The following is a 114,888-nucleotide window of genomic DNA, read 5'->3' as shown; positions in this document are numbered from 1 at the left end:
GGTGGGCTCTGCACCGAGGAAGAAATTGCGCCCGACGCTCATCAGCGGAATGGTGCCAACGTCCTGGTGCACGGTGGCGATGCCGAGCTGGCGGGCGTGGCGAGGGCTTGCAAACTTCAGCGCACGGCCACCGAAGCGGATCTCGCCGGACGACGGTGCGTGGTAGCCGGACATCACCTTGATGAGGGTCGACTTGCCGGCCCCGTTGTCGCCGAGCAGGCAGTGGATCTTGCCCGGCTCCAGCGCGACGGACACGTCCGTCAGCGCGCGGGTGGCGCCGAAGTGCTTGGAGACATTCCGCAGCTCCAGAATGGGTTCGGCCATCTCAGCGCCCTCCCGACATTGCGAACTTGCGCACATAGCTGTTGGCGAGAACGGCCGCGCCCAGAAGCGCGCCGAGGAAAAGCTGGATCCAGTCCGTGCTCCACCCGGTGTAGAAGATGCCGGTGGAGATGACCCCGAACAGCGCGGTTGCCACCACGACACCGCCAACGGTCCCGTAGCCGCCGCCCAGAAGCACGCCGCCAATCACGACCACAATGGGGGCCTGAAACACGTAACCCATCCCGTAGGTGGCATTGCCGGAGTTCCACTGGATGCCCTGGATGATGCCGACCAGTGCCGCCGCAAATCCCGTCGCCATGAAGAGAAGGACCTTCACGCGCTCCACCGGCACACCCGCCCCGCGCGCGGCAGTGAGGTTGCCGCCGGTGGCGTAGATCCAGTTGCCGAACACCGTGCGGCCCAGCACCCATGTGCCGATCAGCGCCGCCGCCAGCCACCACACGATGGAGGCGTTGGCCTGCTCCCAGCGCCCCGCAAACACCGCCCGCGCCGAAGGGCTCGTCGCAATCGACATGGAGGTGACGTTGGTGAGAAGCCGCGCAACGCCCATGGTGCCACCGATGACGATGAAGTTGGTGGCCAGCGTCACGATGAAGGACGGCAGCCCGGTGCGGACCACAACAATACCGTTGACGAGCCCCACCACCACGCCCGCCGCCAGCGCCAGCGCAATCATCGGCCAGATGGGCGCGCCAAAATGGCTGGTTCCGATGGCAAGCACCATGGAGGCCATGCCCACCGTGGAGCCGATGGACAGGTCGAACTCGCCGGCAATCATCAGCAAGGCGACGGGGATGGCGACCAGCCCCAGCTCGGCGGCAAGGTTCATCCACCCCACGGTGCCGTTCCAGCTGACGAAACCGTTGGAATAGGTGAACACGGCGAAAAAGATGTAGGTCAGCAGGAAGGCGGCGACTGCGCCGGTTTCCGGCCGTCGGAAGAGTTTGGCGGTCATCGCGGGCTTTCGTTCTGCCGGTCAGTGAAAAGCCGGCGCGCGAGTTTGCACGCGCCGGAGGGTTTGTGTGGGGTTCGGTCAGGAGGCGCCGCGGATCCCCGGATGTTCCTTGTTCACCTCCAGCGTGCGGTCGACATTGGTGGCGTCGATCACCAGCGGACCGGTGGTCACGGCCCCGATGGGGTGCATGCCGTAATTCAGGTACTGGTTGGCGATCTGCATGGACATGAAGCCCTGCAGGTAGGGTTGCTGGTCCATCGCAAAGGCGATCTTGCCGTCCTTGATGGCCATCAGCACTTCGTTGGAAAGGTCCGCCGTGCCGATCATCACCTCGCCGGCGCGGCCATTGTCTTCCACCGCGCGCAACGCGCTCATGGCGGGCACTGCGTTCAGCGTATAGATGCCGTCGATCCCGGCGTTGGCGCGCAGCGTGCCGGAGATTGCCTGCGCCATGGCCTGCGGGTTGGTGGCGTCGCCGGTGCCGATGGTCTGGTAAATGGTTTCGGCGCCCGCCTTCTCCATCGCGTCGACATAGCCGGTGCAGCGTGCTTCCACGGTGGGATTGCCCGGCACCTGGTTGAAGCAGAGGCCTAGTTTCACGCCAGCTTCAGCCTGAATTTCGCCAGCCTTCCACCCCATCTGGTACGGGTCTTCTCCCACGAAACCCAGCGACCCGTTGCCCTGCCACAGGTTCTGGCCCGAATTGTGGGTCAGGACCGGAATGCCCTTTGCCGTGGCTTCCTTGATGAGCGGGTCCATCCCGTCGGGGAAGAAATTGCCGACCAGCAGCATCTTCGGGTTGCGGCTGATCGCCTGCTGCAGGAGGCGCGGATAGTCGCTCGTCATGTTGGCGGTTTCGGTGACGGCAACGTACTGGTAGTCGAGGCCGAAGGCTTCGGCGCCGTCATCGAAGCCCTGTTTCACCGCGGCGAAGAACGGCCACGACAAGGGGCCGCTGACCACGATGATGGGGCCATCCTGCGCGCGCGCTGCCTGCGGCAACGCAGCGGCCAGGGCCAGCGCGCCGATGGCGAGGCCCTTTTTCAAGCTCTTCCGATATCTGTCGATGGGTCGCATGGGGGTCTCCTCCATCATCCGCGTCGTTGCGCGGGAGCCGTCCCCTCTGGGCGGCGTATGGGCGCACAACCAACATGCGGCTTGGCGGGCTGTCAATAGTTATTCACGCAGAATGATTATTGTAAGTTCAGCGTAGCCTTGCTATTTCTCCCGACCCTTGAGCGTGCAGTGCTGGCGCGCGTCCAAAACGGTCCAACCCACGCGATGGAGATCCAGACGGTGCGATCAGTGCTCTGCTACGGCGATTCCAACACCTATGGGCAGACCTCTGCCGACCGTCCGGCCGAGCGTTTCGGGCCGACCGAACGCTGGCCCGGCATCATGCGCGGCCTCCTCGGGCCGGACTGGATGGTGATCGAAGAAGGCCTGTCCGGCCGCACGACCGTCAGCGACGACCCCATCGAGGGCGAGCTGCGCAATGGCCGGCGCTACCTGGCCCCCTGCCTCCTCAGCCACCGCCCCATCGACGCGCTGATCCTGATGCTCGGCACCAACGATTTGAAGATCCGCTTCAACAAGCCCGCCAGCGAGATTGCCATGGGCGTACGCGTGCTGATCGAGGATATTCGCGGGCTGGGCGTCAACCGGCTCGGCGTGATGCCCGAAGTCATCCTCGTTTCCCCGCCGCCGACCAAGGCCGAGCTGGGAGACTGGGAGCCGATGTTCCGCGGCGGACACGAAAAGTCGCTCCAGCTTGCCGCCGAGTTCGAGAAGGTCGCCGATGCGCTCGAGGTGCATTTCTTCGACGCCGGCAGCGCCGTCACCGGTTACGCCGAAGATGGCTTCCACCTCGACCTGAAAGGCCACCAGGAGCTTGGCGCGGCGATGGCGCGGCAGGTGGAGCTGATCGGCTGGGCGCCGCTTTCCGCCAACCGCACCGGCGGCTGACGCCTCATGCCCGATATGCGCTTCGCCCCTGCGCCGGTGCTACTGGCGCGCTCCAAGGCTGGCGGGCTGAACCAGATGAGCGTCCGCAGCCACAACGAGCGGCTCGTGCTCGACCTCCTGCGCCGCGAGAAGACGCTGTCCCGCTTCGAGATCGGACAGCGGACCGGGCTTTCGGCGCAGACCGTTTCGGTGCTGATCCGGGCGCTTCTGAAGGACGGTCTCGTCAGCGAGGAAGAATCGAGCCGCGGCCGGGTCGGTCCGCCCACCACGCCCTTTTCGCTCAACCCGGACGGGGCTTTTGCCCTTGGCGTTTATGTGGGCGTGAAGGTGATCGACGTTTGCGTGCTCGATTTTCGCGGAAACCTGCGCGGCACGCTGCGGCGGCCGATTGCGCGCGGCGACGGCCTCGGCACGCAGGTGATTGCGCTCGCAGCCGAGGTGCTGGCGGGCGCCGGCGATCTCGTGCGTTCGCGCTGCCTGGGGTTGGGGCTTGGCGTCAACAAGGCGCACTGGGGGCCGAAGCCTTCGGGGCCGGACGAGGGGTGGAGCCCGGAGGCGGGGCTCGGCGACATCGAGAACCGCCTCACCCGTGAAACCGGCCTCTCCTGCGTCATCGTCGATGATGCGACGAGCGCTGCCATCGGTCAGATCCTTTACGGCGCGGGTGACGACCGCTTCGTCTACTGCCACATCGGCGCCAACGCGCAGGCTCGCGTTGTGCTGAACGGACAGGCGCAGGTGGGGTTCGATGACACCCTCATCGCCCTTCCCGGCATGAGCGCGCTTGAGGCACAGCTGGACGCCGCCGGCATCCCGCTCGCCGGCTTCTGGATGGGCGAGACGCTGCCGGACACTGCCGCCCCGGCCTTGGCCGCATGGGGCGCGGACGTTTCCATCCGGATCACCAACGCCATTATCGGCCTCCTCGCCTTCCTCGATGTGCCGAAGACTGTGCTGGTCGCCCCTTTCGCCGCCCGGCATCTTGCGGCGCTGGCGGCAACGGTCGATGCCGCCTTCACGGACCGCGGCGTCGCCGTGCCCACCGAGATTGGCCACAACGCGCAGTGGGCGAAGGCATCCGGCGCGGCGGCGGCTGTGATGTCGTCCCGCTTTTCGCAGGACTGGCACGTGACCGCGGAATGATCCGCGGCTGAGGTGGCGAACGCGGCAGCGTGCATCGTGCGTCCCGGCCTCAGCCTGTGCGCGCCGGGCGTCCCGTAAGATTCCAGATCTTGAGGTAGCGGATCAATGGCCGCCCCAACCTCTTGACGATCTGGCTGTGCCCATATAGTTACCATGATAACGAAATGAAGATGGTGATCAGATGACAGAACCCCTTTTCCTGTTCGCTCAGATCCGGCCGAAGCCTGTGCACTTTGATGCCGCCAGGGAGGCCATTCGGCGGATCGTCCCGGAAACTGAAAACGAGCCGGGTTGTCAGGGCTTCGCCCTGCACGAAAACGCACAGGACGGCTGCCTCTATCTTTATGAGGAATGGCGCGATGAGGATGCGCTGAAGGCGCATTACGCGCAGCCCTACACCAAGGCCGTTTTCGCGAAATACGAGAACTGGCTCGCTGAGCCTGTGGTGATCACGAAGATGCGGAGGCTGGCATGACCCGCGCCCTCGCCGGTGTCGGCCTTCGCTGACATGTTCTTCCTCAAGGAGTTGCCGACGCGGGCGATGATGGAGCGTTACAGCGCGCGCTTTCCCGCCATGAACGTCGACGCGGTCGACGATGCGCTGACGATGATGCGGCGGGCGAGTCTTCTCGTCCGTCGCCTAGAGGCGTACTTCGCGCAGCACGGCCTCTCGCAGTTGCGCTTTCTCGTCCTCATCGTCGTCGACCGCGAGCCGGACCGGGACGACCTGACGATCGGCGAGGTCATCGACAGGCTCGATGTCGCCAAGCCCGTCATGAGCCGGACGCTCCAGGCGATGGCAGAGGCCGGTCTGATTACCGTCAATCCGCACGGCACGGACAAGCGCGCAAAGACGATCGCGCTCACGAACACCGGCAAACAGACGCTGGACCGGGTCCTGCCGGGTTACTTCCAGGAGATCGACCAATTCATGACAAATCAGGAACCGCCATGCTGACGCTTGCTCGCCTCATCCTCGTCTGGGCTTGCGTCTATCCGTTGGTGACATTTGCGCTTCTCGCCTTCGACTGGGCCGAGCTGCACATGTCGCTTCCGTTGAAGACGCTGCTCCTCACCGCTGCCCTCGTTCCGCTGAACGCACTTGCGATCGTGCCGCTCGTCAACACGGTTTGGCGCCGCTCCTTCCAAAACAGATAGCGGGCCGGAGACGTTCGCGACGGACCGGCATTTGACGGAGATGAGGCGGGCGGGACCCGCTGACGAGATCGCCTTGACGAATATGGTTCAATGTCTAACTATATAGTTCGATATTGAACCAGATGGTGGACCCCATGCCTCTTCATCGACGTCATGTCCTCAAGGTCATTGCCGGTGCTGCGATCATCGCGGCCAACCCGGTTCGCGCGCAGCAGAGCGCAAAGGCCCAGCGCCCTTGGCTCGCCGCCGGCTCCTTTGAGACGGAGCCCCGCCGGCTCGCACTCTCTTGGGCGGTGCTGGCGCCAAGCCCGCACAACCGCCAGCCGTGGCTGGTGAAGATGCAGGGAGACGACTCGCTGCTTCTCTTCTGTGACCTTGATCGGCGCTTGCCGGTCACCGATCCGTTCAACCGCCAGATCACCATCGGCCTTGGTTGCTTCACCGAACTTCTGGTCATGGCTGCGGCCCAGCAGGGCCTTGCGGCAAATGTCGTCCCGTTTCCGGAGGGCGAACCCCATCCGCAGCTTGACGGTCGCCCGGTCGCCCGCATTTCGCTCAGCGAAGGAGCGGCAGCCGATCCGCTCTTTTCCGCCGTGCTCGACCGGCGCTCCAACAAGGAGCCTTACGACATGACGCGCCGGGTGACGCAGGACAACCTCGCCACACTTGCCAGGTCCTGCGCCAACGGAACGTCGCTCGCCGGCACGGTCGATCAGGGCGAGGTCGAGGCGCTGCGGACCGAGACCATCGCCGCCATGGAAATCGAGATGGGAACGCGCGAAACCGCAATGGAGAGCGTCGATCTGCTCCGCATCGGCCGCGCCGAGGTGGATGCACGCCCCGATGGGGTGGATCTCACCGGCCCGCAGATCGAGGACCTTGCCGCCAGGGGAATTCTGACGCGCGACGCATTCCGGCAGGAGATCACGCAGGAAGGCTACGGGATAAAATCCTTGCGCGCGCCGGACGGAAACCCGCTCGTGAGCCAGATGGTCGACTACGCCATCCGGCCCATGCGCGCCACGCCCGCCTATATCTGGCAGGTCAGCAACGGCAACACGCGTGCCGATCAGCTCGCCGCCGGCCGGGACTGGCTGCGGATCAACCTTGCGGCAACAGCATCCGGCCTCGCGGTCCATCCGCAGAGCCAGATGCTGCAGGAGTTCGACGCCATGGCCCCACTTTTTCGGAAGGTGCGCACCATGACGGGGACGGAGGGGTCACAAACGCTTCAGATGCTTGCCCGGCTCGGCTATGGTCCTGCGGTGCCGCCCAGCCCGCGATGGCCGGCCGAAACGCGCATTGTGGACTAGGAGCCGCGCCCCATCGCCGACGACGCCAAAACGCAAGAGGGAAATGCGGTGGCCGATCCGCCGCATTTCCGGTTTCTCAACGAAGTCGGAATCATCGACCAGCTCGCGTCGCGCCTGTTCGAGCGCGTGATGCCGGACGATCTTACGCTGCCGCAGTTCATCGTCCTCAACCATTTCGTTCGCCTCGGCGGTGCGTGGAGCCCTGTGCGGCTTGCCAATGCCATGCAGGTGACGAAAGCCACGATGACCAACACGCTGCACCGCCTCGAAACGAAGGGCTACATCGAGGTCGCGCCCGACCTGAAAGATACCCGCGCCAAGATCGTCACGCTGACCGAAGGCGGGCGGGCCGCACGCGAGCGCGCGATTGCGGCACTCGCGCCAAGCCTGGAGCGGCTGGCGAGGGCCGTGCCGGCCAGTTCGATCGAAGCCGCTCTTCCGGCACTTGCCGCGGTGCGTGTCTGGCTCGATGCGGAGCGGGATGGACCATCCTGAACGCTGGCGGGCCGTGTGGCAGTTGCCGCACCGAGCCAGTACCAAAGCACGATCAATCCGCGATCGCACCACGAAAAAGCCCGCCCCTGAAACAGAGGCGGGCTTACTTCGACTGAAAAGATCTAGAATAAATCCATACTGACAAGCAGATTGAAAAGTCTTTTGCCGTAATTGGAGTGCGTGTCAGTTGCAGACGCGCTTGATGCGGATGACGTAGGCGCCGCGGCGGGGGCTCCAGCGCTCGGTGCGCACGTCGCGGCAGTAGACCCGCTGCGGGGCAGCGTTGGCGGCAAGGGCCGCGCCGAGGGCGAAGGCACCGAAGCCGATGGCAGCCGCTGCACCGTTGTTGAAGTGGCGACCCCGGTGGCCGCGGTGCGGGCGGCGATGGCGCCTGCTGCGGCTGCCCACGGTATCGACGGCGGTTGCGGCGGTTTCGATCTGGGCGCTCTTCAGCGCGGCGAAGGGGGTTGCAGAAGCGGCGGTGGGGGCTGCGACAGCCGCGGCAGACAGTGCGATTGCGGTGGAAGCAGCGACAATGGTTTTCTTGATATTCATGGTCGGAAATCTCCAGATGCTTGCAACGTTTGTTTCGGGTTCCGGCCCGTTGCCGATGCATTGAAGATGATGACGGCTTCGTCATCTTCACGTGACCGACATCACAACCCACGCATTTGAAGAATTTCGTCCAGATTGACCGCTTGCGCACCGGCGGCCGTTTCTGCGGCAACCGTCCGTCTCGGCCCCCTCAGCGGATCTGCCAGAGCGTGCCTTGAGAATGCCGCTTGCCGACGCGGTTCGCGTTCGTGCAACCAACCGTCAAGGCAGCGGCCTTAACAAAAGGTCTGCCCCCTCACCCGAACAACCGCGCCCGCTCCCGCGCAAACGTTGGCCGCCCGTCCTTGACCCCCAGCATCGGCACCGCCAGCTCCGCCACCGCCATTGCCGGGTCCGCCGCGTCCAAGAGCACCAGATCGGCAGCATTTCCTACGCCGATCCCGTATCCTTCGAGGTTCATCAGGCGCGCCGCATCGGTGGAAACCATGGCGAGGCACTCCGCCAGCGACGCGGGGCTGCCGAGCTGGGCGATGTTGGCGTAAAGGTTCGCCATGCGGATCAGCGAGCAGTCGCCGTAGGGCGTGAACGGGTTGAGGACATTGTTGGTGGAGAGCGAGCAGGTCACGCCCTCAGCCGCCATCAGGTGCAATGGCGTGACGCCGCGAGGCGGGTCCACCAGGTCGCTGCCGCGGTGCATCAGGAAAAGATCGGTGGACGGCACCACCGTTATCGCGACGCCGACGTCGGCAAGGCGGCGGGACAGGTCCGTCAGCGCCGAGGGTGACAGGGCGGTGAAGCGGGTGACGTGGCCCGCCGTCACGCGGCCGCCCCAGCCATATTCCTCGGTGCGGCGGGCAACGTGCTCCACGTCGAGGTTCTCGGGGTCGGTGCCGAAGTCGAGGTGCATGTCGATGTCGACATCGAAGCGGCGGGCAAGGTTGAAGACGCGGTCGATCTGGGCCTTGGGGTTGGTGTCGGTGTAGGGCGTGGCGCCGACCACCATGGCGCCGTCCTCCAGCACCTTGGCCATCAGCTCCTCGGTGCCGGGATTGTTGGTCATCCCGTCCTGCGGGAAGACGCAGATTTCCACGTCGATCGCCCACGCCCACCGGGCAATCGCCGCCTTGACGCCCTCGTAGCCGCGCAGGCCGATCACCGGGTCCACCTCCACATGGGTGCGCATCTTCTGGGTGCCCTGGAGAACGGCCTTTTCGAGCGTGCGGCTCGCCCGTTCGGCCACATCCTCCTCGGAAAAGGCAGCCTTGAGGCGGCCCACTTCGGCAATCGCGCCCTCGATGCCGCCGGTCATGGTGCAGCGGTCGAGGATGCAGGATTTGTCGAGGTGGATGTGGCTTTCGCAAAAGCCGGGAACGGCGAGGCGGCCCTCCCCGTCGATCAACTTGCCATCACGCGGCAGACCCTTTGCGACTGCAACAATCTTGCCGTCCGCGATGCCGATGTCGACCAGTTCGGCGGGGGCGCCGGCAAGGCGAACGTCGTGAAGCGTGAGGTCCATGGTGAGCGTCCCATTGCAGCACAGGGGTTTCCCCCATGCAAGACGCGCGCCTCGTCAGCCGGCGAACACGCCATTTTCCGCAACAATGCGGCCGCGCTTCATGACAAGGGGGCGGGCCGGATGATCGGCCACCGCGTCCTGAACCTCCGTGGTATCGATAACCACCAGATCGGCATCGGCGCCGTCGACAATGCCTCTGGCCTCAAACCCCAGCCTCTCCGGGGTGTGGCGGGTGATCGTCTCGAACAGAAGCGCCAGTTCGTCATCGGCGTTCATGCCCTGGCGATAGCCGATCACCATGGCCCGCTTCAGCATGTCGCCATTGCCGTAGGGGCTCCAGGCATCGCGAATATTGTCGGAGCCAGCGAGAACCGGCACGCCGGCCTCCCACAGCGCGCAGACCGGCGGCATCAGCGCCCGGCCCGGCCCGTTCGTGAGGATCGCGACGCCGCCTGCCGCCAGCGCGTCGACGGTGGGGCCAATCTCGTGCGCATCGCCCAGCGCAAAGGCGTGGCTCACCACCACCTGGCCGGATAGTCCGGCCTCCCGCGTGCGCCTGGCAATCTCGCGCAGCTGGGCAAGGCCGGCGCCGCCCCCGTCGTGGAGGTGAATGTCGATACCGGCGCCGTGGCGCTCGGCCAGCGCGAAGACCACATCGAGCGGGGCGTTCATGTCGCCATCGATGCCCACGGGGTCGAGCCCGCCCACATGGGTCGCGCCCTCCTCCAGCGCGGCGCTCAGGAGGTCGGCAACGCCGGGGTCGCGCAGGATGCCGCTTTGCGGGAACGCCACCACCTGCATGTCGACCATTTCGGCGAACGCCTCCTTCAGCGCCAGCACCTCATGGAGGTTCGCAAGGCCGATCTCGGTGTCGATGTCCACATGGGTGCGCAGCGTGCCGGTGCCCAAGCCGATTATCCTGCGCAGGAGATGGCTGCCCCGGTCGAACACAGGGACGGTCATTTCGCGCCGGATCTCTTTTTCCGCCTCGATCCGCGCCTCCACCGTGGTCCCCCGGCGGTGGGGGACGAACGGCATTCCCGCAAACGTCTTGTCGAGGTGGATGTGGCCGTCGCAGAAGCTTGGCGCGATGAGTCGTCCGCCGCATTCGATGTGCGTTTCATCGCCGGTGACCGGCGGTGTGGACGAGGCCTCGGTGATGGCAGCAATCCGGCCGCTCTCGATGCGGATATCGACGTTACGGCCATCGGCGAGAACAACGTCGGAAAGCAGGGTGGGACGCATCGCGGGATCCTCGGCAGAAAGGTTCGGCGGTGGCTGCCCGATCCGCCAGAGAAACTGAATTCCAGTGTAGGGCGCGTCAGACGTTGAGGAAGCGGTCCTTGATGTCGGGCGCTGCCCGCAGCTCATCCGATGTGCCGCGCCATACCACACGGCCCTTTTCCATCACCACGTGCCGGTCGGCAAAGCGCACCAGCGCATCGACATTCTTGTCGATGACGAGAATGGATTCGCCCTCCGCCTTCAGTCGCTGAAGGCAGGCCCAGATTTCCTCGCGGATCAGCGGGGCAAGGCCTTCGGTCGCCTCGTCCAGCACCATCAGGCGCGGGTTGGTCATCAGTGCCCGGCCGATGGCAAGCATCTGCTGCTCCCCGCCCGAAAGCTGGTTGCCTAGGTTGCGCCGCCGCTCCCTCAGCCGCGGAAACAGGCCGTAGACTGTGTCCAGCGTCCACCGGGCCGGATCGCCGCGGCGGGTCGCCAGAAGGTTTTCTTCCACCGACAGCGTGGGGAACACGCGCCGTCCCTCGGGAACCAGCCCGAGCCCCTTTTGCGCAATCACGTGAGACGGGCGCCCGGCAAGGTTTTCGCCGCCGACCACAACGCGCCCGCCGCGCGGCTTGATGAGGCCGAAGATGGCGTTGATCGTGGTGGTCTTGCCCATGCCGTTGCGGCCCAGCAGCGTCACCACTTCGCCGGGCGCAACCGAAAGATCGACACCGAACAGGATGCGCGAATCGCCGTAGGCGGCTTCAAGCCCTTCCACCTCAAGCATCAGACCGCCTCCTCGCCGAGATAGGCGCTGCGCACTTCGGGCATGGCCCGCACGGTTTCGGGGACGCCGCTGGCAATCACCCGGCCGTAGACAAGGACGCTGAGCGTGTCGGCCAGCGAGAACACCGCGCTCATGTCGTGCTCGATGAGGACCAGCGTGTGAGTCGCCTTGAGGGTGCGCATCAGGTCCACCAGCACTTCGCCCTCCTCGTGGCCGGTGCCGGCCAGCGGCTCGTCGAGCAGCAGCATCCTTGCGCCGGTGGCGTAGGCGATGGCGATTTCCAGCTGGCGCTTTTCGCCGTGCGAGAGAGAGCCTGCGATGCGGTCCGCCCGGTCGGCGATGTGGACCTTTTCCAGCGCTTCCATGGCCGCTTCGTTGAGGGCAGCTTCGCGCGCTGCCGGCCGGAAGAAGCGAAAGCTGGACCCTGCGCGCGCCTGCGCAGCCAGCGCCACGTTCTCCAGCACCGAAAAGCCGGCAAGAACGGACGTGATCTGGAACGAGCGCGCCAGCCCCCGATGCACGCGCTGGGGCATGGAAAGGTGGGTGATATCCTCGCCGCCGAAGAACACCTTGCCGCTGTCGGACTTCATGCCGCCGGAAAGCTGGTGGATCAGCGTCGTCTTGCCCGCGCCGTTGGGGCCGATGATGGCGTGGATCTCGCCCGGCGCCACCTCCAGCGACAGATCGTCGGTGACGGCAAGGGAGCCGAAGGACTTGCGCAGGTGCCGGACGGACAGGAGCGGCTCGCTCATGGTTTCGCGCCCCCGGTCAGCTTGCGGGCAAGGCCGGCGAGCCCGCCCCGGCCGAACAGGACGAACAGGATGAGGATGATGCCGAAGCCGAGCTTCCAGTGCTGGGAGAAGGCGGCCAGCCACTCCTCCAGGAGGATGAAGATGGTGGCACCGGCGACCGGCCCGATGAGGGTGCCCATCCCGCCCAGCACCACCATCACGATGAGTTCGCCCGACCTGTGCCACGTCATGAAGGCGGGCGCGACGAACTCGATCTGGTTGGCAAGTAGCACGCCGGCGACCGAGGTGAGCGCCCCGGAGATAACGTAGGCGGTCAGCCGGTAGGGATAGGTGGCAAAGCCGATGGCCCCCATCCGCACCGGATTTTCGCGCGTGCCCCGCAGGACCCGGCCAAAGCGCGAAGCCACGATGCGGCGCAAAAGCACGTAGGCGAGCACCAGCACCACCAGGACGAGATAGAAGAACGCAACGTCGTTGCTGGGCAGGTCCGTGCCGAAGAGGCTGGAGCGGCCGCCCAGCGAAAACCCGTCGTCGCCGCCATACGCCGACAGCGACACGGCGAAGAAGAACGCCATCTGCCCGAACGCCAGCGTGATCATGATGAAGTAGACGCCCCTGGTGCGCAGTGAGAGCGCGCCGGTGACAAGGGCGAACAACGCCGCCGCCACAGCGCCGGCCAGCGTCTGCAGCACAATGTCGGTGATGCCGTTCTTGGTCAGGATCGCCACCGCATAGGCGCCGATCCCGAAAAATGCCGCGTGGCCGAACGACACCATGGCGCCGTAGCCGAGGATGAGGTCGAGCGCGATGGCGGCCAGCGCAAAGATCATGATCCGGCTGGCGATGACCAGAAGGAACATGTCGTCTGTCAGCACCGCCACCAGCGGCAGGAGCGCAAAGGCCCCGAAGATGCCGAGCGCGGCAAGTCGGGATCCTGTGACGAGGCGCGGTGCGGCCCCGCTCACGAGCCGCTGCCCTTGGCACCGAACAGCCCGGCCGGACGGATCACCAGCACAAGCGCCATAAGGATGTAGATGAGCATCGGCGCCAGCACCCGGCCCGCCTGCCCGGCAGCGGCCGGGTCCATCACGGATTTCAGGATCATCGGCCCGAACATCCGGCCCAGCGTATCGACACAGCCGACGAGGATGGCCGCCACGAACGCGCCGCGCACCGAGCCGACGCCGCCGATGACGATGACCACGAATGTAAGGATGAGGATGGATTCCCCCATCCCCGGCCCGACCGAAAGGATGGGCGCGACCATGGCGCCGGCAAAGCCCGCCAGCATCGCCCCGATGCCGAACACCACCATGAAGATGCGGCGGATATTGACGCCAAGCGCCGACACCATCGCGCCATCGGTCGCCCCTGCGCGCAGCAGCATTCCGATGCGGGTGTGGTTGACGAGAATGTAGAGCCCCAGCGCCGTGAAAAGCCCCGCCGCAATGATCGCCAGCCGGTAGACGGGAAAGCGCATGTTGCCGATGAGCGGAATGGAGCCGGACAGGAGTTCGGGCACCGGCACGCTCAGCGGCGCTGCGCCCCAGATCATCTTGACCCCCTCGGTCAGCACCAGAATGAGGCCGAAGGTGGCGAGCACCTGATCGAGGTGACTTCGCGCATAAAGGAAGCGGAACAGCACCACCTCCAGGATGATGCCGATGGCAAACATCGCGGGGATCGTCAGCACGATGGCCAGCACCGGGCTGCCGGTGACGGCGGCAACCGTCGCGGTGACGTAGGCGCCGACCATGTACATGGCGCCGTGCGCCAGATTGATGAGGTCCATGGTGCCGAAGATCAGCGTGAGACCAGCGGCCACCAGAAAGAGCAGGATGCCGAACTGGATCCCGTTCAGCGTCTGCAGCAGGAAGAGGTTCATCATCGCGAAGCACCCACCCTAGCGGCCCCGCGCCATGCCGTGGCGCGCCGCGAGCCCCGCCACCGAAAAGCCTGCCTTGCCAGCGTAGGTGCCCACAATATCCTCTCGCTCAGCCCTGGTCATCACCTCGTCAATGGCGTCGAAACCCTTGGGGGAGCGCTTTTCGGCCTCGTCGATCACCCGCTCCGGGCCGCCCTTGCGGTTGAGGCGGACGATTTCGGCGGTCTTCGGCAACCGGTCCTTTTCGTAGACATAGAGCGCCTGACGGGGGTGCTCGGCAAAGGCCAGCGCATCGGCCAGCGCCCGTGCATCGAGGATTGCCTGGGACGCGCCGTTGGAGCCGACGGGATACATGGGGTGTGCCGCGTCGCCCAGAAGCGTGACACGGCCGAAGGTCCAGCGCGGCAGCGGATCGCGGTCGCACATGGGGTATTCGAAAATCTGCTCGGTGGCTTCCACCAGCGCGGCGATGTCGCAGCCCGGCACGTGGAAGCGGGTGGAATGGGGCAGAACGTCGGCGCGGTTGGCGGGTCGCGACCAACTCTCGCGGGTCGGCGGGCTTGAGCCGTCCGGCGCAACGCGGATGTTGACCACCCAGTTCATCAGCTGCCGGCCGCCGCTGGCCGGAGCGATGGGGTAGAGGACGAACTTGCCGCCCATGCCGCCGCCGATCGCCATGGACTGGCCGTCGCGCCATACGGGCCACTCGGTCGCGCCGCGCCACATGGCAACGCCGTTCCAGTGGGGTGCGCCCTCGTCCGGATAAAAGGCGCGGCGGCCGGCCGAATGGATGCCATCGGCGCAGATCAGCACATCGCCGCGCACGGTGCGGGCAGCGCCGCCCTTTGCACTGTCGGTGAAGTGCGCCGTCACGCCGCCTTCGTCCTGCATGAAGCCGGCAAGAGACGCGCCGGTGACAATGGCATCCGCCCCCAGCCGCTCGATCACCGCATCGTGGATCACCCGTTGCAGGCGGCCCCGATGTATGGAGAATTGCGGAACGGGGTGGCCGGCATCGATGCCGCGCAGCTCGCGCCAGACTTCCTGACCCTGCTTGTTGAGATAGAACAGTTCGCGCGTGCGCACGCCAACCGCATCGAGTGCCGGCAGCAGGCCGAGGTCGGCCAGCTCGCGGATGGCGTGGGGCAGCGTGTTGATGCCGACACCCACCTCGCGCACCCGTGTTGCGTGCTCGTAAAGGGTGACGCGAATGCCGCGCTGGTGCAGCATCAACGCGGTGGTGAGGCCGCCGATCCCGGCGCCTGCGATGATCACATGCATGGCGAAACCTCCCGGCCGGTCATTCCGCGTCCGGCGGCGGCAGGAAGTCCACCTCGTGCTTGGCGGACGTGGCGACCACCGCGGCCGGGTCCGCCTTGGGGCCGAGATTGTGCAAGGCCCAGAACAGGTCGAACAGCCGCCCGGTGGGCGCGACCCAGAACAGGCATTTGATGGTCTGATCGCCCTTGTTGAAGATGCCGTGCGGGATTCCCATCGGCAGGCGGACGAGATCGCCGGGCTCGGCAAAATCCTCGCGACCGTCGAGCACGAAGTCGAACCGGCCTTCGAGAATGTAGAGGAACTCGTCCTGCGTCGGGTGGATGTGGGGCGGCACGAAGGTGCCTTGCGGGAGCGTCGCGTGCCACGACATGGAGTCGCTGGAGACCTGTTTGGGGACGTAGGTCTGGCCCAGAATGTTCCAGCTGATGCTGTCCATTCCGTCGCCCGCGCGCGTGATACCCGGCAACATCTTCACGGGCTTTCCTCTTCTCGAATTCGGTGGCCGGACCCTTTGGCGGGTCCGGCCGTCGCTTGGGTCAGTGGTCGTGTACTGGCGCTACTGCATCTCGCACTGGTCGACGTAGTTGTCGGTGTAATCGTCGAAGATCTTCTCGACGATGGACGTCTGGTACTTGCCGTCGTCGCGCTTGATGGCCTTCACCAGGTAGAAGTCCTGCACCGGGTAGTGGTTGGCGCCGATCTTGAACTCGCCGCGAAGCGAATCGAAGTCGGCCGCTTTCAGCCCTTCGCGGATGCCGTCAGTATTATCAAGGTCGCCATCGACGGACGCGACGGCAGCGTTGATCATCTGCGCCGCATCATAGGCCTGCATGGCGTAGGTGCCGGGCACTGCGCCGTACTTTGCCTCGTATGCTGCGACGAACTCCTTGTTCTTCGGCACGTCGAGGTCGGGCGCCCAGTTGGCCCCGCCGAAGAGACCGAGCGCGGCGTCCTGTGTTGCCGGCAGCGTGCTTTCATCCACCGTGAAGGCGGACAGGAACGGGATGCCGTCCAGCCCCGCCTGGCGGTACTGCTTGACGAGGTTCACACCCATGCCGCCCGGCATGAAGGTGAACACCGCGTCCGGCTGGAAGGCTGCGATCTGCGCAAGTTCAGCCGAAAAATCCAGCTGGCCGAGGGTGGTGAAAACCTCGCCGGCCGTGCCGCCGGTGTAGGAATGCTTGAAGCCCGCCAGCGAATCCTTGCCGGCCTGATAGTTCGGCGCCATCAGGAAGACGTTGGTGTAGCCCTGATCCTGCGCGTACTTGCCCAGAACCTCGTGCACCTGGTCGTTCTGGTAGGATGTCACGAAAAAGTTGGGGTTGCATTCCGCGCCGGCAAAGTTGGACGTGCCGGCATTGGGGCTGATCAGGAACTTGCCGGCGGATGTCACCGGCGGCTGGATCGCCTGGAGGATGTTGGAGAAGATCGGACCGACCACGAAGTCCACATCGTCGCGTTCGATCAGCTCTTTCACCTTGTTGACGGCAACGTCCGGCTTCTGCTCGTCGTCGACCACGATCACTTCGGTGGCGACGCCGCCGAATTTCTCGCCCAGATCTTCCGCGGCAAGGAGAAAGCCGTTGCGCGCCTGCTCGCCGAGCACGGCGGCCGGGCCGCTGAGCGTGACGATGAAGCCGATCTTCAACGGATCCGCGTCCTGCGCGAAGGCGGGTGCCGAGAGCGCTGTCGCGGCCAGAAGCGCCAGCGCCTTGATTGAGGTTGTTCGCATTGTGAGGCCCTTCTCTACGGTCATCGGTGTGACTGCCCCGCACAAAGGACTGCGCAAGGTGTTTCGGCAGATAGTTTACACATAAAACATCTTCCATCAATACATCAGTGCACCGACAATGATCGTGCCGCTTGATTGTGCAATGCAGCAAAAATCGGGCTGCGGCGTGCTGCGTTGCCCACCGCGCGGAAGTCCTGCCGCCCGATTGCAGTTTCACGCATCCGGAGGCCGCAGTCTGCTTGCTTCGCAGGCTCCGGATTGGGCATATTCGGCAAGGCCACCACGCCGCAGAACGGCGGTGCACGCCCGGAGGGTTTGACAGCAACCATGACCGAACAACCAAGCCAGAGGGAGGCGCGGCCGCCACGCCGCCGCCTCGGCGAAACGGTGTTCGGCCACCTCCAGCGGGCCATCAAGTCCGGCGCCTACGACGCAGACGAGCGGTTGCCGCCCGAACATGCGCTTGCAGCCGAATTCGAGGTCTCGCGTCCGGTGATCCGCGATGCGCTGCGGCGCCTGCGCGAAAAGGGGCTGATCTATTCCCGGCAGGGGGCCGGCAGCTTCGTGCGCGCAACGGGCGTGCGCGAACCGCTCGGCTTCGGCGAGCTGGAAAACCTCGCCGACCTGTCGGACTGCTACGAGTTCCGCATCACGGTGGAGCCTGCGGCAGCGGCGCGGGCGGCCCTCTCCCACACCGAGGCGGCACTGGCCGACGTGGAGCGCGCGCTCAACCTGATGCGCGAGGCGACCCACACCAGCCGCCACCGCGAAGATGCGGATTTTTCCTTCCACCTTGCCATCGCAAGGGCATCCACCAACCCCTACTACGCCACAGCAATGGCCTCACTGGAAAGCCATATTGCGGTGGGCATGCAGCTTCATGGCCTGTCGCTGAAGGCGCGGGCCGACGGGCTCGGCCATGTGTTTGCCGAGCATCAGGCGATCTTCGAGGCGGTTGCGCGCGGGGACGCCGATCTGGCCGCCAAACTGATGCGCGGCCATCTTGAGCATTCGCGGGCACGGCTGTTCGAAAGCCAGCGCAATGGCGGTGCGCCCTGAGGCAGCGCCAGTGCGCGATCCCGTCGCCCGGTCAGCCGGCGGCGCGGTAGATGGCGAGAACGTCGTCGGCACTCATGTCGCGGGGGTTGTTGTCCATCAGGCGGCGGATGGCGTGGGCTTCCTCGGCCCATGCGGGCAGATCGCCGGCCTTTGCGCCATGGGCGGACATGCGCATCTCCACACCAAGGCTTTCGCACCATTCACGCGCGCCGGCCAGAACGTCGGTGCCGGCGGGAATGCCGAGCGCCGTTGCAATCTCGGCCGTCTTTTCCGGCACGGCCTGCTGGTTGAACGCCAGCACGTGCGGGAAGATGATTGCGTTGGCGAGCCCGTGCGCCATGCCAAGCCGGGTTCCGAGCGGATAGGCCAGCGCATGCCCCGCTGCGGTGTTGACCGGGCCAAGGCAGACCCCGCCATAAAAGCTTGCCAGCATCATGCCGGCGCGCGCTTCGGTGTCGCTGCCATCGGCCACGGCACGGGCGAGATAGCGGCCGACCAGCGCCATCCCGCGCCGGGCGAAATCGTCCACCAGATCGTGGGACTTGAGGCTGGTGAACGCCTCCACGCAGTGGGCCAGCGCATCGACGCCTGTGGCCGCCGTGATTGCCGGCGGCACCGAGTGGGTCAGCACCGGGTCCAGCACTGCGAGATCTGCAATCATGTGGGCGCTGCCGACGGCAATCTTGGCGTGGGTGTCCGGGTTGGTGACCAGCGCGCGAATGCCGGCCTCCGAGCCGGTTCCCGCCGTGGTCGGCACCTGCGCCAGCGCGGTGTTGCGACCCTTGACCTTGTCGTTGCCGGAAACGTCCTCGATGGTCTGCGTGCCGTCCCACATGGCGGCAACCAGCTTGGCAACGTCCATCGGCGAACCGCCGCCAAGCCCGACAATTGCGGCGGGCCTCACCTCGCGCGCCATTTCGAGCGCTGCATCCAGCACGCCGGTTTCGGGCTCCGGCAGAACGCCGTCGAAGATAGCGGCGCTGCCGAGGCCGAGTTCGCCCGCAAGGCGCGCGGTGCTCTTGCCGGAGATGACGAGCACCGGGCCGTCGAACGTAGCCGCCCACTCGCCGATCAGCCTGCCCTTGCCGGCTCCGATCTCGACGCGGCGCGGCTGGTGCAGGGTGATGGGTTGGCTCATGCTCATCGTGCTTGCTCCAGTGCAGCCATTTGCGTTTCCACGTCCGCGCGTTCGGCCTCGGTCAGCGGCAGCAGCGGGGCACGCACGTTGGTCCACTCCGGCGCACCGCGGCGGCGGGCGACCATCGCCTTCACCGTGGGGATCTGCACATAGGCGTTGGTGAGGGTGCGCATTGCCACAATGTGCGCCTGCGCAGCATCCACCGCGGCGGACGCGGCGGGGTCGGCGTGATTGTCGAAGACGGTGCGCAGCGCGGCGGCAACCAGATTGGAGGTGGCCGTGATGCAGCCCGCCCCGCCCGCCTGCAACACCGGAAGGAGCAACGGATCGGCTCCGGCAAAGAGCTGGAACCCCGGAAACGCAGCGATGATCTCGCGCATCCGGTCAATGTCGCCGGCTGAATCCTTGATGCCGACCACAGTGTCCGGATAGCGCTTCAGCAGCGCCTCGATGATGGCAGGGCTGATCGTCACGCCGGACATCTGGGGGATGTGGTAAAGCACCACCTTCAGCCGCGCATCGCCCACCGCCTCGATGGTTTCGCAGTAGGCGCGCAGCACGCCCTCGTCGCTCACGCCCTTGTAGTAAAATGGCGGCAGCATCACCACCGCCGCAACGCCCGCTGCCACCGCATGGCGGGTCAGCGCCACCGTGTCGGGAAGGTTTGCGGTGCCGGTGCCCGGCATCAGCCGTGCCGGATCGATCCCGGCCGCAACAACGCTGTCCAGAAGCTCCTGCCGCTCGTTGAGGCCGAACGAGTTTGCCTCGCCTGTGGTGCCCAGAAGCGCGATGCCGTGGCAGCCCTCGGCCAGCAGCGCCTTGCAATGCTCGGCAAAACGCCCGGTGTCGGGCGCGCCGCTGGCCGTTACCGGCGTTGTGGCGGCACTGTAGACCCCGGCGAGCGATGGGGTGGTCATGCTTTGGGGCCTTTCGCAAGACGGCGCGCATAGGCCAGCGCCGACATCATGTTGCCGTGGTTGGCCTTGCCGGTGCCGGCAATGTCAAACGCGGTGCCGTGGTCGACGGACGTGCGGTCGATGGGCAGCCCCACCGACACGTTGACCGCCGTGTCGAACGCGACGAGCTTGATGGGGATGTGCCCCTGGTCGTGATATTGCGCGACCACGAGATCGAACGCGCCCTGATAGGCGCGGTGAAACACGGTATCTGCCGAAATCGGGCCCTTGACGTCGATCCCCTCGCCGCGGGCGGTGGAGACGGCCGGGGCAATCTGGTCATCGTCCTCGCGGCCGAACAGGCCGTCTTCGCCGCAGTGGGGGTTGATGCCGGCGACAGCGATGCGCGGCGCTTCGATGCCGATCCGCTTGAGGTGCGCGTTGCCGGCGCGGATGGTGGACAGCACCCGCTCCGGTGTTGCACGGCCGATGGCATCACGCAGCGAAACGTGGGTGGAGACGTGGATCACCTTCAGCCGCTCGGACGCCAGCAGCATGTATGCCGCGTCCGCCCCGGTCAGCTCGCGCAGGAGCCCGGTGTGGCCGTCATAGTGGTGACCGGCCGCATTCAGCGCCCCCTTGTTGATGGGCGCCGTCACGATGCACGCGATATCGCCCCGCTCCGCCGCACGGATGGCCGCCTCGATGAAGCGGAACGCCGCATCGCCCGCCGCCGGGGAAATCTTGCCGAAGGGCAGCGGTCCGCCCTCGATTTCGATGTCGTGGACCATCCCGCCCAGATCGACCGCCGTGCCGGCCGCGTCCTGCGCAGCATCCAGCGTGGCGCGATTGCCGAACACGCGGGTGTTGGCGCGGTCCCCCGCCGACATCTCGGCCAGTGCCTTGACGGTGATCTCCGGGCCGACCCCCGCCGGGTCTCCCATGGTGATGCCCAGAATTTCAGTCATGCGTCGCTCTCCCCGCCGCGCGTTTCCCCGTCGATCCAGCCGGCGGGAAGGCGCGTGAATTTGATGGCCCTGCGGTGGAACGTGTAGGCGAGATCAAGCCCGCCGTCCGCCCGCTGCACCAAAGAGGGATAGGACAGTTCGTGGTTTTGCCCATCCAGCGAATTGTTGGTGAGGCAGGTGCCGGGGCCGTCTTCCACCACGCGCCGCAGGGGAAAGGTGCGCCCGCCGTCCGCCGAAACGCTGATCGACAGCGGCGCCCGCGGAATGCCCCAGACGGGCGTGCAGGCCTCGCGCGGACGCACCGCGGCCGGGGCTTCGTCTTCGCCTGCGGCCGCATCGTCGCCGTCCAGCTCGTCATAAAGCGAGGCGCGGCGGGCGGAGTGCTCGCTGGCGCTCGTCGGATTGGAGGCGATGGCGATCCGCCCGTCCGCCAACGCAATGGCCGACAGGGACGAATTGTTGTTCGGACAATCCGTCGAAGCGGGAACGGACCAGCTCGCCCCGCCGTCGACGCTTTCGCTGCGGTGGATCCAATCGGCTTGCCGGCGCCGGAAAAAGGCCGCCAGATGGTCGCCGTCTGCCACGATGGCCATGTGGACGCAGCCCACCGATCCCGGCACGTCCACAATCTCGATTGTCGCCCCCTCGTCGCGGCTGATGCCGACGGCGGCCGTGTCGTACCGGCCCGTCCACGCCTCGCCCGGCGCAGGGTTGCAGCGGAACAGGGGGATCAGCCAGCGGCCGTCCTCGCCCACATGGACCGGGCTGCGCACGAAGGTTCCGCGCGGCAGTGGCAGGTCGCGCGCCTCCGATGCAGTGATTGCCGTGCCGTCGACGGCGAGGCGGCGGTGGCGCAGGGCGCAGCGGTCCTGATGGCCGGAGGGTTGCGCGGTGTTGATGAGGTGGAGGCCGCCCGTCCGGCCGATCACCAGCAAGGGGTTCTGCTCGGAGCGGACCGGATCGTCGGTGATGGCGACAGTGGGGCCGAACCGGTCCGACCCGAGGGGCAGGATGGCGCCATGGATGGCAATGTCACGGGCGCCTTCCAGGCTGCCGGCAAACCACAGGCACAGGCAGTCCCCGCCGGGGAGTTCGGCCACAAACGGTGCGTGATTTTGCACCTGCGGCGAGGGCAGCAATGCCGAAAGCACCCCGCCGTCGCCCGGCGCCAGCCGGCACGACATGGCCGCCGCAATGGCCTGGGGTGACGGCGGCGCGTTTCCAGCCCAAAATCGTGTGTCGTCCGCCATCGTCGTGCTCTTCCACAAGGTCCTCAGCCTCCCGCCCCGTAGACAACTTGTCAAGTTGTATGAATTCAGAAAACAAACCGGCCACAGCCGATATTCTGAAATATCATCATAAAAAACAATGCACTAAAATGAATCCACGCCCTTCGAAAACACGCCTCAAGGTTATACGTTGACAAATTATCGACCCCATGAGCATCCTTCAAGCCATGTTTACACCCGCAACGGGGAGCCCCTGGCGTGATGGCATGGCGCGCGGGGCAGTCCACAGCCGGCCATGCTCACCTGATCGCTGCCGCGCTGATGACGCTGGCCGCAGCGTTCAACGCCGTGGACGCCGCGATCGTCCGCGTCGTCGCGGTCGAGGTGCATCCGTTTGCCATCGGCTTTTTCCGGGCGCTGTTCGGCCTCATTGTGGTGATGCCGTGGATCCTGGCGCGCAGGCACAACCTCACCACCACGCGCCTGCCGCTGCATGCGCTGCGGGCCGGGCTCAAGCTTCTCTCGCTGGTTGCGTTCTTTGCGGCGCTTGCGCACGCGCCGCTGGCGGAGGTGACGGCCATTGCGTTTGCGGTGCCGATCTTCGTCACGCTGGGCGCCTGGCTGATCCTCGGCGAAAAGGTGGGCCGGCTGCGGGCGCTGGCGCTGCCCATCGGCTTCATCGGGGTGATCATCATCCTCGACCCCGGCGCCCACGGCATTCCGCCGGCGATCTGGCTCGCGGTGATCGGCATGCTTTTGCAGGCCACCATCGTGGTGATCCTGAAGCGGATGTCGGCGGACGAGAGCGCATTCACGCTGGTGGCGTGGAACCTCATTCTCTCCGTCCCGCTGGCGATCATCCCTGCCCTGTTCGTGTGGACCACGCCGTCCTGGCCGATCCTGGGCCTCTTGATGATGCAGGGCGCATTCGGCGCCCTGAACATGACGCTGATCACGCTCGCCGTGTCGATGGCGCCCGCCAGCTTCGTCGCGCCTTTCGACTTCATGCGCCTGCCGTTCGTGGCCTTGCTGGCCTACGTCCTGTTCGGCGAGGACGTGCAGCTGACGACATGGATCGGCGCGGGCCTGATCCTTCTCACCACCGCGCTCGTTGCAAGAAGTTCGCGCAACCGCGGGGCGAATAACACTTGCACTCCGCCCGTCGGCACAGTTCGATTGGCGGATGTCGAATTGGCGGAGGTTCCGGACGGAACCACGCCGGACACAAGAAGCGGCACAAAAAACGCCGCCACGATCAACCGGGAGGAAACCGAGGAATGAGAAGTCTGACAATGACTGCGGTCGGCGCGGTGCTCGCGCTCACCGCGGGCACTGCCTACGCGCAGGACCGCAACGTCACCATCGTGCTGTCCGAAGAGCTTGAGCTGGTCGACCCCTGCATGGCGTCCCAGTCGAACATCGGCCGCGTGGTCCTGCAAAACATTGCCGAAACCGTCACCGAGCTGGTGCCCGGCGAAGGCCTTCAGCCCCGGCTTGCCACAAGCTGGGAAGACAGGGGCGACGGCACCTGGCGCTTCAACCTGCGCGAAGGCGTGAAATTTTCCGACGGCAGCGACTTCACCGCAGCGGACGTCGCCCACTCCATCGCCCGCACCATCAACAACGATGCGCTGGTGTGCGAGATCGGCGCAAAATATTTTGGCGGCATGGAGCTGACCACCAACGTCGTCGATGACACCACCCTCGACGTGACCGTCGACCCGCCGCAGCCGATCCTGCCGCTCCTGATGTCCACGCTGACCGTTGTGCCGGAAGACGCACCGATGGACAGCTACGTGACGACCCCGGTCGGCACCGGCCCCTACACGTTCGACGAGTATAATCGCGGGCAGAATATCAAGCTCTCCGCCAACAACGACTGGTGGGCGCAGTCGCCCGAAGTGACCGGCGCCACCTATGTGTTCCGCGCCGACAGCGCCGTGCGCGCAGCAATGGTGGAGACCGGCGAGGCGGAAATCGCGCCCAACATTTCGGTGCAGGACGCCACCAACCCGGACACGGACTTCTCCTACCCCAACTCGGAGACCGTCTATATCCGCATCGACGTCGGCAACCCGCCGCTGGACGACAAGCGCGTGCGTGAAGCGCTCAACCTTGCCATCGACCGCGAGGCCTTCCTCGGCACCATCATGCCCGACGGCACCGAGCTTGCCAGCGCCATCAACGTGCCGACCACGCTGGGTTCCAACCCGGACATCAAGCCCTACGCCTACGACCCCGACCGTGCCCGCACGCTGCTCGAAGAGGCCAAGGCCGATGGCGTCGACACCGGCGCTGAGATCGAACTGATCGGCCGGACCAACAATTTCGGCAACGTGCTGGAAACGCTGGAAGCCATCCAGTCCATGCTGCAGGACGTCGGCTTCAACATCGACCTGCAGATGTACGAAGTGGCCGAGTGGATCGACATCTACTCCAAGCCCTTCGCCGAAGACCGCAAGCCGCAGCTGTTCACCGCCATGCACGACAATGCCAACGGCGACCCGGTGTTCTCGATGTACTTCAAGTACCACTCGGACGGGCTCCAGTCCGCCATCGAGGACCCCAAGGTGGACGAGCTGATCACCAAGGCGACCGCTGCCACAGGTGACGAGCGCGCCGCCCTCTGGTCGGAGCTGTTCGCCTACCTGCAGGAAGACGTGATTTCCGACATCATGCTCTTCCACATGGTCGGCTTCAGCCGCGTCAGCGACACGATCGACTTCAAGCCCACCATCCGCACCAATTCCGAACTGCAGCTGTCTCAGATCAGCTTCAAGTAGGACTGACCCTCAGCCCGCGCCGGCATCCGGCGCGGGCTTCCCGTTTGCAAAGCCCGGCGCCATGCCGGTGGTCTGATCGAGGTGATTGATGGGCGCGTTTCTGGCCCGGCGCGTGTTCGCCAGCGCCATTTCTCTGGTCGGCCTGATCGTCCTGGTGTTCTTCCTGTCGCGGCTGACGGGTGACCCCACGGCGCTTTTCCTGCCGATCGACGCATCGCTGGAAAGCCGTGAGCGGTTTCGCGAACTGCACGGGTTCAACGATCCGCTTTACGTCCAGTTTCTGCACTATTTCGGCGACGTGATCCGGCTCGACTTCGGCGAGTCCATCCGCCGCGCCGAGCCTGCCCTCAACGTGGTGCTCGAAGCGTTCACGTGGACGCTCCAGCTCGCCGTCATCACCATGACGCTGGTCACCTTGTGCGCAATTCTCATCGGCTCGCTCGCCGCCTTCAATGTCGGCGGTGTGTTCGACCGGCTGGCGACCTTCTTCTCGCTCGTCGGCGCCAGCGCGCCGGACTTCTGGATCGCCATCGTCTCCATTGTGGTGTTCGCGGTGGTGCTCGGCTGGGTGCCCACCTCCGGCACCGGCTCACCGCTTCACTGGGTGCTGCCGGTGGGGGTGCTGTTCCTGCGCCCGTTCGGCCTCATCGTGCAGGTCGTCCGCGGTTCGATGATCACCGCCCTCAACGCCGCCTACGTCAAGACCGCGCGTGCCAAGGGCGTGAAGAACAAGTCCATCGTGTTCGTCCATGCGCTGCGCAACGCGATGCTGCCGGTCATCACCGTGATCGGCGATCAGGCAGCCTCGCTCCTCAACGGCGCTGTGGTGGTGGAAACCATTTTCGGCTTCCCTGGCGTCGGCAAGCTGATGATCGATTCCATCCTCCAGCGGGACTTCAACGTCATCCTTGCCGCCATCACCGTCACCGCCGTCGCGATCTTCGTGATGAATTTCCTGATCGACCTCGCCTACGCCGCGCTCGATCCACGCATCAGGACCTGACCCCATGGCCATCCTCGATGCCCAGACCCCCGTTATCGCGCCCCGCCGCAACCCGCTGGTGCGCACCATCTCCATGCTGTGGCGCGACAAGTTCGCCTTCTGCGCAGCCTCCTTCCTGCTGATCGTCGTCCTTTGCGCGCTTCTCGGCCCGCTGCTCCTCGGCGACGCGGCCTCGCAGCAGAATTTGCGCGCGCGCAATGCCGCACCGTTCGAGCTGGAGCGGGGGTGGCTGTTCATTCTCGGCGGCGACGCGCTCGGCCGGCCGCTTCTGGCGCGCATCATCGTCGCGGCACAGAACACGATGATGATTGCCGCCGGCGCCGTGGTCGCCGCCCTCATCATCGGCACGGGGCTTGGCCTTGTGGCAGGCTACGCCGGCAAGCGCACCGGCGCGGTCATCATGCGGCTCGCCGACGTCATCATGTCGTTTCCGTCGCTGCTTCTGGCCGTGGTCGTGCTTTATGCGCTGGCGCCTTCGGTGGCCAACCTCATCATCGTCCTCGCCATCACCCGCATTCCGATCTACCTGCGCACCACCCGCGCCGAAGTGCTGGAAATCAAGGAGCGGATGTTCGTGCAGGCGGCCAGGGTGATGGGCGCCTCCTCCGGGCGGATCATCCTGCGCCACCTCCTCCCCGTCACCGTGCCGACGCTGATGACCATCGCGACGCTGGATTTCGCGTTCGTGATGCTCGCCGAGTCCGCGCTTTCGTTTCTGGGCATCGGCATCCAGCCGCCGGAAATCACGTGGGGGCTGATGGTGAGCCAGGGCCGTGCCTATCTCACCAACGCGTGGTGGCTCGCCTTCTGGCCCGGCCTTGCGATCATCCTCACCACGCTGTCGCTCAACCTCGTCTCGAACTGGCTGCGCATTGCGCTTGATCCCACGCAGCGCTGGCGTCTGGAGGGTGGCCGCAATGCCTGAGCCCGACTCCCACCTTCTTGAGGTTCGCGACCTCTCCGTCCGCTTCCACGCCGCCGGGCAGACGGTGGATGCCGTCAAGGGCGTGAGCTGGCATCTGGACCGCGGCGAAACGCTGGCGATCCTGGGCGAAAGCGGTTCCGGCAAATCGGTCTCCGCCTCGGCGATCATGAACCTGATCGACTGTCCGCCGGCTGAAATCGTCAGCGGCGAGATCCTGTTCGACGGCAAGGACCTTCTGAAGATGGACGATGAGGCGCGCCGGGAAATCAACGGTCGCCGCATTGCCATGATCTTCCAGGACCCGTTCAGCCACCTCAACCCGGTCTACCCCATCGGCTGGCAGATTGTGGAAGCGATGACCGCCCACGACATGTCGCGCGCCGACGCAAAGGCCCGCGCCACGGAGCTCCTGCGCCGCGTCGGCATCACCGACAAGCGGGCGATGCGGAAATTTCCGCACCAGTTTTCGGGCGGGCAGCGCCAGCGGATCATGATTGCCATGGCGCTTGCGCTGAAGGCCGACATCCTGATTGCGGACGAGCCCACCACGGCGCTGGACGTGACCGTGCAGGCCGACGTTCTGGCGCTTCTGGAAGAGTTGCAGGCCGAAACCGGCATGGGCCTCCTCCTCATCACCCACGACCTTGGCGTGGTGGCGGAGGTCGCCGACCGCGTGGTGGTCATGTCCAAGGGCGAGGCGGTCGAGAAAGGCACGGCGCACCAGATCTACCATGCGCCAAAGCATCCCTACACAAGGGCGCTCGTGGGGGCCGTGCCGGGACAGGGCGCGCTGCACGAACCGCAGAGCGCCAATGCCCCCATCCTGGTGGTGGAGGACATGCGCAAATCCTATGGCGGCTTCGATGCGCTGAAGGGCGTCTCGTTCGAGATGATGGCAGGCGAAACGCTTGCCATCGTCGGCGAGAGCGGCTCGGGCAAGTCCACCCTTGCCCGCACGCTGCTGCAGCTGGAGGAGCCGACCGGCGGCCGTGCGCTGTGGCATGGCAGCAATCTGTTCGAAAAATCCGGAGGGGAGATGCAGAAGGTGCGCCGCGCCATGCAGATGGTGTTTCAGGACCCCACCCAGTCGCTCAATCCGCGGATGAGCGTGTTCCAGATCGTGTCGGAAGCCTTCGTCATCCACCGCGAGATCTTGCCGAAGGCGCGCTGGAAGGCACGGGTGGAGGAGCTTTTGGTGCAGGTGGGGCTCGGCCCGGAGCATATGGACCGCTACCCGCACCAGTTCTCCGGCGGCCAGCGCCAGCGCATCGCCATTGCCCGTGCGCTTGCGATGGAGCCCGAGCTTATCGTATGCGACGAGGCGGTTTCGTCGCTCGACGTGTCCATTCAGGCCCAGGTCATCAAACTGCTTGACCGGCTCCGGCGTGAATTGGGGATTGCTTTCATGTTCATCGCACACGATCTACCGGTGGTACGCGACTTCGCCGACCGGGTCATCGTGATGAAGGACGGCGAGATCGTGGAGACCGGCACCGTGCGGGAAATCTTCGAAAACCCGCAGGTGCCTTACACACAGGCCCTTCTTGCCGCCAGTCTCGACCCGGACCCCGATGTGCAGGCCACCCGCCGCGCCGATCGGGACGCCGGCCGGACGAATGCCGCGAGTGCCGCCTGATCTGCGCGTTGCAACACCTTCCCGCGGCAACGCGCGGATAGTACGGGAGTATCCAGATGACGCGGTCGATGCTTCGCGACCTCACCTTTCCGCTGTGCGTGACCGCGCTCGGCCTGATCCTGGCATTCTGGCTGGGCTACAACACCACCGGCAACCTCGGCGGTGCGGTATCGTTCCTGCTGGTGGGCAGCGTGCTGGCGGTGCTGGAGATCTCGCTGTCGTTCGACAATGCGATCGTGAACGCCAACAAGCTGAAGGAAATGAGCGAGGTCTGGCAGCGCCGCTTCCTCACCTGGGGCATCCTCATCGCCGTGTTCGGGATGCGCATCATCTTCCCGCTGGCGGTGGTTGCCATCGCAGCCAAGATCGGCCCCATCGAGGCCATCCGCCTCGCCGCCTACGAGCCGGCCCAGTACGCCGCCATCATCGCCGACGCACACGTGTCCATTGCAGCCTTCGGCGGCACGTTCCTGATGATGGTCGCGCTTTGCTATTTCATTGACGAAGAAAAAGAAATCGACTGGCTGAAGCGGGTGGAATCGCGCCTTCGCCGCTGCGCCTCCGTCCGCGGCATGGCCTATGGCGTGGTCCTTTGCGCCATGCTGGTGTTCACGCTGCTTCTGCCCGATTCCGATGCCTACGACTTCATGTTCGCCGCAGCCCTCGGCCTGGTGGTGTTCAACGCCGTCGACACGCTGGGCCATGTGCTGGACGCCAAGCAGGCGGCGCGCGACACCGCCCGCGTCGGCGGCCTGGGCGCCTTCCTCTACCTCGAAGTGCTGGACGCCTCGTTCAGCTTCGACGGTGTGATCGGGGCCTTTGCGCTGACGCAGAACCTCTTCCTCATCGCCATCGGCCTCGGGATCGGCGCGGTCTATGTCCGCTCCATGACCATCATGCTCGTCCAGCGGCAGACGTTGCGCCAGTTCCGCTACCTCGAGCACGGCGCGTTTTACTCGATCTTCGTCCTCTCGGTGATCATGTACCTCCAGAGCATCGTCCATGTGCCGGAGGTCATCACCGGGCTGATTGGCGCCGGAATGATCGGACTTTCGCTGGTCTCCTCCGTGCGGTTCAACCGCCGCTACGCCGCCGAATAGGTTGGGCCGTCCGCGCCTCCTCATCGTCGCGGACGATCTCACCGGCGCGCTGGACAGCGCAGCAGCCTTTGCAGCCCGCGGCCTGAAAACCGCCGTCGCCCGCCATCCGGGCGCCCTTTCCGCCTTGCCGGCGGACGCCCAGATCGTGGCGGTCAGCACCGCCTCGCGCGAAGGCACCGTGGCGGACGCCCGCCGCGCCATTGACGCTGTCGCCGCCGCCAGCCTTCACCCGCAGCGCGTCTTCAAGAAGGTGGATTCGCGCCTCAAGGGCCATGTGGCGGCCGAGACCGACGCGCTTGCGCGCGCGTTCGGCATGGACCGCGCGCTTGTCTGCCCCGCTGTGCCCCTTCTGGGCCGCACCGTTGAAAATGGCGCCGTCACCGGCGCCGGCGTCGACCGCCCCATCCGGGTCGCGCCCGCCTTCGCCGCCTGCAGCCAGACGGTCGAGGTGTGCGATGCCACCGTGCAGGCGGACCTCGACCAAGTTGTGGCACGGGCGGGCGATGCTCTGCTGGTGGGCGCGGCAGGCCTTTCGCTGGCGCTGGCCGAAGACATGGCCGCCACCCCGCCCGCCGCCCCGCCCTTTGGCGAGCCGATCCTGTTTGCCATCGGCTCGCGCGATCCGGTCACCATGGAGCAGATCGACAAGTTGCTGGGCACCGCCGGCGAACCGTGCGCGGGGGTCAGCCTGATGCGGCAGACGTCGGCCGTGGCGGAAGACGTGGCGGCGAGCGGCATGCGTTTCGCCGCAGATGTTGCTGCCGCCATCCGCGCGACCTGCCCTGCAACGGTTCTGGCCTGTGGCGGGGAGACCGCCAACGCCATCCTTGCGATCCTCGGGATCGACATTCTGGAACTTCATGGCGAGGCGCTGCCGGGCGTGCCGGTTTCGTCGGCCGGGCCGTTCACCCTTCTCACCAAGTCAGGCGGCTTTGGCGGACCATCGCTGCTTTCGGACATTGCCCGCAAGGCCGCCGCGCCATAGCGCACCCACGAGAAAAAGGGCGGCACCCGGAGGCACCGCCCTGATCAGACCCCTCCGGGCGCCTTCGCACTCAGGCGAAGATGAAGTCCGACGCATCGAGCGCGGCAAGGTCGGTGCCCAGCACGGTCAGCGTGTTGCTGCCCAGCGTGATCTCCACGTTGTCGCCCACATCGGCCATCACCGACTGCAGCGCCTCGAAGCTGTCGAAGCCGGAATTGTGCAGCGCGATGATGTCTTCGCCGTCAAAATTGCCGTTCACCTTGTCGTTGCCGGCATCGGCACCGTTGCGGAAGATGAAGATGTCGTCCCCGCCGTCGCCGATCAGGAGGTCGTTGCCGCCATCGCCGCTCAGCGTATCGTCGCCAGCGCCACCCCGCACGATGTCATCGCCTCCACCGCCTGAAAGATTGTCGTCACCATCGCGGCCGAGAACGAAGTCGTGGCCTGCGCCGCCGTTCACGACATCGTCGCCATTCTGGCCGTTCAGCGTGTCGTTGCCGGCACCGCCATTGAGCTTGTCGTTGCCGTCGCCGCCGTTGATCCGGTCGTCGCCGCCCACGCCGAAGATCAGGTCCTCGCCGGCCTGGCCTGCAACGCTGTCGTTGCCGGCGCCGCCATTGATATCGTCGTTCCCGGCACCGCCGCGGATGGTGTCATTGCCGCCGCCCCCGCGCAGATCGTCATTGCCGGCCTGGCCATAGATCGCGTCGTTGCCGCCCTTGCCGCCGATGAGGTCGTTGTTGTCACCGCCATAAAGGGAATCGGTGCCGCCGTAGCCGATGAGCATGTCCTCGCCCGCATCGCCGTGCATCATGTTGCCGGCGTCATCGCCATGCAGCGTGTCTTGCCCCGCGGTCCCGCGCAGCAGCGTATCACCGTCGGCATTCAGCTTCTGGCCATCGGCAATAGCCTCCTCGCCGATCGTGAAGCGGTAGGTGCTGAGATCGTCATTCGCGATCCCCGCGGCGGCCTGCCCGTCGGCATCCACAAAGGCGCCGTCGGTGATCTGCACGGCGTACGCGGTATCGAGCGCGAAGGTCACGCCGGGCTCGATGGTCACGGTATCGCCATCGATGGAGACGGCCTTGCGGTCGCTCACGTCGACGGTGATCACGTCGTCCGGGTCATTGCGGTTGACGATGCGGATCGTGCCTTCGGCGGCAAACACATCCTCGGTGTAGGTGAGGCTCACCGCTGTGTTGGCGGCAACGTCGCGCCCGTTGAGCGAAGGCGTCGCGGTCAACAGGACCGGCACGTCGTCCGCCGTGTTGAAGTCGACGATGACGGGATCGAACACGGTGGCCCCGCCGGTATCCACGCCGAGGCGCCCGTCACCGTTGAGGCCGAAGGCGTACACCGTCCCGTCTTCGCCAGTGGCAAGGATGCTGTTCGGGCCGTTTGCAATGGAGACGATGTTCACATCGTCCAGCGCCGCAATCTCCACCGGATAGAAGAAGGCATCCGAGGTGGCATCCGGGTCTCCGTCAAGGCCGCCGCTGGGCCCGTCATCGTTCCGCCCCCACATGAAGACGTCGCCGTCATCGGTCAGCGCCACGGCCCAGCGTCCACCCGCCTTCACGTCGATCACGTCATCGGGCAGCTCGGTCAGTTCGCGCGGCTCCAGAACCTTGTAATCGGTGCGGGTGAAGGTGCCATCGCCATTGTCGTCACCCACGAAGAGCTGGCCGAACTCATTCTCGCCCCAGCCGAACACCCGGCCGTCCGACGTGACGGCGAATGAGGTGGAGGTGTCTGCCGTGACCGAAACGATGTCGTCCGGCAATCCTTCGACCAGCTGCGGCGTCAGGATCTCGTTGACCGGATCGCCGGGGCCTTCCAGCGCGTCCGGATCGGCCTCGCCATCGCGGTTGCCGCCGAAGCCGTAGACCGCGCCGTCCGACGTCAGCACCAGCGTGTGCGAGGTGCCGGATGAGACGGACACCACCGTCTTGCCGTCAATATCGATCTTTGCCGGCTCGTAGCGGTTCACTTCATCGCCGAGGCCGAGCTGGCCGCTGGTGTTCTGGCCCCAGCCGTACAGATCGCCGGTGTCGGTGATGGCGAAGGATACGCCGTTGCCGTTTTCGACGATGACCACATTGGCGTCATCCAGCACGCCGGTGAGTTTGGTTGCGGCAAAGCGGTTTTCCTGGTCGCCCAGCCCGAGGCGCCCGGTGTTGCCGAAACCCCAGACATAGACGTCGCCGCTTTCGGTCAGTAGCGAGCCGTGCAGCATCCCGGCCGAGACCGACACGATGGTTTCGTTGAAACCGTCCGGCATTTCCAGCGGCACGGGGGTGTTCACATCAAAGCCGGGGCCGCCCTGGCCGAGCTGGCCGTACAGGTTTTCGCCGGCGCCATAGACGGTGTTGGTTTCGGTATCGAGGAAGATCGAGAAGTGGTTGCCGGCGCTGGCGGTGATGTTCGCCGGCTGCACCGCACCTTCGTAAAATTCCACCGAGCGCGGGCGGGCGAGCGTATCCTCGTCGAACGCGCGGGAGGCCAGGACGTTGGTCTCGCCGGTGTCGAAATAGTCGCCGTCGCCGTTGCGGTCGGTCAGGAGGTAGACGTTGTCGCCGGATGCGCCGGAATCGTTGGAGGTCAGCGCAATCTGCCCGTCACCGCTGGCGGCGATGGAGAAGCCCGCCAGCGTGTCGAAGATGCCCGGAAGCTGGTCGGTGTTCCAGATCTCGACCGTCTCGTCCGGCTGGTCGATGGCGCCCGACCCGTCGAGGTCTTCGAGGCGGACGACGCTGTTGACGCCCTCGTCACGGTCCAGCCACTCCCACACCACCATCGAATCGCCATCAGCCGCCGCGGTGAAGTCGATCGGCGCGCCGGTCTGGGTCTTGGTGGCAAAGACCGAGAATTCGTCGGCCTCGATGGCGCCGGAACCGTCTTCGTCGCGGAAGGTGTAGATGGCATCCTCCGCGCTGCCCGACGGGTCGATCAGATAGCCGCGGTCGCCGATGAAGGAGAGGTCGTAGGGCGAGGATGTCGGCACGAGTTCGGTGAGGTCGAGCCACAGGGTGGCTTCGCCGGCGTCATTGGCATCGCCGTCGCCGTTGAGGTCTTCGGTGCGGTAGATCCCGTCGGACGGGCGAGAGGAGACGCCCGCGTTGACGATATAGATTGCGCCGTCCGCGCCCTCTTCAATGCCGTTTGGAGTGGGCAGCGTGAAGCCTGCGGCATTGTTCGCCTCGGAGAACCACTCGGTCGACTCGCCGGCGTCGTTGGCGTCGCCATCGTTGTTGTTGTCGATCAGGCGGTAGACGGCATCGGTGTCGCCGTCGCCAAAGTAGACCGACAGGTCGGATGCCTGGGCGATGTTGAGGATGTTGCCGGTGGGATTGCCGTTCCCCAGCCCTTCGGCGTTCGACTGATCGTAGAAGACCACCCGTTCGCCATCGTCCGCCGCATCGCCGTCACCATTGTTGTCGACGAGAAGGTAGAGCTTGTCGCTCCCCGGCACGCTGGAGTCGCCCTGGTCGCCCAACAAGACGCCAGAAACGGGAAAATTGGTGGCTCCGGACATTGTAGACTCTCTTGCTCATATATTCCGATGCCGCTCCATCCAATGCCCCAGACAATAAAGCAAGTTGTTATTGGATTTTCATCAAATATTGGATATTTAAGTCTTCAATTCCAATAGAAATACTGAGTATTGAAGAATTATAGATCCAATCTACAAAGCATCTAATCTCATCCCAAAGCTGTTTCTTCGGCGCCTCTACAACCGGTCGCGAAACTGTTTTTCACGAAGTTGACCGGGGACTTCGGCGCGGTATGGTCCGCGTCATGGTCCGCATATTCGCACTCTGCCTCGCGGCGTTCGTCACCACCGCACAGGCGGATGAGGCTGCACCCGCGCCAGAACTGCCGCGCCCCTTGCGCGATGCGGATTTTCGCCCGGTGAATGAGACCGAAGCCGCGCTCGGACAGCTTCTGTTCTACGACAAGGTCATCTCCGGAAACCGCAACATTGCCTGCGCCAGTTGCCATCACCCGCGCTTCGGCACCGGCGACGGGCTCGCGCTGTCGCTGGGCGAAGGCGGGATCGGGCTCGGCCCGGACCGGGTGGCCGACCCAAACAACATGCCCGAGCAGCGCGTGCCGCGGAACGCGCAGCCGCTGTTCAACCTTGGCGCCCGCGAAATGGTGCACCTGTTCCACGACGGGCGGATCGAGGTGGACCCCGCGCGCCCCTCCGGCCTTCGCACGCCGCTGGAGAGCGAGATGCCTGCGGGCTTCGACACCATTCTGGCCGCGCAGACGATGTTCCCGGCCATTTCCCCCGACGAGATGGCCGGCCACTACGGCGAGAACGAGATATCCGTTGCCGTGCGCAAGGGCGACCTCACCGGCCCGGATGGTGCCTGGGCACTGATTGCGCGGCGCGTCTCGTCCATCCCCGCCTACCTCCAGATGTTTGCCGCCGCTGACCCGGAGATCGCCGCTGGACGTCCGATCAGCTTTGCCGACGTGTCCAACGCCATAGCGGCGTTCATGGAAGTTGAATGGCGGTCAGACGACAGCCCGTTCGACCGGCATCTCTCCGGCGAGACGCCCCTCTCCGGCGACGCTCTGGCCGGACTTTCCCTCTTCTATGGCAAGGCCGGGTGCAGCGAATGCCACAGCGGGCCGCTTCTGACCGACCATCAGTTCCACGCCGCCGGTGCACCGCAGCTCGGTCCCGGCAAGGGCGCGCGGTTCGAGCGGCATGCGCGCGACGAAGGGCGGATGGAGGTGACAGGCCGCGCCGCCGATGCCTACCGGTTCCGCACCCCGCCGCTGCGCAACGTGGCGATCACCGGCCCATGGGGCCACGCCGGCGCGCACGACGACCTCGCCGCCTTCATCGCCGACCACGCCGCCCCGCGCAACGCGCCATGGCCGCAGGATGCCGTCCTGCCGGCCCTGCCCGGCGCAGACGATTTTGCGGTGCGAGACGACGACGCCGAACGCGCCATGGTGCTGGGCTCCGTCGCGCGGCCTGACGTGACGCTGACCGCAGGGGACGTCGCCCTTCTGGTTGCCTTCCTCAACACGGCAACGGGGGACAGCGCAAAGGCCGGGCGCCTCGGCATCCCGCAAAGCGTCCCCAGCGGGCTGCCGGTGGACCGCTAGGTTGGAAGCTCGATCAGGCCGCTGATTGGAAGGGCGAACCGGCTGCCCGATCCTGCATCGGATCTACGGGAACAGGGCGCCTGCCGGAATGTCAGTTCGGCCGGACCGGGCCTGCGGCTGTCCGGATGATGGACCATTCTTCTTCGACCGATCCCGAATGGCGGGTCTTGCCCGCGCGCCGGTACCAGTAACCGGCATTGGCATCGTCGCCCTCAATCCGGTGCACCAATGCGTGGACCCAGTCGAACAGGGGCGAACCCTCGTGCGCCTGACAGATCTGGTGGGCCTTATCCATCTCGGGGCCCTGTTGCAGGTCCCCGGCCCGGAGCAGGGCGAGTGCATGGAGAAATTGGTCCTGGGGCATCGTTTTCACCTCTGGCAGAAAGGGTGTTGCACGCCGACACCCAAGCGGGGAATGCAAGACGATAGCAGCGATCGTGTCCTGCCTGAACGCCCCGTCTGCTCCAGCGCCTCTGGCGGGGTGCGATGGCGCAACGCAGCAATCGAACCGCACGGCACAAAGCGATTGACGCGATGGACCGGATCGAAAATCCTGCCGGTCAGCGACACACGAGAGAACCATCTGGCGTGAGCGAACCGGCGAAATCGCGGGACTGGGACAAGGCACCGATCGCGTCCGCGTCGCAGCCCATGCGCCTTGGTCTCGTCGGTCGCGGGATCACGCTGTCGCGCACGCCGCGCATGCACGAAGCAGAGGCGCGGGCACAGGGGCTTGCCTGCCACTACGCGCTGCTCGACACCGACAGAGGCGCCGCAGGCTCCCTCGCGGACGTGATCGACCGCGCGGAGCAAAGCGCCTTCGCCGGCCTCAATGTCACCTACCCCTACAAGCAGGACGTCGTTGCGCTGCTGGATACGCTGTCGGATGCGGCAGAGCGCGTCGGCGCGGTCAATACGGTCGTGTTCAAGGACGGCAGGCGGCATGGCGACAACACCGACCTGTGGGGCTTTGTCCAGAATATCCAAAATGGCCTTCCGGATGCTGCCATGGGGACTGTGCTTCTGATTGGCGCCGGCGGCGCGGGCAACGCGGTCGCCCATGCCCTTCGCGACCTTGGCGCCTTGAAAATTCTGGTGGCGGACGTGCGCGAAGGCGCTGCGCAAGCGCTCTGCAAAGCGGTGGGGCGAGAGAGCGAGGCGGTGCCGATGGAGAGGCTTGCCGGCGCCGCCGCCGCGGCAGACGGCATCGTGAACGCAACCCCCGTGGGCACAGCCGAGCTGCCTGGCACCCCGATGGATCCCGCGTTTCTTCAGCCGCGCCACTGGGTCTCCGACATTGTCTATTTCCCGCTCCAGACGGCGCTGCTCGCGGCCGCACGGGCTGCCGGCTGCGACACCCTTTCGGGCGAAGGCATGGCCGTGTTCCAGGCCGTGCGCGCATTCGAGCTGTTCACGGGCCGTCCGGCGGATGCCGGCCGGATGCGGGCGACGTTCCGTGCCGCCGGTCCGGCGTAAGGGCGGGCGCTGCCACGGTGCCCATTGCCGGCACCCTTCAGAAAAAATTCGACACGAATTCTGCCTTGGACGCTCGCGGCCAACTTCGGGGACATCGTCGCCGACATAGCCGCACAGCGGACGATCAGGAACAGCACCGGGCCAATCGAAGTCTCGCCCGGCGCGGTCGCCCGCGGCTTCCCCTATGCGCGCGATGCGCCGCGGGGTGCGGACGCAGGCCCTGCGGCATGGCCGAACTGGGCGACAAAGGCGCGGGCCGCTGGCGACAGCGAACGGCCCGAGCGGCGCACCAGGCCGATCCGCCGGGTGACGCCGAAGTCGCGGATCGGGCGGTGGACGAGGCGGTCGAACCGCAGCACCGGCAAGGTCAACGTCGGCAGTGCGGTGATCCCGAGCCCTTCCGCCACCAGCGCGCCGGCGGTCGCAAGATGCGCAACCTCGAAGCGCGGTTCGAGCGGCCGGCCAAAGCGCTGGCAGGCGCCGTCGATCAGTTCGCGAACACTCGTCCCCTTCGCCATTGCGATGAAGGGGAGCTGCGTCAACTCTTCCCACGCATAGGTGCGTTCTTCGCAGAGGGGGCCATCGGGGGTGCCGACGGCCACAAACGGGTCATCCATCAGCGGCTGGAACGCAAGCCGGCTCCGCGCCGTCACCGTGCCCGCGGTAAAACCCAGATCGGCGTTGCCCGTTTCCACCGCATCCAGCACCCCCTCCGACAGCGCGTCGATGATGACGAGGTCGATATCGGGATGAGCGTTGGCGAACGTGCGCACATGGGCCGGCAGCAGCCCGGCCGTCACCGAGGGAAGGCCGGCGATGGTGAGCCGGCCGCGACTTGCCGACAGGTGCGCGTCGAACTCGGCCATCACGTCGTCGGCCGTGTGGACGAGGCGCGCCGCGACGCGCAGGAATGCCTCGCCCGACGCGGTGGGATGGAGCTTGCGCGTGTCACGGTCGAACAGGCGGGTCCCGAGACGCGCCTCGAGTGCAGCAACCTGCCGCGACAGCCCCGAGGTCGACAGCCCCAGCCGCGACGAGGCGGCGCGGAACGAGCCGCACTCATGCAAGGCAAGAACGGCCTGGAAGTCGGCCAGCGGGGGAATGTTGCGTTTCACGCAACAACTATCCACCAGATTGCGCATTTCGCAATAACTCGGCATCGCGCAAGATCAGCCCAAAGATCCCGATAGACGGGACTGCATATGGGAGGAACGACATGCACCGAGTGCTAAAGTGCGCCCTGTTGAGCGCGACCCTCGCCGCCAGCCCGGCTGTGGCGCAGGACACCGACCTTCTGATCGGCTCGACCTCGGCGTCGTCGAGCCACTACGGCTACTTTGTCGCCGTCGGTCAGCTCATCAACGAAAATGCAGAGGGTGTTTCCGCGACGGTCGCCGAAAGCGGCGCCACGATGGACAACATCCGCCGCATGCAGCGCGGCCAGTTCGACCTCGGCCTCGTCACCACCAACACCGCCCAGCACGCCTACACCGGCTCCGGCGAATTTGAGGGCGACAGCCAGGATCTGCGCCTCCTGTGGGTCTACACCAACGCGCCGCAGAACGTTGTGGTGCGCGCAGACGCCGGCGTGACCAGCCTCGACGGGCTGGACGGCGTGCGCTTCAACCCCGGCATCAAGGGGTCTTCCACCGAAGCCACCACGGAGGCCGTGTTCAAGACGCTCGGCCTGAGCGCCGACTACGTGCGCGGCTCCACCACCGACATTGTCGACGCAATCAAGGACAACCGCGTCGCCGGCTACGCAAAATCGGGCTCGGGGATGAAGCTCGACGCCTCCACGATGGACGTCGCGACATCGACCGACATCGCGATCCTGGGCCTGACGCCCGAGCAGGCGGCAACGCTTGGCAAGGAGATGCCGGACATCTCCGTCGTCGACATTCCCGCAGGCGCTGCGGAGGGTGTTCCGGCCTACCAGACGTGGAGTTTCGGCGTCGGCGTCGCGGCACCGGCTTCGATGGATGAGGAGACGGCCTACAAGATCGTGAAGGCCATCATGGAGGATACGGGCGCGCAGGCGAACGCCATGGCGAACCTCAAGAACGAGAGCATCGCCGACCTGACGCTGTCGGCAGGCACGATCCCTCTCCACCCCGGCGCGGCACGCTGGTTCGAGGAGAACGGACACGACATTCCGGCGAAGCTGCAGCCCGCGAGCTGAGCCGGCCGCAATGACGATCGAGCGCATCCAGAAGGCTCTGGCGATCCTCGTCGGTGCCTTCGTCTTCTACACCGCCGCAACCGGCCCGTTTGAGGGGCTTATTCAGCGGGCGGTCTTCCTGGCGCTGGTGACGGCGCTCGGCTTCGCGCTCTACCCTCTCGGCGCCGGCAGACGCTGGCGCCCGCTGGGTGCCGCCGTCGACCTCGCGTTGACCGCCGTCACCATCGCGGCGTGCGCCTACGTGGTCGTGAACTACGACCGCATCATGACCGAGCTTCCATGGGCAACGTCGCTGGACAAGGCGTTGACCATCGGCCTCGTCGGGGCCGTTCTGGAGCTGGGACGGCGCACGGTGGGGCCGATCTTCCCGGCGCTCGTGCTCACCGGCCTCGCCTATGCCCTCTTCGGCGATCTCTTGCCGGGGGCGCTCCACCATCGCGGCTTCGACACGGCCTTCGTCACCGAAACCATCTTCCTTGGCGATCTTGGCATCTGGGGGATGCTGACGGGCGTCGCCGCCACCGTCATCGCCGCCTTCGTCCTGTTCGGCGCGCTGCTCCTCCATTCCGGCGGCGGCCAGGCATTCATGGACCTTTCCATGCGCCTCGGCGGGCGCCAGCCGGGGGGCGCTGCCAAGATCGGCACCATCGCATCCGGCCTCTTCGGCATGATTTCGGGCTCGGCCGTCGCCAACGTCGCGACCACGGGCAACTTCACGATCCCCATGATGATCCGCCTCGGCTACCCGCGCCCGCTCGCGGCGGCCGTGGAGGCGGTCGCCTCCACGGGTGGCCAGATTGCGCCGCCGATCATGGGTGCCGCCGCATTCGTCATGGCCGAAATTCTGGGCGTCAGCTATCTCACCATCATGCTGGCGGCGATCCTGCCGGCGCTCCTCTACTACCTCTCGGTGTTCACAACGGTGCATTTCGTGGCACTCAAGCGCGGCCTTGCCGTGGTGCCCGATGAGGAGCTGCCCGCCTGGGCCGCGATCCTTGCGCCGCGCAACGTGCTTCCGATCCTTGCCGCACTCGGCGGCCTCGGCGTTGGCATCTGGCTCGGCCGCTCCATCGCCACCTCCGCCTTCTACGGCATCACCGGGCTCTTGATTGCCTTCGTCGCCACGCAGGCCGGACGCCTGTCGCCCGGCGAAATGGCCCGCCGCGTGATTGCGGGCCTCGAAGACGCCGGCAAGGGGATGGTCATCATCGGCGTCCTGCTGGCAGGAGCGCAGGTGCTCGTTTCGATGATCAATCTCACGGGGATCGGCGTCACCCTGTCCTCGCTGATCGTGTCGCTGGCCGGCGATTCCACAACCCTCGTTGCAATTATCGTCGCCTTCATCTGCCTCGTCATGGGGATGGGGCTGCCGACCACGGCCGCCTATGTCCTCGTTGCCGCAGTGCTTGCGCCAGCGATGACGGCAGCCGGGGTCGAGCCGGTCCAGGCGCACCTCTTCGTGTTCTACTTCGCGACCATCTCCGTCATCACCCCACCCGTATGCGTCGCGGTCTTCGTCGCCGCGGGAATTGCGAACACCAACTGGTTGCCCGCCGCGATGGAAGCGGTGCGGCTCGGCGCGATCACCTACCTCGTGCCATTCCTCATCCTGCTTTATCCGGGGATGACGATGTCAGGCGGCCCGCTCGCGATTCTAGACGCGGTTGCAGCCGGGGTTGCGCTGGTGCTTGCCGTGCCGATGCTCCTTTCGGGCGCCCGCCTCACCGGCACCCGCACCGTGGACGTTGCAGTGCTCCTCACCGTGATCGTTCTGTCAGTCTGGCCGCATCCTCTGACGCCATTCGCAGCGTTCGCACTCTTCATCGCGGCGTTCGCGTTCGGACGCCGCCGCGGCGTGGCGCTCGCATGAGAAACGTGCGGATCGGCGCCGGCGCCGGCTTCTCGGGCGACCGGATCGAACCCGCGGTCGACCTTGCCGCGCGGGGTGATCTCGACTTTCTGGTGTTCGAGTGCCTCGCAGAGCGCACCATTGCGCTTGCTCAGCTTGCCCGCCTGTCAGACCCCGCGGCCGGCTACGACCCATTGCTGGAACGACGGATGCGCGCCGTCCTGCCGGTGACGGCGAAGACGGGCACGAAGATCCTCACCAACATGGGCGCTGCCAACCCCGTCGCCGCCGCACGGCGCACGGCCGACATCGCCGCGGGGCTCGGCCTCACCGGCCTCAAAATCGCCGCGGTCACCGGCGACGATGTGCTCTCCCATATCGACGATTGCGTGCTCGACGAGACTGGCGCGCCCGCCCACCGGCTTGGCGAGCGGCTCGTCTCGGCAAACGCCTATATCGGTGTCGCGGGCCTCGTCGAGGCACTGGCCCTTGGGGCGGACGTCGTGATCTGCGGCCGCGCCTCGGACCCCGCGCTGTTCCTCGCGCCGCTCGTCCACACCTTCGGCTGGGCGATGGACGACTTTGAGCGGCTTGGCCGCGGCACCCTCGTCGGCCATCTGCTGGAGTGCGGCGCGCAGGTCACCGGCGGATATTTCGCCGACCCCGGCATCAAGGACGTGCCGGACCTTGCCCATATCGGCTTCCCCCTCGCCGAGGTCGCCGAGACGGGCAACGCAACCATCACGAAACTTCCCGGCACCGGGGGCCTCGTCAGCCGCGCCACCGCAACCGAACAGCTCCTCTACGAGATCCACGATCCTGCCCGCTACCTTCAGCCGGACGTCGTCGCTGACTTCTCGGGCGTTCGCCTCGACGAGGTCGGCCCCGACAGGGTCGCGGTCAGCGGCGGGCAAGGCCACGCGCCGACCGGGGCCTTCAAGGTCTCCGTCGGCTACCGCGACGGGTGGCTCGGAGAGGGACAGATTTCGTATGCCGGGGCCAACGCGGTTGCCCGCGGACGCCTTGCCATAGACGTCGTCGCTGCCCGCCTGAAGGACCTCGCCGGTGAAATCACCGAAGAGCGCGGCGCGCTGATCGGCCTTGACTCGGTGCGGCCCACCTTCAGCCGCAACGCGCCGGGCGAGGTGCGGATGCGTTACGCCGCGCGTTGCGCCTCGCAGGACGCCGCAGCCCGCGTCGCCGAGGAGGTCGAGAGCCTTTATCTGTGCGGCCCGATGGGCGGGGGCGGCGTGTCGCGCACGGTGCGCGAGATCGTCGCCATCGCCTCTACGCTGATCTCGCGCGAGCACGTTCGCCCGGCGGTGCAACTTTTCGAGGTGGCCGATGCGCCTGCATGACATCGCCCACGGGCGTACCGGCGACAAGGGCGAGGTCTCCAACATCTCGGTCATCGCCTACCGGGCCGAGGACTGGCCGCTCATCGAGCGGGATGTCACGCCCGAGCGCGTCGCCCGCCAGCTCGCCCTCGGCGACAACGCCGACGTTTCCATCTACCGCCTCCCGCAGCTCGGCGCGCTCAACATCGTTCTGCGCGGCGCCCTGAAGGGGGGCGTCACCCGTTCGCTCGCCCTCGACCCGCACGGGAAGTGCCTCGCCGGCATCCTCCTCGAGATGGAACTGCCCCCGCACCGCTGACACCGCCCCGTGGCACGCCCTTGGTGCGGCCAAGGTCCGCAGCGCTCTCAGGGCCGCGGCAATCAGGCGTGCCGCATTCGAGCCGCTCGACGACAGCGCGACCCGGGACAGATGATGGACAATGGTGGTGTCGCACGTCAGATCACTCTAGATCGGGGTTTGATGAACGCACCTCACGGAGAGACGGACGTGTCGAAGCCGACGGTAACCGATATCGGCCGCGTCGCCGGCGTCAGCCTGGCGACGGTCGATCGTGTGCTGAACGGCCGGCCGGGCGTGCGGCAGATCACCATCGACAAGGTGAATGCCGCGATCGAGGAAATCGGCTATGTCCGCGACGTTGCGGCCGCCAATCTTGCCCGCAGCCGGCGCTATCGCTTCGCCTTCGTTCTGCCCATGAGCGCGAGCGCGTTCCTCGGGTCCGTCAGGGCATCGATCGCCGATACGAGGGGCACTTCGCTTGCCGACCGGACCGATTGCCAGATCATCGAGGTCGAGGCCGAGGATCCCCACGCGCTGGTGCGCACCCTGCGGCAGCTCGACGGGTCCGAGATCGACGGCGTCGCCATCCTCGCAAACGAGACGCCGCTCCTGCGTGACGAGATCACCGCACTGAAAGCGCGCGGCGTGCGGGTGGTTGCGATCATTTCGGACCTGCCGAGTGCGGGGCGGGACCATTTTGTCGGCATCGACAACATTGCCGCAGGCCGCACCGCGGGCGTCCTCATGGGCCGTTTCCTGACCGGGCGGCCGGGTGTCGTCATCACGCTCGCCAACACGATGCTGTCGCGCGAAGCAATCGAACGGCGCCGCGGTTTCGACGAGATCATCGTCGAGCGCTTTCCCTCCCTTTCGGTCGCGCCGACCATTGAAATCCACGACAATCCGGAGGCCGTGCGCGTGCTGCTGCCGCGCATCCTGGAGCGGCGGCGTGACATTGTCGGGCTCTATTCGCTCGGCACAGGGCATCGCGGCATGATCGACGTGCTGCGCCGCTTGAAGCCGGCGCCGCCCCCGGTCGCGATTGCGCACGATCTCACCAGCCACCTCGAAAGTGCGCTGCGCGATGGCATCATCGACGCGGTCATCTCCCAGAACGTCGACCACATCGTGCGCAGCGCGATCCGCGTGCTGCGGGCAAAGTGCGACGGGGTGCCGATCGTGGCATCGCAGGAGCGCATCCGCATCGAGGTAATTCTGGCGGAAAACCTGCCGGACTGAGGCGCATCGCGTCTTTCGCGGCACCCCCTCATTGACATGAGGTACGCACCTCAAATAGCGTCCCGACAACAGAACCGCGCTCAAGACGCGGTCAGCATGGGAGGAAGTATGAAGCGGCTTCTCACGACCACCGCCGTCGCGCTGGCGTTTTGCGCCGGTGCAGCCCAGTCCGCCAAGGCAGAGGATCTGACCCTCTGCTGGGCCTCCTGGGACCCCGCAAACGCCCTCGTCGAGCTTTCAAAGGGCTTCGAGGCGGAAAGCGGCCACACGATGAACTTCGAGTTCGTGCCCTGGCCGAACTTTGCCGACCGGATGCTCAACGAGCTGAACTCCGGCGGCCAGCTCTGCGATCTCATGATCGGCGACAGCCAGTGGATCGGCGGCGCCGCCGAGAACGGCCAGTACGTCAAGCTGAATGCGTTCTTCGAGGAGAACGGCATCAGCATGGACGATTTCATTCCCGCGACCGTCACCGGCTACGCCGAATGGCCGAAGGGCACCCCCAACTACTGGGCGCTTCCCGCATTCGGCGACGTCGTCGGCTGGACCTACCGCAAGGACTGGTTCGAGCGCCCCGAGCTTCAGGCCGAGTTTCAGGAAAAATACGGCCGCGAACTTGCCCCCCCTGACACGCTGGCCGAGCTGAAGGACATTGCCGAATTCTTCCAGGGCCGCGAGATCGACGGAAAGACCGTCTACGGCGCCGCGATCTACACCGAGCGCGGCTCGGAAGGCGTCACGATGGGCGTGACCAACGCCCTCTACAACTACGGCTTCCAGTACGCCGATCCGGACAATCCCTACCAGATGGACGGGTTCGTCAACTCCGAAGGCGCCATCGAAGGGCTCGAATTCTACAAAGAGCTTTACGACTGCTGCACGCCGCCGGGCTCGTCCGACTGGTACATGTCGCAGAACATCGATGCGTACAAATCGGGCCAGGTCGCAATGCAGATGAACTTCGCGTTCATCTGGCCGGGTGTCGAAGCCGACCCCAACGTCGGCGGTGGCAAGTCGGGTTATTTCGTGAACCCGGAAGGGCCCGGCGGGCATTTCGCCCAGCTCGGCGGACAGGGCATCTCTGTTGTCGCCTTCTCCGACAAGCAGGACGCTGCGCTTGAATACATCAAGTGGTTCGCACAGCCCGAAGTGCAGCAGAAATGGTGGGAGGCCGGCGGCTACTCTGCGCTCAAGGCAGTGGTCGAAGACCCCGGCTTCGCGGAAAGCCAGCCCTACGCACAGACCTTCCTCGACTCGATGGCGATCGTGAAGGATTTCTGGGCCGAACCGGCCTACGCCGACCTGCTGCTCGCAATGCAGGACCGCGTCCACGACTACGTCATTGCCGGCAACGGCACGGCGAAGGAAGCACTCGACGCGCTTGTCGAGGACTGGACGGAAACCTTCGAGGATGAGGGCAAGCTCTAGCCGTCCGGCTAGAGCGAATTGGCCCAGTCGGCACTGTCGCGAGCGGAGCAGAGATGACCGATAAAGCTTCGGTGCCAGAGCGCATGGTGCGAGCAACACCTCCGGGTGTTGCTCGCACGGTACGGGGATTGTCGGACCGGGCACTCGCATGGGTGTTCATCGGGCCGACCATTCTCCTGCTGCTCGCGATCAACATTTTTCCGTTGCTGTGGACGATCTACCTCAGCTTCACCAACTACCGCGCCAACCGCTTCAACCGCGATGTGGAGTGGGTCGGACTGCGCAACTACGAGCGCGTCCTGACGGATGACGACATCTGGCAGGCCATGCAGGCGACCGCGCACTTCGTGGTGTGGACCATCGTCCTGCAGGTGCTGATCGGGTTCACCCTGGCGTGGCTGATCAACGCCAAATTCCGCGGCTCCAACTTCTGGACCACCATCATCGTCCTGCCGATGATGCTGTCCCCGGCCGTCGTCGGCAATTTCTGGACGTTCCTGTACCAGCCGCAGATCGGCCTCTTCAACGCCGTCGTCGGCTTCCTCACCGGCACGGACCCGGCAAGCTTCGAGATGATCGGAGACGTCGATCTGGCGCCGTGGGCAATCGTTATCGTCGACACCTGGATGTGGACGCCCTTCGTGATGCTGATCTGCCTTGCCGGCCTCAGATCCATTCCTGCCTACGTCTATGAGGCGGCTGAGATCGACCGCGCGTCCGCTTGGCGCCAGTTCTGGACGATCACGGTGCCGATGGTGCTGCCGTTCTTGATGCTGGCCGTGCTCTTCCGCGGCATCGAGAATTTCAAGATGTTCGACCTGGTGGTCCAGCTCACCGGCGGCGGGCCGGGCTCGGTCACCGAGCTGGCGTCGATCAACCTCAAGCGCGAGGCGTTCGAGAAGTGGCGGACCGGCTATTCATCCGCATTCGCGATCGTCCTTTTCGTCACCGTCTTCGGTCTCGCCTCAATTTACGTGAAGGCGCTCAACAAGGTGAAAGAGCGATGAGCGCAAATTCCGTCACCGAGCCCACCGGCCGCGTCAAATGGATCGCGGGGATCGTCGTCGTCGGCTACGCGCTCGTCACGTTGGTGCCGATGGTGTGGATCATGCTGACCGGCTTCAAGACGCCGTCCGACGCGATCTCCTATCCGCCCAAGCTCGTCTTCCAGCCGACGGTGGAGGGCTACGTCAACCTCTTCACGACCCGCACCCGCGCAACGCCTGAGCAGCTCGAGGAACTCGGCCCGGCCGAGAACTTCGCGCAGGAGATCGTGCGCGAGCGCGGCATGGTCATCGTCGGCGCCTCGCGCTTCGGCGAGCGGTTCCTCAACTCCATCATCATCGGCTTCGGGTCGACGTTCCTGTCCATCGTCCTCGGCACGCTGGCGGCCTACGGCTTCTCGCGCTTCAAGGTGCCGCTGACGGACGACCTCATGTTCTTCATCCTGTCGACACGGATGATGCCGCCGATTGCCGTCGCGATCCCCATCTTCCTGATGTACCGCACGCTTGGCCTCTCCGACACGCACCTCGGCATGATCCTCCTTTATACGGCGGTGAACATCTCGCTCGCGGTCTGGCTCCTGAAGGGGTTCATCGACGAGATCCCGCGCGAATACGAAGAAGCCGCGCTGATCGACGGCTACACCCGCTTCCAGGCATTCTGGAAGGTGGTGCTGCCGCAGGCCGCCACCGGCATCGCCTCCACCGCAATCTTCTGCCTGATTTTTGCGTGGAACGAGTATGCGTTCGCCGTGCTTCTCACCTCCGGCAATGCGCAGACCGCGCCGCCCTTCATCCCGACCATCATCGGCGTCGGCGGGCTCGACTGGCCGGCGGTTGCCGCAGGCGCCACGATCTTCCTGCTCCCGGTGCTCATCTTCACCGTCGTCCTGCGCAAGCATCTGTTGCGCGGCATCACCTTCGGCGCGGTGCGCAAATGACCCGCCCCCCGCACACCCCGCCACCGCAGGATGAGCCGGCCCCCGGTCATGCACCGCTGACCGACCGCCACCGCTCGGCAACCAGCTTCGACCCGGATGCCAGCCTCACAAACGCCGAGGCCCGCGCGGAAGCCGGCCTGCCGCGCCCCTGGGTGGAGGACACCACCGGCACCCCCGTCGCCGGCGAGGCGATCCACCCCGCCGCCCGCATCTTCGTGCGCGGGCCGTGGGAGATGGTCGCGACCGGCGTCATCACGCTCGGCGTTTTCATGCTGATGCAGCCATTCAGCATCGCGCTCTACTCATGGTCGTTCCTGACGACCCTCGTCGGGACCGGCATGTTCATTGTCGTCAGCCATTTTCCGGAGCGCCGCAACGATGGCTGACATTGTCGTGAAAAACCTCTCCAAGAAATTCGGCACCTTCACCGCCGTTCACGCCTCGTCGTTCACCGTGCACGACGGGGAGTTCTTCATGCTTCTCGGCCCGTCCGGCTGCGGCAAGACCACCTCGCTCAGAATGATCGCGGGGCTGGAGCTGCCGACCGAGGGCGAAATCTGGCTGGACGGCGAAGAGGTGAGCGGCCGCCCGGCACGCGAACGCGACATCGCGTTCGTCTTCCAGATGTTCGCGCTCTACCCGCACATGAACGTGCGCCGGAACCTCTCCTACTCCCTCGTCAGCCAGGGCTGGCGTCGCTCGCGCGTGAAGGAGCGCGTCGGCGAAGTCGCGCGCATTCTCAAGATCGAGGGGATCCTCGACCGTCCCGTCGGCGGCCTTTCCGCCGGCGACCGGCAGCGGGTCGCGCTCGGCCGCGCCATCGTGCGCGAACCGAAGGCGTTCATGATGGACGAGCCGCTCGGCGCCCTCGACACCGAGTTCCGCGAGCACATGGCCGAAGAGCTGCGCGCCCTCCACGACCGCATAGGCGCAACCACGGTCTACGTCACCCACGACCAGCTCGAGGCGATGCAGATGGGCGACCGGATCGCGGTGATGAACCAGGGCGTGGTCGAGCAGATCGGCAAGCCGCAGGAGGTCTACGACCACCCGGCCACCATGTTCGTTGCCAGCTTCCTGGGCTCCCCCGCGATGGCGTTCCTGCCATTCGAAGGCACCGTTGCACCCGGCGCCGCCACGGTGCGGGTGGCGGGCGCGGACATTGCACTGCCTGCCCTGCGCGAAGGGGCGAGCGGGCGCATCGTTCTGGGCGTCCGGCCCGAACACGTTACGCTGGCGAACGAAGGCGCGATCCGCGGCGAGGTGCTCGCCAGCGAATATCTCGGCATGGAAGAGGTCGTCACCGTGCGCACGGCGTATGGCGACATCAGGGCACGAACCGCGCCGGACCGGTTCGCCCGTGTCGGTGAGCCGGTTGGCCTGTCGTTCGACGCGGCAGCGCTGTCGCTGTTCGACGAAGCGAGCGGCCGCGCGTTCCTGACCGAGGCCAACGAAGCGGTCCTGACGGGAGGCGCCCATGGCTGAGGTCGAACTCTCCGGCGTCACCAAGCGCTTTGGGTCGACCGTCGCGGTCGACGACGTTTCGCTCACCGTGCCAGACGGCGGCTTCGTCGTCCTTCTCGGCCCGACAGGTGCCGGCAAGACGACGGCGCTGCGGCTGATTGCGGGCCTCGAGCGGCCGGACGCCGGCACCGTGCGCATTGCGGGCGCTGACGTGACCCGCGAAAGCCCGGCCGGCCGCAACGTCGCGATGGTCTTCCAGCAATACTCGCTCTATCCGCACCTCTCGGTGCGCGAAAACCTCGCCTTTCCGCTGAAATCGCCAATGCTGAAGACGCCGGCAGACGAGATCCAGCGCCGCGTCGCCTCCGTCGCCGAAACGCTTCAGATCACCGCCAAGCTCGACAACAAGGCGACGGCGCTGTCGGGCGGCGAGATGCAGCGCGTTTCGATCGGCCGCGCGCTGGTGCGCAACCCCGCAATCTTCCTGATGGATGAGCCGCTCTCCTCGCTCGATGCCAAACTGCGCTCTGGCCTGCGCGTGGAGCTCAACCGCATCCACGACGAGATCGGCGCCACCTTCCTCTACGTCACGCACGATCAGGTCGAGGCGCTGACGATGGCAAGCGAGATCGGCGTTCTCGACAACGGACGCATCGTCCAGTTCGGCACCCCGCGCGAGGTGTACGAGAACCCCGTCAGCCTCACGGTCGCGGCGCGTCTCGGCCAGCCGCGGATCAATGTTCTTCCCGCCGGACTTCTGGGCGATGCGCCCGCCGGTACCCGCACCAGCGCCTGCCGACCCGAACACCTGCGCGTGGTCGATAGCGGCGAGACCGGCGGCGCCAGCGTTGCGCGGGTCGAACACCTTGGCGACCAGACTCGGGTCCATCTCGTCATCGACGGGCACCCGGTCATCGCGCTGGCCGATGCGCACGCCGGTCTCGCCGCTGGCCAGCGCATCACGGCAACGGCCGAGCGGCTTCTCCATTTCGACGCCGCCGGCAATCGCATTCACGAATAGAGAGCGCCCCCATGGATCAGTTCATCAACCGCCGCGAAGCCGTCGTCACCGAGGCGATCGACGGCATGCTGCAGCTGTCGGGTGGCAAGCTCAAGCGCCTCGACGGCTACCCGCACATCCGCGTCGTGGTGCGCGCAGACTGGGACCGCTCCAGGGTCGCGCTCGTGTCGGGCGGCGGCTCGGGGCATGAGCCTGCACACGCCGGCTTCGTCGGCCCCGGCATGCTGACGGCCGCCGTTTGCGGCGATGTCTTCGCATCGCCTTCGGTCGACGCGGTGCTGGCCGCAATCCTCTCCGTCACCGGCTCGGCCGGCTGCCTGCTGATCGTCAAGAATTACACCGGCGACCGCCTCAACTTCGGCCTTGCGGCAGAGCGGGCCCGTGCGTTCGGCCACAAGGTCGCGATGGTCATCGTCGACGATGACATCTCGCTGCCCGACATTGCACAGGCCCGCGGTGTCGCCGGCACGCTGTTCGTTCACAAGATCGCCGGTGCGATGGCCGAAGAGGGTGCCGCGCTGGACGAGATTGCAGATGCCGCGACGCGCGTGATCGACCGCGTTGCCTCCATCGGCATGTCACTCGACACCTGCGCCGTGCCCGGAAGCCCGAAGGACGCCCGCATTCCGGAGGGCAAGGCGGAGCTTGGCCTTGGCATCCACGGTGAGGCGGGGATCGAGCAGGTCGCGTTTTCGGGTGCCGAGCCTGCCGTTGCCATGATGGTCGAGCGGCTGGAGCCGCACCTTGGCGACGGCGCGCACGTGGCGCTCCTCAACAATCTCGGCGGCGCCACGCCGCTTGAAATGTCGGTGCTCGCCCACGAGCTCACCCGCTCCGCAATCGGGACGCGTCTCAGCGCAATCATCGGTCCGGCACCGATAATGACCTCGCTCGACATGCGCGGCTTCTCGATCTCCGTGTTCCCCGCAACGGAGGCCGAACTGGCGCTCCTTGTCGCGCCGACGCCGCTCGTCGCCTGGCCGGGCGTCAGCCCGGTGGGTGCGATCGAGACGCTGCCGCTGCCGGGCGGGCTGACCCCGATCCGGCCGGGTGCCTCGGCCCATCCCGGCCACCGCGCGCTCATCGAGCAAAGCTGCGCCCTTTTCATCGCCGCCGAGCGCGACCTCAACGCCCTCGACGCGCACACGGGCGACGGCGACACCGGGTCGACGCTCGCCACCGCCGCCCATGCGTTGGAGGACGCGCTCGACAACATGCCGCTGGCCGACCTCACCCAGCTCTTCCGCGCCATCGGCATGGAACTCAGCCAGGCGATGGGCGGCTCCTCGGGCGTTCTCCTGGCGATCTTCTTCACCGCGACCGGCGACGCCTGCGCCAAGGGCGAAGATCCCATCGATGCCCTCCAGGCCGGGCTCCGGCGCGTGCAGGAAGTCGGCGGGGCGAACCCTGGCGACCGCACCATGATCGACGCTCTTGCCCCGGCGCTGGATGCGCTGCCGCAAGGCGTCGACGCGGCGGCCCGTGCCGCCCGTGAAGGTGCGGACGCCACGGGCTCCATCACCCGCGCGCGCGCCGGCCGGGCAAGCTATCTCGCCGCCGACAAGCTCTCCGGCCATAACGACCCGGGCGCCGAGGCGGTGGCTCGCCTGTTCGAAGGCCTCGCCTGACCGTCGCACCTGCCGGCGACGCAACATCGCAGGCAGGATGTGCCGCAAGCTCGGGAACCGGCGACACATCGCAACCCGCCGGCAGCGCCAAGCCGCGGGCGACCTCGCAATCATCGTGATCGCGTTTACGAAGGCGTCCTTGATCTAGTCTCTGCGGCTGACCGCAATGCCGTCGCCGTCGCGCATCAGCACCACATCAGCGCCGGCCTGAAGGGTCGTTTCCGGCGAAACGCTGCCGTCCGGCCATGTGATCCGGACCGTCACGCCGGGCGCATCGCCAAGGCCCACATACACCGGGCCGGCAATGCCGCCGCCATGGCCGCCGCCCACGGTCAGCTCGCGGCTCATGGCGGTTCCGTCGCGGATCACGTCCACGAAGGCGCCGATCGCGAACGGGTTGGCCCCGCTCTGGCGCGGCGTGATGGCGACGGAGCGCCCGCCCGGCCCGGCGCTGCGATAAAGCTCCAGCGGCGCACGGCGGTTGACCACAACCAGATCCAGCGCACCGTCCCGGTCGAAATCGGCGAGCGCGGCGCCGCGGGCGCGGGCCGTGGTGGCAATGCCGGCACGGTCCGCCGCTTCCTCGAAGCGGCCGTCCTCGCGCTGCAGCAGGAGGTTGTTGGGGTCGGCGATGGCGTTGGTGGGCATCTGATCGACATTGCCCTTGGCGATAAACAGATCGGAGAGGCCATCATTGTTCACGTCGGCGAACTGGGCGTGCCACCCGGTTGAGGGCCGGCCGTCGTCTCCGAAAAACGGGCGTTGGGCGAAGGTGCCGATCTCGAAAGGCGCCATCTCGTAGCCGTCCGGCCCGGCAATCATCATCAGCTGGTCGCCCATGGAGGTGAGGACCACTTCGGGGAGGCCATCGCCGGTGAAATCCTCGCTGGCAATGCCCATGCCCCAGATGGAGAGCCTGTCCCACCCGTCCGCCGCCGTCAGGAAACGCGCGCCCGGCATTTCCAGCATCTGCTCGCTCCCGCCGCGCACATAATAATGGCGGTCGTTGGACAGGCGCAGGTCCGCCCGGCCGCGGCGGCGATAGTCCGAAAACAGGATGGAGAGCGCGCAGTAGCCGGGCGTGAGGATTTGCGGCGGGCCGTAACCCTCGCCCGACGGCCGGAACAGCACATTGTCGTCGCACGCCTCGAAGGGGCCGGCAGGGTCGTCCCGGTCCACATAGTTGCCGATGGCGAGGGTGGGCCATCTGGCGTCGGGCTCGAAGGTGGCGGAAAACGCCGTGCTCCAGGCGTTGCCGCGCGCAAACGACCACGCGTCCGACGCATCGCTGAATGTGCAGTCACCGGCGCCGCGCAGAAGCGCGTTCGGGCCGACGCGGGTGAGTGCGAGGTCCAGCACGCCGTCGCTGTCGATGTCGACGGGCCAGAGGCCGGTGACGCGAAGGTCTGCCGGCAGCGGGGCGCCGGCGCCGAACACAAGACGGCCCGGCTCCGAACGGTTGATGAAGAGCCGCGCGGGGTTGGTGCCACCGGCGGCCACAAGGTCGAGCCGGTTGTCCCCGTTGCAGTCCAGAACCGCAACGCCGCCGCCCACATAATGCTCCCAGTCCCCATCGTAGACATGGGGCGGACCGGGGAGTGCGGCGCTGGCGTCCACAAAATCCGGCACGGCAGGGCCGGCGAGCGCAGGCGTTGCGGCAAGGATGAGCAGCAGGGCCGCCCCCCTCACGCCGCGCGTGCCTCGCCCACAAGCTGCGCGGTGAGAACGGACAGCGCCATGGCCCCTGCCCCGCGCGCCCACACCATGTCGCCCCACGCATTCACCTCCACGCGCGGCGTGCGGCCGGTGTCGAGGGTCAGGGCGCGCATCTCGGCGATCACGTCGTTGGCGTACAGCGTTTCGAAACGGACCTGCCCGCCGGCCAGGATGATCAGCGACGGGTCGAACAGCTGCACGATGTTCGAAAGCCCCATGGCGAGATGCCGCCCCGCACGCGAGAAGATCGACCGCGCCGCCGCGTTGCCGCTCTCCGCCTCCTGAAACAGGTGGCTGAGCAGCGCGCGGGGGCTGATTGCGGTGTCCCGGTCGCCGTGGAGCGCGGTGCGCGCCTCCCGCACGAGGGCATAGTCCGCCACATAGGCTTCGAGGCAGCCCCGCTGGCCGCAACGGCAAAGCGCCCCGTCCAGCGACACCTTGGTGTGGCCAAGTTCCAGCCCGAAACCGGAGGCACCGCGGAACAGCCGGTTGCCGATGACGAGCCCCATCCCAAGCCCGTGCTCGATGGTGACGAGCACGAAATCGCCCATCCGCCGGCCCGCACCGAACCAGAGTTCGGCAAGGGTGAGAACGTTGGCGTCGTTGTCGAGCACCACCTGCATGCCAAGGCGCTCGGCCAGCATCGCGCCCAGCGGAAGGTCGCGCTCGGTCAGAAGCGGCGACCACATGACATGTCCGTTTTCGTACGCCACGGTGCCCGGCAGGCCGAGCCCAAGCCCGTGCAGCGCGGCGCGCGGCAGGCCCGCTGCGGCCAGCGCCTCGTCCAGCAGCGCCTCCACTTCGCACATCACCTCTGCGCCACTCTTGCGATGGACCGAGACCGGAAGCGTGCTCTCACCCAGGACGTTGCCCGCAAAGTCGAGGATGACGGCCGTGTGGAGATCGTCGGAAAGCTTCATCCCGGCAACCGCGTGGGCGCCGGGCGCCACCGCCAGCGACACCGGAGGGCGGCCGCGGATGGTCTCGTCGCGCGCCGTCTCAACCTCCGCAATCAGCCCCTGCGCAATGAGGTCGCCCGCCACCGCCGTGACGGATGCCGGCGAGATGCAAAGCTCGCGCGACAGGTCGACGCGACTTGCCCGCCCCGCGGCACGAAGATGCTCCAGGAGGCGGTGCCGGAGCGGCCGCGTTTCCGATGGCGACGGCAGCAGCGGCCCGCAACCAGGCGCGTCCGCACCGCCCGGCCCCGCGCCACCTGCCGCGTCTCGTTGCATTGTCTCGCTCACATTCCGCCCTGTCCCGGCCTCTGGCGACCGTATTTTTGGCAACGTTAGGGGGCGGGACGCAGCCATGCAATTTTATTTTGACAGATGAAATAAATGGCGCCAGTGTCACCGCAACGTCAATAAACGAGCAACGCCCCAGCATTGGGGCGATGGGAGGACCTTTATGCTGAAGACCGTTTTGGCCGCCGCAATGGTGGCCAGCTTCTCCACGGCTGCGTTCGCGCAGACCGTTGGTGTTTCCTGGTCCAATTTTCAGGAAGAACGCTGGAAGACCGATGAAGCCGCAATCAAGAGCGCGCTCGAAGCCGCAGGCGCCGAGTATATTTCGTCGGACGCACAGTCTTCCTCGTCCAAGCAGCTGTCCGATATCGAGTCGCTGATCGCACAGGGTGCGAACGCGCTGATCATTCTGGCGCAGGATTCGCAGGCGATCGGCCCCGCCGTTCAGGCCGCAGCCGACGAAGGCATTCCCGTGGTCGGCTATGACCGGCTGATCGAGGACCCCCGCGCCTTCTACCTCACCTTCGACAACGTCGAAGTCGGCCGGATGCAGGCCCGCGAAGTGCTGAAGAATGCCCCCACGGGCAACTACGTGATGATTAAGGGCTCCCCCACGGACCCGAACGCAGACTTCCTGCGCGGCGGTCAGCAGGAAGTCCTGCAAAGCGCCATCGACGCCGGTGACATCACCATTGTCGACGAGGCCTATACGGACGGCTGGCTCCCCGCCAACGCCCAGCGCAACATGGAACAGATCCTCACCGCGCAGGACAACAAGGTCGACGCCGTTGTCGCATCCAACGACGGCACCGCCGGCGGCGCTGTCGCCGCGCTGACCGCACAGGGCCTCGACGGCATCCCCGTCTCCGGTCAGGACGGCGACCATGCCGCCCTCAACCGCGTGGCCAAGGGCACGCAGACCGTGTCGGTCTGGAAGGACGCACGCGAATTGGGCAAGGCTGCCGCCGAAGCCGCCGTCGCGATGGCAAACGGCACCGCGCTTGCGGAAGTTGAAGGCGCCGAGCAGTGGACTTCGCCGGCCGGCACCGAGCTGTCCGCCCGCTTCCTCGTCCCCGTCCCGGTGACGGCCGACAACCTCGACGATGTTGTCGACGCCGGCTGGATCGACAAGGAAACGCTGTGCCAGGGCGTCGAGAACGGCCCCTCGCCCTGCAACTGAGCCGCTGACTGACGATACGACCCGAGGGCGGCGCGACGAGATCGCGCCGCCCTTTCCCCCACCAGCCTGACCGGGACGCCCCATGACCGACACCGCCCAGCAGGCGACCGCGCCGCAGCGGACCTCGCTTCTCAAGCAGCTTCAGATCGACACCCGCCTCCTCGGCATGATTGGCGCCTTCGTGGTCCTCTGCCTGGTGTTCGACTTCATCACCGACGGGCGGTTCCTCACCCCCCGCAACATCTTCAACCTCACGATCCAGACCGTGTCCGTCGCCATCATGGCGACCGGAATGGTGTTCGTGATCGTGACGCGCCACATCGACCTTTCGGTCGGCTCGCTGCTGGCCACCTGCTCTGCCGTCATGGCCATGATGCAGACGGCGATCCTGCCCGAATGGCTCGGCCTCGGCATCGGTCATCCCGCCGTGTGGATCATCGCGATCCTGGCCGGCCTCCTCGTCGGGACCGCCATCGGCGCCTTCCAGGGCACGCTTGTGGGCTATCTCGGCATCCCGGCATTCATTGTCACGCTGGGCGGGCTTCTCGTCTGGCGCAACGTTGCCTGGTATCTGACGGACGGGCAGACCATCGGCCCGCTGGACGAAACCTTCCTCAAGTTCGGCGGCATCAACGGCACGCTGGGGCCGGATCTGTCGTGGATCTTCGCGGCCGTCGCTTCCATCGCTGCGATCCTGCTTCTTCTCCAGTCCCGCCGCGCGCGGACCAAGCATGACTTCCCCGTCAAACCGCTGTGGGCCGAAGCCGTGATGTGCGTGATCGCCGCCGGTGCCATCGTCGGCTTCATCGCGATCCTCAACGCCTACCAAATCCCCGTCGGCCGGGTCCGCCGGATGTTCGAGGACGGGCAGATCCCCGAAGGCTTTGCACCCGGCTACGGGCTTCCCATCTCGGTTCTGGTCCTCATCGGCGTTGCCGTGATCATGACCATCCTCGCCCGCCGCACCCGCTTCGGCCGCTATATTTTTGCAACTGGCGGAAATCCCGACGCGGCCGAGCTGTCCGGCATCAACACCCGCCTTCTGACGGTAAAAGTGTTCGCGCTGATGGGGGCGCTGTGCGCGCTGTCGGCGGTGATTGCATCGGCCCGCCTCGGCTACCACACCAACGACATCGGCACGCTCGACGAGCTGCGCGTGATTGCCGCCGCCGTCATCGGCGGGACCGCCCTGTCGGGCGGCATCGGCACAATCTACGGCGCCATTCTCGGTGCACTCATCATGCAGTCGCTCCAGTCGGGCATGGCGATGGTGGGCGTTGATGCGCCGTTCCAGAATATCGTCGTCGGCAGCGTCCTCGTTCTCGCGGTGCTGATCGACATAATCTACCGCCGCCGCTCGGGGGTCAGCTGATGACTGCGACCACAACCGCCACTCGCCCCGCCCCCGCCCGCAAGGGAGAGACGCCGCTGGTCGAGATGAAGAACATCCGCCTTGCCTTCGGCGGCGTGAATGCCGTCGACGGCGTTTCGGTCGACCTTTATCCCGGCGAAGTGGTCGGCCTCCTCGGCCACAACGGCGCTGGCAAGTCGACGCTGATCAAGATCCTGTCCGGCGCCTACAATGCGGATGCGGGCGAGATCTTCGTCGAGGGCAAGAAGGTCAGCATCGAAAGCCCGCGCGATGCCCGCCGGCACAACATCGAGACCATCTACCAGACACTCGCGCTCGCCGATAACCTCGACGCCGCATCCAACCTCTTCCTCGGCCGCGAGCTGACGACGAAGCTCGGCTTCGTCGACGACGCGCGAATGGAGGCGGAGACCGCCAGGATCATGGCGCGCCTCAACCCCAACTTCAAACGCCTGTCGGAGCCGGTGAAGGCGCTGTCGGGCGGGCAGCGGCAGTCCGTCGCCATCGCCCGCGCGGTCTACTTCAACGCCAAAATCCTGATCATGGACGAGCCGACGGCAGCGCTCGGCGTTCACGAGACGCAGATGGTCGCCGAACTGGTGGACGAGCTGAAGAAGCAGGGCCTCGGCATCTTCCTCATCAGCCACGACACCCGCGAAATGATGGCGCTTTGCGACCGCGTCGCTGTTATGAAGAACGGCAGGCTCGTCGGTATGGAGCGGGTCGAGGACGTGACGGAGGACGACATTCTTTCAATGATCATCATGGGCAAGAACCCCCTGAGGGACCGCTAGCGTGTTCCTCGGGATCGACCTTGGCACCTCCAGCGTCAAGGCACTTCTGATCGACGAAGCGCAGGCGATCGTCGCCGAGGCGACCGCTCCGCTCACCGTCTCCCGGCCCCATCCGGGCTGGTCCGAACAGGCCCCGGCCGACTGGATCGAGGCGACCAGGGCCGCGCTCACCGCCCTTGGCGCCAAGACCCCGCTGGACGGCGTCAAGGGCATCGGCCTTTCCGGCCAGATGCATGGCGCGACGCTGCTGGACAAGGCACACGACGTCCTGCGCCCCTCGATCCTGTGGAACGACACGCGCGCCGGCGCCGAAGCTGCCGACCTGTCGTCCATCCCGGGTTACGCGCAAAAGGCGGGCAGCCTGATCTTCGCCGGTTTCACCGCGCCGAAGCTGGTGTGGGTCGCCCGCAACGAGCCGGACCTCTTCAAGCAGACCGCACTCGTCCTGTTGCCGAAGGACTATCTCCGCCTCTGGCTGACCGGCGAGGCCGTCTCCGAAATGTCGGACGCCTCGGGCACGGCGTGGCTCGACGTTGGCGCCCGAAACTGGTCGCCGGAGCTTCTGTCCGAATCCGAGCTGTCCACCGACAACATGCCCCGCCTTGTGGAAGGCAGCGCAACCTCCGGCACGCTGCGCGCCGAAGTCGCCAGCGAATTCGGCCTGCCGGCGGGCATTCCCATCGCGGGCGGCGGCGGTGACAATGCCGCAGCCGCCATCGGCATGGGCGTGACCCAGCCGTCCACCGCCTTCGTGTCACTGGGCACGTCCGGCGTGGTGTTTGCGCCAGCCGCCAATTTCAGCCCCATGCCGTCCAGCGCAACGCACACCTTCTGCCACGCGCTGCCGGACCTGTGGCACCACATGGGCGTCATCCTTGCCGCCACCGATGCGCTCAACTGGTACGCCAGCCTGACCGGCGCCGACCCTGCAACGCTGACCGAAGGCCTCGGCCCGCTCCAGCCACCCGGCCGCGCAATGTTCCTCCCCTACCTTGGCGGCGAGCGCACCCCCCACAATGCGCCCGACGCGCGCGCGTCCTTCATCGGCCTTGGCCACGAAGTGGACCGCGCCGCCGGTGCCAGAGCCGTCATGGAAGGCGTCGCCTTCGCGCTGCGCGATTGCGCGGAAGCGCTGTCCGCCTGCGGCACGCACCTCGACGAAGTCATTGCCGTCGGCGGCGGCTCCCGTTCCCGCTACTGGCTGGAGCTGATCGCCACCGTCCTCGGTGTGCCCGTCAACGTTCCTGCGGACGGTGATTTTGGTGCAGCGTTCGGCGCGGCCCGTCTCGGCGCGCTGGCCGCCGGCGCAGACGTGAGCATCGTCACCCCACCGGCGATCCAGGAAACCATCGCCCCGTCCAACGCCCTCTCCGGCGCCTTCGCGGATGCCCACCACCGCTACAAGGCGACGTACAACGCACTGGAAGACCTGTCATGAGCCGCTTCTTCGAAGGCATCGAGCCGCTTTCCTTCAAGCCGGATGCCGGCGACGAACTGGCCTTCCGCCACTACGATGCCGACGAGACCGTCGGCGGCAAGCGGATGGAAGACCAGCTGCGCTTTGCGGTCGCCTACTGGCACTCCTTCGCATGGCCCGGCACCGACCCGTTTGGCGGGCAGACCTTCGAGCGCCCCTGGTTCAACGACACGATGGAAGGCGCCAGGGCCAAGGCCGACGCCGCGTTCGACATGTTCGAGATCCTCGGCGTCCCCTATTTCTGCTTCCACGACGCCGACGCCCGGCCCGAAGGCGCCAACTTTGCCGAGACCACGCGCAATCTCGAAGAGATCGTCGACGTGTTCGCGGCCAAGATGGAGAGCGCCAAGGTGCGCCTCCTTTGGGGGACGGCCAACCTCTTCTCGCACCGGCGCTACATGTCGGGCGCGGCCACCAACCCGGACCCGGCCGTCTTCGCCTACGCCGCCGCAACGGTGAAGAACTGCATGGACGCCACCCACAAGCTCGGCGGCGAGAACTACGTCCTGTGGGGCGGCCGCGAGGGCTACGAGACCCTCCTCAACACCGACATGGGGCGCGAGCTCGACAATCTCGGCCGCTTCCTCTCCATGGTGGTCGACTACAAGCACAAGATCGGCTTCAAGGGCACGATCCTGATCGAGCCGAAGCCGCAGGAACCCACCAAGCATCAATACGACTACGATGTCGCGACGGTGTACGGCTTCCTCCAGCGCCACGGCCTTGAGAACGAGGTGAAGCTCAACATCGAGCAGGGCCACGCGATCCTCGCCGGTCACTCGTTCGAGCACGAGCTGGCGCTCGCCAACGCGCTCGGCATCTTCGGCTCCATCGACATGAACCGCAACGACTACCAGTCCGGCTGGGACACCGATCAGTTCCCCAACAACGTGCCCGAGGTCGCGCTCGCCTACTACGAGGTGTTGAAGGGCGGCGGCTTCAAGACCGGCGGCACCAACTTCGACGCCAAGCTGCGCCGCCAGTCGCTGGACCCGGTGGACCTCATCGCAGGCCACGCCGGTGCCATGGATGTCTGCGCCCGCGGCCTGAAGGCAGCCTCGAAGATGCTGGCCGACGGCGCCCTGGAAGACGCCCGCGCAAAACGCTACGCCGGCTGGACCGAGGGCTGGGCCAAGGCGATGGCCGACAGCGATCTTGAGAGCATCGAAGCAATGGTGCTGGAGCAGGAAATGGAGCCGCAACCCCTGTCTGGCCGGCAGGAGATCCTGGAAAACATCGTCAACCGCTACGTCTGATCCCGTCTGACCTGCTGCAGTTCCGAGGACCGTGGCGGCGTCAAGCGCCCACCCGGAGCCACGCACAGCCCTGAAGGGGCGAGCATGGCGAGGACGGGTGCTTGATGCCGTCAGGGTCCGACCCAGCCTGCCGATGGTTTGCAAGGTTCTTCACCTTGCAAACCTGCCTGCCGGCGAGGTGGAGAGGAGCGCGAGGAGGGGAACCCCTCCTCGCTGCAGCCGTCCCACGGTCATCCGTGCCAGAGCGAGCCCCGCAACCCGGCCCCGCCCCTCAGGTGCGCCAGGCAAGGAGCCTGCGCTCTGCCCGGCCGATCAGCCAGCTCACGCAAAGGCCGATCACCGAGAGCATCGCAACGCCCGCGATCAGCTGATCGAGCGCAAACAGCGACCCCGCCATCAGAATGTACGCGCCAATGCCGTATTCGGCGCCGATCATCTCGGCCGCCACAAGCAGGATGATGGCAATGGACGCGGATATGCGCGCCCCCGAGAGGATCGCCGGCAACGCGCCCGGCAGGATGATCTTGCGCACGATCGACACCCACGACAGCCCGAACGACTGGCCCATGCGGATCAAGGTGCGGTCCACCCCGTCGACGCCGCTATAGGTGGCGATGACGGTGGGAAAGAACGTCCCGAACATGATGGTCGCGACCTTCGAGCCCTCGCCGATCCCGAACCAGATGATGAAGAGCGGCAGGAGCGCGATCTTGGGGATCGGAAACAGCGCCGAGACCAGCGGCGCCACCCCGGCGCGGACAACCGAGAACAGCCCGATCAAAAGCCCCAGCGTAACGCCGGCAAAGGTGCCGACGGTCCACCCGATGGCAAGGCGCGAGAGGCTCGCCTCGAGGTGCCGCCACAACATGCCGGTCTCGATGAGGTCGCCCAGCGCCTTCAGCGCCTCGGACGGCGCGGGCAGCGCAATGTTGCTGATGACGCCCGTGCGCGAGCCGAGCTCCCACACCGCCAGCAGCACCAGAAACACCAGAGGCCCGGCAAGCAGCATCGGGCGGGCGCGAAAACCGCCACCGCGAAACGGGACTTCGCGGCGCGTCGCAGCCGCCTCGGGGGTGCGCTCAAGCATCCAGCAACTCCCGGTCCGCGGCACGGGCCTCTTCGCGCATGAGGTTCCACAGGCGGCGTTCGATGGGGGCAAGTTCGGCGATCCGCTCGGCGCGCTCGGCAAGCGGCATGTCGATCTCGACAATGTCGCGGATGGTGCCGGGGCGGCGGGAGAGCACGATGATCCGGTGGCCAAGCCTCACGGCTTCGGCAAGGTTGTGCGTGACGTAGCAGGCGGAAAACCGCTCGCGGGACCAGAGGTCGACGAGATCGTCGATCAGGAGTTCGCGGGTCTGGCTGTCGAGCGCGGACAAGGGCTCGTCCATCAGCATCACGGCGGGGCGGACGGAGAGCGCGCGCGCAATGGCGACACGCTGCTTCATGCCGCCTGAAAGCTGGCGCGGCCAGGCGCCGGCAAAATCGGTGAGCTTGGTGCGGGCGAGAACGTCGGCAACAATCTCGCGGCGCTCGGCGGCGGACAGCTTGCGGTCCTCCAGCACCAGCGAGACGTTGCCTTCGGCCGTCCGCCACGGCAGCAGCGCAAAATCCTGAAAGACGTAGGTGACCGGGTTGAGCGAATTGGCGGGCGCGTCGCCTTCGGCCAGAACGCGCCCCTCGGAAGCGCGCTCCAGCCCGCCAAGGAACCGGAGCAGCGTGGACTTGCCGCACCCGGAGGGGCCGACAACAGCCACGATCTCCCCCGCGTCGATGGCAAACGAGATACCCGAGAGCACCGCCGTGTCGCCATAGCGGTGCGTGATGTTGTCGGCGATCAGCTTCATCAGTTGGTGGTCACGAACTGCGTGTCGACGAGATCGTCCATGGTGACGCCCTCCGGAACCAGCTTCTCCGCCTTGAACCATTCAAGCTGGTCCTCGACGCTCTCGACGTTGAGCGCAGCGCCTTCGTTGATGCGCATGGCACCGGCGCGGATCCGCTTGTCGGCCTTGTCGAGCGGCATGTCGGCATAGACGTATTCGTGGACGATCTTCACGATTTCCGCGCTGTCCGCATCGCTCATGGTCTTGTCGACAAAGGCGGCGTTGTAGTCGGCAATGCCCTTGGAGAGGCCGGCGAGGAAGCGCTTCACCAGATCCGGGCGGTCTTCCACGTTGGCGGTGGAGGTGAACACCGTCGTCACCTGATAGCCCGGAATATAGTCGGAGATCTTGCCGATCTCGACCACGTCGCCACCCGCCGAAATGGCGCTCGCAATGTTGGGGACAATGGACCAGGAATCGATCTGGCCGGACTTCAGCGACGCGATCACCGCCGGCACCTTCTGGAGCGGAACGATGCGGAAATCGCCGGTCTTCAGCCCCTCGGCCTCGCCGACCTTGCTGGCCATGTAGTGGAAGGAGGAGCCCGCCGTCGTCACGCCGAAGCGCTTGCCCTTGAGGCCGGACGGATCGGTAAAGCCGGCATCATAGGCGGCCTTGGAGGCGAGAATCTTCTGCCCCTCCACGTCGTCCGTCTCCATCAGCGCGCCGCCGATGACCTTCACCGCGCCCTTGTCGGCAAGGCTGACGAGGCCGCCGGAAATGGCGGTCATGCCGAAGTCGATGTCGCGGGAAGCAATCGCCACCGCCATCGGCTGGGCGGCCTGGAACGGCACGAAGGTGACGTCGAGATCCTCGTCCGCGAAATAGCCCTTTGCCTTGGCAATCATGGAGGGCGAGTGCGAGGCGAAGCGCAGGATGCCCACCTTGATCTCGTCCGCCGCCGATGCCGCGCTTGCGCCCAGCGCCACCATTGAAGCGACCGTTGCCGCCGCGAGTAGCCTCTTTGCGAGTGCCATTGTCGTTCCTCCCTCTTCGATTCGTAAGGCGTGATAGTCAGGCGGCCTTCATAGCCGTCCTGCACGCGGCAGGCGAGCCGCTTTGCAAAAAGCTGGAACGCGGCGCCGGGCCTAGCCCGTGGCGCCCGGCCAGGTGTCGCTGACCCTGTAGCCGCCGGGCCACGGGTCATCGGGGTCCAGCATCAACTGGTGGGTTCCGGTGACGAAACCGCGCCCTGTTACAGTCGGCACGATGGCAGGCAGGGCGCCAACGGTCGCGCGCGACTCGATCCGCCCGTAGAAGCGCGATCCGATGAGCGAGACGGTGGTCAGCCGGTCGCCGACGTCCATCATCCCGCGGGCGGCAAAGCGGGCCATGTGGGCCGAAAGAGCCGTGCCGGTGGGCGAGCGGTCGATCTTGCCGGGACGGATGGCGCAGGCGTTGACCATCTCCGGCCCTTGCGCAGTCTCGGTCAGCGGGCCGCAGAAGACTGTGAACGAGATGTGCCGCCAGTCCGGCTGCTCGGGGTGGTGGAACCCCAGCGCCTCGGTGGCGGAGGCGGTGATCTTCGGCCCCAGCGCGGCCAGATCGCGCGCCTCGTCCGCCGTCAGCGCGAAACCCAGAGCAGCAGCATCGACCATCACAAAACTGTCGCCGCCATAGGCGGTATCGACGGAGAGTGTGCCAAGGCCCGCCACCTCCAGCGGGGCATCGAGCCGGGTGGCAAACGATGGCACGTTCTCCACCGTGATGGCCTCGGCCTTGCCGCCCCGGCAGCGCGCGCGCACTGCCACAAGCCCGCCCGGCGCCTCCAGCACGAAGCGCGTTTCGGGCTCCGTCATGGGGACAATTCCGGTGTCGAGCAGCACCGTCGCGACGCAGATGGAGTTGGACCCCGACATTGGCGGCGTGTCCGCCGGCTCCATGATGATGAATCCCATGGCCGCGCGCGGGTCCTTCGGCGGCACCAGAAGGTTGACGTGGCGGAAGACCCCGCCCCGCGGTTCGTTCAGCACAAAATTGCGCAAGGTCTCATCGGCCGCGATGAAGCTGCGCTGGTCCCACAGCGTGTCGCCCGGCGGCGGGGCGACGCCGCCGACAATCACGTCGCCCACCTCCCCCTCGGCGTGGCAGGAGACGACGTGGATGGTCTTTGTGGTACGCACCTAAAGGATCTTTTCCAGGAACTCGCGGGTTTCCGGCTCGCGGGGGTTGGCGAAGAATGCGTCCGGCGGCGCGGTCTCGATGATCCGGCCGCCTGCCATGAACACCACGCGGTCGGCCACCTGCCGGGCAAAGCCCATCTCGTGGGTGACGCAGATCATCGTCATGCCCTCGGCGGCCAGCGTGCGCATGGCGTCGAGCACCTCGCCGATCATTTCGGGGTCCAGTGCGGAGGTCGGCTCATCGAACAACATGATGCGGGGCGCCATGGTCAGCGCGCGGGCAATGGCGACGCGCTGGCGCTGGCCGCCGGACAGCTCGTCGGGAAATTTTTGGGCCTGATCTTCGATGCGCATGCGCTTGAGCTGCGTGAGGGCGGCAGCCTCCGCGTCGGCCCAGCTCTTGCCGCGCACGCGGACCGGGGCCAGCGCGCAATTCTTCAGCACCGAGAGGTGGGGGAAGAGATTGAACGACTGAAACACCATTCCGACCTCGGCGCGGATCGCCTGGATCGCGTCGACATCGTCGGAGAGGGTGACGCCCTCCACATTGATGCGGCCCTTGTCGTGGGTTTCCAGCGCGTTGATGCAGCGGATCAGCGTGGACTTGCCGGAGCCCGATGGTCCGCACACCACCAGCACCTCGCCCTCGGCCACCTCGAGCGAAACGTCCGATAGCGCGTTGAAGTCTCCGAACCGCTTGGAGACGGCATGGAGCGCGATTGCCGGCCTATCCACGAGCGGTCAACCGCGCACGGCGCTCCAGATAGGCGCCGTAGCGCGACAGGCCGAACACGAACACGAAGTAGACCAGCGCCACAAACACATAGACCTCGACATAGTAGGCCCCCCATTCGCCCCGCCCGACGGCAGCGGAGGCGGACGCCGTCACCTCGAAGAAGCCGATGATGGTGACGATGGAGGTTTCCTTGAAGGTGATGACCACCTGATTGATGGTCGCCGGCAGCGAGGCGCGGAAGGCCTGCGGCAGCAGAATGTCGAACACGCGGGCCGAGTAGGACATGCCGAGTGCGGCCGCCGCCTCCTCCTGCCCGCCGGGGATCGACTGGAGCCCCGAGCGCAGGATTTCGGCCTCGTAGCAGGCGAAGAACAGCGCGAACGCCACCACCACGCGGCCGAGCTTGTCGCCCTGGGCCCAGTCCGGCACCACAAACGGCACCACCACCGCAGCGGCAAACAGGATGGTGAGGAGCGGCAGCGAGCGCACGGTGTCGATCAGGAACGCCGCGACGGCGCGGATCACCGGAAGGTTGGAGCGGCGGGCCAGCGCCAGCGCCACGGCAAGCGGCATCCCGATCACGAACACCGCGGCGAAGATGAACACGGTGAGCGCCAGCCCGCCCCATTGCTCGGTCGTGACCAGAGGCAAGCCGAGAAAGCCGCCGTACATCAGCGCCACGAAGATGCCGAACCCGGTCAGCCAGATGGTCGGCAGTGCGCGAAGGCCCCAGAAATGCGGGACGCATGACAGGATCATGGTGACGATGATGACGAGGCAGGCAAGCGCGGAACGCCACTGCTCCTCGTAGGGGTAGAGGCCGAAGAGGATGAGGCGGCCCCGCGCATCGATCACCGCCCAGCAGGCGCCATTGGCACTGCGGCAGAGCTCGGCGTCGGCGGCATTCCAGATGGCGCCGATGAAGGCCCAGTCGACCAGCACCACCGCCAGCCAGACGACGAGCGCGCCGAACACCAGCGTGATCACCGTGTCGAACGCGTTGGAGAACAGGCGCCGCCGCGCCCATGCGACCGCCCCGTCTTCGGGCGGCGGCGGTGCGGCTGCGATGGTCTCGGTAGAGAGCGTTGCCCCGCTCATGCGCTGAGATCCTTGATCATCGGCTGGCCCCAATTGCCCGGTCCGCCATCCGGCGGGCCATCCGCGATGTAGCCGCACGCCTCATAGAAGCCGAGCGCGGTGCGCGTGGCCGTGACGTGGGCATTCTGCACGCCGGCAAAGCCGAGGCAGGCTTCCATCACCGCCAGCAGTGCAGAGCCGTGGCCTCGCCGCACATGCGCCGGTGCCACGTAAGTCAGCATGATCCCCTCGACCCGGAAGGCGCCGACGGAGACAATTTCGCCATTCTCCCAGCCAGCGAGCACGCCCAGTTCAGGGTCTTCGATCCACTTCAAGACGGTTTGCGGCGTCTTGTTGGCGGTCCAGCTTGCGACCACGGCCGGGTCGTGCCCGTGGTCGGCTTCGCAAAGGTCGGTGATCGACGCCGTCAGAAGGGCTGCAATGGCCACGGCGTCCGCCCGCTCGGCATCGACCACCCTGGCGGGTGCTCCGTCTTCAGCGGCGGCCATCAGTTGCGGCCCTTCAACGTGAGGCGACCGTTGAGAATGTTGAGGCCCGCCCCCATCGCGTAGTTGATGACGAGAAAGCCGCCCATCAGGAGCGCAAGGAGTTCCATGGTCTGGCCGGACTGGTTGATCGACGTGGAGACGACCATGAAGTAGTCCGGGAAGCCGATCGCGATGCCCAGCGTCGTCGCCTTCATCAGCCAGATATACTGGTTGGAAAGCGCCGGCAGGATCGCGCGGACAGCAAGCGGGATCCGCACGAAGCGGTTGACCTGCCAGCCGGAAAGCCCGAGCGCCCGTGCCGCCTCGACCCGGCCCTGATCGACCGAGAGGAAGCCGGCGCGGACGATCTCGCCCACATAGGCGCCGCCGAAGATGGCGATGGAGACCAGTAGCGCGAAGAATTCAGGCTTGATGTCGAACCCGCCGGCAAAGCGCAGGCCCTTCATGGCGGGCAGGGTGAAGACCGGGGCGTCCGGCGTCCGCCCGGTATAAAGGAGCGTCAGGAACAGGACGGTTGATGCGGCAATGACCAGCGCGGTCGCAGCGAGCCCGCCGATCCGGCGGGCCAAGACGACGCCCGCCACCACCAGCGCAACGAAGCCTGCGCAAAACAGCGCGATGTCGGCGCTCGACATGTCGAATGCGGGGACGATGAGGCCGCGGTTGGTGAGGAAGATGGCGCCGCCAATGTCGTAGGCTTCGCGCGGACGCGGCAGGTGCGTCAGAAGCGCGTACCAGAAAATCACCTGCAGGATCAGCGGGACGTTGCGAAATATCTCCACGAAGACCGTGCCGATGAAGTTCAGCATGAAGTTGGTGGAGACGCGCGCAAGGCCGACGGTGACGCCGATGACGGTGGCAAGCGTGATACCGAGAATGCCGACCAGAAGCGTGTTGAGGAAGCCGGCGAGCAGCATCTCCCAGTAGGGCGAGCGGTCGGAAATATCGATCAGCGAGAAGTTGATGGGCCAGCCGGTGGACCGTTCAAGGAAGCCGAAGCCGGTGGCGATCCCCTGGCTCAGAAGGTTGTGGCGTGCGGTGAGGACGAACGTCGCCACCAGCAAGATGGCGATGGCGAGGGTGGCCCCCTGAAGGAGCCACCCCCGCGCCTTGCGGTTTTTCAGCGCGCGAAGCACGTGGTCAGTCGAGCACGAGGGTGTAGAGAAGGCCGCCGTCGCTCCACAGCTTGTTCTTGCCGCGCGGCAGCTTGTAGACGGAGCCCTCGCCCACGGTGCCGTCGTAGATTTCGGCGTAGTTGCCGACGGCCTTGATCACGTTGTAGGCCCAGTCGTCGGACAGGCCGAGCCGCTCGCCGTAGCCCGGCGAAACGCCAAGGAAACGCTCCACGGATGCCGACGGCGGGTTGGCGCGGACTTCGTCGACGTTGGCCTGCGTGATGCCGTTCTCCTCGGCGAAGAGGAGCGAGTTGGTCAGCCAGTTGAGAACGTCGATGAAATTGTCGTCGCCCTGGCGTGCGGCAAGGCTCTCAGGTTCCAGCGCCAGCGTCTCGTCCATGATCTCGAAGGCATCGGGATCGGGTGCGTTGAAGCGGGTCGCGGCGAGGAACGGGCCAAAGCCGGCCAGCGCGTCGCAGCGGCCGTTGTAGAGTGCAGCGCGCAGCTCTTCGGGCTTCTCGAAGGTGAGGCTTTCGTAGCTGATGCCGCGGGCACCCATGTAGTCGGCCACAATCCGCTCGATGGACGTGCCGGCGTTGATGCAGAACACGCCGCCCTCAAGATCCGCCGTGGAGGTGGCGCCGATGTCAGAGCGGACGAGGACGTTGGTCGGCCCGATGAAGTAGGGGCGCGAGAACTGGAGGCCAAGCTCGGTGTCGCGGCTCATGGTCCAGCCGGTGACCTTGATGATCACGTCGATGTCGCCGGACTGCACCGCCGGAAAACGCTGCGCGAACGAGACCGGAATGATCTGCACCGCATCGGGCGAGCCGAGGATTGCCGTGGCGAGCGCCTTGCAGAACTCGATATCGAAGCCCGACCAGGCGCCCTTGTCGTCCACTTCGGCAAAACCGAGGTAGGAGCCGTTGTGGCCGGGGCACAGAAGGGTGCCGCGATCCATGATCTTCTGGACCGTGGGGCCCGGATCGGCCGCAAGCGCCGGCGCGGCCGACAGGCCGAGTGCCAGCGCAGCGGCGATGGTGTGTTTCAGCATGTGTGCTCCTCGTGAGAGTTTCTCGTTCTGAAAGCGCATTTATGCAGCCTCCACGCCAGAACAGTGCCGTTTGATCAATTCGCGGTAAAGCGCGCTGATTTTATCGGTCATCGGGCCGGGACCGGCGGGCATCGGCCTGTGATCGATCGAGCCCACGGGGGTCAGCCCACCGAACGAACCTGTCATGAAGGCTTCGTCGGCGCCGTAGGTGTCGACCAGCGAGTAGTTGCGCTCGAAGATCGGGATGCCGTTTTCGCGGCACAGCGAGACGACGTGGCCGCGGGTGATGCCGTTCATGCAGTAGTCGCCCGTGGAGGTCCAGACCTCGCCCTTGCGCACGATGAAGAAGTTGCACGAATTGGTTGTGTTGACGAAGCCGAACGGGTCGAACATCAGCGCCTCATCGCCGCCCGCCTTTTCGGCGGCAATACAGGCAAGGATGCAATTGAGCTTGGAGTGCGAGTTAAGCTTGGCATCCTGGGTCAACGGCAGGCCGCGGTGATGCGCAACACTCGCCAGCCGGATCGGCCGCGGGATGGACGGCTTCGAGTGCTCCACGATGATCGCGACCGTCGGCCCCTGCCGTGAGAAGCTCGGATGCTGAAAGGGCGCGGACTTTATGCCGCGCGTGACCATCAGCCGGGCATGGGCATCGGTGGTCATGCTGTTGGCAGCCGCCGTCTCGTCCAACGCGCTCTTCAGCCCGTCGCGGGTCATCCCGATGTCGAGGTCCAGCGCGAGCGAGGCTTCGAACAGGCGGTCGAGGTGCTGATCCAGAAACGCCCAGACACCATTGTGCAGGCGAATGCCCTCCCAAAGCCCGTCCCCCAGCATGAAGCCGGAGTCGTAGATCGACACGGTGGCCTCCGCCTTGGGCACGATCCGGCCGTTGAGGTAGAGCTTCAGCGTGTCGTTGCGCGGGTCTGCGGCGGCCTGGTGGGCGTTGACGGCGTTTTCCGGGCTTTCGGTCAAAACGGGGCCTTTCAGTAATATTGAGGCAATGGTGCCCATCATCTGGATACCGTTGGCACACTACCGCGACAACCGGGTGCCGGCTAACCCCAGGCGTTCGCGGCGCAGGACCGGACCCGCTGGCACGCGGTTCGCATCCTCGGGCTTCTTTTCAGGGTCAGGAGCAGGCTATTGGCAAACCATCCGCAAGTGTATGTGAACGCACGGGATCCGCAGTGCCAGACCTGAGCCGCACGCTGTGACGCAATCCGACGTGATGGTGCTGGGCGCCGGGATGGTTGGGATTTCCACAGCACTGGCGCTGCAGGCGCGCGGCCGCTCCGTGGTGCTGGTCGACCGGCGGGGGGCGGCGGAGGAAACGTCCTTCGGCAACGCCGGACTGATCCAGAGCGAAGCGGTGATGCCTTACGCATTCCCCCACGATCTGCGCGTGATCCTCGGCGTTCTGGCCGGGCGACGGACGGATGCCCGGATCGCCTGGGGCGCCCTTGGCAAGACGCTGCCCTTCCTGTTGCGCTATGCCGCCAGCAGCAGCTCCGCACGCGTGATGCGAACCGCGCGTGCCAACGTGCCGCTGGTGGGCGGCGCCATCGCGGCTCACCGCGCCCTCAGCGAGCGGGCCGGTCCCGCCGCCACCGACCTTTGGCGGGACGGTGGCTACCTCCGCCTTTACCGCAGCGAAAAGGTGATGGCGGCAGCGGTTGCGGCAGACGAGGCGGTGGAGGCGCAGTTCGGCATCCCGTTTCGTGTGCTGGATGCGCCAGCGCTCGCCCGCGCCGAGCCGCACCTTGCCCCGGTGTTCGCGGGCGCGGTGCACATGACCGGCCCCAAGCGCATCAACGACCCCGGCGCCCTTGGCAAAGCCTACGCGGCACTCTTCGAGGCCGAAGGCGGCACCATTGCCGCGGGCGACGCCACCACCCTCACCCGCAAGGACGGCCTCTACCGGGTCGCCTCGGACGACGGCGCCGTTACAGCGCGCGAGGCGGTGGTGTGCCTCGGTCCATGGTCGGACGCGGTGCTGTCGCGGTTCGGCATTTCGCTGCCGCTCGGCGTCAAGCGCGGCTACCACCGCCACTATGCCCCGAGGGGAAATGCCGTGCTCAACCATCTGGTTGCCGACGAGGCGGGCGGCTACGTGCTTACGCCCAACGCGCGGGGCTTGCGGATCACCAGCGGCGCGGAGTTTGCGCGGCGGGACGATCCGCCAACGCCGGTGCAACTGATGCGCGCCGAAGCCGATGCGCGCACGATCTTCCCCATCGGCGATGCGCTCGACGAGACCCCATGGCTTGGCGCCCGCCCCTGCCTGCCGGACCTTTTGCCCGTGATCGGCAGACTTGGGCCGGACGGGCTGTGGGGCAATTTCGGCCACCACCATCTGGGCTTCACCCTCGGCCCGGTCACCGGCGAACTTCTGGCGCAGATGCTGACGGGAGAACAGCCGCTTGCCGACCCTATGCCCTATCGCGCCGGCCGGTTCGGGCGGAGCGCCTGAGTGTCAGGCGGTGCGCCGCATTGCCGCCCGTTCGGCATCCGCGCGCTGGCGCAGATGGAGCCGGACCGCAGCCGGGCGGACCGGCAGACTGTTCGCAAAGCCGGAGACACCAAGTGCCTGATCGATGCCCGCGGCAATGGCAGCGCCGATCCCGACAATGCCGGCCGCACCAACGCCCTTGATGCCGAGCGGGTTTTGCAGCGTCGGCGCCTCTTCCGACAGGAGCACCTCCACAACGGGCCGCTCTGCCGCGGTGGGCATCCCATAGTCCGCCAGCGTCTGCGCCAGCGGATCACCTGACGGGCCCACCGGCAGCGCCGCCGAAAGCGCCCCCGCCGTGCCCTGCAACACCGCGCCCTCGATCTGCGCGGTGATGAGGTCCGGGTTGATGGCGTTGCCCACGTCGCAGGCGATGAACACCCGCGGCACCTTGATGAAGCCGGTCGCCTCGTCGATCTCCACCGCCGCAATGGCGAGACCGTGGGACGTGGTCATCCCGTCCGACAGGCACCAGCCCTCGGCCTGAAGGCCCGTGCCGTCCGGACCGGCAAACACCGTGCCGGGCGCGCAGGCCCGAACAAGCGCACCAAGTTCAAGCGCGGTGCCGAAATGCCGGTCCGCCTCGCGAATGCGGCCGGAGCGAACGGACAGCCGGTCGGCCGGCACCGCCATCATCCGCGCAGCGGCATGGACGATCTTGTCGCGCAGTGACTCCGCGGCGTACTGCGCCGCCGTTCCGGCAAGCGCCAGGCCGGAGGACAGGATGCGTGCGCCGCCCTGTCCCAGCCTGTCCGTTCGCCCGGTGGTCACGCGGATCCGGTCGAGATCGACGCCCACAATGTCGGCGACAATCTGTGCAATGGCGGTGGTGGTGCCCTGACCGAATTCGGCGGCGGCCGTCACCACTTCAAGGTTGCCGCGGGTATCGGCGGCAATGCGCACATGGTCGAACGGACCGAGATCCGACGGCTCGGTGAAAAAGGCCGTGCCGATCCCCGCAAGTTCGCCCTGACCGCGGCGGTCCTGCGCACGCCTGCGCACGATATCGAGGGAAAAGCGCTTGGTCATCTGCGCCAGAAGATCGTCATGCGCCACGCCTTCGGGGGCCACGGCGCTCTTCAGTGTCTCAACACTGCGCGCCTCGCTCTGCTGCGCGGGTGCAAGGTTGGCGCAGCGCAAAGCACACCCATCGCGGCCGATGGCGTCGGCAACGCCGTCGATCAGCCGCTCGCGGATGAAGGTTGCCTCCACGCGGCCTGCACCGCGGAAGCTACCCGCCGGCGGCTTGTTGGTCATCCGCACATGGCCCACGGCACGGTAGGCGTCCAGCGCATAGGGGCCGGGCAACATGGCGGCCACAAGGTCGGCGACCATGGTGCCTTCGGCGCGCAGATAAGCTCCCTGGTCGATCCAGAATTCCACGTCCAGCGCCAGGAAACGGCCCTTGTCGTCCAGCGCGACACGGGCGAGCGCCTCCATGCCGCGCGCCTGCGCGGCGGCGGTCAGCTGCTCGCGGCGATCCTCGATCCACCGCACGGGCCGGCCAAGGCTGCGGGCGGCATGGCTGGCCAGCATGTCTTCGGCGCAAAGCTCGCCGCGGCTGCCGAAGCTGCCGCCGGAGCGCGCGCTTTCCACTTCCACCTGCTCATCGGCAAGGCCCATCATGGTCGCAATGGCTTCACGGGTCTGGTGAATGGCGCGGCCGCCGCCCCACAGGCGCAACACCTCCCGGTCGGCATCCCATGCCGCAAGCGCCACGCGCGGCTCCAGCGCCATGGCGCCATCGCGCGCAAGGCTCACCCGCCGCTCCACCACCCGGTCCGCATTGTGAAAGACGCGGGTCACATCGCCGAACCCCTTGCGCACGGTGGCGCATTCGGTGGCCCGCAGATCGCCGGACAGGAGGGTGGCATCGGCGGTGGCGTCCAGCAGCGGCTCGTAGGGATCAATGTCGGCAATCACCAGCTCGGCCGCGTCGTCGGCAGCGCCCGCGCTCTCGGCGAACACGGCAGCAAACGGCTCGCCCACATAGCGCACGGTTCCGGCCGCCAGCACCGGCTGGCAATAGGCCTCGAACGCCTCGCTCGGCATCACCCGCACGGGGACCGGCGGCAGGACCGCATCGTCCGCCGTCCAGATGGCCACCACGCCGGGCACGCCGCGGGCAGCGTCCGCGTCGATCCGCACGATCCGGCCGAACGCCACCGGCGCACGCACAAGCCGCATGTGCAGCATGCGCGGCAGGTCGATGTCTCCGGCGTAGCGCGCGCGTCCGCTGACCGGACCACGGGCGCCTGCCGGCTGGAAGGACCGGCCAACGTGCTTCATAGAGCGTGGACCTTGAGCGCGTTGCGGGCGGTCCTGATCGCAGTTTCAATCCGGTCGTAGGCGCCGCAGCGGCACATGTTTTCCGCCACCAGTGCGGCAATGGCCGCGTCGTCCATGTCCGGTGTGCGGGCGAGCGCACCGGAGGCCAGCATCAGAAAGCCTGGCGTGCAGTAGCCGCACTGAACGGCCCCGGCCTCCACAAACGCTTCCTGCAAGGCGTTGAGCGTCACCCCGTCCGACAACCCCTCAACGGTCGCGACGGACGTGCCGTGGGCCTGCACCGCAAACATCAGGCAACCGCGGATCGGCTCGTTGTCCACCAGCACCGTGCAGGCGCCGGTGCAGTCGCCTTCGCAGCCGGCGGGCGTGCCCTTGAGGCCGAGATTGTCGCGCAGCGCATCCACCAGCGCCGTGCGCGGCTCCACCACAATCGTGTGCTCGGCGCCGTTCACGTCCAGTGTCATCTGGATGTTTCTCATGGGAGCGATGCCTCCAGGGCACGGCGGACCGTCGTCCGCGTGAGATCGCGCTTGTGGCTGATATCGTCCGGCGCGCTGTCGATCGGTGAAACCGTGTCGGCCGCAGCGTCCGCCGCCTGGCGGAACAGCCGCAGGCTCGGCTCCTGCCGCTCCAGCAGCGCCTCCACAACGGAGAGGCGGCGCGGCACCGCCTCCACCGCACCGACGCCGATCCGCACATCGCGCATGCGCGTCTCGTCCCGGTCGTAGATGCAAAGGCCGAGGGCGGCGCCATAGTGGCCGTGCCGCCGGGCAATCTTGGAGAAGCCGAAGCGCGTGGTGTCGGCCAGAAGCGGCAGTTGCACCTCCACCACCAGCTCGTCGTCGGCCATCACGGTGGTGAGGATCGTCTCGAAGAAGGCGCTTGCGGCAATGGTGCGCACACCGCGCGCCTTGGAGCGGACGATCACGTCGGCATTCAGAACCACGGCGGCAAGGCACCACTCCGATGCCGGATCGCCATTGGCGATCGCCCCGCAGAAGGTCCCGCGCATGCGCACCGCCAGCTGGCCGATGGCGGCCGACAGCTCTGCAAGAACAGCGCCCAGCGGGCTGTCCGCCACCGGCACCTCGAAGTCGACGTGTCGCATCAGCGGCGGGATGCGCAGTCGACCGCCGGCGATGGCGGGACGTTCGGCGCGGGGCAGGCGGTTGATGTCGATGAGGTGGGTCGGCCGTGCAAGCCGTGCCGTCATGGCAGGCACAAGGCTTTGACCACCGGCGATCACGCGCGCATTCGCACCATGCACGCCAAGAAGTGCGACCGCCTCGTCGATCGTCGCCGGCGCATGATAATCGAAGGCTGCGGGCCGCACGTCACACCTCCCAGGGCACTTTGAACGTCACAGACATTGAGGCGGGAGGGGCAGGCGAGGCAAGGATCAGCCCTCCGGCCCCGGCGCGAAACCAGAGGTTATCCAGCCTTTTTTAACTCTTTGGTGACGAATGCGGCACCGCGCGCAGGTGCGCCCGGCGCAAAGCACCGGATGTCCCGTCCCTGCCGATCACGATTCTGCGCGTCCGTCCGTTTGCCGGCCGTGCGGGTTGACTCGGACCGCGCACGGGCGGCGTATGTGCGCCGCAACGCCCCGGGAGCATCGACTTGGCTGACCGTTCCGACCCCGCCGCTGCGCCTACCGGGCCGCTGAGCGGAATTCTCGTCCTCGACCTTTCGCGCATCCTTGCCGGACCGACCGCAACACAGCTTCTGGGCGATCTCGGTGCCGACATCATCAAGATCGAGCGCTTCGGTGTCGGCGACGACACGCGCCGCTGGGGCCCCCCGTTTCTCACCGACGAGAATGGCCGGGAAACCGCCGAAAGCGCCTACTACCTCGCGGCAAACCGCAACAAGCGGTCGCTGGCGCTGGACCTGTCGAAACCCGAGGGGCAGGACATCGTCCGTGCGATCGCGGCAAAGGCGGACATGGCCATCGAGAATTTCAAGGTCGGTGGCGCGGCGCGCATGGGGCTGGACTATGCCGCGCTGTCGACGATCAACCCGAAGTTGATCTATGCCTCGGTGACCGGGTACGGGCAGACCGGGCCGCTCGCCAGCCACGCCGGCTACGACTTCATGGCGCAGGGCCGCGGCGGGATCATGAGCGTCACCGGCGAGGCCGACGACAAGGGCGGCACACCGCAGAAGGTGGGCGTCGGCATCGCCGACGTGATGACGGGAATGTACGCCGCGGTTGCCATGCTGGCCGCGCTCCAGGGCCGCAGCGTCAGCGGCCGGGGTCAGTACATCGACCTGTCGCTGTTCGACACGCAGCTCGCCTGGCTGATCAACCAGGGCGCCTCGTTCCTGATGAGCGGCGACACGCCGATCCGCCGCGGCAACGGGCATCCCACCATCGTGCCCTACAACGCCTTTCCGGCGTCCGACGGGATGTTCATTCTGGCCATCGGCAATGACGGTCAGTTCGCCAAATTCTGCGCCGCAGCCGGCGAGCCTGGCATTGCGACCGACCCCCGTTTTGCCACCAACGCCGCACGGGTGCGCAACCGGGATGCGGTGGAGGCGAACGTCGCCCGGCTCACCGCGCAGCGCACACGGGCCGAGTGGATGGCGGTGCTGGCGCCGCTGGGCGTGCCCATCGGCCCCATCAACACCATTCCGGAAGCCTTTGCCGAGCCGCAGGCCGCGGCCCGCGGCGCCGTGGTCACCCACGATCATCCGGCGGCCGCCGACGGCATTGCCCGCACCATCGGCAACCCCATCAAGATGTCGGACACGCCGGTGGACTATCGGCGCCGGCCGCCGATGCGCGGCGAGCACAGCCGCGAAGTGCTCACCGAACTTCTGGGCATGGACGACGATGCAATCGACGCTCTGGCAAAGGCGGGGGTGGTCGACCTCGGCGATCTCGCCGCGAAAGGCTGACCCGTGACCCTGCGCAACGCCGACATCATCGCCCGCAAGCTCGCCGCCAGCGGGTGCAGCCACGCCTACGGCATTCCGGGCGGCGAGGTCCTCACCATCATCGACGCGCTGACCGCAGCCGGCATTGCGTTCCACCTCACCAAGCACGAGAATTTTGCCGGGTTCATGGCCGAGGGCACATGGCACGCCACCGGCGCCCCGGCGATCCTTGTCGCCACCATCGGGCCGGGCCTTGCCAACGCCGTCAACGTCATTGCCAACGCCCATCAGGACCGGGTGCCGCTGATCGTGCTCACCGGCTGCCTCGATGCCGGCGACGCCGACACCTACACCCATCAGGTGTTCGACCATCAGGCGCTTCTTGCGGGCATTGTGAAAGCCACCTTCCGCGCCGCCACCTCAAGCCTCAACCAGGTGATGGACAAGGCGCTGGTGCTGGCTGCCACCGGCCAGCCCGGCCCCGTCCACATCGACGTGCCGATCCGTGTTGCCGAAGAGGCCGCCAGGGGTTCCGCATCCGCGCCTGCCGGGGTTGGCGCCAGCTTCATCCCCGCCGATGGACCGGAGCTGCAGCGTGCCCGCAAGTGGCTCGGGGAAGCCGAGCGCCCGCTGGTGATTGCCGGGCTCGACGCGGTGAACGACGGCGCCAGCGATGCGCTCGTGCGCTTTGCGCGCTCGGTGGGCGCGCCGGTCATCACCACTTACAAGGGCAAGGGCCTCATTGCGGAAACCGACGCGCTTGCCATCGGCGGCGCCGGCCTCTCCCCCCTTGCCGACAAGCACCTGATGCCGCTGATTGCAAAGGCCGACTGCATCGTCCTTGCCGGTTACGACCCGATCGAGATGCGCGCCGGATGGCGCGACCCGTGGCCCGACGATGCGCGCGTGATCGACGTGACGCCGGTGGTCCGCACCCACGGCATGCATTCGGTGCAGGTGACACTGTACGGTTCGGTCTCCGCAGTTCTCGACACGCTCACCAATGGCAGCGCCCACCACCCCACTTGGCCGGACGCCACGCCCCGCAAGGTGCGCAATGCGCTGCGTGAAACCTTTGCGGCCGAGACCGGCGGCTGGGGCCCCGCCGCAGCGTTCCACGCCCTGCGCAAGGTCCTGCCGGCGGAGACGGTCATCACCGCCGATTCCGGGGCACACCGCATCCTTCTCAGCCAGATCTGGGACTGCCCGGCGCCGCGCACGATGCTCCAGTCCTCCGCCCTTTGCACCATGGGCTGCGCGGTGGCGCTGGCGGCCGGCCACAAGCAGGCCGCCCCCGAGACACCCGTGACCGCGTTTGTCGGTGATGCCGGCCTTGAAATGGTCCTCGGCGACCTTGCCACCGTGCGCGACCTCGGCCTTGCCGTGCCCGTTGTGGTCCTGATCGACGACAGCCTGTCGCTGATTGAAATGAAGCAGCGCGGCCAGCAGCTCGGCAACACGGGCGTCGATTTCTCCGCCACGGACCTTGTTGCCGTGGCGGGCGCAATGGGCGGCCACGGCGTGTGGATCGACGACACCGAGACCCTCGCCAGCGAGGCCGCCGCTGCCCTCTCGCGGCCCACATTCACGTTGCTGTGTGTGCGAATCGGCCGCCGCGCCTATGACGGCAAGTTCTAGGGCAATTGCCCGGGGAGACTGACTTGAGCACGCTTCGGCTGATCCTGTTCGATTGTGACGGCACGCTGGTGGACAGCGGCACGCACATCGTGAGCACCATGCAGGCCGCCTTCACGCACCACGGCCTGACCCCGCCGGATGACGAGGCGGTGCGCGCTATCATCGGCCTCTCCCTCCCCTTCGCCATCGAAGCGCTGCACGCCGAAAATCCGGCCGTCCACGACGAGCTGGTCACCGCCTACAAGAACATCTACCGCGAGGCCGCGACGCGCGAGGCGGCGATGGAACCGCTTTATCCGGGCGTGATGCGGATGCTGGACAGCGTGTCCGGCGAGGCGACGCTGCTTGGCGTTGCCACCGGCAAATCGCGCAACGGGCTCAACCGGATCATCCGCCAGCACGGGCTGGAAGGCCGCTTCGTCACCACCAAGACCGCCGACGATGCCGCGTCCAAACCGTCGCCGGACATGGTGTTGCAGGCGCTGTCGGAGAGCGGCTGCGACGCGGCGCGCACCGTGGTTGTGGGCGACAGTGCGTTCGACATGCAGATGGCGCGCGCAGCCGGTGCATTTGCGGTTGGCGTGTCGTGGGGCTATCAGCCGCCGGAACGGCTGGAGGCCGCCGGTGCGCACACCATTGCCGGCACCATGGCGGACCTGCCAGCCGCAATTGCAGGACTGGTGGCACCATGAGCGACGAACCGAAGAATGGCGCGGGCCGCAAGGGTCCGGACGTCCCCGAACCGCTGAAGCGCTTCTACACGGACGTCAGCCTGCGCGAGGAGGACGACGGCCACGCGCTGATCCTGCTCGACGGACGGACACTGCGCACGCCCGCCCGCGCGCAGCTGAAGATGCGCACCCCCATCGCCAGCGCAATGGCCGCCGAATGGGACGCGCAGCAAACACACATCCTGCCTTTGACCATGCCGGTGACGCGTCTCGTCAACACCGCCATAGACGGTGTTGCCGCGGCAGTCGCCAGCGTCCAGGACGATCTCGTCGCCATCGCCGGCAACGACCTCATCGTCTACCGCGCGGACCGGCCGGACGGTCTGGTCGCCCGCCAGAATGCGGCATGGGACCCCGTGGTGCGCCACACCGAAGCGCGGTTCGGCACGACGCTGCGCCTCACGGCGGGCGTCATGCCGATCAACCAGGACGAGGGTCTGGCCAGGGCGGTAAAGGCGTCCCTGCCGGACGATCCGTTGCGGCTGGCCGCCCTCCACCAGCTTTCCACCCTGACCGGAAGCGCGCTGATTGCCCTGGCCGTTGCCGCAGAAGCGCTTGACCTCGAGGCGGCATGGGAGGCTGCCCATGTGGACGAGGACTGGAACATCGACCAGTGGGGCGCCGACGCACAGGCCGCCGCCCGCCGCAACGACCGCAAAAAGGACGCCGACGCCGCCGCCTTCATCCTGCGCGAGGCCTGAGCCTTCGGCGCATCGCCCGCCGCGGCAAAGATTGTCATGGTCCTTGTGAAAAGCAGTGCCGAGCCGGTAGCGTTCAGCTTCGGCGCGGGGGATAATTTCCCGGCGCCGTTAAAACGGGCGGTGCGACCGTCATTGCGGTCGACGGATAAAGGGCTTTGCAGGGCCGGGCGCGATTTTGGCAGGAGCTTCAGGCGATGGTTTGCGGACACAATCCGCCGGCGCCCGCTTCTGAAAAACCGCGCGACAGCAGCAAGACCCGGCAATGGGCGAACATGACAAACGGGGCCACGACGTGAAGGACGTTCTCATCGAACTTGAGCGGCGGCGCGAGGAAGCGCGGGCCGGCGGCGGCGCGCGGCGGGTCGATGCCCAGCACGAGCGCGGCAAGCTCACCGCCCGCGAACGTCTGGAGGTGTTGCTCGACGAGAACTCGTTCGAAGAGTTCGACATGTTCGTTGAGCATAATTGCACCGATTTCGGCATGGAGAACAACAAGTTCCCCGGCGACGGCGTGGTGACGGGCTGGGGCACCATCAACGGCCGCACCGTCTTCGTCTTCGCCAAGGACTTCACTGTCTTCGGCGGCTCGCTTTCGTGGACTCATGCCCAGAAGATCATGAAGGTCCAGGACATGGCGCTGCGCAACCGTGCACCCATCATCGGCCTGTTCGATGCCGGTGGCGCGCGCATCCAGGAAGGCGTTGCCGCGCTTGGCGGTTATGGCGAGGTGTTCCAGCGCAACGTGCTCGCCTCCGGCGTCATTCCGCAGATCTCGGTCATCATGGGCCCCTGCGCGGGCGGCGACGTCTACTCCCCGGCAATGACGGACTTCATCTTCATGGTGAAGGGGTCGAGCTACATGTTCGTCACCGGCCCGGAGGTGGTGAAGACCGTCACCAACGAGACCGTGACCGCGGAGGAACTGGGCGGGGCCGACGTTCACACCGCACGCTCGTCTGTCGCCGACAACGCCTATGACGACGACATTGCCGCCCTTACCGACGTGCGCCGGCTGATCGACCTGCTTCCCGCCTCCAACGTCGTCGAGCCGCCGGAGCTTGAGACCGAAGATCCCGCAAACCGTGTCGAACCCTCGCTCGACACGCTGATCCCCGACCTTGCGACCGCGCCCTACGACATGATGGAGCTTCTGGAGAAAACCGCCGACGAAGGCGAGCTGTTCGAGATCCAGCCGGCCTTTGCCAAGAACATCATCACCGCATTTGGCCGGATCGAGGGGCGGACGGTAGGATTCGTCGCCAACCAGCCGCTAACGCTTGCCGGCGTTCTCGACTCGGATGCCTCGCGCAAGGCGGCCCGCTTCGTGCGCTTTTGCGATGCGTTCTCCATCCCGCTGGTGACGTTCGTGGATGTGCCGGGCTTCCTGCCCGGAACGGCGCAGGAATATGGCGGCCTCATCAAGCACGGCGCCAAGCTGCTGTTTGCCTACGCCGAGGCCACCGTGCCGAAGATCACCGTCATCACCCGCAAGGCCTATGGCGGCGCCTATGACGTGATGGCGTCCAAGCACCTGCGCGGCGACATCAACTATGCCTGGCCCACCGCCGAGATTGCGGTGATGGGGCCGAAAGGTGCTGCAGAAATCCTGTACCGGGCAGACAGGAATGACCCGGAGCGGCTTGCGGCCCGTATCTCGGAATATGAAACACGCTTTGCCAACCCGTTTGTCGCCGCCGAACGAGGCTTCATCGATGAAGTCATCCTGCCGCACTCGACCCGGCGCCGTGTTGCAAGGGCGCTGCGGCTTCTGCGCGAGAAGACGCTGGAGAACCCCTGGCGCAAGCATGACAATATTCCGCTATGACCAATAACCCCGCTTTCTCTGCCGAAGGAGGCCCACCGCTGCCTTGATGCCGAAGCGCGCCGCACTGCGACACCGGTCGCAACACCGGGTCATCGAGTGGCAACGCAGGACGCACTGAACAAGTTGGCTGAGGCCACGCCGCTCGTGGCGGACTTCCTGAAGAATATCCCGCTCTCGCGAACGTGGGTCGCAGCGAAACGCATCTGCGCCTGCCAATGCCTGCCTAAACCGACACGAGGCTGATCGACCGGCTTGGCGGAAAGGAAACCGGTGTCGGGCTCATTTTCGGCGACTGGGATTTCAGCTTTGCCGACATGGAGCGGATGCGCAGCGGCCCCTTCAGGATTGCCAAACTCTCGAACCAGACGGCGCGCGCGATGGCGCAGGACATGGCGGCCGGCGCATTTGCACAGGCCACCATGGCGCTGATTGCCCGGCACGGCATCACCGCCTGTGCCCGGGGCGTGCGTAATCTCGCCATGTCGGAAGCCCTTTTTGCGCTGGGCGTGGGCGCCGCTCTACCGGCCACACCGCCGGTCAGAACAACGACAGGAACAATGGCACAATGAGCGCAGTCACCGCGCCGTTCAGCGCCATTCCGATCCCCGCGAAGGCCCCCGCCAGCGGGTCGACCTGAAACGCCCGCGCCGTGCCGATGCCATGGGCGGTGATGCCCGCCGCAAACCCGCGGGCGCGCATGTCCTTGATCCGCAGCGCGTTCATGAGCGGCGTGACGACCACCGCGCCGATGATGCCTGTGAGGATGACCAGCACCGCCGTCAGCGGCGGGATGCCGCCCAGCGTGCTGGCAATGCCCATCGCGATGGGTGTGGTGACGGATTTTGGCGCCAGGCTGACGAGCACGTCCCGCGGCAAGCCGAACGCATAGCCGATCCCCACCGCCACGGTGACCGCTGTGATCGACCCTGCCGCCAGCGCCGCCGCAATGGGCCGTGCCGCCCGGCGGACCGTTGCCCAGTTTTCCACCAGCGGGATGGCCAGCGCCACCGTTGCCGGGCCGAGCAGGAAGTGAACGAACTGCGCCCCCTCGAAATAGGTGTCGAAGTCGGTGCCGGTGATCGCGAGCAGTGCGATGATGATGAGCGCAGCGATCACCACAGGGTTCAGCGCCGGGTGCCGGTTGGCTCGCCGCGCGAGCGCATCGGCCAGCGCGTAGGCGCTGACCGTGAGCGTCAGCCAGGTGAGCGGCCGCTCGGCGAGATAGACCCAAAGGTCGTTGACGTTTTCCGGGATCATCGGCTGCCCGCCACCCAGCGGAACACCAGCGCCGATACCGCCAGCGCCGTGATCGACGAGATCACCAGCGCCGACACCAGCGGCAGACCGTACTGGGTGAAGATGTCCCGGTACTCGATCACCCCGACCGCAGCAGGCACGAACAAGAGAGAGAGGTTGCGCAGGATGGTGTGCGAGACCGCCGCCACCTCGGTGCCGATCCGGCCGCGGATGAGCAGCGCCGCAGCCAGCGCCCCGCCCCCCAGAACCGGACCGGGGATCGGCAGGTCGAGCAAGCGGACCAGCACCTCCCCGCCAAGTTGAAAGCCAAGGAGGACAACGAGCGCGTTGATCATGTGGCTGTGCCTTTCGGTTGGACTTGCCATGAGCCACTCCCCTACAACGGGACGGGAGACGTGGCGAAGGGCTGACGATGTTTGCAAAGATCTTGGTGGCTAATCGCGGCGAGATCGCTTGCCGCATCATGAAGACGGCGCAGCGGATGGGGATTGCCACGGTCGCCGTCTATTCCGACGCCGACCGTCACGCACCCCACGTGGAGATGGCGGACGAAGCGGTCCACATTGGCCCGTCGCCCGCCGCGGACTCCTACCTCAAGATTGATGCCATTCTGGACGCCTGCGCCCGGACCGGCGCAGAAGCCGTCCACCCCGGCTATGGTTTCTTGTCCGAGCGCGCGTCTTTCGCCAAGGCGCTGGCGGACGCCGGCATTGTCTTCATCGGCCCCAACGCCGACGCCATCGACGCCATGGGCGACAAGATCGAATCCAAGCTGCGCGCCGAGGCCGCGGGCGTCTCCACCGTCCCCGGCGGCAAGGGAGCCCTCACCAGCGCCGAGGATGCGCTCGAGGTGGCCGAGACAATCGGCTATCCGGTGATGATCAAGGCGTCCGCCGGCGGCGGTGGCAAGGGGATGCGCATTGCCCACAGCGCATCCGAGGTGAAGGAAGGCTTCGACCGCGCCCGTTCCGAAGCGGCCGCCTCCTTCGGCGATAACCGCGTCTTCGTGGAAAAGTTCATCGTCGACCCGCGCCACATCGAAATTCAGGTGCTGGGCGACAAGCACGGCAACGTGATCCACCTTCTGGAGCGCGAATGTTCCATTCAGCGCCGGAACCAGAAGGTGCTGGAGGAGGCCCCCTCCCCGCTGCTGGACGACGAGACCCGCGCCGCCATGGGCGCGCAGGCCGTCGCGCTGGCGAAAGCGGTCAATTACGATTCGGCAGGCACGGTGGAATTCGTCGCAAGCCAGGACGCCGAGTTTTATTTTCTGGAGATGAACACCCGCCTTCAGGTGGAACACCCGGTGACCGAGCTCATCACCGGCGTGGACCTTGTGGAGCAGATGATCCGCGTTGCCTACGGCGAGCGTCTTTCGCTTGAGCAGGACGACATAAGCGCCAGCGGCTGGGCGGTGGAAAGCCGCCTCTACGCCGAGGACCCCGACCGCAATTTCATGCCCTCCATCGGACGCCTGCGCCGTCTCGCCTTCCCGGCCGAACGCGCCGGCGAGACCACCGTGCGCATCGACACAGGCGTGGTCGAAGGCTCCGAAATTTCCCGCTTCTACGACCCGATGATCGCCAAGGTCATCACCCACGGGCCGACGCGCGACCTGGCGGTGGAGGCCATGTCCGAGGCGCTCGACGAGGTTGCCATCGAAGGCATCCGCCACAATGGCACGTTCCTGTCGGCGCTGATGGCGCATCCGCGCTGGCGCGAGGGCGCGCTGTCGACCGCATTCATCGCGCAGGAGTTCGACGGGACCGGCACCGCGGCGCTGGGCGACGACGACCGGCGCACCATGGCCGCCGTCGCCTTCGCGGCCCATGCGCGCGAAAGCCAGCGCCGCTCGGGCTTCGGCCCGCACCCCTCGCCCGCCCCCGCTGAATTGTCGGCCGTCTTTGCCGACGATGTGCGGATCGACGCTGGCCTCGCCGGCAGCTGGGACACCTGGCGCATCATGATCGACGGCATGGCGCTGGACGTGGTGATCGAGAGCATCGAGCACGCTGTCTGGCGCGGCGCGGTCGGCGGGCGGCGCATCATTATGGGCCTCGACAGGCGCCGCGGCCGCAGCGCGATGACGTGGCGCGGCATGCGCGCGACCGCGCGGATCGCCAGCCCCCGCGTGGCCGACCTGATGCGCCATCTGCCGGAGGAAAGCACCGCCGGCAGCGGCAAGACGGTCCTCTGCCCCATGCCCGGCCTGGTGGTATCCATCGACGTTGCAGCGGGCGACAATGTGGAGGACGGGCAGCAGCTTGCCGTGATCGAGGCGATGAAGATGGAAAACGTCCTGCGCGCCGAACGATCCGGCAAGATCAAGACCGTTCACGTTGCACCGGGCGCCAGCCTTGCGGTAGACGCGCCGATCCTGGAGTTCGAATGATGGCGACGCGCTTTCTGATTTCAGGCCATGTGCAGGGCGTCGGCTACCGCGACTGGTGCCGGCGCGAAGCCGAAGACCGCGGTCTTGCCGGCTATGTCCGCAACCTTGCGGATGGGCGGGTGGAAGCCTTGTTCTATGGCCGCAACGAGGTTGTGGACGAGATGCTGGTGGCCTGCCGCAAGGGACCACCCGGCGCGGCCGTGACCTCGGTCGGGCTGGATGCCGTCGACCTTCCGCCCGTTGAAGGCTTTACGATATTGAGAGACGCATGATGACAAATGTTGCGCGCACTGGAGGACACCAATGGAACTGACTGGCGAACACCGCATCCCGGCGCCGCGTGAAACCGTGTGGAAGGCCCTGCACGACCCCGAAATCCTGCAGGCTTGCGTGAAAGGCTGCAAGGAGCTGACCAAGATCAGCGACGACGAGCTTGCCGGCAAGGTGGAAGCCAAGGTTGGCCCGGTAAAGGCGACATTTGACGCCGTGGTGAAGATCACCGACCCCGTGGCACCCGAGCGCTACACGCTGGTGGGCGAAGGCAAGGGCGGCGTGGCGGGCTTTGCCAAGGGTTCGGCCGAAGTCGTGCTGGCCGAAGATGGCGACGACACCATCCTGACCTACAACGCCAAGGCCAATATCGGCGGCAAGCTGGCGCAGCTCGGTTCGCGCCTGGTGGATTCCACCGCGAGAAAATATGCGGCCGACTTTTTCCAGAACCTGTCGGAAATCCTGAGCAAGGGCGCCGAGCCGGAGCCTGCCGTTGGCGACCCCGTGCCGGAAGATCCGGTGGCTGCCGCAGCGGCAGCGCCGGCAGCATCCGCCCCGCCGCCTGCAGCGCCCGCCCCCACCGCAGCGGACGCGGGCAGCGCGGAGAAATCGTCTACACGAATTCCGCCGCTGGTCTGGCTCGGCGTTCTGGTGGCGCTCGGCGTCGTCTTGGCCATCGCCGTCGTCTGACGTCGGCGTCCGGGGCGGCTCGCGCCCCGCTCTCAAAAATTACGGCAATAGAGCGTAGCAGCGGGTGGCCTTGGTGCCGCCCGTTTGCATTTGGCTTCGTCCCGGTGCGGGGCAAGCCGTGAGTTTAATGAAGGACGCAGGCGACGAAACCATGGCCGGGCAGCTGCGGCGGTGCCGTGTTGTGCGACCTTTCGGCCTCCGCAGGGTACGGCGCAACGCCAGTCCTTCGCGCAGCGCGGCATCCGGTGCAGCGCTGCGCGAAAGATCTGGCCGGCGGAACTGCCGAATTCAGGCGTCGTCGCGGGAGACGAACTTGTTGAACCGGCTCACCTTGCCGGTCGCGGTCTTTTCCTTGAACAGGAAGGCGAGCTTGTTGTCGTCAAACGCCTTCAGGAATTTGGGCCAGGGCACTGCGGCAAGGCCCTCGTCGGGTTTGCCGAAGTCGATCCGCAGGATGCCGAGCTTGCCTTTCTTGGTGCCGGTTTCGGCCACGTGAGTCGGCCGGCCGCCACGCGATTCCACCCATTCGCGAATGCGGGTGTGATCGACAGTGGTCTGCGCATCGTCGTCGGCGCTGGCCTTTTTCAGCCGTGCTTCACCGGCCGCAGCATCAGCCTTTGCCTTTTTGGCCGGCGCTTTCGTGGATTTTGCCGCGGGCGAGGCCTTTGCGGATGAAGCGGACTTTGCCGACGGTGCGGCCTTGCTCTTGCTTGCCGTCGCGGCCTTGCCGGACGCGGCGGCCTTTTTCGGGGTGGCGGCCTTGGCGGACGACGCCGACTTTGCGGCAGGCTTGGCGTTTGCGGTGGATTTCGACGATGCGCTCGCGGAAGACGATGCCTTCGTCGTTGTTTTCTTGGATGCAGCGGTCCCGGCGGAGGATTTGGATGCGGTCTTGGCCGGTGATTTGGCGGATGCCGATGTGCTGCTCGCCGCCTTGCTGGCGCTTGTTTTCTTGGCGGGGGCCGATGGCTTTGCCGCCGACTTCGAAGTCGACTTGGAGCCCGATGCCGGTGCCTTGGCGCCGTTCATCTTGGACCCGGCCGATGCGCTCGTTTTGGACGCCGCCGCCTTGGTGGCCTTCGGTTTCGCCGCGGAGGATTTCGAGGCTGGCGCCGCCTTGCTGCTGGCCGACGTTTTCGCAGCCGGCTTTGCGGCGCTGGCGCTTTTGGCCGACGCGCGCTTCTTCGCCGGGGCCTTCTCAAGCCCGTGATCGGCCGCGTCGACGAATTTGCAGAAGCGGCTCTTGTTGCCGGACTTGGTGGTCTCCTGCAGGAGAAGCGCCAGACCGTACTTGTCCATCATGTCGAAAAATTTCGGCCAGTCGATCTCGTCCAGCGAGTCGTCCTTCTTGCCGAAGTCGAACCGGAGCAAGGCGCCAGGTTTGCCGTTGTTGGCAGTGTCCTTGACGATCGACGGTCGCCCGCCGCGCGCTTCGGCCCATTCCTTGATGCGTCCCTGGTCTCGGGTGACGTCTGCTTCGCTCATATCCGCTAATCCCCTGTTAGCGGCGCAACTATGGCGCACTCTCGCCGCGTCAAAGGTTATAATTGCTGATTCTGCAGATGAAAGCCAGTCAACCCCCAAATGTGAGGACTAAATCCACAAGCCCAGCGCAAGCTTCTTTGCAACGAGGTTACTTCGCAAGGGAGCTAAGTTTGCGGGACCGCGCCGCCTGCCGGATCTTCAGGCCGAAATGGGCTGAAGAATCCGTGTTCGGCCAGCGCCGCCCGTCATCCAGCAGGAACGAGATCAGCCGCTCACGATCCTGGGTCCAGGCACGGTGCCCGAACTCGACGCGGGACCACGCGGCAGCGCTGATGTCCTCCGCCTCGCCCTGCGACAGCTCCGGCAATGCCAGCGGCCGCTCCGGATCGTAAAGAATCCCGCTGGACCTGTGGCCGATATATTCGTTGGCGGTCGGCCTGTCGGGCGCCACCACAATCTGCCCGCGCGCCATCGCCTCCAGCGTCATCATGCCGATCCCTTCGCGCAGGCGCGGCGCAAAGTGGAACAGCGGCGCCCCGCTCACCGCCGCAAACTCGGCCTTGTCGTCGAACCAGTCCGACGTGGTGAGGGCAACGCCCTCCAAGGTGTCCCGGCGGCGATAGCTGTGGGCGCTTGCCGCTTCGTGCGGAAAATCGGGCACGGCGTGGACGTGGAGGCTGCCGATCTTCAACGTCCGGCATTGCTTGGCCACGGTCCGCGCGCTCGGCACGTCCTGCGGCTTGCGCTCCCAGAAAAACGCCGACCACGTTTCGGGCGCCGTGTTCCGCGCCACCGGGGCCGCGGGCTCCGGCCAGTATTCGAACGAGGCGCTGCGCTGGTCCAGCCGCTGCAGGTGGCTGTGGAGCGTGCGCGAGAAGGTGGCAAAGCGGCAGTTGATGAACTGGCGCCAGTAGTCGTCCGAATGGCTCCACGCCCCGTCATACATGGGGATGATGACCGCGTTGCGCAGCCCGAGCGGCAGAAGCCGCGCTGCCACATATTCGGTCTGCAGGAAGACCCAGAGGTCGAAATCTTCCTTGAGGTATGTCTCCACAGCCGTGTCGTCCGACAGGCGCGGATCGTCGGGCGAGGAGTGAAGCACGGTGACCGTGCCCAATTCGGCCAGAAGGCTCTGGATGAACCGGGTGGACCCGGTGCGCTCGTGGAACGTGTGGCCGACGAAACAGATCTTCATGCCCATCCCCTTAGCGCAGCTGGATGCTGACGAGAGCGACGCCGAGGTCGCGCGGATCGCCGCCGACGCTGGCCGAAGCCGAAGGCTGGATATGGACCATGTTGTCCTGTCCGCCCTTGCGCCAGAGGTGCCCCACATCCGCGCTGATCGCACCGCCGCTCAGCGGGCCTTCCGCAACGACCATGCCGTTGACGCTGATGGTGCAGCTCTGGTTCTTCACCACGGGGTTGGGCCGCATGTCGACAACGAGAGCCGAGATGGAATCCATCGACGAAAGCCGCACCTCGCTCTTCACCCCGCGCGACCAGATGAAGGTCGGCTCGAACTGGTACCAGCCTGCGCCCAGAAGCTCGGCGTTTTCGGCCGATGTGGTGCGGTTGAAGGCGACCTTGGCGCCGGCCGGCCGCGGCGATGTGGTCGCGTCGCCGCTGAACTCGAACTCGCGCACGGCCAGCGAAACCAGCCCCGACCCTGCATCGAACGGCTCGGCGTGGTCGGACATGACCTCCACGACAGTGCCGCCGGGAAGCGGCATCTCGAACACCAGATCGACGGCAAAGCTCCCCTTGGGTACCGCCACCTGCGCAATGGACTGCCCGTCCACGAAGGCGTTCAGGATCTGGTTCGTGAACGGATTGGTGCCGCGCAGCTGAAGGCCGGTGGCGTTGGTGCCGGTGGGGGTAAGGAAGCGCGCCCCGTCGCCCGACAAAAAGCGGTAAGGGTGGTTGATTGCACGGGCAAGGTCCGCCTTCCGTTCGACCGAAAGGCCGACAATCGCCTCGCCTGCCGCCAGCGAACGCGTGCCGCGGAACGGGGAGGCCCCGCCATAATAGTAGGCGTCGACGCCGGCAGGATCGGCCGAAAAGCGCCGGTGCAGCGCGTTCCACTCCAACTTGAGCAGGTCGTGCCGCTGGTCCGAAAAGCCGCCGCCTGCGTAGATCGCCACGATCTCGTCCACAAATTGCGGCGTGGCGCCAGCCTCCACCGCGCGCAGGAAGAAGTCGTGGTCGGCGCAGACGCGAAAGGCTGTGTCGTAGCGCTTTTCCCGCAGGAGGGTGGTGCGTGTCATGGTGGCCTGGTGCGCCGGAAAGCGGGCGATCCACTCCGGCGTGATCCGCCCGCTGCGCAAGCCCGCCATTGCCGCGCGGAAATCCCAGGATTGCTGGAACATCTCGCGGCCATTCTTGCGATAGATGTGGTTGCCGTAGACGATGTCGGCATCGGTGTGCCGCCGCGCCATCAGCCGGGTCACGGTGTCCGCGCTGTGGAAGAGATCGCCCGCGTTGAGAAACAGGACCATCTCGCCGCCGGCCATGGCAGCGGCCCGGTTCATGGCATCGAAGATCCCGGCGTCCTCGATGATTTCCAGCCGGTCGATGTCGTCCCGGTAGCGGGAAAGGACCTCTGGCGTATCGTCCCAGCTCGACCCGTCGACCACCAGAAGCTCGATGTCAGGATAGTCCTGACCGAGAATGCTTTCGAGGGTCAGGGGGAGTTCTTCGGCCGCGTTCAGGGCGACGGTTGCAACGGTAAGACTCAACGGGAAACCTGCTCGGTCGGTGCGCTCTTCATGCGGTGGCTGCGTGGTGCTCGACAAACCAGTCATATGTGGATGCGAGCCCCTCGCGAAGGGAGATTTGATGCTGCCACCCCAGCGCCTTGAGGCGGGCGCCGTCCATCAGCTTGCGCGGGGTACCGTCCGGCTTGGTGGGATCGGTGACCAGTGCGCCGGTGTAGCCCACCACGTCCATCACCAGTTCGGCAAGTTCGCGGATGGTCACGTCGGTGCCGAGGCCGATGTTGATGTGCTCGTAGCCATCGTAAAAACGCGCCGCGTGGAGGATGCCGGACGCGCAATCGTCCACATGCATGAACTCGCGGCGAGGCTGGCCCGATCCCCAGATCACCATCTGCGGCGCGCCCGCCACCTTCGCGTCGTGCGCCTTGCGCATCAGCGCCGGGATGACATGGCTGGATGCCAGATCGAAATTGTCGCCCGGCCCGTAAAGGTTGGTGGGCATCACCGATATGTAGTGCGCGCCGTACTGCCGCTTCAGCGCCTGGCACATCTTGATGCCGGCAATCTTGGCAATGGCGTACCACTCGTTGGTGGGCTCCAGCGGACCGGTGAGGAGCGCATCCTCCGCCATGGGCTGCGGCGCCATCTTCGGATAGATGCACGACGAGCCGAGGAACACGAGCCGCTCCACATCCGCCTCGAACGCGCCGCGAATGACGGCAGTCTCCAGCTCCAGATTGTCGAACAGGAATTCTGACGGATAGGTGTCGTTCGCCAGAATGCCGCCAACCCGTGCTGCTGCCAGAAAGACGACGTCTGGCTTGTGGGCGGCAAGCCAGGTTTTCACGGCCGCACGATCCCTGAGGTCAAGCTCGTTGCGTGTGGCGGTCAGAACTTCGGCGGGGTTTTCGGCGCCGAGCGCGCGGACGATCGCCTGCCCGACCATGCCGCGATGGCCCGCCACAAAGACGCGTTTGCCGGCCAGGGTATGGAGTTGTTGCAAGGGCCAACCTTTGTGATTGGAGCACGCGAATTATCAGGACCGGGAACGCTGTTGGCGTGGTGGAGCCGAGGGGATTCGAACCCCTGACCTCTGCAGTGCGATTGCAGCGCTCTCCCAACTGAGCTACGGCCCCGACGATGGCGGTATGTTATCGCCTGCAGGCAAAGTCAATATTGGCGGACGTCCACGCGGATGGGTGGCCCGAAAATGTGCCTGTGCCAGCAACATGCGCCCCGGCCGGGCATGACAGGGGTGCCGAAGCGCGCCATCTTGGCGTAAGCCGCAGGAGCCGGATAGCCGTGATGCGGCAAGCCTCAGAAAGATGGAGAAGTCCCGTTGATCGTGTTTCAGACTATGTTCGGGTCCGTGGACAACCCATACGAAGCCTTCAAGCGGGCGCTGGGAGCGGACGCGGTGGGCTGGCTCGATCGCAATCTCACTGTCGACGACCTCAAGCCCGGCATCGCGAAACGCTTCAAGGTCATCGGCGGACCTTTGCCGTTCGACAAGGTCTATGCGCTGCGCGGCGTCCGCTTCTTTGCCATGGTGCTGGACGATCCGGGCACGCGGTCCATGCGCCAGTGGTCAACTGCGGTGAACAACGAGGCGCACCCGCACCATGCCCTCACGCATGCATTCATGCCGCGCGAGGTGCTTGAAGAAGACCTGCCGTTCGCAAAGACCATCCGCGATGCGACCACCCGTGTCTTGTCCCCCGATGGCGAGGAGCCGAGTGTGGAGGCCGCTGTTGCACGCATCAAGGCAGGCCCGTTCCTGATCGGCGATCCGGAGAACCTCCGCCCCTTCGTCGAGGTGCTTGCGCGAGTTCTGGAGGTGAAGCCGACAGATTTCGGCCCCCACCCGTTCAAGGCGCGGGGGATGCCTTTTCCGCGCAAGACCGGGGTGCCGCGGATTCAAGCCGCCAATCCGATGGACAACGCCCTTCTCGCAGCGCTGGAGGGCTTGCGGACCGACGGGCGGGATCTTGTCATCACCCGGCGCGCTAGGCCCGCTGATGAGGCAACCGGCAGCGCCGGCGGCTGACGAGGCGCCACGGCAGCCCGGCGTTCAGCTCTCCTCTTGCGCCACCGCCAGCCAGGCGTCTTCGTCCCAGACCGTGAGGCCCAATGCTTCGGCCTTTGCGAGTTTCGAACCTGCGCCGGGGCCGGCGACCACAATGTCAGTCTTCTTGGAGATGGTGCCGACCACGCGGGCGCCGAGCGCTTCGGCCCGCGCCTTGGCCTCGTCGCGCGTCATCCGCTCCAGCGAGCCGGTGAACACCACCGCCTTGCCGGCAATGGCCGAATCCACCGTGCGCGCCACCTCCGGCTCGATGGTGAGTTCGCCCGCCAGCGCGTCCAGCGCGTCCACGTTGTGGCTTTCGCTGAAGAAATTCTCAAGCGCATCGGCAACCACGGCGCCGAGCCCGTCGATGGCAACAAGGTCGGTGCGCACGGCCTCCCCTTCCGCATCCGGCTCCGTCTGCGCGGCCCGGTCCGCCGCAGCCTTCGCCAGCGCGCCCATGCCTTTCCGGAAGGCATCGTAGGTCCCGAAATGGAGGGCCAGCACGCGCGACGAGATCTCGCCCACCCGGCGGATGCCAAGCGCATAGATCAGCCGGCGCAGCGCAATGGTCCGCCGGCTCTCGATGGCGTCGAACAGGTTCCGGACGCTGGTCTCGCCATAGCCTTCGCGCGCGACAATCCGCTCGTCTTCGGGCTTTGCAGCATCGCGCTTGGCCAGGGTGAAAATATCCGCCGGGGTGCGGATCAGGCCATCGGCGTGGAAGGCGGCAATCTGCTTGGCCCCCAGCCCCTCGATGTCGAACGCCGCGCGGGAGACGAAGTGCTTCAGCCGCGCCAGCACCTGCGCGTCGCAAACGAGGCCGCCCGTGCAGCGGCGCACCACATCGGGCTTGCCGGTTCGCGGATTGAGTTCCGCCGCGACCTTGCTGCCGCACACCGGACATTTTTCGGGAAACACGTAAGGCGCCGAACCCGCCGGCCGCTTGTCGGTGAGGACGCGCACCACCTGCGGGATCACGTCGCCCGCTCGCTGGATCTCCACCGTGTCGCCAATGCGCACGTCCAGCCGGGCAATCTCGTCAGCATTATGGAGCGTGGCGTTCTTCACGACCACGCCGCCCACCGTGATGGGCGCCAGCCGCGCGACCGGCGTCAGCGAGCCGGTGCGCCCCACCTGGATCTCGATGCCTTCCAGCACCGTGATGGCGCGCTCTGCGGCAAATTTGTGCGCCACCGCCCAGCGGGGCCGCCGCTCCCGCTCGCCAAGGCGGCGCTGCAGGTCCAGGCGGTCGATCTTGTAGACCATCCCGTCGATGTCATAGGGGAGCGCAGCGCGCTTTTCCTCAATCTCGCTGTAGGCGGCCAGAAGCGCCTCTATGGTTTCGCAGCGGTGCATCAGATCATTGACGGGCAGGCCGTAGGCTTTCAGCGCCTCCATCATGCCGCTCTGGGTCTCGGCGGGAAGTTCGCTCGCCTCCCCCCAACCGTAGGCAAAGAACTGGAGCGGCCGATCGGCGGTCTTCTGCGGCTCCACCTGCCGCAGCGATCCGGCGGCCGCATTGCGCGGGTTGGCGACGGGCCGCTTGCCCTCCTCCACCAGCCGCGCGTTGAGGGCGGCAAAGTCGGCGTGGGTCATGTAGACCTCACCGCGCACTTCGAACACCGCGGGCGGCTTGCCCTTCAGCTTCTGCGGGATCGCCTCCACAAAGGCGACATTCTTCGTCACGTTTTCACCGGCGCGGCCATCGCCGCGGGTGGCGGCCACGGCAAGCGCGCCATTCTCGTAGCGGAGCGACAGCGACAGGCCGTCGATCTTCGGCTCAGCGGTAAAGGTGAGACCGGCATCCTCGGGCAGCTTGAGGAAGCGGCGAACGCGGGTCAGAAATTCGGCAACCTCATCAGCCGTCAGCGCCTTGTTGAGCGACAGCATCGGGAGCGGATGCTCGACCTCGGCGAACGCGCCGGACGGCGCCGCGCCGATGCCGCTGGTGGTGCCGTCGGCAAGCTCGGGGTGTTCGGCTTCCAGCGCGTCCAGCTCCTGCTGCAACGCGTCGAACTCGGCATCGGAAATGATCGGATCGTCGTCGCCATGATAACGCTGGTTATGCTCGGCGATCTCGGCGGCGAGCGCCTTGTGGCGCGCAGCAGGTTCTTCTGGCAGCTCAGGCAAACAATGGTCCTCCCCGGCGCATAGATAACGCGCCGGCGCATGAGGTACAGCTCAGGCTTCGATCAGGCGCACGGCAGCGGCGCGCGCCTCGTCGGTGATGACGGCGCCGGCCAGCATGCGCGCAATCTCTTCCTTGCGCGCTTCGCCCTCGATCTGCTCCACCGCCGTCTGCGTTGTGGCAGACCCTGTGTGGCTCTTGGCAATCAGAAGGTGATTGTCGGCCCTTGCCGCCACCTGCGGCGCGTGGGTGACGGCAATCACCTGCACCGCCTCCGACAGGCGGGCCATCCGCGCGCCGATCGCGTCCGACACCGCGCCGCCCACGCCGGTGTCGATCTCGTCGAAGATCATGGTGGAGGCGGAGCCGCGGTCGGCGAGCGAGACCTTGAGCGCCAGCAGAAAGCGCGAGAATTCGCCGCCGGATGCCACCTTCAGGATGGGGCCCGGCGGCGAGCCGGGGTTGGTCTGAACGTAGAACTCCATGCGGTCGATGCCCTCGGCGGCGGGCTCCGCCTCGCTGTGACGCACGGTGAAGCGCGCCTTGTCCAGCTTCAGCGGCGCCAGCTCACGCGCAATGTCCGCCTCCAGTGCGCTGGCGGCGGCAAGGCGCCTGTCGGACAAGGTGGCGGCTGCATCGCGGTACGCCTGCTCCGCAGCAGTGACCGCGGAGGCAAGCCCGGCAAGGCGCTCCTCGCCGGCGTCGATATCGCCAAGGTCGTCCGCCATTTTTGCGGCAAGCGCTGCAAGGTCGTCCACCGGCACCTTGAACTTGCGGGCCGCCGCACGCAGCGCGAACAATCGCTCTTCCAGCCCCTCCATTGCGCCGGGGTTGTAGTCGAGGCTGCGCTGGGCATCCGCGATGGTGGTGCGCGCCTCCTCCAGCACATCGAGCGCTGCGGCGAGCGCGTCCATCACGGGGGTGAGCTTATCTTCGGCGCCGCTCATCTTGCGCTCCAGCTTGCGCAGGACGCCCGCCAGCGACGGGATGGGCGACTTCGGCCCCTCAAGGCTCGATGCGGCCTCGGCCAGATCGCCCGCCACCTTTTCGGCCGCCGCCATGGCACTGCGGTCCACCGAGAGGCGCTCTTCCTCGCCGGGTTCGGGGTCGAGCCTGGTCAATTCGTCAACCGAGGCGCGGAGATAATCCACCTCGTCGCGGGCAGCCGCCAGCTTCGCCTCGTGGGCGGCGAGCGCTTCCTCGGCATCCTTCAGGCCGCGCCACAAAGTGCCCAGATGCTCGCATTCGGCGCCAAGCGTGCCGTAGGCATCCACCAGCCGTCGGTGCGCGGCAGGCTGGATCAGACCCCGGTCGGCGTGCTGGCCGTGCACTTCCACCAGCATCGTGCCCAGTGATTTCATCAGCGTCGCGCTGGCCGGCTGGTCGTTGACGAAGCCGCGCGCCTTGCCATCCGCCGTCAGGGTGCGGCGCAGGATGATTGCGTCATCCTCCACTTCGATGTCCATCTCGGCAAGAAGCGCGACGGCGGGATGCAGCGGTGTGACGAGAAAGGTTGCAGACACCGCGCCCTTGTCTTCGCCGCGTCGCACCAGCCCGCCTTCTGCCTTTGCGCCCAGCGCAAGCGACAGCGCATCGAGCAGGATGGACTTGCCAGCACCGGTCTCCCCCGTGAGCACGGTGAAGCCCGGCGCGAAGGACAGGTCCAGCGCCTCGATCAGGACGATGTTACGGATGGATAACCGTGACAGCACGCCTCGAACGCCCTCGTTTGGCGTACTCGCCTTGCCTCGCCTGGGGTCTGGTCAGAGCACGTTGATGCTTGAGAACGCCCGGCTGATCCAGCTTGCCTTGGCTTCGCTCGGCGAGTAACCGCCTTTTTCCAGGAGCGCGTAGGAATCGCGGTACCACTTGCTGTCCGGGAAATTGTGCCCGAGCACGGCGGCCGCAGTCTGCGCCTCCTGCGTCAGCCCCAACGCATAGTAGGATTCGGTCAGGCGGAATAGCGCTTCTTCCACGTGCCGCGTCTGCTGGTAGTTCTCCACCACATTGCGGAAGCGGTTGATGGCGGCAAGGTTGTCGTTCCGCTCCAGATAGTAGCGGCCCACTTCCATCTGCTTGCCGGCCAGCTGGTCTTCTGCCGCCAGCACCTTGTTGCGCGCATCGGGCGTATATTCGCTGTCCGGGTATTTCTCGATCAGGATGCGGAACGCAGCGAGCGCCTGCTCGGTCTCGCGCTGGTCGCGCGTCACGTCCGGGATCTGCTTGTAGTAGGAATTGCCGATGATGTACTGCGCGTACGCGGCATCCTCGTGGTTGGGGTGCAGCGCCAGAAACCGCTTGGCGGCGTTGATCGCCTCGGGATATTTCCCGCGCGAATAGCTGGTGAAGGCCAGCATCATCTGGCTCTTGCGGCCAAATTCGGTGTGGGGGTGGAGCCGGTCCACCTCCTCGAACTTGATCTGGGCGGTGCGCACATCGCCCTCGTTCATCAGCACCAGCGCCTCGTTGTAGAGCTGGTCTGGCGGCGTGTCGTTGAAGGCAAGTTCTTCCACCCGTCCGCCGCCGCAGGCCGCAACGCTGAGGCCGAGCGCAAGAACGGCTGCCATCCTGATGCCAAGGCTCATCGCAAACACTCCAACAAAACGCAGGGACACCGTGTAGCAGCGCTGGCAACGCATTCCAACGCCCGCCGCGCACCCCTTACTAGCGCAACTGATAATAGCTGCAATTAACGATCAATTGTGAAGTTTTCGTTCGACCCGAAAAGCGCCGCCAGAAGCCTGTAGTTGAGACGGTGCCCCGCCTTGTGGCTGCGGTAGACGCCAAGGATCGGCGCGCCCGCCAGCGCCAGGTCGCCAATGGCATCCAGCAGCTTGTGGCGGGCAAACTCGTCGGAGAAGCGCAGGCCCTCGGGGTTGGCGACCCGGTCGCCGTCCACAGCCACCGCATTGTCCAGCGAAGCGCCCCTGGCGTAGCCCTTGCGGCGCATCCGCTCCACGTCCTTCAGCGGACCGAAGGTGCGGGCGGGCGCAATGTCGCGGGCATAATCGTCGCGCCCCAGCTCGAAGGTCACACGGCTGAGGCCGATCACCGGCGCTGCAAAGTCGATCCCCACATCAAAACGCTGCGTGTTCGACGGCAGGAGCGCCGCAAAGGCATCTCCGTCACTCACCGAGACCGGGCGGAGAACGCGAAAGGGCGCCACCCTGCCCGCATCCGCGACCAACGGGGCCAACGCATCCAGAAACGGACGGGCGCTGCCATCCATGATGGGAAGCTCGGGGCCCTCAAGGGTCACATCGGCGTTCCAGACGCCGAGCGCGGACAGGGCCGACATCAGGTGCTCCACCGTCATGACCCGCGTTCCGCCGGCCTCGATCACTGTGGCAAGGCGCGTGGCACTGACATTGCGCCAGGACGCGGCAACGCTGCCGCCGTCCCGGTGAAAGCGCACGCCCTGTGTGCCGGGGGCCACAGAAACAGAAACATCGGCGCCCGAATGGACGCCGATGCCTTTGAGCGAGACAGGCTCGCGCAGTGTGCGTTGGAGGATCAGTTGGCCTGCCGGCGCAGGAACGCCGGAATTTCAAGCTGATCGTCGTCCATCGGGCGCTGGGCCTGCCGCGTGCGGGACACAGGCTCAGCCTCCGTCCGGGCGCGGCGCTGCGGCGCTTCTGCCTTGGGGCGGGCGCGGCGCGGTGCGGGTGCGCCGTCGGCTGCCTCATCCATGTAGGCCTGGTCCAGCTGTGGCGCGGCGGGGCGCTGCTCCGGTGCCGGCAGCGCAGCCTGGGCGCGGCGGCGCTCGGGGCGGGTCTGCGGCGCGGGGGCAAAATCGTCCGCGTCTTCCTCTTCGCGGCGCGACAGGCCGCTGGCGATCCGGCGCAGCAGACCCATCGGGCGGCGTTCGTCCGCGGCGGGGTAGTCGCCATAGTCCGGGGCGCGGGTACGGTTGGCGCGCAGGTCCGGAACCGCGACCGGCTCGTCGAACTCGTCGTCGAACTCAGCCTGCGCAGCGGCTTCGTCGAAGATTTCGGCTTCCTCGATGGGCTCCAGCGCATGCGGATCCAGGTCGAAGTCTTCAAGGCCCGCTGCGACGGCGGCCAAGGCAGCTTCACCCGGATCGGCGATGGCAACCGCCGCACCTGAATCAGGGGTCTGCTTCTTGGCGGCCCGGTCCGCGAAGGAGACGACGCGCGTGTCTTTCGGCGGCTCGATGACGTTGGCCGGATCCTGGTCGATGCCCGTTGCCACCACGGAGACGCGGATGACGCCTTCGAGGCTGTCGTCGAACGTCGCGCCGAAGATGATGTTGGCGTCGTCGTCAACCTCTTCGCGGATGCGCGTGGTGGCTTCGTCCACCTCGAACAGCGTCAGGTCGTTGCCGCCGACGACGGAGACCAGAAGGCCGCGGGCGCCCTTCATGGAGGTTTCGTCAAGCAGCGGGTTGGAGATGGCGGCCTCGGCGGCCTGGAGCGCGCGGCCCTCGCCGGAGGCCTCGCCGGTGCCCATCATCGCCTTGCCCATGTTGCGCATGACGGAGCGCACGTCGGCAAAGTCGAGGTTGATGAGGCCTTCCTTGACCATCAGATCGGTGATGCAGGCAACGCCGGAGTAGAGCACCTGGTCGGCCATCGCGAAGGCGTCGGCAAAGGTGGTCTGCGCATTGGCGATGCGGAAGAGGTTCTGGTTCGGGATCACGATCAGCGTGTCGACGTGCTGGGCGAGTTCCTCGATGCCGGCGTCTGCCAGCTTGGCGCGGCGTGCGCCCTCGAACTGGAACGGGCGGGTCACGACGCCAACGGTGAGGATGCCCTGGTCACGCGCAACGCGGGCGACCACCGGGGCCGAACCCGTGCCGGTGCCGCCGCCCATGCCCGCGGTGATGAACACCATGTGCGAGCCGGACAGATGGTCGGCGATCTCGTCGATCACTTCCTCGGCGGCGGCGCGGCCGACGTCAGGCTGGGAACCGGCACCGAGGCCCTCGGTCACCGCGATGCCCATCTGAACCACCCGCTCCGCCTTCGAGAGGTTGAGCGACTGTGCATCGGTGTTGGCGACAACAAAGTCGCAACCGGCAAGGCCGGCCTCGATCATGTTGTTCACCGCGTTGCAGCCTGCACCGCCGACGCCGAACACCATGATGCGCGGCTTGAGCTCTGTGAGGTCGGGCGTCTTCAGATGGTTGGACGACATGATTGCCCCCTGTTCTCGTCACTTTGCCCGAACCGGGCGCCAAGATTACGGCCTGAGCCGCGTTGTTTTCGTTTGAGCGCGAACGCTCAGGTTAGAAGCTTTCCTTCAGCCAGCGGCCCATGCGGGCGATGTAGCCCGTGGACTGGGTGCCGGCTGAGAACAGGCTCGCCGGAGCGAGCTGCGGATAGATGAGAAGCCCGACCACGGCGCTGAACGCCGCGCCGCGGGCCGCAATCGGCAATCCCTTGACGCCGAGCGGGCGCCCGAGACGGACCGGGCGGCCGAAGACGTGGCGCGCCACGTCCGGCAGTCCGGTGAGTTGACTTCCGCCGCCGGTAAGGACCACGCGGCGGCCGATCCGCCCCGAAAATCCCGACTCGACGAGGCGGTCGCGAATGAGTTCGACAATCTCGTCCACGCGTGGCCGGATGATCTGGTTCAGCGTCAGCCGCGGGATGACCTGCGGCGCGGCGCCATAGTCCTCGCCCACCGGATGGATGGTGAGGGTGTCGCGCTCGTCGGCAGAGGCGGCAATCGCCGAGCCTTCGAGTGTCTTCAGCCGTTCCGCCTCGTCGAGGCGGATCGACAGGCAGTGGGCAATGTCCATGGTCACGTGATGGCCGCCGATGGCGACGGCATCCACATGCACGAGGTTCCCCTCCGAGAAGATCGCGATGGACGAGGTGCCACCGCCGATGTCCACGCACACGGCGCCGAGTTCGCCCTCGTCATCCACCAGCGAGGCGAGGCCCGAGGCGTACGGCGTCGCGACGATGCCCTCCACGTCGAGATGGCAGCGGTTGATCGCCAGAACGAGGTTGTCCTGCGCGGCGCTGTCTGCCGTGACGAGGTTGATGTCGACACCGAGATTGTCGCCGATCATACCGCGCGGATCGCGAATGCCGCCCTGACCGTCCAGCGTATAGCCGATGGGCAGTGCATGCAGCGCCGAACGGCCCTGCCGGATCTGGTGCCGGCCCGACGCGGCGAGCACCTTGCGAATGTCATTGTCGCGCACGGCGCCGGTGTCGAGGTCGACCTTGGCGCCGAATGCCTCGGACGAAAGCCGGCCCGATGTCTGGGTCACGATCAGCGATTCGACCGTCACGCCCGCCATCTGCTCGGCAGCATCCACCGCGCGCCGGATGGCGTGCTCGGCCTTGTCGAGATCGACGATCATGCCGCCCTTCACGCCGCGCGATTGCTGGTAGCCGTAGCCGATCACCTCGATGGCGTGGGTCCGGCCGGCCAGCAGCGTTTCTTCCGAAGCCGGCTTCAGCCGGGCAATCAGGCAGGCGATCTTGTTGGTGCCGACGTCGAGGACGCAAGCGATGGAGGAGCGACCAGGCTTCACATGGCAGCGCGCACCGTCTCCACGACCGGGGAAATCCATCACGTTCATTGGTTCATGGCCTCCGCGATGGCCCTCGCGAGGGGGTCGTCATAGCTCACCGTCGCGTTGGCAATGGCCGCGGCCAGCGCATCCTGCGCCACAGGCTCCGCCTGCAACGCGGGCCGTTCGCCCTCGTCCTCTGTCGCGCTGGCAGCCTGAAGCTGCACCGAGGTGCGGTCGGCCAGGCGCATGTCGACCACAACCTCGCCAACGCCCAGAAGCGGCTGGCGCTCCTCGATGCTGGCGAGACGGGCGAGCGCCGCCTCGGGCTGATCGGCCGGCAGACGGACCGTTGCGCCATTCTTCAACCGCAAATCCCAGCGCCTTTCGTTGACGAGGATTGCCGCAGCCACCCGCTCGTCCAGCGCAGGGTCGGCGGACAGAACCTCGCGAATCGATTCGACCACATCGTTGGCCCCCGCACCGGCAACCAGCGGAAGGCTCCGGTAACGGGACGGCACGTCGTCAGCGAGGACGTTGCCGTGCCGGTCGATCACCACCTCGTGGCCGCTCCAGCGCCACCGCGCGAACGGCTCCCGCTCTTCGATCTCCACCAGAAGCCGGTCGGGCAGCGACTTGCGCACAGCGGCCGTCTTCACCCAGGGCAAACCCTCCAGACGGGCACGTGCGGCCTCCACGTCGAGGCCCAGCAGGGTCACGCCAGGGCCGAGCCCGACGGCGGCGATGATCGCGCTGTCGGACGTATGCTCCTGCCCCTTGAGCTTGATTTCGCGCAGGTTGAAGCCCGCGCGGCCGACGGCGTCCCACATCCGCGCGGGGTCCTCGGAATAGGCGAGCCCGGCACCGCAGCTGCCCACGAGCACCGCCACCGCCAGAAGGCGGCCGGGTGCAGCGCTTGCAAGCCTGCCGGCACGGGACCTCAACGCCGGCAACTTGCGTCCTCCACCAGCGCTGCGACGAGCGCGGAAAAGCTGACGCCCGCGTACGCTGCCATTTCTGGCACCAGCGAGGTTTCCGTCATTCCGGGTTGCGTGTTCACTTCCAGACAAACGAGTTCGTCTTTCTCGGGGTCATAGCGAAAGTCGGCTCGTGAGACACCGCGACACCCCAGGGCACGATGAGCCAGTAGGGTGTACTTTTGTATATCCTGGTAAATATTTGGTTTAATTCGCGCCGGGAGCGTGTGGTTGGAGCCCCCCGGCGCATACTTCGCCTCGAAGCCGTAGAAGGCGCCCGACACCGGTTCGATCTCGATGATGTCGTAGACCGTGTCGCCGAAAGCGCCGCAGGTCAGCTCCAGCCCGTCGACGAATTTCTCGGCCATCATCGCATCGCCGTAGGGCCATTCATCGCCCGACAATTCGTCCGGCGGCCGGTTGGCCCCCTCGCGCACGATGAGAACGCCGAACGACGATCCCTCCGCCACAGGCTTCAAAACGTAGGGTGGCGGCAGCATATGCCGTTGCGCCGCCTCGAAGCGCGTGCACGTCACATGCTCGGCCACCGGAATTCCGGCAGCGGCCAGAACCGCCTTGGCGCGCCCCTTGTCCATCGCCAGCGCCGAGGCCATCACCCCGGAATGGGTGTAGGGAATGCCGAGAAATTCGAGGAGGCCCTGGATGGAGCCGTCTTCGCCCATCGGGCCGTGCAATGCATTGAACGCCACTTCGGGTCTGACGGACTTCAGCTTATCCACAAGATCTTCTGCAACGTCGATCCGGGTGACGCGGTAGCCCGCCTCCTCAAGCCCGTCTGCGCAGGCCTTTCCGGACGCAAGGCTCACCGGGCGTTCGGCGCTTTGCCCGCCCATCAGCACGGCAACGTGTTTCATGGCGCGATGAACTCCGGCACCGGCGCGCCCACAAAACGGCCGACGCGCTTGATTTCCCATTCCAGGTCGACGCCGGAATTGGCGCGCACCCGGCCGCGAACCGTCTCGCCGAGACGTTCCAGATCCTCGGCGGTGGCATCGCCGAGGTTGAGCATGAAATTGCAGTGGAGCTCGGACATCTGCGCCCCGCCCACGGTGAGGCCGCGCCCGCCCGCAGCGTCGATCAGCTGCCAGGATTTCTCGCCCGGCGGGTTCTTGAAGGTGGAGCCGCCGGTGCGTGATTTGACTGGCTGGGTCGCCTCCCGCTTCTCGGTGATCTCGTCCATGGCGGCCAGGATCACGTCGCGGTCGCCGGGGACGGCCTCAAAGGTCGCCTCGGTGAAGATGAAATCCGCCGGAACGCTGGAATGGCGGTAGGAAAAGCCGAAATCCGCATTGGAAAGCTGGTGGATTTCGCCGTGGCGGTCGACCGCGCGGGCCGACACAAGCCGGTCGCGCGTCTCGCCGCCATAGGCCCCGGCATTCATGCGCAGCGCACCGCCGATGCAGCCTGGAATCCCGCGGAAGAATTCAAGCCCCGTCAGCGATTCGTCGGCGGCAGCGCGGGCGGCCTTCACGTCCGGCAGGGCAGCCCCCACCCTCATGCGGTTTCCCTCCGCTCGGGCAAAGCCGAACCCTTTTGGCGAGAGGCGGATGACGACGCCTTCGACGCCGCCGTCCCGCACCAGGGTGTTGGACGCAAGTCCGAGCACCGTGACCGGCACGCCCGCGGGCAACGCCTTCATGAACGCGGCAAGATCAGCCTCGTCGGCCGGCGAAAACAGGATCTCGGCCGGTCCGCCGACGCGGAACCAGGTGAAGGCTGCCAGCGGCTCATTTTCGCTCAAACGGCCGCGGGCAACGCCCTTGAGAGTCTCGAAAAGGCTCATTGCGCCAGCTCCCTGGGGAGCGTTTCGGCCCAGCGGGTGATTGACCCGGCGCCGAGGCAGACCACCATGTCGCCGGGTTCGGCATGTTCGCGGACGACGGCGGCCAGGTCGTCCCGGCCGGCCAGTGCGACGGTGTTGCGGTGGCCGCGGGCGGCAAGTCCCGCCACCAGATCGTCCCGCTCGGCACCCGCAATCGGCTCTTCGCCGGCCGGGTAAACGTCGGTGACAATCACGGTGTCCGCATCGTTGAAGCAGGCGCAGAAATCGTCGAACAGCGCCTGAAGGCGGCTGTAGCGGTGTGGCTGGACCACGGCGATGACCTTGCCCGCAGCCGCTTCCCGCGCGGCACCCAGAACGGCACGGATTTCCACCGGGTGATGGGCATAGTCGTCAAAGATCGCAACGCCGTTCCAGTCACCCACATGGGTGAACCGGCGCTTGACGCCACGGAACGCGTCGAGGCCTTTCACGATGGCGGCAGTGTCGATGCCAAGCCGGTCCGCCACGGCCACCGCGGCGGTGGCGTTGGAGACATTGTGAATGCCCGGCATCGGCAGCGTGAGGCCTTCGAGGATCCGCACTTCGCCGGTCACACGGTCGGTGATGCGCACATCGAACACGGTTCGGGTGCCGGGGCGCACGTTCATGAAACGCACGTCGGCCTGCGGGTTGGCGCCGTAGGTGATGATCCGCCGATCCTCGATCCGGCCGACCATGGCCTGCACTTCCGGATGGTCGAGGCACATCACGGCAAAGCCGTAGAACGGCACGTTCTCGACGAACTGCTTGAACGCGTCGCGCGCCCTGTCGAACGTGCCGTAATGGTCGAGGTGCTCGGGGTCGATGTTGGTGACGATGGCGATGTCGGCCGGCAGCTTGACGAAGGTGCCGTCGCTCTCGTCGGCCTCTGCCACAAGCCAGTCGCCCGCACCAAGGCGCGCGTTGGTGCCGTAGGCGTTGATGATGCCGCCATTGATGACAGTCGGGTCGAGCCCGCCGGCTTCCAGCAAGGTCGCCACCAGGGACGTCGTGGTGGTCTTGCCGTGGGTGCCGCCCACCGCAATGGCCTGCTTGAGCCGCATCAGTTCGCCCAGCATCTCCGCGCGGCGGACGATGGGGAGGAGCCGGGCGCGCGCTGCCATCAGCTCCGGGTTGTCCTTCTTCACCGCGGACGAGACGACCAGCACCGTGGCGCCGGCAATGTTTTCCGCCGCATGGCCGATGGCAACGTCGATCCCCTTGTCGCGCAGGCGGAGAACGTTGGGGCTCTCGGCAATGTCGGAGCCCTGCACGGTGTAGCCGAGATTGTGGAGCACCTCGGCTATGCCGGACATGCCGATCCCGCCGATGCCGACGAAATGGACCGGGCCGATGGCGGAGGTCATCTTCATGGTGGGGGTCATGGCTTGGCCTTTGCGACGTTTTCGGCCGCATCGGCGAAGCGCTCCGCAGCGTCGGGCCGGCCGAAGCCGCGTGCCGCGTCCGCTGCCTGCGCCAACCATGCCGGGGCGGTCAGGAGCTTGCCGATTTCGGCGGTGAGCCGCTCTGCGGTGAATTCGGGTTGGAGGACGGCGATGGCCCCGCCGGCAGCGGCAAGCGCCTCGGCATTGTGGGCCTGGTCCTGATCGAGCGCGCCCGGCAGCGGCACCAGAAGCGAGGGCCGGCCGATCACCGCAAGCTCGGCGACGGTGGATGCGCCGGAGCGGCACACCACAAGATGCGCGTCCGCCATCCGCTGCGGCAGATCGGTGAAGAAGGGCGCAAGATCGGCCGCAATGCCCGCCGCATCGTAGGCTGCGCGGGTGCGTTCAAGGTCTTCCGGACGGCACTGCTGGGTGATCCTCAGCATCGCCCGGTGCTCGGGCGAGAGCGCGGAGAGTGCCGGGGGTACGATGTCGGCGAAGATCCGGGCGCCCTGGCTGCCGCCGAACACGAGGAGACGCAGCGTGTCGCCGGGTGCCTCAAACGGCCGGGCGGCGGCTTTCACCGCCTGGCGAACCGGCATTCCCACAAAGGTCGTCGGCTTGCCGAAACCGGGCGTTTCGGGAAAGGCCGTGAAGATGGTCGCGCTGTTTGCGAGAAAGCGGTTGGCCTTGCCCGGGACGGCATTTGCCTCGTGCACCACGGTGGCAAGGCCCAGCGTCTGCGCGGCCTTGAGCGGCGGAATTGTCGGGTAGCCGCCAAAGCCGATCACCACATCCGGCCCGAATGCCTTGATGAGCTTGCGCGCCTTCAGGACCGCACCGCCGAGCACCAGAAGCGCCTTGGCCGACGCAACGGGGTTTTTCACCCGCGGCGTGGCAGCGGGCAGAAAGTCCACGCGTTCGGCCGGAAACTGGGCAACCAGCGTCTTTGCGCGCACGTCCGTCATCAACGCGACCTGATGGCCCCGCGCGCCGAGAACCGCGGCAATGGCCTCCGCTGGAAACAGATGCCCGCCGGTGCCGCCTGCTGCCAGAAGCGCCCTCACGCAAACGCCTCGCGGGTGGACCGCGCTGCGGTAAAGCGCACCCGGCCAGGGCGGCGCCGTGCCAGAGCCAGAGCAAAGCCCATGGTCAGCGCAACCGCCAGAAGTGACGAGCCGCCATAGGACAGGAACGGCAGCGTCATGCCCTTGGCCGGCATCAGCTGAAGGTTGACCGCCATGTTGATGAACGCCTGCCCGCCGAACAGAAGCATGAGGCCGGACAGCGCGAGGCGGACGAACTCGTCGGTTTCCTTGAATGCGTGAGACAGGCCGCGCAGGACGATCACCGTGAACAGCGCCAGAATGAGGCCGCAGGCGATGATGCCGAACTCCTCGGCGGTCACGGCGAACACGAAGTCGGTGTGGCTGTCCGGCAGGCGGCGCTTGACGATGCCTTCGCCCGCGCCTTCGCCGAACCAGCCGCCGCGCATGAACGATTCGATGGAGCGGTTGACCTGATAGTTGGCATCCGCCGACGGGTCGAAGAACGCGTTCACCCGCTGGGTGACGTGCGGCAGGTAGAGATAGGCCGACACGATGCCGCCAAAGCCGATACCGCCCAGCGCGAACACCCAGCGCCATTGCAGCCCGGCCAGAAAGATCATCGCGCTCCAGGTGATGGCGATGAGCATCGCCTGGCCGAAGTCGGGCTGTGCCACCAGCGGCGCGATGACGATGGCAAGCAGGAACAGCGCCAGAAGCCGGCCCGGCAGGTCCGGCCGGCGCGAGCCTTCGGCGAAGAGGAACGCCGTCAGCACCACGAAGGCCGGCTTGATGAACTCGGCGGGCTGCAACGAAAAGCCGGCGAGCGAAATCCAGCGCCGCGACCCCTTCACCTCGACGCCGGCAAACAGCGTGAGGATGATGCCGCCAAGCGCGGCAATGAACACCACCAGCGCCACCCGGCGGACCTGCCGCGGCGTCAGGAACGACAGCGAGACGAGCAGGATCACCGCCGGAATGGCGAACAGGACGTGGCGCTGCACGAAGTGGTAGCTGCCAAGGCCCAGCTTTTCGGCAACCGGCGGCGAGGCTGCGAACGACAGCATCAGCCCGATGCCCATCAGCGCCAGAAGGGTGATGAGCAGAACCCGGTCCACGGTCCACCACCAGCGGGCAAACTCGGTGTTTTCAGCGCGACTAACCATGGTTCGCTCCCTCGATGGACCGCAGCCGAACGAGGCGGCGCCCAGTCGGTCTCATTGTGCAGGATGGCCCGTGGCACCGGCTGATCGCCGAACGGATGGGACAGGCCTTACGCATCCGTTGCCTCGATCCGCGCCTTGACGAGCGCGCGGAATGCATCGCCGCGCGCTTCGAACGAGCGGAACTGGTCAAAGCTGGCGCAGGCGGGCGACAGAAGAACGACGTCGCCGGGCCGGGCCGCGGCGATGGCGGCATCCAGCGCCTGCTCGAGGCCCGCATACCGCGCTGCGTTCACCTTGCCTTCAAGGGTTGCGGCAAAATCGTCGGCCGCTTGACCGATGAGATAGGCGGCGTTCACCCGGCCGAACAAATCCGCCAGCTCGGCAATGCCGCCGGTCTTGGGCACGCCGCCGGCAATCCAGTGCACATTGGTAAAGCTTGCCAGCGCCTGCCGCGCCGACTGCGCGTTGGTTGCCTTGGAATCGTTGACGAAGATGACACCGTTCCGGGTGCCGACCTCCTCCATCCGGTGCTGGAGGCCGGGGAAGCTGGCAAGCTGGTCAGCCGCTGCCTTGGGGTCAGCGCCCATCGCCATGGCGATCGCAATTGAAGCGGCGGCATTCTGCCCGTTGTGGTCACCGCGCAGGGAGCCGATGCCGGCGCGGCTGCCAACCGGGTCTGCCGTTCCCCCGGTGAGCACAAAGAGCGCGTCGCCGACCGACGCAACGCCGGACCGGCCGAGCGCACCGGCAGCCTCGTCGACGCTGGCGAAAACGCCAATCCGGTGGACCGGCTTGCCGGCTTCCTCCAGCGCATGGGCGATGGCGGCGCAGTGGGGATCGTCAACGCCGATCACGGCCTGCCGGCTGCCCTCGACCAGCCGCGTCTTCACCGCAGCGTAGTTCTCGAAGGTGCCGTGACGGTCGATATGGTCGGGCGAGAGGTTGAGGAGCGCGCCAACGTCGGGCGTGAGGCCGGGCGCCAGGTCGATCTGGTAGCTGGAGCATTCCACGACGGCGATGCCGGGCACCGGGTCGAGATCCAGCACCGGGCGGCCGATGTTGCCGCCCACCTGCGCGCCGAGCCCCAACGCCCCGAGGATGTGCCCCAGAAGTGCCGTGGTGGTGGACTTGCCGTTGGTGCCGGTGATGGCCGCCAGCGCCAGTTCGGGGAACCGCGCCCGCCGTTCCCCGTCGAACAGGGCGACATCGCCCACCACGGGCACGCCCGCGGCGGCCGCACGCTCCACCGTCCAGTGCGGTGCGGGGTGGGTCAGCGGCACGCCCGGCGACAGGACCAGCGCGTCGAACGCGGCAAAATCGGCAACGCGGAGGTCGCCCGTCGGCAGGCCGGCGTCATTCGCCGCGTCCACGCGCTCGCGCTTGTCGTCGTAGCACAGGATCTCCGCGCCGCCCGCCGCAAGGGCATGGGCGGTGACGAGACCGGAGCCCGCGAGGCCGAACACGGCGACGCGCTTGCCCTCGAAGGTTTCGACGGCAATCACCGGAGTTTCAACGTGGACAAGCCGATCAGCGCCAGCACGAAGGCGATGATCCAGAAGCGGATCACCACCTGCGGCTCGGTCCAGCCCAGCTGCTCGAAGTGGTGGTGGATCGGCGCCATGCGGAACACGCGCTTGCCGAAGAGCTTGTACGAGCAGACCTGGATGATGACCGACACCGCCTCCACCACAAAGAGGCCCCCGATGATGGCGAGCACCATCTCGTGCTTGGTCGCAACCGCAATGGCGCCGATCATCCCGCCCAGCGCGAGCGAGCCGGTATCGCCCATGAAGATTGCGGCAGGCGGCGCGTTGAACCACAGGAAGCCGAGGCCGGCACCGATCACCGCGCCGCAGATCACGGCAATCTCGCCGGTGCCCGCCACATTCTGGATCTGCAGGTAGTCGGCGAACACCGCGTTGCCGGAAAGGTAGGCGATGAAGCCGAAGGAGCCGGCCGCAATCATCACCGGGACGATGGCGAGGCCGTCGAGACCGTCGGTCAGGTTCACCGAATTGCCTGCGCCGACAATCACGATCATCGCGAACACGGGGAAGAAGTAGCCAAGGTTGATCAGGATGTCCTTGAAGAAGGGCACCGCCAGCCGCGACGACAGACCCGCCGACTCCAGCTGCATGAACCCGATGGTGGCGCTGACCGCAATCACCGCCTCCAGCAGGAGCCGCATCCGCCCGGAGAACCCGCCATGGGTCGCACGGCGGACCTTGAGGTAATCGTCGTAGAAGCCGATCGCCCCGAAGCCGAGCGTAACGTAGAGGATGAGCCAGACGTACAGGTTGGTGAGGTCGGCCCACAGGAGCGTCGACACCAGCATTCCGAACAGGATCATCAGGCCGCCCATGGTGGGCGTCCCGCGCTTGGTGAGAAGGTGGCTTGCCGGCCCGTCCTCACGGATCGGCTGGCCCTTGCCCTGCCGCACGCGCAGCATGCGGATGATCCACGGACCCAACATGAAGGTGACGAAGAGGCTCGTCATCAGCGCTGCGCCGGTGCGGAACGTGATGTAGCGGAAGACGTTGAGCGGGGCGAATTCGCCCGCAAGCCGCGACAGAAGCTCAAACATTCAGCGCTCCTGTCCGGTGCGGGTTTCGACCGCCTCGACCACACGGCCAAGACCGACCGCGTTGGACCCTTTGACGAGCAACGCATCGCCCGGTTCGAGAGGTGGCAGGGCTTCGGCCATGGCAGCGGCATCCTCGCAATGGAGGCCACGCATCTCGAACGGCAGACTGTCGGTCAGGTGGCTCGTCATCGTCCCTACGGTATGGACGATTCGGACCCCCGCATCGACGAGCAGAGGCACCAGTCCACGGTGAAGATCGGGTGCGGTGGCGCCAAGCTCGAGCATGTCGCCCAGAACGGCGATCCGCCTTGTCGCGGGTGTTGCACCCAGCGATACGATGGCGGCGCCCATGGATGCCGGATTGGCGTTGTAGGCTTCGTCCAGGAGGGTGGCTTGCCCGCCGGCCACATCAAGCATCACGCGGCGCCCTCGGCCTTTCTGCGCCGACCAGCCGGACAGTGCGTCGATGGCATCAAACGGGCGGCCTGCGGCGTGAAGTGCTGCCAGCACGGCAAGGCTGTTGCGCGCAATGTGGGCGCCGCCGCGGATGGTGTAGCGCACCCGCGTTCCGAACGCTTGCGCATCGGCAGCGCCGGACTGCGGATCGTAGGCGACAAGCGCAACGTCAGCATCCGGCGCGCCAAACGTGACCACGCGCGCGGCCTTTTCGCGGGCAGCGGCAACGAGGCGCCCGGTCTGCGCAATGTCGGCCGGGACGATGGCCGTTCCGCCTTCATCCAGCCCCTCGAAGATCTCGGCCTTGGCGTCGGCAATGCCGTCGACACTGTCGAAGAATTCCAGATGCACCGGCTGCACGGTGGTGATGATTGCAATGTGGGGGCGCACCATCCGCGTCAGCGGCGTGATTTCGCCAGCATGGTTCATGCCGATCTCGAAGATGCCGGCCGATGCGTCTGCGGGCATGCGCGACAGGGTGAGCGGCACGCCCCAGTGGTTGTTGTAGGAGGCCGCAGCGGCGTGGGTGCCGGGGCCGAACGCCAGCCGCAGCATTTCCTTGGTGCCGGTCTTGCCGACGGAGCCGGTCACGGCAACCACGGGGGTCTCCGCGCCAAGCCGCCCCCGCGCGGCAATCCCGACGCGCTCCAGCGCAGCCAGCACATCGTCAACGTGGATGGCACGGTCGGCCTCCCCGTGCGAGACGACGGCGGCGGATGCACCGGCCGCCAGAGCCGCCGGCACGAATTGATGGCCATCCATCCGCACGCCCTTTATCGCGAAATACGCATCGCCGGGGCCAAGGGTACGGGTGTCGATGGAGATGCCGGACACGGGGGTGTCTTCCGGCGCGCCTTCGAGGCGGCCGCCGGCGGCATGGCTGAGTGTTTTGAGAGTCCAGATCTTGTTCATAGGGCTGCGAGTGCGGCGAGCACGGCTGAACGGTCGCTGAAGGGCTGGACCACGCCGGCCACCGTCTGGCCCTCTTCGTGCCCTTTTCCGGCAACGACCAGCGCATCGCCGTCGCGCAGCATCGCCACGGCGGTGGAGATGGCTTCGCCGCGGTCGCCGATTTCGGTGGCGCCGGGTGCAGCGGCCAGAATGGCGGCACGGATTGTGGCAGGATCTTCGGAGCGGGGGTTGTCGTCGGTGACGATCACCACGTCGGCGCTTCTGGTGGCAGCTTCCCCCATCAGCGGGCGCTTGCCATGGTCACGGTCGCCGCCTGCGCCGATCACCACAATCAGCCGGCCCTTCACGCTCGGGCGTACTGCCGCCAGCGCCGCGGTAATTGCCTCAGGCTTGTGGGCGTAATCCACAAACACCGGGGCACCGCTCGCACGGCCGATCAGCTCAAGCCGCCCCGGCGCGCCCGCAAGCGCGGAAATTGCGCCGAGTGCCGCCTCTTCGCCCATGCCGGACACGATGGCGAGCCCCGCCGCAACCAGTGCGTTTTCCACCTGAAAGCCGCCGATCAGAGGCAGCGTCACCTCAAACCTGCCGGCCGAACACTCAAGGTCCAGCACCGACCCGCCGGGAACGGCACGGGCCCGGTGGAGGCGGATGAGGTCGCCATCGCGGCCCACGGTCTGCGGCTTCTTGGCAACCGCCAGCACCCGGTCGCCACCCGGCGTGTCGGGATCCACCACGGTGGGTGCACCATCGGGCAAAAGCTCGGAGAAGAGACGCAGCTTGGCAGCAAGATAGGCTTCGAGGTCGGCGTGATAATCGAGATGGTCGCGGCCGATGTTGGTGAAGCCGGCGGCGGCCAGAACCACGCCATCGAGGCGGCGCTGGTCGATGCCGTGGCTGGACGCTTCCATGGCGACGCGCTCCACCCCGGCCGCGGCGATTTCGGCAAGCCGCGTGTGCAGCGCCACCGGATCCGGCGTGGTGAGCCCGCCCGGCACGTCGACGGAACCGCGCACGCCGAGCGTGCCGATGCTGACGGCCTTGTAGCCGGATGCCGCAAAGATCTGGCGCGTGAACTCGGCGACCGACGTCTTGCCTGCCGTGCCGGTGACGGCGACGATCGTGCGCGGCTGACGGCCGGCAAGGGCCGCCGCAATCAGCGCCAGGCGGCGGCGGGGGTCGCCATCGCGCAGGACAACCGGCGCGCTGACGCTGGCATCGTCTGCGCACAGCACGGCACTCGCCCCTTGCGCAAGCGCGTCTGCCACAAACGCGGTGCCGTCCACGCGCGCGCCCTTCAGCGCCGCAAAGATCATCCCCGGCAGGACCGCCCGACTGTCGGCGGTGATGCCGGTGATTTCAGTCGTCGCGCTCGGATGTTGATCCGGTGCGAGGTCGCCGAGGCGCATCGGACTACTCCTGGTAAGCCACTTCGATGGCGCGCGCGACGGCGTCATCATCCTGAAAAAGGGGCTCGACGGACAGCATCGGGCCGATCCGGCTGACGATGTTCGCGACGGTGGGCGCAGCGTTCATGCCGGCGGTGGCTGTGGTCTTGCCCTTCTCCGGCTTCGGCTCGTCCAGCGTCACGAGGACGATGTACTGCGGATCGTCGATCGGGAACGCGGCGAGGAAGGAGTTGACCTTCTTGTTGTCGGAGTACCCGCCGTTCACCACCTTTTCGGCCGTGCCCGTCTTGCCGCCGACATTGTAGCCCGGAACCCGCGCCTGACGGCCGGAGCCTTCCTGTGCGTTGAGGTAGAAGAGGCCGCGCATCTTGCGCGAGGTGTCTTCGGAGATCACCCGGTGGCCGACCTTCAACATCTCCGCCTCGGAGCGGGGGTAGAAGGTGGGGTTGGCGTAGATGCCGCCATTGAGGATCGCGGCGGCAGCGGCGGCCGCGTGCATCGGCGTGACCGAAAGACCGTGGCCGTAGGAGACGGTTGCGGCGGTGATGTCGGCCCAGCGGCGCGGCACCAGCGGCTTCGCAGCCTCCGGCAGCTCGGTGCGCACACGGTCGAACATGCCGAGCGTGCGCAGGTAGGCCTGCTGCTTTTCCTTGCCCAGCGCCTTGGCAATCTTCGCCGTGCCGATATTGGACGAGTATTTGAACACCTCGCCCACATCGAGCCAGCGGCGCTTGGCGTGGAAGTCCTTGATGGTGAAGCGGCCGATTGTGAGCGGGTAACGGGCATCCACCTTGGTGTCGAGCGCCACTGTGCCCGCGTCGAGGGCGCTCGCCATGGTGAACGACTTGAAGATGGAGCCCAGCTCGAACACGCCGGTCAGCGCGCGGTTCATCCGTTTATCGTCCAGCGCCTGCTCGGGCCGGTTGGGGTCATAATCCGGCAGGGAGGACATCGCGACCACTTCGAGGGTGCGCGCGTCGAGGACGATGCCTACAGCGGCAATCGCCCGGTAGCGCTCCATGGCGCGGGAGAGTTCATCGCGCACGGCGTGCTGGACGCGCAGGTCCAGCGACAGCCGGACCGGCGCCATCGCCTGCCCCTTGCGTGCCAGTCCTGCGGCCTGGAGCGCGCGCAGCCCGCTGCCGTCGATGGATTTTTCCAGGCCAGCAATGCCCGCATTGTCGATATTGACGTGGCCGACGATGTGGCCGACCGCCGGACCGCCCGGATAAAAGCGGCGCGTTTCGGTGAGAAAACCGACACCCGGCAGGCCGAGATTGTGGATCTTCTCGCGCAGCCGCCCGCTCACTTCGCGCTTCAGCCACTCAAAGCCGCGGTCGGTGCCGAGCAGCGTGCGCAGATTGCCCGGATCAAGCTCCGGCAGCAGCGCGGTCAGCTGCTCCACCGCCTCATCCACGTCGGAGATGTTACGCGGCTCGGCATACAGCGATGCGGTGGCAAGATCGGTGGCCAGCACCTCGCCATTGCGGTCGACAATGTCGGGCCGGGACGCCTGAACTTCGTCCTGCGGGTTGATGGGCAACCCCTGCGCAGCTTCCGCCGGCGCCATGCCAAGCGTCACCAGGCGCGCACCGATGGCACCGTAGATGCCGATGCAGGCGATAATGGCGAGGGCGATGCGACCGCGGGCGCCGTTGTCGTGGCGTTTGGATCTCATTGGCTGCCCTCCC

Annotated in this window: 104 protein-coding genes and 1 tRNA gene (2 of these 105 only partly in view); 45 read left to right on the top strand and 60 right to left on the bottom strand. The window is 66.5% G+C overall.

Features of this window, described 5'->3' with window-relative positions:
- The 3 genes from RDV64_RS12650 to RDV64_RS12640 all read right to left on the bottom strand — a co-directional run.
- On the bottom strand, nt 1–324 hold the start of the coding sequence (locus tag RDV64_RS12650) for an ATP-binding cassette domain-containing protein (RefSeq protein ID WP_309195284.1). It extends 459 nt beyond the left edge of the window; 324 of the gene's 783 nt are visible here — the first part of the coding sequence; the start codon lies at nt 322–324; its stop codon lies beyond the left edge, outside the window.
- 1 nt (nt 325) lies between these two features.
- Entirely contained in the window at nt 326–1,300 is a 975-nt protein-coding gene (locus tag RDV64_RS12645; RefSeq protein ID WP_309195283.1) for an ABC transporter permease, read from the bottom strand.
- 78 nt (nt 1,301–1,378) lie between these two features.
- A complete protein-coding gene (locus RDV64_RS12640) occupies nt 1,379–2,377 on the bottom strand; it encodes a sugar ABC transporter substrate-binding protein (RefSeq protein ID WP_309195282.1) in 999 nt (332 codons plus the stop codon).
- A 219-nt stretch (nt 2,378–2,596) separates the two neighbouring features.
- Between RDV64_RS12640 and RDV64_RS12635 the strand changes: the two genes are divergently transcribed.
- The 7 genes from RDV64_RS12635 (at nt 2,597) to RDV64_RS12605 (ending at nt 7,374) form a co-directional block, all read left to right on the top strand.
- Nucleotides 2,597–3,265, top strand: coding sequence for an SGNH/GDSL hydrolase family protein (locus RDV64_RS12635; RefSeq protein ID WP_309195281.1), 669 nt, complete (start codon nt 2,597–2,599; stop codon nt 3,263–3,265).
- A 6-nt stretch (nt 3,266–3,271) separates the two neighbouring features.
- On the top strand, nt 3,272–4,408 hold the full coding sequence (locus RDV64_RS12630) for a MarR family transcriptional regulator (RefSeq protein ID WP_309195280.1): 1,137 nt from the start codon (nt 3,272–3,274) through the stop codon (nt 4,406–4,408).
- A 181-nt stretch (nt 4,409–4,589) separates the two neighbouring features.
- The gene (locus RDV64_RS12625) at nt 4,590–4,883 is read left to right on the top strand and encodes a putative quinol monooxygenase (protein ID WP_309195279.1); all 294 of its coding nucleotides are present in this window, start codon (nt 4,590–4,592) and stop codon (nt 4,881–4,883) included.
- A gap of 33 nt (nt 4,884–4,916) precedes the next feature.
- Nucleotides 4,917–5,366 carry a MarR family transcriptional regulator gene (locus tag RDV64_RS12620; protein WP_309195278.1) on the top strand — a complete coding sequence of 150 codons (450 nt, stop codon included), beginning with the start codon at nt 4,917–4,919 and terminating at the stop codon, nt 5,364–5,366.
- On the top strand, nt 5,360–5,566 hold the full coding sequence (locus RDV64_RS12615; RefSeq protein WP_309195277.1) for a hypothetical protein: 207 nt from the start codon (nt 5,360–5,362) through the stop codon (nt 5,564–5,566). The genes RDV64_RS12620 and RDV64_RS12615 overlap by 7 nt, the downstream gene beginning before the upstream one ends.
- A gap of 134 nt (nt 5,567–5,700) precedes the next feature.
- Nucleotides 5,701–6,879: an Acg family FMN-binding oxidoreductase gene (locus RDV64_RS12610; RefSeq protein ID WP_309195276.1), complete on the top strand. Its 1,179-nt coding sequence runs from the start codon at nt 5,701–5,703 to the stop codon at nt 6,877–6,879.
- Between the two features lie 48 nt (nt 6,880–6,927).
- Nucleotides 6,928–7,374, top strand: a complete 447-nt coding sequence (locus RDV64_RS12605; protein WP_309195275.1) for a MarR family transcriptional regulator — start codon at nt 6,928–6,930, stop codon at nt 7,372–7,374.
- 183 nt (nt 7,375–7,557) lie between these two features.
- Here the strand turns inward: RDV64_RS12605 and RDV64_RS12600 are convergent, their stop codons facing one another.
- From RDV64_RS12600 to RDV64_RS12555, 10 genes are all read right to left on the bottom strand, one after another.
- Nucleotides 7,558–7,929 carry a hypothetical protein gene (locus RDV64_RS12600; RefSeq protein ID WP_309195274.1) on the bottom strand — a complete coding sequence of 124 codons (372 nt, stop codon included), beginning with the start codon at nt 7,927–7,929 and terminating at the stop codon, nt 7,558–7,560.
- A gap of 295 nt (nt 7,930–8,224) precedes the next feature.
- On the bottom strand, nt 8,225–9,445 hold the full coding sequence (locus RDV64_RS12595) for an amidohydrolase family protein (RefSeq protein ID WP_309195273.1): 1,221 nt from the start codon (nt 9,443–9,445) through the stop codon (nt 8,225–8,227).
- 54 nt (nt 9,446–9,499) lie between these two features.
- Nucleotides 9,500–10,690 (bottom strand): amidohydrolase, encoded by a 1,191-nt coding sequence (locus RDV64_RS12590; RefSeq protein WP_309195272.1) that lies wholly within the window; start codon nt 10,688–10,690, stop codon nt 9,500–9,502.
- A 76-nt stretch (nt 10,691–10,766) separates the two neighbouring features.
- Nucleotides 10,767–11,459, bottom strand: a complete 693-nt coding sequence (locus tag RDV64_RS12585; RefSeq protein WP_309195271.1) for an ABC transporter ATP-binding protein — start codon at nt 11,457–11,459, stop codon at nt 10,767–10,769.
- Entirely contained in the window at nt 11,459–12,211 is a 753-nt protein-coding gene (locus RDV64_RS12580; RefSeq protein ID WP_309195270.1) for an ABC transporter ATP-binding protein, read from the bottom strand. The genes RDV64_RS12585 and RDV64_RS12580 overlap by 1 nt, the downstream gene beginning before the upstream one ends.
- Nucleotides 12,208–13,176, bottom strand: coding sequence for a branched-chain amino acid ABC transporter permease (locus RDV64_RS12575; protein WP_309195269.1), 969 nt, complete (start codon nt 13,174–13,176; stop codon nt 12,208–12,210). The genes RDV64_RS12580 and RDV64_RS12575 overlap by 4 nt, the downstream gene beginning before the upstream one ends.
- Entirely contained in the window at nt 13,173–14,096 is a 924-nt protein-coding gene (locus RDV64_RS12570) for a branched-chain amino acid ABC transporter permease (RefSeq protein ID WP_309199498.1), read from the bottom strand. The genes RDV64_RS12575 and RDV64_RS12570 overlap by 4 nt, the downstream gene beginning before the upstream one ends.
- Before the next feature lie 18 nt (nt 14,097–14,114).
- Nucleotides 14,115–15,377: a flavin-dependent oxidoreductase gene (locus RDV64_RS12565; protein WP_309195268.1), complete on the bottom strand. Its 1,263-nt coding sequence runs from the start codon at nt 15,375–15,377 to the stop codon at nt 14,115–14,117.
- A 19-nt stretch (nt 15,378–15,396) separates the two neighbouring features.
- Nucleotides 15,397–15,846 carry a cupin domain-containing protein gene (locus RDV64_RS12560; protein ID WP_309199497.1) on the bottom strand — a complete coding sequence of 150 codons (450 nt, stop codon included), beginning with the start codon at nt 15,844–15,846 and terminating at the stop codon, nt 15,397–15,399.
- 87 nt (nt 15,847–15,933) lie between these two features.
- On the bottom strand, nt 15,934–17,109 hold the full coding sequence (locus RDV64_RS12555) for an ABC transporter substrate-binding protein (RefSeq protein WP_309195267.1): 1,176 nt from the start codon (nt 17,107–17,109) through the stop codon (nt 15,934–15,936).
- A 327-nt stretch (nt 17,110–17,436) separates the two neighbouring features.
- Here RDV64_RS12555 and RDV64_RS12550 point away from each other — a divergent pair, with 327 nt between their 5' ends.
- The gene (locus RDV64_RS12550; protein ID WP_309195266.1) at nt 17,437–18,168 is read left to right on the top strand and encodes a FadR/GntR family transcriptional regulator; all 732 of its coding nucleotides are present in this window, start codon (nt 17,437–17,439) and stop codon (nt 18,166–18,168) included.
- 31 nt (nt 18,169–18,199) lie between these two features.
- On the opposite strand, the gene RDV64_RS12545 is transcribed toward RDV64_RS12550, so the two are convergent.
- The 4 genes from RDV64_RS12545 to RDV64_RS12530 are packed head-to-tail and all read right to left on the bottom strand — an operon-like array spanning nt 18,200 to nt 22,420.
- Nucleotides 18,200–19,312, bottom strand: coding sequence for an iron-containing alcohol dehydrogenase (locus tag RDV64_RS12545; protein ID WP_309195265.1), 1,113 nt, complete (start codon nt 19,310–19,312; stop codon nt 18,200–18,202).
- Complete coding sequence (locus RDV64_RS12540; RefSeq protein WP_309195264.1) at nt 19,309–20,223, bottom strand: dihydrodipicolinate synthase family protein; 915 nt, start codon at nt 20,221–20,223, stop codon at nt 19,309–19,311. The genes RDV64_RS12545 and RDV64_RS12540 overlap by 4 nt, the downstream gene beginning before the upstream one ends.
- Entirely contained in the window at nt 20,220–21,170 is a 951-nt protein-coding gene (gene pdxA / locus RDV64_RS12535; protein WP_309195263.1) for a 4-hydroxythreonine-4-phosphate dehydrogenase PdxA, read from the bottom strand. Before pdxA ends, RDV64_RS12540 begins: the two co-directional genes overlap by 4 nt.
- Nucleotides 21,167–22,420, bottom strand: coding sequence for an exo-alpha-sialidase (locus RDV64_RS12530; protein WP_309195262.1), 1,254 nt, complete (start codon nt 22,418–22,420; stop codon nt 21,167–21,169). The genes pdxA and RDV64_RS12530 overlap by 4 nt, the downstream gene beginning before the upstream one ends.
- Before the next feature lie 240 nt (nt 22,421–22,660).
- On the opposite strand from RDV64_RS12530, the gene RDV64_RS12525 reads away from it, so the two are divergent.
- The 7 genes from RDV64_RS12525 (at nt 22,661) to RDV64_RS12495 (ending at nt 30,831) form a co-directional block, all read left to right on the top strand.
- Nucleotides 22,661–23,680: a DMT family transporter gene (locus tag RDV64_RS12525; RefSeq protein WP_309199496.1), complete on the top strand. Its 1,020-nt coding sequence runs from the start codon at nt 22,661–22,663 to the stop codon at nt 23,678–23,680.
- Nucleotides 23,677–25,182, top strand: a complete 1,506-nt coding sequence (locus RDV64_RS12520) for an ABC transporter substrate-binding protein (RefSeq protein WP_309195261.1) — start codon at nt 23,677–23,679, stop codon at nt 25,180–25,182. Before RDV64_RS12525 ends, RDV64_RS12520 begins: the two co-directional genes overlap by 4 nt.
- Nucleotides 25,183–25,270: 88 nt before the next feature.
- Nucleotides 25,271–26,185, top strand: a complete 915-nt coding sequence (locus RDV64_RS12515) for an ABC transporter permease (RefSeq protein WP_309195260.1) — start codon at nt 25,271–25,273, stop codon at nt 26,183–26,185.
- Nucleotides 26,186–26,258: 73 nt separating this feature from the next.
- Nucleotides 26,259–27,110, top strand: a complete 852-nt coding sequence (locus tag RDV64_RS12510) for an ABC transporter permease (RefSeq protein ID WP_375143827.1) — start codon at nt 26,259–26,261, stop codon at nt 27,108–27,110.
- Nucleotides 27,103–28,746: an ABC transporter ATP-binding protein gene (locus tag RDV64_RS12505; RefSeq protein WP_309195258.1), complete on the top strand. Its 1,644-nt coding sequence runs from the start codon at nt 27,103–27,105 to the stop codon at nt 28,744–28,746. The genes RDV64_RS12510 and RDV64_RS12505 overlap by 8 nt, the downstream gene beginning before the upstream one ends.
- A gap of 56 nt (nt 28,747–28,802) precedes the next feature.
- Nucleotides 28,803–29,846 carry a DUF475 domain-containing protein gene (locus RDV64_RS12500; RefSeq protein WP_309195257.1) on the top strand — a complete coding sequence of 348 codons (1,044 nt, stop codon included), beginning with the start codon at nt 28,803–28,805 and terminating at the stop codon, nt 29,844–29,846.
- Nucleotide 29,847: 1 nt separating this feature from the next.
- Complete coding sequence (locus RDV64_RS12495; RefSeq protein WP_309195256.1) at nt 29,848–30,831, top strand: four-carbon acid sugar kinase family protein; 984 nt, start codon at nt 29,848–29,850, stop codon at nt 30,829–30,831.
- A gap of 70 nt (nt 30,832–30,901) precedes the next feature.
- On the opposite strand, the gene RDV64_RS12490 is transcribed toward RDV64_RS12495, so the two are convergent.
- Nucleotides 30,902–34,366: an Ig-like domain-containing protein gene (locus RDV64_RS12490; protein ID WP_309195254.1), complete on the bottom strand. Its 3,465-nt coding sequence runs from the start codon at nt 34,364–34,366 to the stop codon at nt 30,902–30,904.
- Between the two features lie 263 nt (nt 34,367–34,629).
- Between RDV64_RS12490 and RDV64_RS12485 the strand changes: the two genes are divergently transcribed.
- Nucleotides 34,630–35,958, top strand: a complete 1,329-nt coding sequence (locus tag RDV64_RS12485; protein WP_309195252.1) for a cytochrome c peroxidase — start codon at nt 34,630–34,632, stop codon at nt 35,956–35,958.
- 91 nt (nt 35,959–36,049) lie between these two features.
- Here the strand turns inward: RDV64_RS12485 and RDV64_RS12480 are convergent, their stop codons facing one another.
- Complete coding sequence (locus tag RDV64_RS12480) at nt 36,050–36,322, bottom strand: hypothetical protein (protein ID WP_309195251.1); 273 nt, start codon at nt 36,320–36,322, stop codon at nt 36,050–36,052.
- Between the two features lie 224 nt (nt 36,323–36,546).
- Between RDV64_RS12480 and RDV64_RS12475 the strand changes: the two genes are divergently transcribed.
- Nucleotides 36,547–37,434 (top strand): shikimate dehydrogenase, encoded by an 888-nt coding sequence (locus tag RDV64_RS12475; protein WP_309195250.1) that lies wholly within the window; start codon nt 36,547–36,549, stop codon nt 37,432–37,434.
- 182 nt (nt 37,435–37,616) lie between these two features.
- Here RDV64_RS12475 and RDV64_RS12470 read toward each other — a convergent pair whose 3' ends face one another.
- The gene (locus RDV64_RS12470; protein ID WP_309195249.1) at nt 37,617–38,549 is read right to left on the bottom strand and encodes a LysR family transcriptional regulator; all 933 of its coding nucleotides are present in this window, start codon (nt 38,547–38,549) and stop codon (nt 37,617–37,619) included.
- A gap of 101 nt (nt 38,550–38,650) precedes the next feature.
- On the opposite strand from RDV64_RS12470, the gene RDV64_RS12465 reads away from it, so the two are divergent.
- The 12 genes from RDV64_RS12465 to RDV64_RS12410 all read left to right on the top strand — a co-directional run bounded on the left by RDV64_RS12465 (nt 38,651) and on the right by RDV64_RS12410 (nt 51,828).
- Complete coding sequence (locus RDV64_RS12465; protein WP_309195247.1) at nt 38,651–39,616, top strand: TAXI family TRAP transporter solute-binding subunit; 966 nt, start codon at nt 38,651–38,653, stop codon at nt 39,614–39,616.
- A 10-nt stretch (nt 39,617–39,626) separates the two neighbouring features.
- Nucleotides 39,627–41,486 carry a TRAP transporter fused permease subunit gene (locus RDV64_RS12460; RefSeq protein WP_309195245.1) on the top strand — a complete coding sequence of 620 codons (1,860 nt, stop codon included), beginning with the start codon at nt 39,627–39,629 and terminating at the stop codon, nt 41,484–41,486.
- Nucleotides 41,483–42,823, top strand: a complete 1,341-nt coding sequence (locus RDV64_RS12455) for an acyclic terpene utilization AtuA family protein (RefSeq protein ID WP_309195244.1) — start codon at nt 41,483–41,485, stop codon at nt 42,821–42,823. The genes RDV64_RS12460 and RDV64_RS12455 overlap by 4 nt, the downstream gene beginning before the upstream one ends.
- Nucleotides 42,810–43,121 (top strand): hypothetical protein, encoded by a 312-nt coding sequence (locus RDV64_RS12450; protein ID WP_309195243.1) that lies wholly within the window; start codon nt 42,810–42,812, stop codon nt 43,119–43,121. Before RDV64_RS12455 ends, RDV64_RS12450 begins: the two co-directional genes overlap by 14 nt.
- 189 nt (nt 43,122–43,310) lie before the next feature.
- A complete protein-coding gene (locus RDV64_RS12445; protein WP_309195242.1) occupies nt 43,311–44,342 on the top strand; it encodes a LacI family DNA-binding transcriptional regulator in 1,032 nt (343 codons plus the stop codon).
- 108 nt (nt 44,343–44,450) lie between these two features.
- On the top strand, nt 44,451–45,770 hold the full coding sequence (locus RDV64_RS12440; RefSeq protein ID WP_309195241.1) for an ABC transporter substrate-binding protein: 1,320 nt from the start codon (nt 44,451–44,453) through the stop codon (nt 45,768–45,770).
- Between the two features lie 53 nt (nt 45,771–45,823).
- Entirely contained in the window at nt 45,824–46,777 is a 954-nt protein-coding gene (locus RDV64_RS12435; protein WP_309195240.1) for a sugar ABC transporter permease, read from the top strand.
- Nucleotides 46,774–47,715, top strand: coding sequence for a carbohydrate ABC transporter permease (locus tag RDV64_RS12430; RefSeq protein WP_309195239.1), 942 nt, complete (start codon nt 46,774–46,776; stop codon nt 47,713–47,715). The genes RDV64_RS12435 and RDV64_RS12430 overlap by 4 nt, the downstream gene beginning before the upstream one ends.
- Entirely contained in the window at nt 47,712–48,101 is a 390-nt protein-coding gene (locus RDV64_RS12425; RefSeq protein WP_309199597.1) for a hypothetical protein, read from the top strand. The genes RDV64_RS12430 and RDV64_RS12425 overlap by 4 nt, the downstream gene beginning before the upstream one ends.
- A complete protein-coding gene (locus tag RDV64_RS12420) occupies nt 48,094–49,200 on the top strand; it encodes an ABC transporter ATP-binding protein (RefSeq protein WP_309195238.1) in 1,107 nt (368 codons plus the stop codon). The genes RDV64_RS12425 and RDV64_RS12420 overlap by 8 nt, the downstream gene beginning before the upstream one ends.
- Entirely contained in the window at nt 49,193–50,200 is a 1,008-nt protein-coding gene (locus RDV64_RS12415; protein ID WP_309195236.1) for an ABC transporter ATP-binding protein, read from the top strand. The genes RDV64_RS12420 and RDV64_RS12415 overlap by 8 nt, the downstream gene beginning before the upstream one ends.
- Nucleotides 50,201–50,211: 11 nt before the next feature.
- Nucleotides 50,212–51,828, top strand: coding sequence for a dihydroxyacetone kinase subunit DhaK (locus RDV64_RS12410; protein ID WP_309195235.1), 1,617 nt, complete (start codon nt 50,212–50,214; stop codon nt 51,826–51,828).
- 144 nt (nt 51,829–51,972) lie between these two features.
- Here RDV64_RS12410 and RDV64_RS12405 read toward each other — a convergent pair whose 3' ends face one another.
- Together RDV64_RS12405 and RDV64_RS12400 are read right to left on the bottom strand one after the other, a co-directional pair.
- Nucleotides 51,973–53,517 (bottom strand): CRTAC1 family protein, encoded by a 1,545-nt coding sequence (locus tag RDV64_RS12405; RefSeq protein WP_309195234.1) that lies wholly within the window; start codon nt 53,515–53,517, stop codon nt 51,973–51,975.
- Nucleotides 53,514–54,779: an ROK family transcriptional regulator gene (locus tag RDV64_RS12400; protein ID WP_309195233.1), complete on the bottom strand. Its 1,266-nt coding sequence runs from the start codon at nt 54,777–54,779 to the stop codon at nt 53,514–53,516. The genes RDV64_RS12405 and RDV64_RS12400 overlap by 4 nt, the downstream gene beginning before the upstream one ends.
- Before the next feature lie 175 nt (nt 54,780–54,954).
- Here RDV64_RS12400 and xylF point away from each other — a divergent pair, with 175 nt between their 5' ends.
- The 5 genes from xylF (at nt 54,955) to xylA (ending at nt 60,870) form a co-directional block, all read left to right on the top strand.
- Complete coding sequence (xylF, locus tag RDV64_RS12395; RefSeq protein ID WP_309195232.1) at nt 54,955–55,971, top strand: D-xylose ABC transporter substrate-binding protein; 1,017 nt, start codon at nt 54,955–54,957, stop codon at nt 55,969–55,971.
- A gap of 82 nt (nt 55,972–56,053) precedes the next feature.
- The gene (locus tag RDV64_RS12390; protein WP_309195231.1) at nt 56,054–57,343 is read left to right on the top strand and encodes a sugar ABC transporter permease; all 1,290 of its coding nucleotides are present in this window, start codon (nt 56,054–56,056) and stop codon (nt 57,341–57,343) included.
- The gene (locus tag RDV64_RS12385; protein ID WP_375143746.1) at nt 57,343–58,137 is read left to right on the top strand and encodes an ATP-binding cassette domain-containing protein; all 795 of its coding nucleotides are present in this window, start codon (nt 57,343–57,345) and stop codon (nt 58,135–58,137) included. Before RDV64_RS12390 ends, RDV64_RS12385 begins: the two co-directional genes overlap by 1 nt.
- 1 nt (nt 58,138) lies before the next feature.
- Nucleotides 58,139–59,575 carry a xylulokinase gene (gene xylB, locus RDV64_RS12380; RefSeq protein WP_309195230.1) on the top strand — a complete coding sequence of 479 codons (1,437 nt, stop codon included), beginning with the start codon at nt 58,139–58,141 and terminating at the stop codon, nt 59,573–59,575.
- A complete protein-coding gene (gene xylA, locus RDV64_RS12375) occupies nt 59,572–60,870 on the top strand; it encodes a xylose isomerase (protein ID WP_309195229.1) in 1,299 nt (432 codons plus the stop codon). Before xylB ends, xylA begins: the two co-directional genes overlap by 4 nt.
- 271 nt (nt 60,871–61,141) lie before the next feature.
- Here xylA and RDV64_RS12370 read toward each other — a convergent pair whose 3' ends face one another.
- From RDV64_RS12370 to RDV64_RS12325, 10 genes are all read right to left on the bottom strand, one after another.
- Nucleotides 61,142–61,957: an ABC transporter permease gene (locus RDV64_RS12370; RefSeq protein WP_309195228.1), complete on the bottom strand. Its 816-nt coding sequence runs from the start codon at nt 61,955–61,957 to the stop codon at nt 61,142–61,144.
- On the bottom strand, nt 61,950–62,717 hold the full coding sequence (locus RDV64_RS12365; RefSeq protein WP_309195227.1) for an ABC transporter ATP-binding protein: 768 nt from the start codon (nt 62,715–62,717) through the stop codon (nt 61,950–61,952). The genes RDV64_RS12370 and RDV64_RS12365 overlap by 8 nt, the downstream gene beginning before the upstream one ends.
- The gene (locus RDV64_RS12360; RefSeq protein WP_309195226.1) at nt 62,717–63,733 is read right to left on the bottom strand and encodes an ABC transporter substrate-binding protein; all 1,017 of its coding nucleotides are present in this window, start codon (nt 63,731–63,733) and stop codon (nt 62,717–62,719) included. The genes RDV64_RS12365 and RDV64_RS12360 overlap by 1 nt, the downstream gene beginning before the upstream one ends.
- Before the next feature lie 111 nt (nt 63,734–63,844).
- On the bottom strand, nt 63,845–64,879 hold the full coding sequence (locus RDV64_RS12355) for a proline racemase family protein (RefSeq protein WP_309195225.1): 1,035 nt from the start codon (nt 64,877–64,879) through the stop codon (nt 63,845–63,847).
- Nucleotides 64,880–65,614 (bottom strand): amino acid ABC transporter ATP-binding protein, encoded by a 735-nt coding sequence (locus RDV64_RS12350; RefSeq protein ID WP_309195224.1) that lies wholly within the window; start codon nt 65,612–65,614, stop codon nt 64,880–64,882.
- Nucleotides 65,607–66,713 carry an amino acid ABC transporter permease gene (locus RDV64_RS12345; RefSeq protein WP_309195223.1) on the bottom strand — a complete coding sequence of 369 codons (1,107 nt, stop codon included), beginning with the start codon at nt 66,711–66,713 and terminating at the stop codon, nt 65,607–65,609. Before RDV64_RS12345 ends, RDV64_RS12350 begins: the two co-directional genes overlap by 8 nt.
- A complete protein-coding gene (locus RDV64_RS12340; RefSeq protein ID WP_309195222.1) occupies nt 66,710–67,201 on the bottom strand; it encodes a GNAT family N-acetyltransferase in 492 nt (163 codons plus the stop codon). The genes RDV64_RS12345 and RDV64_RS12340 overlap by 4 nt, the downstream gene beginning before the upstream one ends.
- Nucleotides 67,201–68,337, bottom strand: a complete 1,137-nt coding sequence (locus tag RDV64_RS12335; RefSeq protein ID WP_309195221.1) for an ABC transporter permease subunit — start codon at nt 68,335–68,337, stop codon at nt 67,201–67,203. Before RDV64_RS12335 ends, RDV64_RS12340 begins: the two co-directional genes overlap by 1 nt.
- Before the next feature lie 4 nt (nt 68,338–68,341).
- Nucleotides 68,342–69,370 carry a transporter substrate-binding domain-containing protein gene (locus RDV64_RS12330; RefSeq protein ID WP_309195220.1) on the bottom strand — a complete coding sequence of 343 codons (1,029 nt, stop codon included), beginning with the start codon at nt 69,368–69,370 and terminating at the stop codon, nt 68,342–68,344.
- Between the two features lie 39 nt (nt 69,371–69,409).
- Nucleotides 69,410–70,342: an aminotransferase class IV gene (locus RDV64_RS12325; RefSeq protein WP_309195219.1), complete on the bottom strand. Its 933-nt coding sequence runs from the start codon at nt 70,340–70,342 to the stop codon at nt 69,410–69,412.
- Nucleotides 70,343–70,580: 238 nt separating this feature from the next.
- Here RDV64_RS12325 and RDV64_RS12320 point away from each other — a divergent pair, with 238 nt between their 5' ends.
- Entirely contained in the window at nt 70,581–71,840 is a 1,260-nt protein-coding gene (locus tag RDV64_RS12320) for an FAD-dependent oxidoreductase (protein ID WP_309195218.1), read from the top strand.
- A 3-nt stretch (nt 71,841–71,843) separates the two neighbouring features.
- Here RDV64_RS12320 and RDV64_RS12315 read toward each other — a convergent pair whose 3' ends face one another.
- From RDV64_RS12315 to RDV64_RS12305, 3 genes are read right to left on the bottom strand one after another with little or no spacing between them, the layout of a single operon-like run.
- Nucleotides 71,844–74,168, bottom strand: coding sequence for a xanthine dehydrogenase family protein molybdopterin-binding subunit (locus tag RDV64_RS12315; protein ID WP_309195217.1), 2,325 nt, complete (start codon nt 74,166–74,168; stop codon nt 71,844–71,846).
- Nucleotides 74,165–74,647, bottom strand: coding sequence for a 2Fe-2S iron-sulfur cluster-binding protein (locus tag RDV64_RS12310; protein ID WP_309195216.1), 483 nt, complete (start codon nt 74,645–74,647; stop codon nt 74,165–74,167). The genes RDV64_RS12315 and RDV64_RS12310 overlap by 4 nt, the downstream gene beginning before the upstream one ends.
- A complete protein-coding gene (locus RDV64_RS12305) occupies nt 74,644–75,501 on the bottom strand; it encodes an FAD binding domain-containing protein (protein ID WP_309195215.1) in 858 nt (285 codons plus the stop codon). Before RDV64_RS12305 ends, RDV64_RS12310 begins: the two co-directional genes overlap by 4 nt.
- Before the next feature lie 287 nt (nt 75,502–75,788).
- On the opposite strand from RDV64_RS12305, the gene RDV64_RS12300 reads away from it, so the two are divergent.
- From RDV64_RS12300 to RDV64_RS12275, 6 genes are all read left to right on the top strand, one after another.
- Entirely contained in the window at nt 75,789–77,072 is a 1,284-nt protein-coding gene (locus tag RDV64_RS12300; RefSeq protein WP_309195214.1) for a CaiB/BaiF CoA-transferase family protein, read from the top strand.
- A gap of 3 nt (nt 77,073–77,075) precedes the next feature.
- A complete protein-coding gene (locus tag RDV64_RS12295; RefSeq protein WP_309195213.1) occupies nt 77,076–78,689 on the top strand; it encodes a thiamine pyrophosphate-binding protein in 1,614 nt (537 codons plus the stop codon).
- Between the two features lie 23 nt (nt 78,690–78,712).
- Nucleotides 78,713–79,381 (top strand): HAD-IA family hydrolase, encoded by a 669-nt coding sequence (locus tag RDV64_RS12290; RefSeq protein WP_309195212.1) that lies wholly within the window; start codon nt 78,713–78,715, stop codon nt 79,379–79,381.
- Nucleotides 79,378–80,121, top strand: a complete 744-nt coding sequence (locus RDV64_RS12285; RefSeq protein WP_309195211.1) for an ATP12 family protein — start codon at nt 79,378–79,380, stop codon at nt 80,119–80,121. The genes RDV64_RS12290 and RDV64_RS12285 overlap by 4 nt, the downstream gene beginning before the upstream one ends.
- Nucleotides 80,122–80,413: 292 nt before the next feature.
- Nucleotides 80,414–81,946, top strand: a complete 1,533-nt coding sequence (locus RDV64_RS12280) for an acyl-CoA carboxylase subunit beta (protein ID WP_309199494.1) — start codon at nt 80,414–80,416, stop codon at nt 81,944–81,946.
- A 314-nt stretch (nt 81,947–82,260) separates the two neighbouring features.
- The gene (locus RDV64_RS12275; protein ID WP_309195210.1) at nt 82,261–82,515 is read left to right on the top strand and encodes a hypothetical protein; all 255 of its coding nucleotides are present in this window, start codon (nt 82,261–82,263) and stop codon (nt 82,513–82,515) included.
- Here RDV64_RS12275 and RDV64_RS12270 read toward each other — a convergent pair.
- Both RDV64_RS12270 and RDV64_RS12265 read right to left on the bottom strand, forming a co-directional pair.
- Complete coding sequence (locus tag RDV64_RS12270) at nt 82,484–83,203, bottom strand: LrgB family protein (protein ID WP_309195209.1); 720 nt, start codon at nt 83,201–83,203, stop codon at nt 82,484–82,486. The two genes, RDV64_RS12275 and RDV64_RS12270, sit on opposite strands and share 32 nt — an antisense overlap.
- The gene (locus RDV64_RS12265) at nt 83,200–83,568 is read right to left on the bottom strand and encodes a CidA/LrgA family protein (protein WP_309195208.1); all 369 of its coding nucleotides are present in this window, start codon (nt 83,566–83,568) and stop codon (nt 83,200–83,202) included. The genes RDV64_RS12270 and RDV64_RS12265 overlap by 4 nt, the downstream gene beginning before the upstream one ends.
- 47 nt (nt 83,569–83,615) lie before the next feature.
- On the opposite strand from RDV64_RS12265, the gene RDV64_RS12260 reads away from it, so the two are divergent.
- From RDV64_RS12260 to RDV64_RS12250, 3 genes are read left to right on the top strand one after another with little or no spacing between them, the layout of a single operon-like run.
- Nucleotides 83,616–85,595 carry an acetyl/propionyl/methylcrotonyl-CoA carboxylase subunit alpha gene (locus RDV64_RS12260; protein WP_309195207.1) on the top strand — a complete coding sequence of 660 codons (1,980 nt, stop codon included), beginning with the start codon at nt 83,616–83,618 and terminating at the stop codon, nt 85,593–85,595.
- Nucleotides 85,592–85,867 carry an acylphosphatase gene (locus RDV64_RS12255; protein WP_309195206.1) on the top strand — a complete coding sequence of 92 codons (276 nt, stop codon included), beginning with the start codon at nt 85,592–85,594 and terminating at the stop codon, nt 85,865–85,867. The genes RDV64_RS12260 and RDV64_RS12255 overlap by 4 nt, the downstream gene beginning before the upstream one ends.
- Nucleotides 85,868–85,898: 31 nt before the next feature.
- The gene (locus tag RDV64_RS12250; RefSeq protein WP_309195204.1) at nt 85,899–86,555 is read left to right on the top strand and encodes a carbon monoxide dehydrogenase subunit G; all 657 of its coding nucleotides are present in this window, start codon (nt 85,899–85,901) and stop codon (nt 86,553–86,555) included.
- Nucleotides 86,556–86,843: 288 nt separating this feature from the next.
- Here the strand turns inward: RDV64_RS12250 and RDV64_RS12245 are convergent, their stop codons facing one another.
- The 5 genes from RDV64_RS12245 to RDV64_RS12225 form a co-directional block, all read right to left on the bottom strand.
- Complete coding sequence (locus tag RDV64_RS12245; protein ID WP_309195203.1) at nt 86,844–88,139, bottom strand: hypothetical protein; 1,296 nt, start codon at nt 88,137–88,139, stop codon at nt 86,844–86,846.
- 49 nt (nt 88,140–88,188) lie between these two features.
- Nucleotides 88,189–89,235, bottom strand: a complete 1,047-nt coding sequence (locus RDV64_RS12240) for a glycosyltransferase (RefSeq protein WP_309195202.1) — start codon at nt 89,233–89,235, stop codon at nt 88,189–88,191.
- A 10-nt stretch (nt 89,236–89,245) separates the two neighbouring features.
- Complete coding sequence (locus RDV64_RS12235; protein WP_309195201.1) at nt 89,246–90,775, bottom strand: glycosyltransferase family 2 protein; 1,530 nt, start codon at nt 90,773–90,775, stop codon at nt 89,246–89,248.
- A gap of 28 nt (nt 90,776–90,803) precedes the next feature.
- Nucleotides 90,804–91,757 (bottom strand): GDP-L-fucose synthase, encoded by a 954-nt coding sequence (locus tag RDV64_RS12230; protein WP_309195200.1) that lies wholly within the window; start codon nt 91,755–91,757, stop codon nt 90,804–90,806.
- A 57-nt stretch (nt 91,758–91,814) separates the two neighbouring features.
- Nucleotides 91,815–91,890: transfer RNA gene (locus RDV64_RS12225), tRNA-Ala, on the bottom strand.
- Between the two features lie 203 nt (nt 91,891–92,093).
- On the opposite strand from RDV64_RS12225, the gene RDV64_RS12220 reads away from it, so the two are divergent.
- On the top strand, nt 92,094–92,801 hold the full coding sequence (locus RDV64_RS12220) for a hypothetical protein (RefSeq protein WP_309195198.1): 708 nt from the start codon (nt 92,094–92,096) through the stop codon (nt 92,799–92,801).
- A 24-nt stretch (nt 92,802–92,825) separates the two neighbouring features.
- Here the strand turns inward: RDV64_RS12220 and ligA are convergent, their stop codons facing one another.
- From ligA to RDV64_RS12130, 18 genes are all read right to left on the bottom strand, one after another.
- A complete protein-coding gene (gene ligA / locus RDV64_RS12215; protein ID WP_309195197.1) occupies nt 92,826–94,952 on the bottom strand; it encodes an NAD-dependent DNA ligase LigA in 2,127 nt (708 codons plus the stop codon).
- Between the two features lie 51 nt (nt 94,953–95,003).
- Nucleotides 95,004–96,662 (bottom strand): DNA repair protein RecN, encoded by a 1,659-nt coding sequence (recN, locus tag RDV64_RS12210; protein WP_309195196.1) that lies wholly within the window; start codon nt 96,660–96,662, stop codon nt 95,004–95,006.
- 51 nt (nt 96,663–96,713) lie between these two features.
- Complete coding sequence (locus tag RDV64_RS12205; protein ID WP_309195195.1) at nt 96,714–97,535, bottom strand: outer membrane protein assembly factor BamD; 822 nt, start codon at nt 97,533–97,535, stop codon at nt 96,714–96,716.
- A 104-nt stretch (nt 97,536–97,639) separates the two neighbouring features.
- Entirely contained in the window at nt 97,640–98,464 is an 825-nt protein-coding gene (gene lpxC / locus RDV64_RS12200) for a UDP-3-O-acyl-N-acetylglucosamine deacetylase (protein ID WP_309199493.1), read from the bottom strand.
- Nucleotides 98,464–100,107 (bottom strand): cell division protein FtsZ, encoded by a 1,644-nt coding sequence (gene ftsZ / locus RDV64_RS12195; RefSeq protein ID WP_309195194.1) that lies wholly within the window; start codon nt 100,105–100,107, stop codon nt 98,464–98,466. Before ftsZ ends, lpxC begins: the two co-directional genes overlap by 1 nt.
- 91 nt (nt 100,108–100,198) lie before the next feature.
- Nucleotides 100,199–101,500, bottom strand: coding sequence for a cell division protein FtsA (gene ftsA / locus RDV64_RS12190; protein ID WP_309199492.1), 1,302 nt, complete (start codon nt 101,498–101,500; stop codon nt 100,199–100,201).
- A 5-nt stretch (nt 101,501–101,505) separates the two neighbouring features.
- Nucleotides 101,506–102,393 carry a cell division protein FtsQ/DivIB gene (locus tag RDV64_RS12185; RefSeq protein ID WP_309195193.1) on the bottom strand — a complete coding sequence of 296 codons (888 nt, stop codon included), beginning with the start codon at nt 102,391–102,393 and terminating at the stop codon, nt 101,506–101,508.
- A complete protein-coding gene (locus tag RDV64_RS12180; protein ID WP_309195192.1) occupies nt 102,381–103,292 on the bottom strand; it encodes a D-alanine--D-alanine ligase in 912 nt (303 codons plus the stop codon). Before RDV64_RS12180 ends, RDV64_RS12185 begins: the two co-directional genes overlap by 13 nt.
- Nucleotides 103,289–104,221, bottom strand: a complete 933-nt coding sequence (gene murB, locus RDV64_RS12175) for a UDP-N-acetylmuramate dehydrogenase (RefSeq protein WP_309195191.1) — start codon at nt 104,219–104,221, stop codon at nt 103,289–103,291. The genes RDV64_RS12180 and murB overlap by 4 nt, the downstream gene beginning before the upstream one ends.
- Entirely contained in the window at nt 104,218–105,612 is a 1,395-nt protein-coding gene (gene murC / locus RDV64_RS12170) for a UDP-N-acetylmuramate--L-alanine ligase (RefSeq protein ID WP_309199491.1), read from the bottom strand. Before murC ends, murB begins: the two co-directional genes overlap by 4 nt.
- Nucleotides 105,613–105,620: 8 nt before the next feature.
- On the bottom strand, nt 105,621–106,691 hold the full coding sequence (murG, locus tag RDV64_RS12165; protein WP_309195190.1) for an undecaprenyldiphospho-muramoylpentapeptide beta-N-acetylglucosaminyltransferase: 1,071 nt from the start codon (nt 106,689–106,691) through the stop codon (nt 105,621–105,623).
- Entirely contained in the window at nt 106,688–107,836 is a 1,149-nt protein-coding gene (gene ftsW / locus RDV64_RS12160; RefSeq protein WP_309195189.1) for a putative lipid II flippase FtsW, read from the bottom strand. Before ftsW ends, murG begins: the two co-directional genes overlap by 4 nt.
- A gap of 107 nt (nt 107,837–107,943) precedes the next feature.
- Entirely contained in the window at nt 107,944–109,338 is a 1,395-nt protein-coding gene (gene murD / locus RDV64_RS12155) for a UDP-N-acetylmuramoyl-L-alanine--D-glutamate ligase (RefSeq protein WP_309195188.1), read from the bottom strand.
- On the bottom strand, nt 109,335–110,420 hold the full coding sequence (gene mraY, locus RDV64_RS12150; RefSeq protein WP_309195187.1) for a phospho-N-acetylmuramoyl-pentapeptide-transferase: 1,086 nt from the start codon (nt 110,418–110,420) through the stop codon (nt 109,335–109,337). The genes murD and mraY overlap by 4 nt, the downstream gene beginning before the upstream one ends.
- A complete protein-coding gene (gene murF, locus RDV64_RS12145) occupies nt 110,421–111,788 on the bottom strand; it encodes a UDP-N-acetylmuramoyl-tripeptide--D-alanyl-D-alanine ligase (RefSeq protein ID WP_309195185.1) in 1,368 nt (455 codons plus the stop codon).
- Nucleotides 111,785–113,197 carry a UDP-N-acetylmuramoyl-L-alanyl-D-glutamate--2,6-diaminopimelate ligase gene (locus RDV64_RS12140; RefSeq protein WP_309195184.1) on the bottom strand — a complete coding sequence of 471 codons (1,413 nt, stop codon included), beginning with the start codon at nt 113,195–113,197 and terminating at the stop codon, nt 111,785–111,787. Before RDV64_RS12140 ends, murF begins: the two co-directional genes overlap by 4 nt.
- Before the next feature lie 4 nt (nt 113,198–113,201).
- Complete coding sequence (locus RDV64_RS12135; RefSeq protein ID WP_309195183.1) at nt 113,202–114,875, bottom strand: penicillin-binding protein 2; 1,674 nt, start codon at nt 114,873–114,875, stop codon at nt 113,202–113,204.
- Nucleotides 114,872–114,888 carry the 3' portion of a hypothetical protein gene (locus RDV64_RS12130; RefSeq protein WP_309195182.1) on the bottom strand. 319 nt of this gene lie beyond the right edge of the window, so only the last 17 of its 336 coding nucleotides appear in the window; the start codon falls outside the window, past its right edge; it ends in the stop codon at nt 114,872–114,874. Before RDV64_RS12130 ends, RDV64_RS12135 begins: the two co-directional genes overlap by 4 nt.

The organism is Acuticoccus sp. MNP-M23, assembly GCF_031195445.1.
In the GTDB taxonomy this organism is placed as follows: domain Bacteria; phylum Pseudomonadota; class Alphaproteobacteria; order Rhizobiales; family Amorphaceae; genus Acuticoccus.
This window is presented reverse-complemented; position numbering and strand designations above follow the sequence as displayed.

What these genes read in the sequence shown, in the direction of transcription:
- RDV64_RS12645 (WP_309195283.1), bottom strand. Translation starts at nt 1,300, where the DNA reads ATGACCGCCAAACTCTTCCGACGGCCGGAAACCGGCGCAGTCGCCGCC.
- RDV64_RS12640 (WP_309195282.1), bottom strand. Translation starts at nt 2,377, where the DNA reads ATGCGACCCATCGACAGATATCGGAAGAGCTTGAAAAAGGGCCTCGCC.
- RDV64_RS12630 (WP_309195280.1), top strand. Translation starts at nt 3,272, where the DNA reads ATGCCCGATATGCGCTTCGCCCCTGCGCCGGTGCTACTGGCGCGCTCC.
- RDV64_RS12625 (WP_309195279.1), top strand. Translation starts at nt 4,590, where the DNA reads ATGACAGAACCCCTTTTCCTGTTCGCTCAGATCCGGCCGAAGCCTGTG.
- RDV64_RS12620 (WP_309195278.1), top strand. Translation starts at nt 4,917, where the DNA reads ATGTTCTTCCTCAAGGAGTTGCCGACGCGGGCGATGATGGAGCGTTAC.
- RDV64_RS12615 (WP_309195277.1), top strand. Translation starts at nt 5,360, where the DNA reads ATGCTGACGCTTGCTCGCCTCATCCTCGTCTGGGCTTGCGTCTATCCG.
- RDV64_RS12610 (WP_309195276.1), top strand. Translation starts at nt 5,701, where the DNA reads ATGCCTCTTCATCGACGTCATGTCCTCAAGGTCATTGCCGGTGCTGCG.
- RDV64_RS12600 (WP_309195274.1), bottom strand. Translation starts at nt 7,929, where the DNA reads ATGAATATCAAGAAAACCATTGTCGCTGCTTCCACCGCAATCGCACTG.
- RDV64_RS12595 (WP_309195273.1), bottom strand. Translation starts at nt 9,445, where the DNA reads ATGGACCTCACGCTTCACGACGTTCGCCTTGCCGGCGCCCCCGCCGAA.
- RDV64_RS12590 (WP_309195272.1), bottom strand. Translation starts at nt 10,690, where the DNA reads ATGCGTCCCACCCTGCTTTCCGACGTTGTTCTCGCCGATGGCCGTAAC.
- RDV64_RS12585 (WP_309195271.1), bottom strand. Translation starts at nt 11,459, where the DNA reads ATGCTTGAGGTGGAAGGGCTTGAAGCCGCCTACGGCGATTCGCGCATC.
- RDV64_RS12580 (WP_309195270.1), bottom strand. Translation starts at nt 12,211, where the DNA reads ATGAGCGAGCCGCTCCTGTCCGTCCGGCACCTGCGCAAGTCCTTCGGC.
- RDV64_RS12570 (WP_309199498.1), bottom strand. Translation starts at nt 14,096, where the DNA reads ATGAACCTCTTCCTGCTGCAGACGCTGAACGGGATCCAGTTCGGCATC.
- RDV64_RS12565 (WP_309195268.1), bottom strand. Translation starts at nt 15,377, where the DNA reads ATGCATGTGATCATCGCAGGCGCCGGGATCGGCGGCCTCACCACCGCG.
- RDV64_RS12560 (WP_309199497.1), bottom strand. Translation starts at nt 15,846, where the DNA reads ATGTTGCCGGGTATCACGCGCGCGGGCGACGGAATGGACAGCATCAGC.
- RDV64_RS12555 (WP_309195267.1), bottom strand. Translation starts at nt 17,109, where the DNA reads ATGCGAACAACCTCAATCAAGGCGCTGGCGCTTCTGGCCGCGACAGCG.
- RDV64_RS12550 (WP_309195266.1), top strand. Translation starts at nt 17,437, where the DNA reads ATGACCGAACAACCAAGCCAGAGGGAGGCGCGGCCGCCACGCCGCCGC.
- RDV64_RS12545 (WP_309195265.1), bottom strand. Translation starts at nt 19,312, where the DNA reads ATGAGCATGAGCCAACCCATCACCCTGCACCAGCCGCGCCGCGTCGAG.
- RDV64_RS12540 (WP_309195264.1), bottom strand. Translation starts at nt 20,223, where the DNA reads ATGACCACCCCATCGCTCGCCGGGGTCTACAGTGCCGCCACAACGCCG.
- pdxA (WP_309195263.1), bottom strand. Translation starts at nt 21,170, where the DNA reads ATGACTGAAATTCTGGGCATCACCATGGGAGACCCGGCGGGGGTCGGC.
- RDV64_RS12530 (WP_309195262.1), bottom strand. Translation starts at nt 22,420, where the DNA reads ATGGCGGACGACACACGATTTTGGGCTGGAAACGCGCCGCCGTCACCC.
- RDV64_RS12525 (WP_309199496.1), top strand. Translation starts at nt 22,661, where the DNA reads ATGGCATGGCGCGCGGGGCAGTCCACAGCCGGCCATGCTCACCTGATC.
- RDV64_RS12520 (WP_309195261.1), top strand. Translation starts at nt 23,677, where the DNA reads ATGAGAAGTCTGACAATGACTGCGGTCGGCGCGGTGCTCGCGCTCACC.
- RDV64_RS12515 (WP_309195260.1), top strand. Translation starts at nt 25,271, where the DNA reads ATGGGCGCGTTTCTGGCCCGGCGCGTGTTCGCCAGCGCCATTTCTCTG.
- RDV64_RS12510 (WP_375143827.1), top strand. Translation starts at nt 26,259, where the DNA reads ATGCTGTGGCGCGACAAGTTCGCCTTCTGCGCAGCCTCCTTCCTGCTG.
- RDV64_RS12505 (WP_309195258.1), top strand. Translation starts at nt 27,103, where the DNA reads ATGCCTGAGCCCGACTCCCACCTTCTTGAGGTTCGCGACCTCTCCGTC.
- RDV64_RS12500 (WP_309195257.1), top strand. Translation starts at nt 28,803, where the DNA reads ATGACGCGGTCGATGCTTCGCGACCTCACCTTTCCGCTGTGCGTGACC.
- RDV64_RS12490 (WP_309195254.1), bottom strand. Translation starts at nt 34,366, where the DNA reads ATGTCCGGAGCCACCAATTTTCCCGTTTCTGGCGTCTTGTTGGGCGAC.
- RDV64_RS12485 (WP_309195252.1), top strand. Translation starts at nt 34,630, where the DNA reads ATGGTCCGCATATTCGCACTCTGCCTCGCGGCGTTCGTCACCACCGCA.
- RDV64_RS12480 (WP_309195251.1), bottom strand. Translation starts at nt 36,322, where the DNA reads ATGCCCCAGGACCAATTTCTCCATGCACTCGCCCTGCTCCGGGCCGGG.
- RDV64_RS12465 (WP_309195247.1), top strand. Translation starts at nt 38,651, where the DNA reads ATGCACCGAGTGCTAAAGTGCGCCCTGTTGAGCGCGACCCTCGCCGCC.
- RDV64_RS12460 (WP_309195245.1), top strand. Translation starts at nt 39,627, where the DNA reads ATGACGATCGAGCGCATCCAGAAGGCTCTGGCGATCCTCGTCGGTGCC.
- RDV64_RS12455 (WP_309195244.1), top strand. Translation starts at nt 41,483, where the DNA reads ATGAGAAACGTGCGGATCGGCGCCGGCGCCGGCTTCTCGGGCGACCGG.
- RDV64_RS12450 (WP_309195243.1), top strand. Translation starts at nt 42,810, where the DNA reads ATGCGCCTGCATGACATCGCCCACGGGCGTACCGGCGACAAGGGCGAG.
- RDV64_RS12440 (WP_309195241.1), top strand. Translation starts at nt 44,451, where the DNA reads ATGAAGCGGCTTCTCACGACCACCGCCGTCGCGCTGGCGTTTTGCGCC.
- RDV64_RS12435 (WP_309195240.1), top strand. Translation starts at nt 45,824, where the DNA reads ATGACCGATAAAGCTTCGGTGCCAGAGCGCATGGTGCGAGCAACACCT.
- RDV64_RS12430 (WP_309195239.1), top strand. Translation starts at nt 46,774, where the DNA reads ATGAGCGCAAATTCCGTCACCGAGCCCACCGGCCGCGTCAAATGGATC.
- RDV64_RS12425 (WP_309199597.1), top strand. Translation starts at nt 47,712, where the DNA reads ATGACCCGCCCCCCGCACACCCCGCCACCGCAGGATGAGCCGGCCCCC.
- RDV64_RS12420 (WP_309195238.1), top strand. Translation starts at nt 48,094, where the DNA reads ATGGCTGACATTGTCGTGAAAAACCTCTCCAAGAAATTCGGCACCTTC.
- RDV64_RS12415 (WP_309195236.1), top strand. Translation starts at nt 49,193, where the DNA reads ATGGCTGAGGTCGAACTCTCCGGCGTCACCAAGCGCTTTGGGTCGACC.
- RDV64_RS12410 (WP_309195235.1), top strand. Translation starts at nt 50,212, where the DNA reads ATGGATCAGTTCATCAACCGCCGCGAAGCCGTCGTCACCGAGGCGATC.
- RDV64_RS12400 (WP_309195233.1), bottom strand. Translation starts at nt 54,779, where the DNA reads ATGCAACGAGACGCGGCAGGTGGCGCGGGGCCGGGCGGTGCGGACGCG.
- xylF (WP_309195232.1), top strand. Translation starts at nt 54,955, where the DNA reads ATGCTGAAGACCGTTTTGGCCGCCGCAATGGTGGCCAGCTTCTCCACG.
- RDV64_RS12390 (WP_309195231.1), top strand. Translation starts at nt 56,054, where the DNA reads ATGACCGACACCGCCCAGCAGGCGACCGCGCCGCAGCGGACCTCGCTT.
- RDV64_RS12385 (WP_375143746.1), top strand. Translation starts at nt 57,343, where the DNA reads ATGACTGCGACCACAACCGCCACTCGCCCCGCCCCCGCCCGCAAGGGA.
- xylA (WP_309195229.1), top strand. Translation starts at nt 59,572, where the DNA reads ATGAGCCGCTTCTTCGAAGGCATCGAGCCGCTTTCCTTCAAGCCGGAT.
- RDV64_RS12370 (WP_309195228.1), bottom strand. Translation starts at nt 61,957, where the DNA reads ATGCTTGAGCGCACCCCCGAGGCGGCTGCGACGCGCCGCGAAGTCCCG.
- RDV64_RS12365 (WP_309195227.1), bottom strand. Translation starts at nt 62,717, where the DNA reads ATGAAGCTGATCGCCGACAACATCACGCACCGCTATGGCGACACGGCG.
- RDV64_RS12360 (WP_309195226.1), bottom strand. Translation starts at nt 63,733, where the DNA reads ATGGCACTCGCAAAGAGGCTACTCGCGGCGGCAACGGTCGCTTCAATG.
- RDV64_RS12345 (WP_309195223.1), bottom strand. Translation starts at nt 66,713, where the DNA reads ATGAGCGGGGCAACGCTCTCTACCGAGACCATCGCAGCCGCACCGCCG.
- RDV64_RS12340 (WP_309195222.1), bottom strand. Translation starts at nt 67,201, where the DNA reads ATGGCCGCCGCTGAAGACGGAGCACCCGCCAGGGTGGTCGATGCCGAG.
- RDV64_RS12330 (WP_309195220.1), bottom strand. Translation starts at nt 69,370, where the DNA reads ATGCTGAAACACACCATCGCCGCTGCGCTGGCACTCGGCCTGTCGGCC.
- RDV64_RS12315 (WP_309195217.1), bottom strand. Translation starts at nt 74,168, where the DNA reads ATGAAGCACGTTGGCCGGTCCTTCCAGCCGGCAGGCGCCCGTGGTCCG.
- RDV64_RS12310 (WP_309195216.1), bottom strand. Translation starts at nt 74,647, where the DNA reads ATGAGAAACATCCAGATGACACTGGACGTGAACGGCGCCGAGCACACG.
- RDV64_RS12285 (WP_309195211.1), top strand. Translation starts at nt 79,378, where the DNA reads ATGAGCGACGAACCGAAGAATGGCGCGGGCCGCAAGGGTCCGGACGTC.
- RDV64_RS12275 (WP_309195210.1), top strand. Translation starts at nt 82,261, where the DNA reads ATGGAGCGGATGCGCAGCGGCCCCTTCAGGATTGCCAAACTCTCGAAC.
- RDV64_RS12270 (WP_309195209.1), bottom strand. Translation starts at nt 83,203, where the DNA reads ATGATCCCGGAAAACGTCAACGACCTTTGGGTCTATCTCGCCGAGCGG.
- RDV64_RS12265 (WP_309195208.1), bottom strand. Translation starts at nt 83,568, where the DNA reads ATGGCAAGTCCAACCGAAAGGCACAGCCACATGATCAACGCGCTCGTT.
- RDV64_RS12260 (WP_309195207.1), top strand. Translation starts at nt 83,616, where the DNA reads ATGTTTGCAAAGATCTTGGTGGCTAATCGCGGCGAGATCGCTTGCCGC.
- RDV64_RS12255 (WP_309195206.1), top strand. Translation starts at nt 85,592, where the DNA reads ATGATGGCGACGCGCTTTCTGATTTCAGGCCATGTGCAGGGCGTCGGC.
- RDV64_RS12250 (WP_309195204.1), top strand. Translation starts at nt 85,899, where the DNA reads ATGGAACTGACTGGCGAACACCGCATCCCGGCGCCGCGTGAAACCGTG.
- RDV64_RS12240 (WP_309195202.1), bottom strand. Translation starts at nt 89,235, where the DNA reads ATGAAGATCTGTTTCGTCGGCCACACGTTCCACGAGCGCACCGGGTCC.
- RDV64_RS12205 (WP_309195195.1), bottom strand. Translation starts at nt 97,535, where the DNA reads ATGAGCCTTGGCATCAGGATGGCAGCCGTTCTTGCGCTCGGCCTCAGC.
- ftsZ (WP_309195194.1), bottom strand. Translation starts at nt 100,107, where the DNA reads ATGTCGTCCAACCATCTGAAGACGCCCGACCTCACAGAGCTCAAGCCG.
- ftsA (WP_309199492.1), bottom strand. Translation starts at nt 101,500, where the DNA reads ATGGATTTCCCCGGTCGTGGAGACGGTGCGCGCTGCCATGTGAAGCCT.
- RDV64_RS12180 (WP_309195192.1), bottom strand. Translation starts at nt 103,292, where the DNA reads ATGAAACACGTTGCCGTGCTGATGGGCGGGCAAAGCGCCGAACGCCCG.
- murB (WP_309195191.1), bottom strand. Translation starts at nt 104,221, where the DNA reads ATGAGCCTTTTCGAGACTCTCAAGGGCGTTGCCCGCGGCCGTTTGAGC.
- murC (WP_309199491.1), bottom strand. Translation starts at nt 105,612, where the DNA reads ATGAAGATGACCTCCGCCATCGGCCCGGTCCATTTCGTCGGCATCGGC.
- ftsW (WP_309195189.1), bottom strand. Translation starts at nt 107,836, where the DNA reads ATGGTTAGTCGCGCTGAAAACACCGAGTTTGCCCGCTGGTGGTGGACC.
- mraY (WP_309195187.1), bottom strand. Translation starts at nt 110,420, where the DNA reads ATGTTTGAGCTTCTGTCGCGGCTTGCGGGCGAATTCGCCCCGCTCAAC.
- murF (WP_309195185.1), bottom strand. Translation starts at nt 111,788, where the DNA reads ATGAACAAGATCTGGACTCTCAAAACACTCAGCCATGCCGCCGGCGGC.
- RDV64_RS12140 (WP_309195184.1), bottom strand. Translation starts at nt 113,197, where the DNA reads ATGCGCCTCGGCGACCTCGCACCGGATCAACATCCGAGCGCGACGACT.
- RDV64_RS12135 (WP_309195183.1), bottom strand. Translation starts at nt 114,875, where the DNA reads ATGAGATCCAAACGCCACGACAACGGCGCCCGCGGTCGCATCGCCCTC.